Raw genomic sequence first — 113970 nt, forward strand, 5'->3', positions numbered from 1 at the left:
TTGGATGGCAGTATGGCGCGCATTGCCAGCAGGCCTGCTGATGCTATTGATTAGTCGTCGAGGCTTACCGTTGAGCGTGCCGCGCATGCTCGCGGTGAGCTTTTTTAATATCGCCGCGTTCTTTTTGTTGTTATTTGTGGCCGCCTATCGTTTACCGGGTGCAGTCGCTGGGACGTTAGGAGCGACCTTACCGCTCGTATTGATGTTGTTGCAGTGGTTAACGGAAGGGAAACGCCCTCAGTTAAAGATGTTGATGTTGGCACTGCTCGGTTTGGCTGGGGTGGGGCTGCTCCTTAACCCTTCTACCGACATTGATTGGGTTGGTGCAGGGGCGATGTTAGCCGCCACCGTTTTTGTCGCGCAGTCGACCTTGTGGATGAAGCGCTGGGAGGCCAAAGATATCTTTGGTTTAACCGCGTGGCAGTTAGTCATTGGTGGCGTGATGTTGATCCCGTTTGCGTGGTTACTGGCAGGACCGCCACAGGCAATCAGCCTCCATGCCGTTCCGGGTTTGATCTGGGTAATTGTGTTGAATACCGCGGTAGGTTACTGGGCTTATATACGCTCGATTACCGTGTTAGGCCCCAATCGCCAGTCGATCATTATGTTTTTGAACCCACTGACTGCTGTCACCCTTGGGGTCTTGTGGGTTAATGAGACACTTCAGCCCATGCAGTGGGTCGGTATTGGGTTGATCCTTGCCTCCTTGGTATGGATGAAATGGTCTGATCGAGGCGCACGACCTGTGGTGAAACAAGCCGTAGAGCCTCTGCCAGTTAACCGTTAATAACGATAGTGGACTGTCCATGACACATAGCTGTAGGTGTCGTCAGTGGCTTGTTGATAGTCTTTACTGTGCAGCGCAACGCTCACGTCAGTGCCCCAGCGCGGTTGGTAATAAGCGAAACCGGCCGCGGCACTGGCTTGCCAATGGGTCATATCAATATCTGCGTTTTCGGGGGGCTTATCGCCATTTATGGTGATGTCATTGGCGCGGTATCGACCTTGCACAGCGGTGTAAAAAAATGCGCCTTGGGTGCTGGCATCAAACATTCGGCTGTCAAGGTGGCGACCGGGCTCAAAACTGATCCCACCATAGGAATTCGCTAAGTCTAGTCCGATGCGATAGCTGAGCCCGGCGGATACCTCACTGCGAAAGTTACCAATATCTGCGCGACCAGATACGCCCCACTCTTGATATTCGCTCCGATGAAGAAGCTGGTGGCGTTCATAGGCAAACTGTGCCACCGGCGTATTTCGCACCTGATAGTCCCATCCTTTGGGATCCGGTGAGTCGATAAGCTTATGCACATAAGATTGCCCTTGTTCGGTCAAAGAGGCAGGCCCCACGATGCCAAACAATACTGACCATTTATCGACGCGTTCAGGCGTTTGCTGATACACACCTGGCTCGATGAAAATTAGCCCCGCGTAGGGACGCTCGTTAGGTTGCGGTGTGGTGAAGGTGATGTCATTCGGTGTCCACATCATCTGGCCGATGTCTAGACTCCAAGCTTGACGGGCCTCTGGGTTTAAAGGCAGTTGCTCTGCAAACCAACGTATCGGCGCCACCGATGTGGTGGTGACATCGTCAGACCAATCGCTGTGCCAATGGGCATATACGCCACTGGTATATTGATTATCTTCGCCGAGCGGGCTGTCATTTTCGATCGTCACGCCAAACCCTGCTGCATGGCCGAGTGTGGGAAGCACGAGCAGGGCTAAAGCGGTTCGACGAATTAGGGGCAGCGATGTCATTAACGTCCTCATTGGCTTGCATCTTGATGGCGACAGAATCAGTATGAAGAAAAACTGAGTGTTACTCTATGTCACGCTCGTCAGTATCGAGTGAAATATGAGTAAGGCCTCCATCAATAATGAAAAGGGATCGTCAAGATGTCAGTGTTTGTCAGTGCGCAGTGGTTAACGTCGCGATTAGAATCGGTTGTCCCCGTAGACGCCAGTTGGTTTATGCCCGACGTGGCGCGCGATAGCTATCAGGAGTGGCAGCAGCGCCGTTTACCCGGTGCCATATTCTTTGATTTTGATGGCGCTATTAAAGATACCCAATCGACGTTACCTCATATGTTACCCAGTGCTGAGGAATTTGCGAGACACATGGGCAAACTCGGCATCGCGCCACAAGATACTTTGGTGATCTACGATACCCAAGGCCTGTTTTCTGCCGCCCGTGTGTGGTGGATGTGTAAAGTCATGGGTCATGAAAATGTCTTTATTTTGGATGGTGGACTGCCGGCTTGGTTGGCACAAAATGGACCTTTGGAAGAGTCGGCCGCGAAACCCCGTGTCGAAGCAACATATGTGTCGAGCTTCAAACCTTATCGCTACATAGATGGAGAAACACTGGCGGCAAAACTGGCGGCTGTGAATGTGATTGATGTCCGTCCAGCGGCACGGTTTAACGGGACGGTGCCAGAGCCAAGAGACGGTGTGCGTGCAGGGCATATGCCGGGCGCAAAGAACTTGCCGTTTGCTAGCCTTACTGACCAACAAGGCTTTGTGATTGATCAAACAGAAGCCAGACGCGTCGTGCTTCCGTTACTCAGTGATACACGTCTTAATGTTGCAAGCTGTGGGTCTGGCGTGACGGCTTGCATTCTCGCCGCAGTGGCCGAGCATTACTTTGGCTACCCGATTGCTGTCTACGATGGGTCATGGACAGAGTGGGGTAGCCATAAAACATGGCCGGTGACTAAGGAAGCCAGTACGGCCTAATTGCCCGCTCAGGGCGTTGTCAGTGCCATGTGTGGCGACTGACTCGCGACGTAGCCGGCATTGGCAAACGCTTGCTGGCCTTGCTCAGACAGCAAGTAATCATAAAAGCCGTTAGCGGCGGATGACAGTGGCGCGGTTTTGCGCAATATCACAAAAGGGCGCGCCAACTTATAGCGCCCATCAGCGATGGCGGCCAAGGTTGGTGCTTGACCATCCACCGATAGCGGTTTGATGCCTGCATCGACCGAGCCCAGCGAGACATAGCCGATAGCGTGAGGGTTCTTGGCGACTAGGGTTTTCACCATGCTATTGCTATTCACCACCATTAAGCGTGGACTCACTCCCGATACTGTCTCACCTTTCACGACCTTGGTCAGGTCGAGTAAGGTTTCAAACGAAAAGCGCGATCCCGAGGCTGACTCACGGGACACCGCGGCGATTTCACGATCCGCTCCCCCGAGTGCTTGCCAGTTTTTAATCTCTCCCAAATAGATCTTCCGAATTTGCGCTTGGGTCAGGGCCGTGACGGGATTGCTGGGATGAACCACCAAGGCAATGCCATCATAGGCCAGAATATCGGTGGTGAGATCGGGAGCCATTTCTTCTTGTTTTAAATACCGCGAACTCATACCCATCGATGCAATCCCTTTTTTGACTGCAGCAATGCCCGCGGCCGAGCCCGTTCCTTGTACCTGAATGACCACATCATGGTCGCGCTGATAGCGCTCGGCAATCACTTCCATCACATGGCTCACAGACGTTGAACCCGTGATAGTGACTGGTGGCGCGGCGATCGCGAGTTGGCTGATGCAAAGGAAGAGGAAAGAAAAAAGTGTGTGTTTAAACATGGGTTAACGTCCTGTTGCGATAAAGAGGCAACGGATCCTATGACAATGATGTGTCATTCCAGTGACAACGTGAGCCAAAACCATGCTGAGTTAACAAGATCAATGCGTTCCTGATGCTTTAACCATCAGCTTCTTCGAGCGACTACACAATATTGACTTTAAGGTGATCTGTGTCACTATTTGATATCTGCATCAATGATATATCCATACATTACTTAAAATTTACTTACACATTAGTTTATTTATTGTGCGCTTGTTCAGCGTGTTGATGGCAGCCTTGGATGGGCTTGCCATGCTTTATGTAGAAGCAGGAAGCCGCCTTATCACCGCGAGAGGCCGCTCAGACTGAAACCGAATCAGAATGCGGGAGTGTCACTTGTCTCAAAACCTCGCCACCGTCAGCCGCCGTGCGCTATTGCCTGAGCGCATTTCTCAACTTATTGATGCCCTGTCCAGTGGCGTCTATGAACGTGAACATACGATCAAAATGTGTTTGCTCGCCGCGCTTGCTGGCGAAAGTGTGTTCTTGTTGGGGCCACCGGGCATCGCCAAGAGTTTTATTGCCAAACGTCTAATCGATGCGTTTGAAAACAGCCAGTTCTTTGAGTATCTAATGACTCGCTTCTCCACCCCTGAAGAAGTTTTTGGGCCGTTATCCATTCAAGCGCTAAAGGATGAAGGTAAATATGTTCGTCTCACCGAGGGCTATCTGCCCAACGCCGATGTGGTGTTCCTCGATGAAATTTGGAAAGCTGGTCCGGCGATCCTCAACACGCTATTAACTGTGGTGAATGAGCGTACGTTTCGTAATGGCGAGCATGTTTATCCGGTTCCCATGCGGCTTCTCGTCACGGCCTCGAACGAACTTCCTGAGCCTGATAGTGGGCTAGATGCTTTGTATGACCGAATGCTTCTGCGGGTATTTGTTAACCGTATTCAAGAGAAGAAGAATTTTAAACTGATGCTCACTGAGCCGAGCCAAGATGAAACCTCGGTGCCGGATAAAATAAAAATTGGTCATGAGGAGTATCAGCAATGGCAGAGCATTATTCCTAGCCTTTCTTTGCCCGATGCGATTTTTGACAAGCTCTATACCTTAAAGCAGCGGCTCGAGCAGGCGGGCGAAGACAGTCCAAACTTCAATCCAGCCGAATTATACGTGTCGGATCGCCGCTGGAAAAAAGCGGTGCGCCTCTTAAAGGCGGCGGCGTTCTTTAACGGACGTGATGAAGTCGGACCGCTCGACTTACTGCTACTCGAAGACTGTCTCTGGCACAGCCCTGAATCGCGCGACGTGGTACAGGATGTGATGCGTCAGTTTGCGGCTGAGATTTTGTTCGATCAGCAAGAAGCCTTAGCGTTAATGGATGATGTGAAAGTGGCCTTGCGTGACATAGAGCAAAGCACGGTAGAAGCGCTCGCTTACCAGCAAGACAGCGCAAGTTCGAGTTTGAGAAAACCCACCATTGATATCAGCAAAGCCCCACGTTTTAGCGTCAATCAAAGTCGCGACCTCGTCCGCTTTGTGCTGCTCACTGCCAACCCGTCGGTCTCGGAGCAAGAAAAGGGCGATAGTCGCTGGATATACCTCGATGCGGCTGATGTGGAGAAGAAGCTCAAGCCCGGCAGCACGGATCTTTATGGCTACGTCAACAAAAACACCCATTTGTGTCGCCTCACGTTAGAGTGGGACGCACAGGGCATGCTGGTGGTCAAAGACATTGCCAATCGTGCTGTGCCGGTTGCACTGGCGGGGGTGAATAACCCAGACGCCGAACAGCTTGACACCTGGCACGCGCAAACCGACCAAGCGCTTGAACAATTAAATCAGGCGCAGTTTCTTATTCGTCGCGCCCGTAGTCAGCTAAATGCAGGCCTACCGCATCTTTCTGCACAGCCAGAGTTACTGGAAGTCGCATCTGAGAGCTTGGTGGATGCCGAGCGGGATGTAAAAGCTCACATGGCCACGCTAGAACAGCAAGCGCGCCGTTTACGTCGTCTCGATACGTTTTTTACTGGAGCGGACGATGCTTAGCGCGGAAAGCTTAAACATGGGCTTAATGTTGGCGGAATCCGGCTTGCTTGATGCGGCAATGACCGAGTTGATGTCGCACCCCCAGTTACTGCTTCTCACTGAGCGCAGCCCGGCGATCAAACGTGCGGTACAAAAACAGCTCGATAAATGGCGAGGCCACACCAAGCGCAAACTCATGCAGCAAGGGTTGTCACCGGCCCTGAAGCAAGAAATTCAGTTGTATGAGCAAGCGACAGAGAAGTCGGCACGCGCCTTTGAGTCCGACATTCAAACACTCCTCGCTGACTTGGAGCCGGTCTCTTCGTTTCATGCGCAAGCGTCATCATTGGCGGCACAACAGGCTGAACATCCTGACCCAATGTTTCAATCGTATTTTTGCAATAAATGGCATGCGCATTTAAAGGCAGAAATCCACGCGTTACAGTCGGAAAATCTGGAAGCGCAAAAAGAGAAGCTTTTAGACGATCTTTACCGTCGTATTGCAACCTATCAAACGATGGATGGTGTCGATCAATCCGGTGATATCAGTAAAGTGGGGCGGTTGTGGGATATGGCCGCGAGCCATTTATCTCAACATGACGTGACCTTACTGAAACGTTTTGTCACTTTCCTAGAGAAAAATCCTGATCTTCAAGCGATTGCGGAGCAATTAGGACGGATGGCGAATCAAGTCAGTGCCAGTGGCCCCAGCCAGCAACAGACCGAAACCTTAAAAACAGTACCAGAGCGACAAGTTGACGTTCCTGATGATATTACGGGTATTTGTCAAAGCGACCGCGTTGATCGCTTACTTCCTAATGAAGCAGTGCTGCTCTCAGACCCCGCGCTCGAAGTGGTGTTTTACAAGCAATTGGTGGATAAACAGCTACTGAACTATCAATTGTCGGGGAAGGCGCATCGTCGCCAAAAAGTAGAAACCAATGCACCGAGTCAGTCTAAGCCTGAGCAGATAAAAGGCCCATTTATTATTGCGGTCGATGCCTCTGGCTCCATGAGTGGTTTTCCGGAACAATGTGCAAAAGCCTTGGCGTATGTATTAATGCGTATCGCCGCCACCGAGCATCGTGACTGCTACGTGATGCTGTTTTCCACTGACCATATTAGCTATGAGCTGACTGGCGAACAGGGGCTACAAGAAGCGATGAGCTTTCTTTCATACCGTTTTCATGGTGGTACCGATATGGCGCCAGTGATTGATAAAGCGCTCGACTTAATGGCAGGTGACCGTTACCAAAATGCTGATCTGGTGGTGGTGTCTGATTTTATCGCGCCCAAACAATCGGATGCGATGATCGAAAAAGTGAACGCACTGAAAGCGCAGCAAAATCGATTTCACGCCGTGAGCCTGTCTAAATACGGTAATCCAGAGCTGATGGCGATGTTTGATCACTGTTGGCGCTATCAGCCATCCTTAGCCGGGCGCTTAGTTAACCAATGGTGGCCGGGTAAACGCGATCACTGAGCGGACGCAGACGGTGCTTTTTTCGCCGATGTTTTTCTTGCCTGCTTAAGATAACGCCACAGTCTCGCGCCAAGTACGGAAATGGTTAGCCCAACCACGATCAATCCTGCCCCCACCCATTCGATGGGTGATAATCGCTCCCCCAGACCTATCGAGGCGGCACTCATTCCCACAATAGGGATTAACAACGCGAACGGTGTGACCGACGCTGAGGTATGTTGATTCAATAGCCAGCCCCACAAAGCAAAGGCCACCAAGGTAGAAATGTAGCCGACGTAAGCGATGGATAACCAGCCAGATAGCGGTGTAGCTTGCAGCAATTGGAGCGGATGTTGGCTCTCCAGTAAATAGGATAGGGCGAAGAGTGGTAGGGGAGGGATCAAGCTCACCCATACCATAAAATGCATTAGATTCACGCCCGGCATCTGTTTCATCACCAGATTGGCAATGGCCCAGAAAAATGCCGCGGCGACGATCATCGTCACACCTGTGAGGGTGGCGCTACCTGTGGTGGTAAGAAAGAAAAGTGCAAACCCAGACAGGGCAATGAACAGCCCCAGTCCTTGCGCGCGAGTGACGACTTCGCGCAGTAACACCGCACTCAGTAAGATGGTAAATATCACCTGCGCTTGCAACAGCAAAGACGCAATCCCTGCCGATGCGTCGGCGTCCATCGCCACAAAGAGCAGGCTGAATTTAATCACGCCAAGACTGAGCCCGACGGTCAATAACTGCCACAGTGGGACGCGAGGACGTGGGACAAACAATACCGCCGGGATAGCGACAATTAAAAACCGCAACCCAGAGAAAAGAATTGGCGGCAGTGTGTGTAAGCCTACCTTGATGACAGAGAAATTCACGCCCCAAATAACGACCACGGTAAGGGCGAGTGCGATACTTTTTGCGTTCATACCTAATTCCTTGGCAATACTGGCGTTAGGCTAGCATGGAAATGTCATAACCCCTAATTGTTAGACAGCCATGCCAATAAATTAGATCTGTTGATGGGGCCATCACGAAAAAAGGCGCCGATAGGGCGCCTTATGGTTTAGTAGGTGTGGGTTAGCTGAGGAGCAAACTGTCGTCTGCCAGTGTCTCGCCGCGCACTTTATTGAACATCTCAAGCAGATGTGGCACATCCATGTTTTTGCGCTCATCGCCATGCACATCAAGCACTATTTTACCTTGGTGTAGCATCACGGTACGGTCGCCGCAGGCAAGGGCGTCTTTCATGGAGTGGGTGACCATCATGGCAGTCAGATTAAATTCGTTGACGATTTTTTTCGTTAAATCAATCACGAATGCAGCCATGCGAGGGTCGAGCGCAGCGGTGTGCTCATCCAGTAATAAGAGTTTGCTTTCTGACAAGGTCGCCATGACCAAACTGACCGCTTGGCGTTGGCCACCGGAGAGCAAACCAATACTGTCGCTCAACCTGTCTTCAAGGCCTAAACCTAAAATCGCGATCCTTTCTTGAAAGAGCTTGCGGCGCTTGTCACCGAGCGCACGTGTCCAGCCACGTCCTTTACCGCGACGATAAGCCAGTGCAAGGTTTTCTTCAATGGTCAGCGAGGCACAGGTGCCTGCCAGCGGATCTTGAAACACACGGGCAGCAAGGGTGGCGCGTTCATGAACGGCTTTCTTAGTCACGTCGACGCCATCAATATTGACGCTTCCGCCGATCATTGGCGTCTCGCCGGTCACCGCTCCGAGCAGTGTTGATTTGCCTGCGCCATTAGAGCCGATAATGGTGACAAACTCTTTTTCTGGAATCGTCAGACTTACGCCACGTAAGGCGCGGTTTTCAAGCACAGTACCGGGGTTAAAGGTCACTTGAATATTGGTTAATGAAATCATTCCGACACCTCTGCCTGCTTGGCGCGTTTTGATTTTTGATATTGCTGACGCATTTTAGGCGCGATAAGCGCGACGGCGACCAGTACTGCAGTAACCAGATTGAGGTCMGAGGCTTGCAAGCCAAACATACCACTGGATAGTGCAAAGGCGACGGCGAGACGGTAGAGAATCGAACCAACAATAACAGCAACCACCGCCACCCACACTTTGCGGCCCGGTATCAGTGTTTGGCCTAGAATCACAGCCGCAAGGCCAACCACAATGGTGCCGACCCCCGAAGTAACATCGGCAAAACTATTGGTTTGTGCAAATAGCGCCCCAGCAAAGCCGACAAAGGCGTTGGATAGGGCTAAGCCAAAATACGTGTACATGGCGGTACTGCCGCCCTGCGCCTTAACCATACGAGGATTGACCCCAGTGGCGCGTAGGCCGAGACCAAAATCACTGGCGAGTAAGCGGATCACCAACAAACCGCTGATAATCACCAAAACACCGACCACGAGGGGACGCAGATAGACAGGTGCAATACCCAGCTTTTCGAATGGGGTAAGAATTGTTTCCTCACCCAACAAGGCGATATTCGGCCGGCCCATAATACGAATATTGATCGAAAAGGCGGCAATCATTGTCAAAATGCTCGAGAGCAGATTGAGGATGCCGCACTTCACCGTCAAAAACGCCGTCACCAAGCCGGTGATCCCACCGGCCAGAATAGCGACTGCGGTAGCAAACCAAGGGTTGTAGCCTGCGACGATAAGAGTGGCCGCCACTGCAGCGCCCATCGGGAAGCTGCCATCAACGGTAAGATCGGGAAAATCAAGCACCCGGAACGTCAGGTAAACCCCTAAGGCGACCAAGCCATAGATAAGGCCTACTTCCAAGGTGCCAAAAAAAGCAATGGCAGTCATTCACTACTCCTAAGACTGATACTGACTAGTCTTGAATACGCGCGGCACGATCCAAAATTGTGTCGGGAACCGTGATGCCAAGTCGATTGGCTGCTGCACGATTAACGGCTAAGTCAGAGCCAAGCGCGACTTTGGCCGGCAGTGAAGACACAGGTTTCCCTTCTAGTACCGCAGCAACATAATCGGACGTTTGCACACCAACGGAGTAGTAATCAAAGCCGAGCGCCACCACGGCGCCGTTAGGGATATACGATGTCGATCCGCCAATCACTGGGGTATCAGCAGAATTAGCCGCTGCGACAAGACCATCGATGGCGCTGGCAACGGTATTATCGGTTGGCGCATAAATCACATCCGCTTGGGTGGCTACAACTTGCGCAGCAGATTGAACATCGGCACTTTTTAGTGCTGTTCCTTCCACAACCTTAATGCCTTGAGCATTTGCTGCTTCACGGAGTAATTCTACTAAGGTGACGGCATTAGCTTCCCCTGGATTGTAAACCACCCCAATAGTGGTGAGTTCGGGGAGTAACTCTTTGGCCAATGCAACGTGTTGAGCGACAGGTGAGAGGTCAGACAGACCCGTTACGTTGCCACTGGGAGCGTCCATATTCTTAACCAGCTTCGCTCCCACAGGATCGGTAACGGCGGTAAAAATAACGGGGATATCTTTGGTAGCGGCAGCCAGTGCTTGTGCGGAAGGTGTCGCGATGCCAACCAGCACATCAGGTTGTTCCCCAACATATTGACGTGCGATTTGAACGGCAATAGCCGGGTTACCTTGCGCTGTTTGATATTTAAAATCTAGATTTTCACCCGGCGTATATCCTTTGGCTTTCAACCCATCGAGTAGACCGTTTCGCGCGGCATCAAGCGCAGGGTGCTCGACAATTTGGGAAACCGCAACCGTCGCGGTTTCGGCCAGTGTCGTCAAGGATACGCCAACAGACAGCGCGGCGGCGCAGGCCAGTGTGGCGATTTTAGGTGTTTTCATAGTGACTCCCATCTTCTCATCATGCATGCCATGGGTGGTGATCAAGCAAGGATGTTAGATTGCGATGTTGTGTGTTAGTTAAAATATGGGTTTTGTTTTTATAGCAATTGAATTTATTTGCTTTTTATTCAAACTTAGTCGTTTTTTGCTGACGATGACAGCGTATGTCGACTAGTAAGTTGATATTATTAAGCTTGACAATAAGTAATGTCATCTCTTTTTTGCCGATTCACCTCGCTTAAAGATAGACGTTCACGCCATATTTGTTAATATTATGTTTGCTTTTGTGCTGCTACGCGGCAAATGAGCAAAATAAACGATTATGAAAACCCGTTGAGTGCAAAAGCGTGCGCTGTTTGAGGTCTTTTTCGAGGCTGCGAATCGTGTCACGACAGGGCGCTGGCAGGTATTTATCCCCTATCGATATAGGGTTTTAGACGACACGGCCGACTAGGCCGGTTTTTTATGCAATGTAGAAAAGTTAGGTAATCAATACTTGGAGGCTCAAGGATGAAGCGTTTGGTTGCGGCACTGGCGGTAGTTTCGCCGAGTGCGTTTGCCGCTACGACAGGACAAGGACTGGATTTAACCCAGAACTGGGTAGGCTATGCCTCTTTAGCCATTTTTGCCGTGGCTTACAGCTTGGTGATGCTAGAAGAAAAGCTTCATCTGCGTAAGTCAAAGCCCGTGTTGCTGGCGGCGGGATTAATCTGGTTGCTAATCGGATATGCGTATTCTCAATGGGGAGACATGGCCCCCGCGCATGCGGCGCTTGAGCACAACCTTCTTGAGTATGCAGAGCTACTGCTATTTTTGCTGGTGGCGATGACCTATATCTCTGCGATGGAAGAAAGGCGCCTATTTGATGGCTTAAAGGCGTGGATTCTAAGCAAAGGTTATGACTTACGTACCTTGTTCTGGATCACTGGGGTACTTTCCTTCTTTATCTCTCCCATTGCGGATAACCTCACAACGGCGCTGTTGATGTGTACGATTGTGCTAAAAATCGGCGGTGACAATCCTCGCTTTGTGAACCTCGCGTGTATCAATATTGTGGTTGCCGCAAACGCAGGGGGCGCCTTCAGTCCCTTTGGTGATATCACCACATTGATGGTTTGGCAGGCGGGCAAAGTGACCTTTGCTGAGTTCGGAGCTTTGTTCATTCCATCTGTGGTCAACTATGTGATCCCCGCTTTTATTATGTCACTGTTTATCCCACGGACTCAGCCGGATGTAATGCAAGAGCACGTCGAGCTTAAGCGTGGCGCGCGTCGTATTATGGTGTTGTTTTTACTCACCATTGCCACCGCGGTTGCGTTCCATGGCTTTATTCACTTCCCACCGGTGATGGGGATGATGATGGGCCTCGCGTATCTACAGTTCTTTGGCTTTTATTTGCGTCGCACCCTACCGCGCTCATTGGCACGTAAACGTGCGATTGCGGAGGCGAAGAATGATGAAGCGGCGTTGCGTCGCTTGGGCTCCGTGGTGCCTTTTGATGTGTTTCGTCGCATCTCGCACGCGGAGTGGGATACCTTGCTTTTCTTCTATGGGGTCGTGATGTGTGTCGGGGGACTTAGCTTGATTGGTTACCTCACCATGGTCTCAAACGTTATGTATCTTCAGTGGGATCCTATCTGGGCGAATAGCTTAGTTGGGGTGCTATCCGCGGTGGTCGATAATATTCCTGTGATGTTCGCCGTATTAACGATGAGCCCAGAAATGTCGCACGGAAACTGGTTGCTGGTGACATTAACGGCCGGTGTTGGCGGCAGCTTGCTCTCTTTGGGGTCAGCCGCAGGGGTGGCATTGATGGGACAAGCGCACGGCAAATACACCTTCTTTGGTCATTTGAAGTGGGCACCTGTCATTATGCTGGGATATATCGCCTCTATCGCTGTGCATTTAGTGCTTAATAGCCACTACTTTCACATTCAATAGCTGATAAGTTGGCATCATAGAAAAACGCCGCTATCCAATAGCGGCGTTTTGCTGTTTAGCGTAAGGGATTGTATTGTGCAGTGAAGCAAAACCATCATGGCGTTAGACGACCATCGTGGGGCAGTGGGCGCGTCCAGCCACGCGATGAGACACACTGCCGAGGAACATACCGTCTTTATCTGAATGTGTTCCGTGTGCCCCCATCACAATCAAATCTACCTCTTTGCTTTTGGCAAACTTAATGATGGTTTTAGAGGGGCGACCGCCTTTTACAAAACCACGTACATTTTCGCCGCCATTTTCAAGCGCATGTTGTTTGGCTTGCTCGACGATGTTACGCGCGTATTCGCTTAAGGTTTGATCTGGGATTTGTAATCGATCAGGACGCACCATCGATAGCGATGCCTCAAACAAACTGTGATGCTTAAACACACACAAAAGATACAACTCTGCACCGGTAAGTTGTTGAATTTCTAGCGCTTTATCCAATGCGTTCAAGGCTGAAAAAGAGCCATCAACCGCAACGAGTATTCGTTTAAACATCCAGTTACTCCTGTTGTTAGGTTATCCAAACGCGATATCACGCAGGAATAACGCAATCTGAGGGAACATCACCAGCAGTGCGGCAGAGAGAAGCAGCATCGCAATAAAAGGGCCTGTCCCACGGATAACTTCCCAATAGGGTTTTTTGAAAATCGCAATCGCGGTAAAAATATCGCAGCCAAAGGGTGGTGTTGCTGAACCAATCGCGACTTGCAAGGTGATCACTATCCCCACATGTACAGGATCAAGACTAGTGGCTTCTATCGCAGGTGCAAATATAGGCGTTAACACCAAGATAACCACAATGGGGTCTACAAACATACAGGCGACGAAGAAGGCGATAGAAATTGAGGCAAGGACACCCATAGGGCCCATTTGACTAATCCCTACGGCTTCTAGAATGGTTTGTGGGATTTGTGCGAATGAGATAATCCAAGAGAACCCATTACCAACCCCAACCAAAATGAAAACCACCGCAGTGATAAGACCAGTTGAGCGCGCGATGGTAAAGACATCTCGACTGCTTAATGATCGGAATACCCCAAACTCCAAAATCATCGCATAAAGTACACACACGGCAGCCGCTTCGGTGGGACTGAACACACCGCCATAAATCCCTCCCACAATAATTAATGGGAACATCAGTGGCCAGAGCGCTTTCCGCGTGGCCTGCATACGCTCTTTCCATGTGGCCTTTGGCTCAGTCGGCACTTTATTGACCGTCGCGTAATAGAGGCAGTACAAAGAGAAAAAGCACAGAATCATCAAACCAGGGCCAATCCCCGCGATGAATAGCTCGGCAATCGAGGTTTCGGAGATCACCCCGTAAATGATCATCCCGATACTCGGTGGGATCAAAAAGGCAATATCACTCGAGTTGATAATCAGCGCGAGTGAGAACGAATCGCTGTATCCGGCGCGCAATAATTTAGGACGTAAAGCAGAACCCACTGCGACCACTGTCGCTTGGGTTGAACCCGAAACGGCGCCGAACAGCGTGCAAGACGTTGCCGTACTGATGGCTAAGCCGCCACGAATATGACCGATAAACGTCATGACCATATCTATCAAGCGTGAAGCCGATTGACCACGAGTCATAATGTCTGCAGCAAGGATAAACATGGGCACAGCAATCAAAGACGCTGGGCGGATGCCGCCTAACACTTGTTGGATAAAGGTATCCATTTGACCGACGCCACCAAACATCATGTAAAAACCAGTTAAGGCGGCAGCCGTAAGGGGAATCATCATCGGAAAGCCAAGCACGAGCAAGACAATCATGATGAACATTAAAGTCAGGGCCATAAGAGTGCCTATTTAAACTTCACTTTCAGTCTCAGCGTAACCGTCAAGCACGCCGGCGGAGAGATAAACATCGGGAGCGGTTAGGTTTTTATATACAGTTAGTCCGTATTGAATCCCTGTGATGACAAACCCAAGAGGAACCCAAATATAGATCCACCAGATTTCAAAGCCGAGGGCGGGCAAAATACGGCCTCGGTCGTATACCGAAACGATGTATTGATAAGAAAAATATGCGAGAACCAGCATAATCAAGCCAGTTACCAGCGCGATAGTGATCATTAGAATCTTACGTCCCTTAAACGGCAGGGTGTCGTAAAGGGCGGACATACGAATATGTCGGCCATGGCGAGCGGCATAGCCAATCCCCGCGAACGTGATCAGAATGATCAGAATGCGGTTTATCTCACCGGAAAAGAACAGCCCTTGACCAAAGCCAAAACGCGCCACGACGTTCACGCAGGTATTGAGCGCCATTAACAGCACGCCTGCGGCGAGCATAAACGACTCGATTTTGCAGATCAGGGTGTCCAATTTACCAAGAAGGCCGGGAAGCTCTGAGTGATAAGTGAGAGAGTCGGAATCGGTCATTACGTATTCCTCAAAATAAACAGGCACCGCAAGGCGCGGTGCCTGAACAACTGACAACTAGTTAGTAACGGCTTCGAGATCTTTCTTAAATTGATTAAGAAGGGCTTTGCCGCTTTCGCCGGTCATTTCATAGAAGGTTTCTTCAACCTGAGGTGCACGTGCTTTGAACTTAGCGATTTGCTCATCCGTCAGGCGTGTGACAGTCACGTCGTCGCTCGACGCCTGAATTTTCTCCAATGACTTCTCAGCAAGGCCACGGATATGTTTCACCGTTTCGTTGAAGGCATAATCAGCCGCGTCACGGATCATTGCTTGATCGTCTTTCGACAATCCGTCAAAGAAGTCTTTGTTTGCCATGGAGGCAGTGGTAAACCAACCGTGGTGCGTGAAGATCAGGTTCGGCGATACTTCGTACAAACCACCTGATTCAATCCAGAAAATCGGGTTTTCTTGGCCTTGGATCATATTGGTTTGGAGTGCGCCATATACTTCACCCCATGGTAATGGCGTTGGCGTTGCACCAAAGGCTTCATAGGTTGATGAAAGCAGTGGGTTAGTCATGACGCGGATCTTCTTGCCTTTCAGATCGGCCGGCTCAGTCACAGGCTCGTCGGCAGTCATGACCATTTCGCCCTCAGGATACATCTTGAGAAGCTCAAGGCCTTGCTCTTCATACAGTTTCGGGAAATCTTCATTCACTGCCTTGCTCTGACGGAAGAACTCGATCACGGTTTCCATGTTGGTTGGCATCAGATAAGGGATGAAGAAAATTTGTGCCTCTGGGATCAATGAGCCAGTAAAGCCTGGCGATTGGTTAACAAATTGAAGAATACCGGCTTGGGTTTGCTCCATGATGTCATCAGACTCACCCAGCTCGCCGAAGCGATAGATTTGCAAAGAGTGTTCAGAGTTATCTTCGATGTATTCCTTAAACTTGTGTGCATACACGTCTTGTACGTCACCTTCATACTCTTCGTGCGCATAGCGCCAAGTATCGGCGCTGGCTAGGGCTGAAAAGCCAAGCGCAGCAGCAACGCATGAAACCGCAGTCAATTGCTTAAGATGGCTATAAATGGACATCGTGTCCCTCCGATATGTGGTTTAGCTTTCACTCGTGGTTAACGAGAGTGTGATTAAGATCTTTTTCTCACTTGACGAGTTGGCACTTTGTGCCTGTCTCTCCTATACCCGTGGAAGCATCTGCCGATGTTTTTGGCCACCAGACAGACTATCCCAACAGCTTAAACATCAGAGCTGTAATTATTAAAGCCAGATGAATTTTGGCGTGTTTGCACTGTGACTGAGATCTTGTTTTTGCATCAAAAGAGAAAATCTCAGCGCAAAATTACAGCGATTCACTGAAGTAAACCAGGTTTATTCAGGGGGTTGCGGTCATGTAACAACACGGCAGATAATTGGATGGTGTTTTTTTAATAAAAGATATAGAGACAACAGTAAATAAAAATCTACACCAGTGGTCTTTAATTGAACAATTTTGATTATAGCACTAACTAATCTGTGATGGTTGCTTGGTATAGGCATCGGGCATTACTAAGTGCAGAGGTGAGAAAATTCATTCGGCCATGTAACTCCTTTCCTCAAAACGGTGAACGATACGTAAATTTCACGCTGTTTGAATGCCGTTTCTAGCTCAGTCAATGAGTATTCAATGGAAGGTTGGTATATCACAATGTTCTGAGCTTCCCACAACGCACTCCATCTAGTTACGTATCACTTCTAATCCTATGGACTTTGATTTCACTTATTAATGTTAACTTTATGTTATCAAAATGTTGCCTTGTGATGATTGTTGTGTTTAGTATGGCTAGGAATTAATGCTGTATTGGAAAGAAAGTTAGGCTTTTAATGAGCATCACACAATTCATTGATGGAACTGCATTGGCAGCTTTTTAAGGAAGAATTACTCATGACTGACTACCGCACCCCTTTGGACCAGTTGCAAATAAATGTCAGGCAACACCCTGATCGAGTCTGGCTACATCAACCTGTTGATAGGCGATGGTATACTTATACTTGGTCAGAAGCTGACGCGTCTGCTAGGAGGGTCGCTAAAGGTTTACTTGAAATCGGTCTAGTGGCGGGTGATAAAGTATCGATCATCGCTAAAAACTCAGCAGAGTGGTACATCTGCGATTTAGCAATCATGATGGCTGGACTTATCAGTGTACCTATCTATCCAACCGCCAGTGCGGACAATATCAAGTATGTGATTGAGCACAGTAGTGTTAAAGCTATATTCATCGGCAAACTCGATGATAGTGAAGATCTTTGTCAAGCCTTACCCGACTCTTTGATCACTATTGCTATGCCAAATTCCAAAGTCGATTGTCAGCTTGACTGGTACGCGTGGTTGTCAAAATTAGATCCGCTTGTAGAAGTCAATAAACCTGCGCTCAGCGATACCTTTTCTATCATCTATACCTCTGGCAGTACCGGACGGCCGAAAGGTGTTCTGCTCAGTTATTTGAATGTTGCATCTTCTGCCATTTCTGGTAGTGAAATTTTTTTTCAGCCAGATGACACACGTGTGATGTCCTACTTACCTTTAGCGCACATCACAGAGCGCTGCGTGGTTGAGCTACCTTCGATCTACAATCCTGCTGAAGTCTTTTTTACTGAATCTATCGAGACCTTCATTGACGACGTTAAGTACGCTCGTCCAACTGCTTTTCTTTCGGTACCTAGACTATGGACGAAATTTCAGTCGAAAATTTTGGCAAAAATGCCGAACAATCGTTTGCAATTTCTACTTAAAATTCCCTTTGTTGGTCAACTCGTGGCGAGAAAAATACGCGAGAATTTAGGTCTGCAAGAGTGCGTATTATTTGGATCCGGCAGTGCCCCCATCTCTCCTGAAGTCCTGCTTTGGTTCCACAAAATTGGTATCAGTATTGGTGAAGGGTGGGGGATGACCGAAAGCTCAGGCCTGTCGTGTAGCAACGTACCATTTGATCTTAATCACCTAGGTACCATTGGAACGCCGCAACCTTGTGTCGAAATGAAGTTATCGGACGAAGGAGAAGTATTGATTAAAGGCGATGCAGTATTTACCACTTACTACAATGACGAAGTAGCGACTCAAGCCGCCTTTGAAGATGGTTGGTTTAAAACCGGAGATAAAGGAGAGTTAAAAGCTGACGGTTCTTGGAAAATCATTGGCCGGGTTAAAGAGCAGTTTAAGACTGGCAAAGGCAAGTATGTATCACCGGTACCTATTGAAAGTAGCTTAGGACGAAATCCGGACATCGAACAGGTATGCGTGATTGGCGTTGGTCGAAAACAACCGATTGCACTTATTGTTTTAGGTGAAGGTACCCTCGGTCATACTTCTCATGTAAGAAAAGAGCTTAAGGAAACATTAATAAAGGTAAACCAAGAGCTTGAAGCTCATGAAAAGCTGGATCATTTAATCGTGGTGGAAGAGCCTTGGAGCATCGAAAACGGCCTGTTAACCCCGACGTTGAAACTGAAAAGGGATCAAATTGAGCAACGTTACCAGTACTTACTCAGTCTAAACCTGCCCTATAAAGTGATTTTAGAGAGCAAAGTTATTAATACAAACAATGACTCTAAACTTGTTCATGCCAAGCGAGTTTCCGCTAACGCTTAAATCAGCCGCGCAATCTACGGAAAAATCATGTCTCAGCTATTAATCAAAACAGACAACTTAGCTAAGTTGTCTGTGAACAAACACAACGATGCATTCCGCTTTTTCAACTGGCCCGACCAAATTGAGGATAACACATGGTGGCAATCGCCTGATGTGTTAAGCGTCAGCCTGAATGCAATGGAGCATTAAGTTTCTTAAGAGCGTACTTTGCAGCTGCCGATGAACAGCAGCGGAAAGTTAGATTGCTGTGCGATATCTGAACAGTTAAGAGCGATGGAGGAGTGCTGTGCCAAGCCAYGACGCATGTATTATTTGTGCGATTAATAGTGATAAGGTAGAACATTATCGGGTTGCTGAGAAAAATGGACTAAAAGCTGTACTAGACATTTTTCCCATCACCGAAGGTCATATCCTGATCCTGAGCCGCAGTCACGCCTCACACCTTGAGCAACTCTCTGCGCAAGAACATACCGAGTTATTTCAATTTGCACATCAAATCGGCAAGCGGATGTTTGACGTGATGGATGATGTGAGCGATTACACCTTAGTAGTGAATAATGGTCGCGATGCTGGGCAACATATCCCCCATGTTCATATTCACCTGATCCCGCGACGCAAAGGAGACAGATTACGTTTTTATTGGCGACTCATGACGCGATTTATCAACCCATTCGGTGGTAAGAAACGTGTCCAGCAGTTAGCGGAGTGGCAACGAAGGTGGCGAATGCACGGTAATTATACGGACGGCTCAGCGAGATAAAATTCAGTCCCCTTTAATGACTGGATTCGTTATAATCGCGGGCTTTTGTGGCAAGTAGGGTGGCATCATGTCCAAGAAAGCAGCGGCGTTGCACATACTGGTGAAAGATAAAACGCAAGCGACAACAATTCTCGCTCAGCTCAAACAAGGTGCGAATTTTCAGGCGTTGGCGAAAAAATACTCGCAATGCCCATCGGGAAAACGCGGTGGGGATCTGGGCGAATTTCGTCGCGGTGATATGGCTCCCTCTTTCGACAAAGCGGTATTCAATGGCGAATTATTGCGTCCTCTTGGACCAATAAAAACCAAATTCGGTTGGCATATTATTAAAGTGTTATATCGCAACTAATCGGTATGCGTTACGCCTTGCGATAAGCACTAGGTGACTGAAACTGTAATAAAAGTTAACGCATAGAAATTGATATTGCGCACATCGATTACCCCAAGATGCCACTGAGAAAGTGGTACAGTAAAATTATGCCTTGAATAATGTCCGCCTTATGTTTGAACTTGATGCGCCTACATTACTGATCACGCTTACGGCAACCCAATGGTTGCTTGCCGCATTTTTGTTGGTGCAAAACCGTAAAGAGCCCGGTATTAATGGATGGGCGTTGTCTCTGTTTATCCATGGGTTTAGCAATCTTTTCTTATTTGCCCGTCCGTACCTTCATCCTTATCTCGGGATCGTCTTTTACAATGCGTGTGTGATGGTAGCATTTTCTTTGAGCCATTGGGCACTGGGGCAAGTCTTTGCCCGCGATATACCGCGCTGGCAGTTGGCGCTGCCCGTCGTGCTCTCGGTAGTATTGATGGCATCACACCTCGATGATATCGGGAGCCGCGTAGTTTACGCCAGTTTGATTATCAGTATGCAGCTTGCGTTGATGACGCGAACCATTGTGAGGAGCACAAACACCGGCGGTCAGCGTTTAAAGCGTTGGCTAATGATGGTGATGGGTGGATTTAGTGTGGCTTACATAGGCAGGGCGACGTTCGCACATTTTTATCCTGATCTGTTTACGCAGCTGCTTGGCACGTCACTGTTGCAAGCGGGACTGATTTTATCGGGCATCGCTTACAGCGTGATCAATACCCTGATTATCTTCTTGTATAAATTAGAGCGCGTTCACGAGAAACTTCATCGTGAAGCGACCCGAGACAGTTTAACGGGGCTATTAAATCGTCGTGCCTTTTTGGCCAAAGCGAAACGGCGCGTTGAGACTGCCTCTTTCCCTCTCAGTGTACTGATGATCGACTTGGATGACTTTAAAACTATTAATGACTCATTTGGCCATTCTGTTGGTGATAAAGTATTGATCCATTGTGCTGACGTTTTCGAACAAGTGGTTGATGACGATGGCATTGTCGGACGCTTAGGAGGAGAAGAGTTTGCGGTCGTGCTCCCTTACTGCGACGGTGCTCGTGCACAGCAAATATCGGCTGGTTTGCTCCGCGCCGTTCAAAACAGTCGCGCTGAACTTGAAATAAGCTTGTCGGCCAGCATAGGAGTAACGACGACCTCCGAGGCGATGGATATCGACGGTTTGTTAGCCCAAGCCGATGATGCGCTTTATCAGGCGAAGCATGATGGAAAAAATACCTTTAAAGTGTACGTCTCGGCACTGGAAAGCGTCCCTCATGACGCAGAGCATATACCTAATATCGCTTGATGTGTGCATATCTAGACTTCATGCACAAAATTGACTTCACCGATGAGGTTCATTATTCTCCGACGATCATGTTGATATTTCGACTCTCTATTATGGCTTATATTTTATTTAAGAACTTCGTAAGAAGGCTGGGCTTCGCGCAAATACACGATGAAGTGTTGCTCGGAGCTTAACATCAAATCTTCATCAGATATTGTCATACGCCCTCTGCGTAGGGCTCTCAGTATCTGATGTAAAGACGCGATAGAGAGTGCGGCCGGTGATGCTCCATCACCGGCCTTTTTGCATTCTGATCACAGCAGAATGCATCCATTTTAATGATGACGAAAGGCCGGTACTTGTTACCGGCCTTTTTTTATGGATAAGAAACATGAGTTTATTAGTGATTGAAAACATCTGTTTTCAAATTGAGGAAAAAGTGTTGTACCAAGGTGCGAGCGTGGTGCTACATCATGGTGAACATGTTGGCGTGACGGGTGCGAACGGTGTGGGGAAAAGTACCTTGTTGAAAATACTGCAAGGGGAACTGCTGCCGGATAGTGGCGAGATTGTTTGGCAACCGAATATCCAAGTCGGTTATTTAGACCAGCATTTAACGATCGACCCAACACTGTCTATCTATGACTTTATGGCGTTGGCATATCGCGATCTTGTGGAGGTTGAGCGAGCGTTAAATGCTATCTACGCATCGATGTCGGCGGACACGTCAGACGCGGTGCTTGCCAAAGCGGCACGACTGCAAAGCCAATTAGAGGCACAAGATTTTTACCGTATCTCTCATCGTATTGAACAGGTCTCGGCTGGGCTGGGTATCGCGCCGTTGGGCATGCAAACCGCAATGGGCCAGTTAAGTGGCGGTCAACGGCATAAAGTGATGTTGGCAAAGTTACTGCTTGAACAAGCCGAAGTGATGTTACTCGACGAGCCGACGAACTTCCTCGATGCTGAGCACGTTGCTTGGTTGGCGGAGTTTCTTAATCACTATACGGGTACCTTTATGGTGGTGTCGCATGATGAGGCTTTCCTTGAGTCGATCACGACAGCGATTGTTGATATCGACCAGAGCAAGATACGCAAATACAAAGGATCGTATCAGCAAGCAATGGCACAAAAGGCGCAGCAGAGTGAAACACGGCACAAGCAATACCTCGCACAGCAGAAAAAAATGGATAAGTTGGCCACCTATATTCGCAAGAACGGCGCAGGTGTGAATGCGCGTATTGCCAAGGGGCGCAAGAAACAGCTTGCGAAAATGGTGCCGATTGAAAAAAAACAGACGCGTGAGACGGTAAGCTTTGCGTTCCAATACAAACCATTACGGTCGCAACATGTATTGGCCGCCAAGGGGTTGCAGATTGGCTATCGAACGCCGCTTTTGCCGCCGTTATCACTTCAGATTCAACGGGGCGAAAAAGTCGCGATTATTGGCTTCAATGGCTTGGGAAAATCGACATTGTTAAAAACCTTATTGGGAGAAATCCCTGCACTACGGGGCCAGATTGACACGGCAAACGGTATACAGTGGGGATATTTTGAGCAAGGCTTACATTGGCGATTTCCGGAAAGCTCTCCGGTTCAGGCCGTGTGTGGGGTAGGCCAGCTCACAGATAAAACCGCGCGCCAGAAGCTGGCTGAATGTGGTCTCAGTGGTAAAAAGGCGGTGCGGCCATTGCATACATTGAGCGGGGGTGAGCAAACCAAAGTAAAGCTTTGTTGTTTAGCCGTGATGGCAACCAATGTACTGGTGTTAGATGAGCCCACCACACATCTTGATGTCGATGCAAAAATGGCATTGCAGCACGCCCTTAAAGCGTATGCAGGCACCGTAATTGTGGTTTCTCACGAGCCACAATTTATTGAGCACTGGCCGGATAAGGTGATCGATATGACCCAGCTTTAGTAGCTAACGCGTTAGTAATAGTCACGTCAGTAACAGCGAGGTCGCATGATGCGGCCTCGCTTATTTTTTTGCCATTTATGGATAAATTTGTATTTTTTGCCAAAAAAGGCTAAATTTGGCGGGGTTGGTTAACAAGGATGAATAATGGCGACAGAAAGCAAGGCACCCATTGCGGTGATCAGTGGCGATCTGGTGGATTCAACCGCCTTAAATCGAGATGAGTATGAGCGAGTACTGGCGCAAATCAAAACCATACAAGCCCATATTTCACGAGCGCATTGCGCTAATCAGCACAGCATTATACGCGGTGATGAGTTTCAATCTGTGATCCATGATGTAGCGAACGCGCTTCACTATGTCGTGATGTATCGTGTCGCCATCAAAGCACTGGGAAAACCGTTTGATTGTCGCATCAGCTTTGCGATTGCCGAGCAAGCGGATTTGCGTGAGGCGGTGTCAGAGTCAATGGGACAAGCGTTTGTACTATCTGGCCGCGGCTTAAAAGCAATGAAAAACCAGCGGCTGGCCTTTTTTTGCGCCAATGCCGATCTTGAAGACAGATTTGCGTTGTTGATCCGTTATCTTGACCGGCAACTCAGCGATGCGACATCTCGTCAATGCGAAATGATGCTGCCTTTATTACAGCGCGATCAACCACTTGCGTACGGTGAGTTAGCGGCCGCACTTGGAGTCGCGAATGCAACCGTGAGTAAGTCCCTTAAAGCGGCGGGTTGGGGGCTTATCGAGGCATTGTTGGCCGAGTTTCAGCAAGCTGTGGAGGCGCAAGTATGATGGCCTTCCTTTCTTTGCTGGTTCCCTTGTTACTGACTCATCTTATTTATGATTTCTATCTACAGCCTACGAATTGGTGGACGAAATCGACATCACGCGCGCGAATAATGGATTGGGCGGTGGGACCGCTCCTCTACGGTTTATGTTTACTGGTACCTGCGGTGTTTTGGACTCAAAACGTCTCGCCGCTATTGGGCGTATTGGCGGTTGGCATAATCACCAAGCGCGTAGTGGCAGTGCTTGATGGCCAACTTGTCGCGCAGTCATCACTGGCCCGTTTTACGGTGAGCCAAGGCATACACCTTTTGGTACTAGGGCTAATTGCCCTGAGTTTTGTGGCACAGCCACCTTGGGTTGGACTGACCGAGATGCCTCTGTTTAGCGAGCTCGTCGTGATTGGCACAGGCTATTTATTGATCTTAAAGCCGACATCAGTATTGATTGGTCATGTGTTACAGCGCTTTACGGTCACGTTAGACTCACCCTCTGATCATCAACATGATTATCATGGCCTCGTAGCTGCGGGGGCGTTGATTGGCTATTTAGAGCGTATTCTGATCCTGACCTTTACCTTGCTTGGCAGCTATACCGCTGTCGGTTTTGTGCTGGCAGCCAAGTCGATTTTCCGCTTTGGTGAGCTAACGCGTTCTGCCGATCGCAGCCTAACCGAATACGTTTTAATTGGTTCGTTATTGTCGGTAGTGATCACGACATTAGTGGGCGTTGTGATCACACAAAGCCTCACTTTGCTATGATTAGCCTTTTATAGCTAAAAGATAAGAATTAGCTGTTTTAGGCTTATAATATGGACTGGTATTAAGAAACGATGCGTCAGTCAGTCGTTTGGCGAACGATAAAAAGAACATTGTTTATTGGAACTTGCTTGATGCCCTCAGGTCAGTAATAGGATGCTTGCTTGTTAAATTACTGTTATGGCTAAATAAACCTGAAGGAAAAGTATGTCCCGACACATTTTACTCACCGGAGCACTGGCGGTGTCTTTGCTCTCAGGGTGCAGTTTTCAAGGAGAGTCACACGTGAAAGCTTCCAGCCCAGGCGAACTGAGTGCGCCTGTCGCGAAAAAAATCCCTCATGAAATGACCATTCACGGCGACACGCGCGTGGATAACTACTATTGGATGCGTGACGATGCACGCCAAGATCCCGATGTGATCGCTCATCTTAATCAAGAAAACGCCTATGCCGATCAGGTGCTCGCGCACACTGAGCCAATGCAGGCCAAACTATTCGATGAAATCAAAGAGCGTATCGTCAAAGACGACGCCTCGGTTCCCGTCAAAAAAGGCAGTTATTTCTATTCCAGTGAGGTGGAAGGCGATAATGAATATCGCACTTACGTGCGTGCGAAAGATTTTGCCGGCACCGACAAAACGGTAATTTTGGATGTCAACGCGCTCGCGAAAGGGCATGAGTTTTACAGCATTGGCCAACTCAGTGTCAGCCCAAACGAAAACCTATTAGCCTATGGGGAAGATACCCTCAGCCGCCGCGTTTATACCATTCAAGTTAAAGACCTCACCACCGGTGAGTACCTCGATGATAAGATTGAAGGCGCCTCGAGCAGTATTGTGTGGCAGAACGATAACCAAGCCTTCTACTACATCAAAAAAGATCCGCAAACCTTGCTGGGATATCAGGTGTATCGCCACCGTTTGGGCACCCCACAATCCGCTGATACGTTAATATACGAAGAAACGGATACCAGCTACTACACCGGCTTGAGCAAAAGCAAAGACGGTGAGCAGATCTTTATTTGGCACTCTAGCACTGAAACCAGCGGCGTATCGCTCGTGGATGCCAATGATCCGAATGCCACCGCCCAAGTGTTTTATCCGCGAGAAACTGGCATCGAATATGAAGTAGCGAAGCGTGGCGAGTGGTATTACATCTATACTAACTATCAAGCAGTCAACTTCCGCTTGATGAAGGTACACCAAAGTGAGCGTGACGATCGCAGTCAATGGCAAGATGTGATCGCGCCAAACGATAAGGTGCAGTTGGTTGATTTTACGCTATTTGATAACCACTTGGTCTACGAGCAGCGCGAGAATGGCTTGCCGCGTACCACAGTGCGTAACCTCACCACTGGGGAGGAATATCAGCTCACGTTTAACGACTCGGCTTATGCGTCCTACCTGACCGGCAATGCAGAGATGGATAACACCGCGGTGCGCGTGTATTACAACAGCTTGACCACGCCGGGCACCTATTACGAGTTTGACTTGGCGTCGGGCGAGCGTGAAATGCTCAAACAAAACCAAGTGCTGGGTGATTTCAACCCGGACAACTACCAATCCGAGCGGGTGATGATCACCGCACGTGATGGCGCGCAAGTGCCTGTATCTTTAGTGTACCGTAAAGATCGCTTCAAAAAAGATGGTACCAACCCGCTCTATCAATACGGCTATGGCTCCTATGGCGCGACCATGGATCCCATGTTCTCTACCACGCGTTTAAGCCTGCTAGATCGCGGTTTTGTCTTTGCTATTGCCCATATTCGTGGCTCTGAAATGCTAGGGCGCCCTTGGTATGACGATGGCAAAAAACTCAACAAAAAGAATACCTTTAACGACTTTATTGATGTGACTAAAGCGCTGACCGCGCAGGGCTATGGTGATAAAGACAAGGTGTTTGCCGTTGGTGGTTCAGCCGGTGGCTTGTTAATGGGGGCGATCATCAACCAAGCGCCAGAGTTGTATTTAGGCGTGGCGGCGCATGTGCCATTTGTGGATATTGTCACTACCATGCTGGATGAGTCGATTCCACTGACCACCAACGAGTATGATGAGTGGGGCAACCCGAATGACAAAACCTACTATGAATATATGCTCAGCTATTCACCGTACGACAATGTCACCGCGCAAGATTACCCCAACTTGTTGGTCACCACAGGCTTACATGACTCACAAGTGCAGTACTTTGAGCCAATGAAATGGGTCGCGAAACTACGTGAGTTCAAAACTGACAACCATACGTTGGTGTTTAAAACCGACATGGAAGCCGGCCACGGCGGCGCATCGGGGCGCTTTAAGCGCATCAAAGAAGATGCATTGGAATATGCCTTCTTCTTAGACTTGCTCGACAAGCAGGGTAAGTAATCAAAGGGTAACCCTCTGAAACGAGACAAGCGCCGCTAGCGGCGCTTTTTTATGCGGGTAGAGACGCGATAAGCACGCTCAATGTCGATAAAAAACGAGGTGCTCAGGCTTACTGATTGYTCTCAGCATCTTCGCGCTTGATCACCTTGTGGCCTTCTTCGGTCACGCCATTTTTCCAATAGCTGCTGATGTAGATAAACTCGCGCTCAACATCACGATCGTTACGGAAGTATTGGCGCAGTGCGCGCATGCTTTCAAACTCACAGGCACACCACACGGACACTTGCCCGGCTAACCAAGGCTGAGCTTTTACCGTCTCGGCCAACGTCGGGGTGGTCAGCCAAATAATCTCCATCCCCGCGGGGGCGTCGAGTGGTTGGGCATCTTCCTCGGCATCGAGCTGAACCACCGCATAACCTTTGGCATTGTTAGGCAAGGTCTTGATCTTGGCCGATAGTGCCGGCAACGCGGTCATATCGGCCGCCATAAAGAACCAATCCGCATCGCGATTAATCGGCGCAATCGTCCCAGGGCCGGCAATATTAATGGTATCGCCCACTTGGGCATTCAGAGCCCAGCGCGCGGCAAAACCACAGTCGGCTTGCTCGATTTGATGACGAACCATATCCACTTCAATTTGTTGCTGGCTAGGCATAAAGCGGCGAATGGTGTAGGTACGCATTACGGGGCGCTCGCCTTCTGCTAATCCGCTCAGATCTGTGCTTCCCGCTTTATCAAACAGTAACTTGATATAGCCGCCTTCACACTCTGCAGGGAACGCCGCGAAAGCGTCGCTTTGTAAGGTCAAGCGTTGCATATTAGGTGTGACGGTTTGGGTATCAATAACGTGAGTGAGGTGATAGTTCGGCTGTTTCATGTTTTCTAACTTAAAATCATTATCATTTACAATTAATCATACCATTCGGATGCGGGATGTGTAAGTGCTTTACATTGTTTTACGCTTCTATACTAGGCAATACCCTGAGAAGTGAGTAAGATACAGACGCATTATTATTACTAAAAAACAATCACATGGAGCAAAAATGAAGAAAGTCATACTCACGGGCGCGATGGCGGTGCTGCTGTCGTTGAACGTCTCGGCCTCTGAGCTCAAGCCGATCATGAAAGAAATGAAAATGACCTTTAAAGAGGCGGCGAGCGCACAAAGTATCGAAGCCATGCAAGCCCCGGTCGCGAAACTAGAAACCCTGATCGCGCAAGCTAAAGCGGGTAGCTATCCACCGGAAAAAGCAGAGACCTTCATGGAAGGGTTCGATAAGCTGGCGGTGACGGTAGAGGAAATTGATGCCGCGTTGAGCGAAGGCGACCTTGATAAGGCGCAACAAGGTTTGCGCCAAATTGATGCCTTACGTGAAGAGTACCACGACAAACGCAACCCAAGCATTTGGCAGCGCTTATTCGGTTAATCGCGCAATCAGTGAACGTGACGATAGCGAGGGTATGATGGCGACTCAAAAAACGATTCTGCGTTATCCCTCGCTGTCGGTAGCATCTGCATTTGAGAAAGAACAGGCGCTGATCCGCCGGATAGAGCAGGGTGAACTCAACGAGGCATTACTGCTTTGGCAGCCAGATGCGCAAACCTTGGTGCTGCCAGCAGGCCAAAAATGGCCCCAAACGCCTGAATTGCGTCGCGCCCTATCAGCGTTAGGTTGGCAAATACAGAGCCGCCGAACAGGCGGGGCGCCGGTGCCGCAACTACCCGGCGTGATTAACGTGTCTTACCTGACGGTGTGGCCGAATAACACCCCTTATCATATCCAAATGGCGTACCAGTATTTTTGCACCATTTTGCAGTCTTTTTTCCATCAGTTAGGCATTGCGACCACGGTGGGTGACACGCCCGGATCGTATTGTGATGGTGACTACAACCTCAATATTGCCGGCAAAAAAGTGGTGGGAACCGCCCAGCGTATTCTGCATTTAGGTGCGGGTGCAGGCAAACAAACCGTAATGCTGGCACAAGCGTGTCTGCTGATTGATGCCGATTGCCAACATATTGTTGCCCCTGTATCGCTGTGTAATCAGCTTTGTGGTCACCCCGATCGCATTGAGGCCGAGGTGCATACCCCCTTGTCGGCGCACTTAGGTGAATTGCCGACAACCGAACAACTGTTTCAGTTGTTGACTCAAGCGTTTATAGCAAGGCCACCACTCGTGGTGGGCAAGGCTTGAGGCCGCGGCTCAATATAGTATGCTTTAGCACAATCGTGCCTAAAACAAATCCCAAGGAGAGAGGAATGCGCGTCCATCTTGTTATTCACGAGGCGTTTGAAGGCCCAGGAGCCATTTTAGATTGGTGTGACGAGCGTGCCTATCATGTGACCACCAGTCATTTGTATCGGGGCGAGCCGTTGCCAGAAAGCGGTGAAGGCATTGACCTGCTGGTGGTACTCGGCGGGCCGCAGAGTCCAGATACGCCACAGTCTGAGTGTCCGCATTTCGATAGCCAACGCGAGCAAGCGCTGATTAGGCAGTGTATCGAACAAGGCAGCGCGGTGTTAGGAATTTGCCTCGGGGCGCAATTGATTGGTGAAGCCTTGGGCGCGCCGTATCAGAAAAGTCCTGAGCCCGAGATTGGCTATTTCCCCATCCAATTAAGCGAAGATGGCCACATTGACGAGCACATCCCGCACTTTGCGCCGCAAGAAATTGTGGGCCATTGGCATAATGATATGCCGGGGCTAACACCCAATAGTCGTGTACTGGCTAGCAGCGAAGGCTGTCCGCGCCAGATCGTGAAGTACGGACCACGGGTGTATGGCTTTCAATGCCACCTTGAGTTGACGCCTCTGGCGGTTGAAGGTTTACTGCAAGCCGCCTATCCAGAGGGCGAGGCCGCCAACAAACGCTTTATTCAAGACCCTGACTCCATTCGCGCCTTTGATACGGCTCCGATGAATGCGCACTTGTTTGCCTTTCTCGATAGCGTGCTGACTGACAACGATCTCGTCACTGAGTGGCTGTTCTAAGCAATTAGGTTAGGAGCACGGTAACCGCCACAGTGCTCCGCCTACTAAGCGCTATTGTTTGAGCGTCATCGTCTGAGCGCCATCTACCGCGTCTTAGTGCAACATGCCTTCACACACGGCGGTGACATCATCATCCAATAAACTCAACTCGATGGCTATCTTCATCGCTGCCACCACATCACTTACCGGCATGCTCGGGGCGCGGTGTTTGCACGCTTGTGCTGGGCTGTAGGGAATATGAATAAAGCCGGCGCGTACCTCGGTGTGATGAGCCAGCGCATGCATCAAGCCATAAAACACGTGGTTACACACAAAGGTGCCCGCGGTGTAAGAAACACTGGCAGGATGATGCGCTTCGTTTAATGCGTTCACTAAACGATTGAGGGGCAAGGTAGAGAAATACGCAGTGGGTCCAGATGGCACCACCGGCGTACCATGCGGCTGCTTACCGGCGTTGTCGGGAATGGGCGCGTCCTGATAATTGATCGCGACCTTCTCTAAGCTTATCTCTGCGCGACCACCGGCTTGGCCAAGTGCGATCACCATCACCGGACTGAGCGATTCTAGCGCGCTGTGTAACGTCGGTAAGCTGTCTGCAAAGGTGCAGGGCAGGCGCACGGCTTTAACAATGCACTCCTCATTAGGCTGCCAGCCTTCTAATGCTTTTGCCACTTGCCAAGACGGGTTATCGCTCTCGCCGCCGAACGGTTCAAATCCAGTAATTAAGATGGTGTGCATGCCATGTCCCTATTGATGTGATATGCCTGAGATAAAAGGACTTTACCGCAAACACTGACAGGGGTCACCTTTGTGTTTGTTGTGAGTGCTGATTAAAAAGTAGGCGCATTTGCAAAGGTCTCGCTACGCTTAATGAGTATTGTTCACAGTGAGGGTAAACAATGAAACACTTACTTTTGGCACTGATACTTGTCGCGGTACCGGCGACTGCTGATACCTTTAGAGCCCATTGTCGTGATCGTGCGCCTGAGTTGATCCCTACCGAAGCGGGATGTGATGGGCCAGTGGCTGAAATCATTACTGTTGCGCTAGAGAAAATGGGCCATACCGTCGATTGGTCAACGGTACCTTGGGCAAGAACGATCAACGTGGCCGAAGTTGGGGAAGTTGATATTATTCCACGTCATTCGATGAACAATGAGCGTGAGGCCTTTTTGAATGCCGTTCCGTATGGTTACAGCGTCCGTGAAGTGTTTTACATCATCGGCCCAAACGTTAACCAGCAAATCAACAGTTTTGAAGAGCTAAAGCAGTATCGGATCGGCGCACTGCGTGATAGCTTCTACTCCGATTTATTTAACAATACTGACGATCTTAAGCGTCGCTATTACAACGACACGGAACAAATTATCAAGGTGCTGGAAAACGGGCGCATTGATGTGGCAGTGACATCTTCCAGTCATGATATTGATAAGTTCACTGCGGTGAGTGCGTTCACTCAAGCTAACTTTGTTGACCGTTTTTATAATGGACGGTATGTCAGCATCCCGAAAAAATCACCGGTGGCGAATTATTTCCCTGAGTTTGAGCGGACTATTCAGCAAATGGTTACCTCAGGCGAAGTCAGTGCCATTTTTGAAAAATACGGTCAAACGCCGCCTGAACAAAAACCGGTGAACTGATTGTTTAATCATTCACATATAAAAAACGCCCCAGTGAGAACTCGCTGGGGCGTTTTCGTGTCGGCGTTAACTTTATTGGCTCTCAAACAAATAGAGATAATCCTCATAACCGGCAWCGGCCATTTTATCGACGGGCACAAAGCGCATCGCGGCTGAGTTCATGCAATAGCGCAAGCCGGTGGGGGCGGGACCATCCTCAAACACATGACCAAGGTGCGAATCGGCGACCTTGCTGCGGACCTCGGTGCGCGTGTAAAAAAGCGAATTATCCGGCTTGGTAACCACATACTGCTCATTAATGGGCTGTGTGAAGCTCGGCCAGCCAGTACCGGATTTGTATTTATGAGTGGAGGAGAACAGCGGCTCGCCCGAAACGATATCCACATAAATCCCCGCTTGTTTGTTGTCCCAATATCGATTGCGGAATGCGGGTTCAGTGCCGTCTTCTTGAGTGACTTCGTATTCAATGTCTGACAACATCGCGCGAATTTTTTCATCCGAGGGGCGCGAGTAGCGGGTGTTCGTTGATGTCATCTCTTCCGCTTTTTGCGCATCAATCATCTCACGCAAGGTGACCGGGTTGTCTTTGCGATCGTCACCAAAAATCTCGTCCAGATACTGGTCACGCCCTGATGCATAGCGATAGTAGCTATAGCGAATGCTGTGGTTTTTGTAGTAATCCTGATGATAACTTTCTGCTGGCCAGAATGTCTCGAACGGAATCAATTCGGTTTTCAGCGGCTTTTTAAACACGCCTAACGCTTCAATTTCCGCCATAAAATCCGCGGCAATTTGCTTTTGTGTTTCAGAGCGATAAAAGATCGCGGGACGATATTGCGGGCCACGGTCAACGAACGAGCCTTGGTCATCGGTGGGGTCTATATGACGGAAAAACTGATCCAGCACCTGTTCATAATTCAGGACGTTAGGATCATAGGTGACATCAATCACCTCAATATGCCCACTGGTGCCGGACGAGACCTCTTTATAGGTGGGATTTTCAAGCTCACCGCCTGAGTAGCCAGWCACCACATCAATCACGCCGTTGAGCTTTTCAAGATCAGATTCTGTACACCAAAAGCAGCCGCCGGCGAGAGTGGCCTTTTGGTAGCCTTGTGACGTGGTGGCAGTGTCTTTCACCGCTGCATAACTTGCTATCGATAGCAAACTGAACGCTGTGAACGCGATAACTCGCCACATTGATTTGTGCTGTTTCATGATCGCCTCGTTATTAGGGTTGGTGAGGATCAAGACCTGCGCACCAAGCAGAAACTTTCATCCTCTCCCACTTTTCTGTTGTTACAGATAACGTAGCGCAGAAAAGCCCTTAGCGATCACCTACCAAAGCAGCTGACCTAACACAGGGGCAAGCAACACAGTGACCATGCCCGCAATCATCATTACCACACTCGACACCACCCCTTCGGCATGGCCTATCTGATAGGCTTTAGCGGTGCCGGCTCCGTGTGCTGATGCGCCCAAACTTGCGCCGCGTCCTAAGCGCGAGCGAATCGAAATCACGGTCAGAATACTTTCACCAATCGCCATCCCAATCACTCCAGTGAGAACCACAAACAGCGCAGTGAGATCGCTTTGCCCGCCAATCGCTTTAGTGGCTTCGACGGCAAAAGGGGTGGTGATTGAGCGCATCGCCAAACTGCGTTGCAGCAGTTCAGACAGCTCAAACACCCGCGCTAGCACCACAGTACTAGTAATTGCGACCAGCACAGACACTGTGACGCCAATCGATAGTGACAACCAATGGCGGCGGATGAGCGCGCGGTTATCATACACAGGGATCGCAAACGCCACAGTCGCCGGGCCCAGCAGCCACAGCAACCAGTACGATTGCGCCATGTAGTCTTGATACGGGATATTAAATCCAACCACTACCGCGACAATCAGCAAGGGCGCGAGCAACAATGGCATTACCAGAATCGAGGGATGACGGCGATACAGCCATTTGCTCATGTAATAAAAGCCAAGGGTCATTAAAAAGCAGGTAACGCTTAATAACGAGGCATGAAGCCAAGTAGGTAAAGCAGACATCATGGCTTAGCACTCCGGTTTTAAATCAGGATGATGCGTGTGGTGATGGTTACTGCGGCGGCGCGCCATTTTAACCTCAAAACGATACACTTTATCGACCACCCAAGCGGTTGACGCAATCACCATCGCGGTACTTAAAATCAGAACAACCATGATCTTACCGCCTTCTTGCAGCAATAAATCTTGGTAGTTGACCACCGCCACCACTGCCGGCACAAAAAACAGCAACATCTCGGCTAACAGCCACGCCGCCCCGCGACGTAACCAATCAGCCCGGACAATTTTCAACATCAATGCGCCTAACAACAGCAACATACCGGTGAGGTTGGCTGGTAGTGGAATAGCAAAGGTTGTGACCAACCAATCAGACAAAAACCAAATGCCCGCTAAGACAAAGACTTGCAGTAAGGTAAGTAAGGCGTTTTTAATCAATTGCATCGAAGGCGTGCCAAGAATCTGTGAGATGGCTCATAGTTTACGTCTTGGCAGAGAGTGAATAAAGTGACTTTTTTTTATTTAAACTATGCCAAAATGGCATGATTTGTTGAGCGATAAAGCTGCGTTAGCGACGACCTAGTCCCGTGAGGAATCAGTTTTTCGTCATACATGCCTGGTACTAAAAGTGAAACTATGTTTTCATATATCTCCTTAAAAATAATTTATAGTTTCATTTTTATGGGTAGTCCGTCATGTTGTCTTTGACAAATCGAGTCTTAGCAGATTGTCTTTGATTTCTTTTTAATGTGAAACTATATTTTTACATATTGAGTTTTTATCAAGTTTTAGTTTCATTATGATGAAGTATGATAAGGAAGCGCCGCCCAAGCGTGGTGCCACTGTGTTCCCGCGGCAGATGAAAATATTGCATCAATTGGGTGAAAACATCTTATTGGCGATGAAACGTCGAGGGATCAGTCAAGATAGAATGCATCAGCGCACAGGGATCTCGAAACCAACGCTACGAAAAATCACAAAAGGCGATCCGACAGTGTCGTTAGGCCATTATGTTAATGTGCTCGCCGTACTCGGTTTATTAGACGATCTAGGTAAAGTCGCGCTCGATGATGAACTTGGTAGGAAGCTGCAAGATATCGAGTTGTTGAAAACGAGACGATAGGGCATCAAACGAATGGAAATCTTTGTCTACGCCGATTGGATAGAAACTGAGCCGCCCTTGTTTATTGGGACACTGAGAGCATCGCGAATCCGTGGTAAAGAGCATTTCAGCTTTTGCTATGACAAGACCTGGCTTAAATCTAAGTATGCTTCTCAAATCGATCCTTGCCTTCATTTATATAGTGGCGAGCAGCACGCTGAAGATGACAAAAACTTCAAGATATTCTTGGATTCTTGCCCTGATCGATGGGGGCGCTTGCTGATGCAACGTCGAGAAGCTGTTATAGCCCGCATTGAGGGACGTAGAGCGAACACATTATACGAAACCGACTATCTCCTCGGTGTTCATGACTCGTTTAGAATGGGCGCTTTAAGGTTTTGTACCGAGCATGGTGGCAATTTTCTTGACGACAATGACGATCTGGCGGCTCCAGCTATGACTTCACTCGCGGAGCTAGAATGTGCAGCGCAAGGCATCGAGGACAAACCTGACTTTGATAATCCTGATTACCTTAAATGGTTGAATATGCTTATCTCGCCAGGGTCATCGTTGGGCGGAGCTAGGCCGAAAGCTTCTGTAAGAGGTGTCGATGGTACTTTATGGCTGGCAAAGTTTCCAAGTCGGTATGACGATTATGATATTGGCCTGTGGGAATACTTAGTGTACCAAATGGCCTTGGACTCTGGGATCAATATGGCTGAATGTAAGGTGCAGGCCATTGGCTCAGACCACCATATTTTCCTGACTAAACGATTTGATCGTACCGATGACGGTAGGAGACTGCACTTTACGTCAGCAATGACACAGCTTGAATATTTCGATGGCAATGATGATGGAGCGAGCTATTTAGAGTTAGCGGAATATCTTATCCAGAACGGCTCTAATACGCGGGCGGATTTGGCACAGCTTTGGAGACGTATGCTGTTTAATATCATGGTTGCCAATAGTGACGATCACCTACGTAATCATGGCTTTATTTTTGACACGACAGGTTGGCGACTGTCACCCGCTTACGACATCAATTCAACACAACATGCCCACGGTCTGCACTTAAATATTGACGACAAAGATAATGCTTTAGATATTGACCTAGCGTTTGAGGTGGCAGAGTACTTTCAACTCGATGTGAAAACAGCTGACAAGATTTATCGTCAAGTCGCCCAGGCCGTGTCGAAATGGGAGCGCTTGGCAAAAGAAGCAGGCATCAAACGCGGTGAGCGAGACTTGATGAGAGACTGCTTCATGTTACCGAAAGCGTAACCTAGTGACGCATGGTAAGAAGTGCCAGTTCCTCTGCTTTTTTCGCCATCAACTATGCCAAAATGGCATGGTTAACGATTAGGTTTTAAGGGCCGTTTATGGATATTCGTGCGTTGCGCTATTTTATTGCTCTGGTGGAAAAGCAGAGCTTTACTGCCGCCTCGGCGTCGTTGCATGTGACGCAACCGACAATCAGTAAAATGGTGCGTAACCTTGAGCAAGATGTGGGTCAGCCGTTGTTGCACCGAGAGGGAAGGCGGTTTTGGTTAACCGATGCTGGTGAGGTGGTGTATCAGCGCGCGCAGAGCATTATTGCTGAGTTCGAGCAGCTAAATTCCGAGCTGGACGATCTCAACCAATTGGCGCGCGGTCAGCTTAGATTGGGGATGCCACCGATGATAGGGCCGCTGTATGCCAATGTGCTGCGTGAATACCGCCAACGCTACCCAAATGTCGCGCTTAGTATTGTTGAATACGGGGGACGGCGCACCGAACAAGCATTGATCAATGACGAGATTGATGTGGCAATCACCATGCTCACCGACACCCAGCCCGAGTGCTTGCAAAGCTTACCCTTACAAACTCACCCCATTTATGCAGTGCTGCCCAACCAAGCCGTGTGGCGTGCGCAAAAAAGCCTGACATGGCAGGCTGTTAAAGACGAGCCGTTTTATCTATATAGCGCTGAATTCACTCTAAGCGATCGGATTATTGCCCGTTGTGAAGAGCACGGTTATCAGCCCACCATTGCCGCGCGTAGCAGTCAGTGGGATTTTTTAGCCGCCTTGGTGAAAAGTGGTGCAGGGGTAGCATTTTTACCTGCGCCCTTATGTCAGCGCCTCAGCGCCAGCTTGGAAGACAGTGAGTTATTGCTAGTGAAACCGATAAGCCCGGCGATTGAATGGCAACTGGGACTAGTCTGGCACGGCGAGCGCTATGTTTCACGCACCGCCGAGGCCTGGATGCAGTTGTGTCAGTCGACGGAGGTGATGGATACATAACAATTACTTTCCCAAAATTGTTCCACCGAAAGACAGAGCTGTCGCGTGGATAGAAAGCGACGTTAACGATTGAGTTGTGGCAAGGGTAGCAGTGCGAGATTGTACGATGGGACGCAAACCTAGGTGTTGGTAAGTTAAAGGTGTAAAACGGAAAAGCTCTAATTGCTAGGTATTATTCTTTAAGGAGGGTTACAAAACGTTTAGTCTTCTTTTTGAATAGCGTCTGCTTGGGTTAACCGAATAATGTCTAATGGCCCTGTCACATGATTGCAGGCAGCGGTGAGACCGCAGTAAGAGACCTTCTATATGTGTTTGCCGTAAGCAATGACTTAATGGCGGAAATGACAGAATGAAGTAGACGACTTTGCTGTTCGAGAGCATTGGCTGCTGCGCAGCCAAAAAAATGCTATTGCCTATTGACCGGAGAAGGGCTCATATGTGTTAGCAATATGACTCCACAGGCTTGGAAAAACTGTATGCGCCAGTCAAATGCAAAGATTTTGCTATCTTGATTGTACAATTACTTTCAAAATACTCCTCTTCTTCATCCCATACATCTTTCATATGGAAGTAGTCGTGAGATTGAAAGCCTTCGTTAAAATTGAAAAGGATTGCTTGAATGTAAACAGCACTTGCCCTCGAAGCGTGAAAAAGGAGATTTAACAAATTTCTCTTTTTATCTTCACCTCCCCAATATTCTGGATTGTCAATTATTGGGAAAACACCATGGGCAATATGATTTCGTAGGTTTCTGATTAAATGCAAACCAGCGCTATTATCAGTTTCCTTCACATCATCTATGCCATTGACCCTTAGAGAAAAGTGGTCAATGTACTTTCTAAAGGTTATCTCTAAGTTTTTCATTATATGAAAAAAATTGTCAGGCAAAGAATCTTTAGGAAGTAGATCGATCACTACTGTTGCTCTCATGCTTGGCTCTCGAAGCCGTTTATTTTGGGGCATGTTAACGACAACATCCAAAGAGTGATATTCTTTGTCAATAAACCGATAAGCCTCTTCCATTGCATTCGCAACGTACATAAAACGAGTCAATGCAGTAGAGTATTGTGTGAAATGTTCCTCATCTAACGCCTCATCGTCAATATCTGAAGGACAGTAGATTTCTGACATTTCATCTCTATATCGCCACCACTCCATATCAACTCTTTTTAAATGAGCAGCAAGTTTTAACCAGTCACCAATAACTGACGTTTTCACTATTCGAGTACTACCATGTTGAGTAAACTCAACTGAGTTACCCAAATATTTACAGAGTTCCGAAAGCTCAAAAAGATGTGACTCTAAGGGTCTATTTTTTGAGCAAGTTGGACACTTCGTCATTTACTACTTCCTTTTTATAATATCGCTAACGCCCAGCTCAGCGGGCAATTGGAGCGCAGCGTAAATTGATCCGCTGCAGCTGCTTGTTAGAAGGATTAGTGCTCATAGCTTTGCTTAACCTCTTCGTTCAATTCGATACAAGCTTTGATAATTTTTAGCGAAGACCGTACAAGAGCCTCATTTCTTCCTGATTCGGCTTCCCCTATAGGAAGAAACTTTCCGCCGTGGAATAGGTTGTTTCTCACCGTTCGGACAAACCTAATAATTTGCTGTGTGGTTCTCTGTTTTTGATCTAAGAGCTGTTCTTGGAAGATAACTTGTCCGTTTAGGAGCACTTGCTTTCTTGGCGGTGAATTTAATAGTAAATCCTTTGCTGCAATTAATTCTTCGGAAGCCAACTGATCAAATTGTTCGTGAATCTTATTGGCGAATCTATCCCAAGCAGGCTCAACCTTATCTTCATTACCTAATGCATATCCAGCTGACTTCAAAGCATGTTCCATCCGCGCAAATGTCGCCACGAATTCAATGGCTAAGTCTGCAGGCATGTGTAATTTTTGAAATAAGTGATTCACTTCAATTTCCTTCTAACGCTCCAATCACGCGCCTTTCGCGTGCATTGGCTTGTTAACTGATGACTTTAAGATAAAGTTTAAATGGCATGCACGATACAAGGAATCCAACAAGCCTCCATCTTTTCGTAATATAGACAATTCTTCTCCTTTTCTTAATTGCCTTGAATATTTGTCTTGCCGCTTTTTCAACTGGAGCCATCCAAAAAATACCTTCGCCTTTGGCCATAGCAGTGTCAACAAACCCTGGCCTGACATCTGTAACAACAATATTGTGACCTTCCATACGAGATCTACAAAGAACACCTTCCAAATAATTGGACATATAAGCTTTTGATGCATTATAAGATGGACACGGCCCACCTCTCAAAGCCATAATCGAAGATGTAGCCACAATATGCCCTTCTTTTTTGTTAGCGAAGTAGTGGTATGCTACATTCGCCAAGGCGGTAAAACCCGCCACATTTACCGCCACTGTTTCAAGCTCACCAGAAAGAGGAAATGTTGGATCGACATTTCCAGTCCCTGAGTTGATTACGACAACGCTGACATCATCCATCTCTCTAAGCAATTCTTTAAATGCTTTCACGGCTTCAGAAATTTCAGCTAGATCCATGGTAGTCTTGAAGCATTCTCCAGGTAACTCTTCCTCAAGCGAATCCAATAGTTCAGACCTCCGACCTGTTATTCCAACAACATAGCCATAAACTGACATTTGCTTAGCGAGCTCACGCCCAATTCCTGAAGTAGCTCCAATTATGATAGCCTTCATTGAGTCCTCACTAAAAAGTTAACATTGTATTAGTGCGCATGCACGATTTCCCAAAACCGTTATACGCACTTTTTTTCATCTAACCAACTGAAATAGATGGAGTCTATTGCCTCTCATACATATCTCTTTTCCGCGAAAGTGTGCATGCCGCCTATTTCTACTCAGGAATTCACACTATCCCCAAGCGTGAATCTGTAAACACATGACTAATAGGCTCTTTTTTTCATCCATTCTGGGATAGTGTGAATCTATCACGGATAAACGCGCATGCTTTGCGTTTATCTAGCCGGTAAACAGGTTGACCATCCTGTGTTTTGCCACGCTACCGCCAGTCAGTTGTCGGCACCTAACACGCCATTGAGTTGGTAGATTTGGGATTAGTCTATCAAGGGCTGTTTTGGTTTTCGTGCGTTATTGTCCAAAGTGTTAGGTAAGCCATGTTTTGTGAGGTGGGTACAAGAAGTTGGTTAGAACACAAGGAGCGAATTGGGTTGGTGGGGTGAAGTGCGCGATTAGAACGATTTTAGTATGTCCGTTTTGGCGGCGATAGTCAGCGTAAATGGCTTCATTGCGTGTCTTCGGCATCGATTTCTTGGATAAAGTTATCGATGTCGTACTCAGCATCGCCACTCTGTTCGCCCTCCACGAGAAGTTGACGCAGTGTATGCAGTTTTGTCTCTTGGTTTTCGAGTAAACGCAGTGCGGCGCGAACGACTTCACTTGTCGAGCTGTAACGCCCTGTTTCGATTTGGCTAGCGATAAAGCCATCGAAGTGTTCACCTAGGGTAATACTTGTATTCTTTGCCATGGTTAAAACTCGTTGATACCAATATATACCTAATTATGGTATTTGGCGTGCGTTAAGGCAAGATGACGGCCATGGGCGATAAAACCTATGCGACGAGCAATGTGCGCGAGCTCTTTCTCGCGCACTGCTGAGGATGGGGTGCCGCTGTGTTCGCCGATGCCGATTAGTGCGATTGCGCTGAATGCGTTGTCGCAGAGCGCGTTGCTTTTGTGGTTTGGCGCGTCGGCTGTGGGCGCTGTTGGTTGCGGTGGATTTGATATTGCTGCCATGCAAAGGTCACAACAAAACAGCCGGTGAGTAGCAATACAATGGTCGGACCGGGTGCGCTGTCGAGGTAAAATGACAGGGTCACGCCGCCCACGGCGGTGACTAAAGCAATTGCACAGGCAATCCATAGCATGCGGCTAAATTGTTTGCTGAGCATAAACGCGGTGACGCCCGGTGCAATCAACATCGCTACCACTAAGATAATCCCTACTGCATGTAACCCGGCAACAATGGTGGCAATCATTACCGAGAGTAAGAGCCAGTGAAGCTTTTGTACCGGGAGCCCGAGCACGCTGGCTTGCGCGGGGTCGAACGAGAGCAGCATTAAATCTCGCCCTTTAAGCAGTACAAGCGCAAGCACGACTAAGCCGGTGATGGCGGCGGTGAGTAGCTGTTGGTGGTTAATCCCCAACAGGTTGCCAAATAGAATATGGTCAAGATGCAAATCAGACGGGAACTGGCCTTGCAAAATCAGCCCCAGGGCGAAAAAGCCAGAAAACACAATTCCCAGCAAGGTGTCTTCTTTCACACGGCTATTTTGTTTGAGCCAATGCACACTGGTGGCGCATGCGGAGCCGGCGGCAAAGGCGCCGACAATCAGCGGCAGGCCAAACAAGTTTGCTAGCACCAATCCCGGCAGCACCGCGTGTGCCACGGCATCGCCAATTAACGACCAGCCTTTTAACACCAAATAGCATGAAAGCAGCGCACAAGGCAGCGCGACCAAGACGGCCATCAGCAAGGCATCTTGCATAAAAGTCAGTTGATACGGATTCATTGCAGTGCCTCCTGACGTTTGGCGCGCCGCGCGAGGATCCCGTGTTTGGGGCCGAACACAAAGGCGGTTAAGAAGAGTCCCACTTGGGCCAGCACAATCAGTGCGCCGGCGTTAAGGTTGGCGAAATAGCTGATATACACCCCAAACAGTGAGGTGAGTGTGCCGATGACGCCGCTCAGCACCAACACGGGCCCGAAGCGATCACTCAATAAATAGGCGGTGGCGCCGGGGGCGATCACCAAGCAAATCACCAAAAAGGCACCGACACTTTTAAGTGCCGCCATGGTGCAAGCGCTGAGCAGCGCAAAAAACAGCATCTTGAGCCCTACGACTGGCAAGCCAATGCAGCGGGCGTGGCTTTCATCAAAAAAGGTCAGCATAAAATCACGCCATTTCACCGCCAGTACGGTGAGGCTCACCAAGGCAATGATCAGCATTTGCACCGCATCGAGCGGGGCAATGGCGAGCAAGTTGCCCAGCATAATTTGTTGAATATCGACCGCGACGGGCGAAATCGAGACTAAAAACAGGCCGAAGGCGAAAAAGCTCGAAAAAATTAAACCGATGATCGCATCTTGTTTGATGTGGCTGCGTTGATGCAAAAACAGCATCACGCTCGCGGCCATGCCGCCGGCAACAAAGGCACCGAGCGAAAAGGGCAAGCCCAGCATATAAGCGCCGGCAACGCCCGGTACAATCGCATGAGAGAGGGCATCGCCCATCAGCGACCAGCCTTTGAGCATCAAAAAGGCAGAGAGCAAGCCGCACACGCCGCCAATCAAGGTGGTGACCAGCAATGCTTTTTGCATGTATTGATAGGCGAGGGGATCGAGTAAGCTCATTCGCGCCGCTCCTGCGCGCTTTGTTCGCGCTTGCCGTACACTACCAAGGGACGTTCATCGTCGGAAATCACCGACAGCTCGCGCGGATCGGCATCTTGGTGGAGTTGATCGCTAGGCATGACATACTGGCGCAGTTTGCCGCCAAAAATGGCACTCAGGTTCTCGGTGGTAAACACATGCTCAGTGCGTCCGCCTGCCACCACCGCGCGATTGACCAGCACGGTGCGATCGCAAAAGTCAGGCACGGTGCCAAGGTTATGGGTGGCGATTAAAATGGTTTTGCCCTCGTCTTTGAGTTCGAGCAACAAACGCATAATCGACTCTTCACTGGTGACATCTACGCCAGTAAAGGGCTCATCCAGTAAAATCAGCGGGCTGTGCTGAGCCAGCGCGCGGGCGAGGAAAACGCGCTTTTTCTGTCCGCCGGACAGTTCACCAATTTGGCGCTGGCGAAATGCACTCATATCTACCCGAGCCAAGGCCTCATCCACCGCTTGATGATCCGCCGCTTTGGGGCGACGCATAAATGACATCTTGCCGTAGCGGCCCATCATCACCACGTCTTCCACTAACACCGGGAACGACCAATCGATCTCTTCCGATTGAGGCACATAAGCGACCAAGCCTGCTTTTTGCGCTTGCTTAATGGGAGTACTGTTGACCGCAATGCTGCCACTGCCGGGATTCACAAACCCCATGATCGCTTTAAACAAGGTGGATTTGCCGCTGCCATTGGCACCGACTAGGGCAGTAATGGTTTGCGCTGGCAGCGAGAAGCTGGCGTGTTCAAGGGCACACAGGCCGTTTCGATACACGACACGCACCTCGTTGACATCTAACACACTGGGCGTGCCGTCGGTTAAATCATAGTGCGTCATGGCGTAACCCCGCTAACACGGTTTCTGTGGTAACTGTCAGTAAGGATAGATAGTCAGGCACGGGCCCGTCAGCTTGACTGAGCGAATCGACATATAAAATGCCGCCATAGTGTGCGTCGGTCTCCGCGGCGACTTGTTTGGCGGGCGCATCAGACACGGTGCTTTCGGAAAAGACAGCACGCACTTGGTGTTCTCGCACGGTATCAATCAGCGCGCGCACTTGTTGCGGTGTGCCCTGGCGCTCGGCGTTAATCGGCCATAAATAGGCTTCGTTGAGGTTTAAATCACGCGCGAGATAAGAAAACGCACCCTCACTGCTTACCAACCAACGCTGGGACTCGGGGACAGCGGATAAGGCATCTTGCGCACGCGCGAACACGGCTTGAATTTGCGCCTTGTAGGCTTTGGCATTGGCTTGGTAGTGCGTTTGGTTGGCAGGGTCGTACTTAATCAGGGCTTGCTCGATGTTATCAACGTATCGCATCGCATCAGAGGGCGACATCCACGCGTGTGGGTTGGGCTTCCCACGATACGGGCCCGAGGCAATCACAATCGGCTCCACCCCGTCAGATAAGATCACATTCGGCACCTTATCAATGTGCTGGAAAAAACGTTCGAACCAGCGCTCTAAGCCTAACCCGTTCCACATCACCACATCCGCACCTTGCGCACGCAGAATATCTCCCGGAGTGGGTTGGTAATTGTGGATCTCCGCGCCGGGTTTAGTGAGAGACACTACCTCGGCATGCTCGCCCGCTACGTTGGCGGCCATATCCGCGAGAATGGTAAAGCTGGTCACCACTTTTAGCTTGTCCGCGTGTTTTAATTGGTCGGCGTGCGCCATCGGAGAGAGCAAGAGCGCCGCAATAATTAGCAGGTGTTTTCTCATAAGCGTTAATCTCGTTCATTATGCGTGTGACTACGGCGTGAGGTCGCCAGCCGATCATACGTTAAAGATAACGGTTATGATAATCATTCTCAAGTGAGTGTTGTTAAAAAGGGCACACGAGGCGCCCTGTCGTCACGTTTCCTGTGATCTTTTACTAATCACGAATGGTGTCGTAGCGAGCCCATTCCATAATGGTCCAATCTTTTTCTTGGGCATGCAGGCTTAAGTGCGGGTCAGGGTTAACCGCAAAAGCGCTGTCAACTTGCTCAAGCAAGGGGACATCCCAGTGCGAATCACTGTAACCGTATGTGTGGCCGACCGTGTCATGACGGTCAGATAGCCATGCCTGCATGTAGTCATGCTTGCCACGAAAATCACGCACGCAATGGGATATGCTGCCTGTATACACACCATTTAATGTTTCAAGCTCAATCGCAATCACGGTATCGAGTTTGAGTAGTTCGCCAATCGGCCTTGCCAAGTGTGCGGCGGTATTCGATACCAGCACACAGTGATCGCCTCGTGTTCGGTGCCACTCGATGCGCTCTAACGCTTGTGGCACTACCACGGGAGCGACGCGCTGATCGATAAAGTCGGTCGCCCATGCAGCCACAGTTTGAGTGGATTTTCCTTTAATTGGGCTCAACTGCACTTGCATATACTGCTCAAGGTTGATGCGGCCTTTTTTAAAATCCAGATACGCCTGTTTTTCTTGGTCGACCACGTTTTGCGGGGCGAGATCGTACTGGCAAAGGTATTCCAGCCACGCTTGCTTGGTGTCGGTGGCAATCAGTGTTTCGTCTAAGTCGAAGAATGCAATGTTAATCGGAGAAGTCATAGCCAAACTGATGTAATGAGACATTGATAGGCATCCTAACCAGCAAGTATGACGATAGGGTTTCACTCTGCAGTCACATCGTCTGGTAAGAGCAGCCCGTATTTTTGCTTCAAATCGTCAAAGGTGCCATTCCGTTTGATTATTTCTAACCCGCGGTTAAAGGCTTGAATATATTCTTGCGCTTTAGGGTTGGCTTTGCCGGCGGTGACATGGATATGTTGTTTGATCATCGGAGTGGGGGAAAAGTGAAAATCATCAGTATTTAGGTTTAAGGGTTCGAGCTCGTGTTGCATCACAAAGCGATTGCCCACGGCCAGATCGACCCGTTTGGCAGCGAGCATTTGTAAGCTCGAACTTAGCGAGGTGGTTTCCACCCGTTGAAAATAGTCCGCGTCTAAAAACCAAGACTCATAGCCATATTCGAGTACACTGGCAACCCGTTTGCCGGTAAGGCTTTCTGGGCCAGTGAAGTCAAACGCTGTGTCTTTTCGCATCATGATATCGATATTGGTTGCGAAATAGGGGTCGCTGTAGAGCAGAAATTCACTACGTGCGTCTGTGTACCAAGTGGTGGTGATTAAGTCGATTCGCCCATTTCTGACTTCGTACAAGCCACGCGCCCAAGGGAAGAGTAAGAATTTGGTGTCATAGCCTTGGGTAGAAAGGGCTGCGGTCACCACTTCGACAGAGAAGCCCGGTTTAGCCGTATCTCGGGTGACGTAAGGAGGCCAAACATCGTTGACTGCGGTAACAATTTTCATCGCCCCTTGTGCCGGAAGTGTGGCGAGACAGAAAGCAAAAACGAAGAAAAGACGCTTAAAAGAGGTGAGTCTCATARACAGGCATCCTTATCGTTTAATGGATATCATCGCCAGACCAAGGCGTCGCTTTTCATGAGTATAGTGAATGTTTTAGGGATAGATAATAAACGCCCCAGCAGGTGCCGGGGCGTGTGGATTAGTAGGGAAGGAAAGGGTTATCCCTTATTGGCGGATGCCCTCTACGTGCAGCTCCATATCGACATACGTGGCTGGACCCATAGTGGCAATGCCGAAATCAGCAAGCTCGAGGCGAGTGTTGCCCATAAAGCCTGCGCGGTAGTTACCCCAAGGGTCATCGCCGTGGCCAACTAATTCAGCGTCAATCTCAATCGGCTTGGTTTGCCCATGCAAGGTGAGATCGCCTGCAATAGTCATTGAGCCATCGCCATTATCTGTGACCTTGGTGCTCTTGAAAGTGGCTTGGCCAAACTTGCTCGCGTTAAGAAAATCCGCACTACGAATATGCTTGTCACGCTCGGCTTGGTTGGAGTCCAAGCTGGTGGTATCAACGGTTACTGTCACGCTAGACGCGCCAATGTTGTTGGGATCAAATTCAAACTGACCATCAAATTTGTTAAAGCGACCCTTGATAAAGCTGTAGCCCAAGTGAGGCACTTTGAAGTTGACAGAGGCATGTGCGCCTTTGGTGTCAATCATATAAGTGTCTGCCAATGCAGGCCCAGATAAGAGTGTCGCGGCGCTAATTCCCATGGCTAACATGAGTTTTTTCATTTCGGGTTTCCTCCGATCATCTTCCGTAACGTATTGTCTTTGTCGATAAAATGGTGCTTTAACGCAGCCAGTGCATGAACAGCGGCTAAGGCAATCAGGGTAATGGCAACATAATAGTGTACGTCACCTGCGATATCCGACTGATTAGGGAAAAGTTCCCCAGCACTCGGCACGGTAAACCAAGTAAACACGTCGATACCTCGGCCATCTGAGGTGGAAATTAAATACCCAGACACAAACAGTACTGCGAGGAGCAAAWAAATCGTGTGATGTGCCGCGGTCGCTGCTTTGCGTTCCCACGCTTTGCCCTCAACCTTGGGCATTGTATGAGTGATTTTCCACCCTAAGCGCAGTACGGTGGCGCCAGCGAGCAAGATCCCAATAGATTTATGCCAATGTGGGGCGGTTTGATACCAGCTGCTGTAATAGCTAAGGTCGACCATCCACAGGCCCACGGCAAACAAGCCGATAATGACCAGAGTAGAAAGCCAGTGCAGCACCCGCATTACAGGATCGTAACTCGTTTTTGCTGTCATAGTCCCTGTCCTAATAACAATTCCAACACAGTATATAAGGTAAAATGAAATTCAGAACCAAGTTACCTTGAACAAGATGTTCGAATTATTCTAACGAACTCTTTACGCGGTTACGAATCGCGGTCTGTCCAACTGAGGCTCAGTGAGACGGAGTCGGCAAACCTTAACGCATGCGGCTTATCAATGGTTACTTGGGCGTAACGCACCCAGTGGTGATCGCGTGCAATGTCGAGCACGCCGGCGACCAGTTTTTCCAACAACAAAAAGCGGCCATTCTCAACATAGTCGATAATCGCTTTGGTGATCACTYTATAGTTCAGTGCGTCGTCAACATTATCCTCTTGGCTGGCTTTGTGGCCGGGATAGTGAATTTCTACGTTAATCACCACGTCTTGCTTCTTTTCCTGCTCTTCGGGGTTGAAGCCGATATAAGTACGCAAACGTAGATTGGTAATTTTGATCACAGCGTCATTCATCATTGTGCTTTCCAGTTAGGCAATTACGCTAAATGGCGTCCGCCATCGAGTTTAAGGGATTGGCCCGTCATATGCTGACTGGCAAGAATAAAGTCGCAGGCGTTGATCACTTCCTGCTCGCCGGGCACGGTGCCCAAAATCGATTTTTTGCGCGCTTTTTCACGGTAGGCATCGTCATCGCCGTCGTTGAACATGATAAGCGCGGGGGAAATACTGTTTACCTTGATGTCGGGGGCGAGTTGTTGGGCAAACGATAGCGTGAGGTTCTCAAGCGCGGCTTTACTCGCGGCATAGGCAAGGTGTTTTGCGCTGCCTTTATGGGCCACATAATCGGTCAGGTGAATAATGTCGCCGCTATTCATCCATCGGGTTGCCGCCATATTGATTAGATAAGGCGTTTTGGCGTGGATTTGCATCATGCTGTCAAACAAAGCCGCGAAATCTTGGCTTTGCTTTTCACTGTCCCACGATGAGGCATTATGGATTAAGCAATCAAACACCGGATTGTGCGCGTCAATGGCTTGGATAAATGCGTGAATGCCGGCATCGGTAGAAAAGTCCGCCTGAATACAATGAGCGCCTCGCTCGATAAGCTCACTCACTTGGGGACGCGGTGTCCGATATGACACAGTGACCTGATGCCCTTGTGCAAGAAAGTGACAAGCAAGCGCGTAGCCGATCCGTTGTCCTGCCCCTGTGATAAGAATATGCTTTTTTGTCACGTGTTTTCCTTTATGGTTACCACTGAGAGTGAATGCACTCTGACAACAACGAGTATGTTACGTTTCATAGACTTGTAGCGATCAAAGATAGCGACATGTTAACGAAATCGACAGATTTATACGGAGTTAACTCGCTGATTTCGTGGCATGAACAACAAAATCGCGGACAATCGGAACAAATGCATTACCATCATGCAACCAACTTTGAGGGAAATTGTCATGGAACCTTGCCAATGGGCACAGCAGAGTGAGTCGGAGCGGCATTATCACGATACCGAGTGGGGCGTGCCGACATTTGATGATCAAGCGATCTTTGAGTTCATTTGCTTAGAGGGCGCGCAAGCAGGATTAAGTTGGCGGCTGATTTTAGAAAAGCGTTCCGCGTATCGCGCCGCTTTTTCTGATTTCGATTTCTATCAACTGGCAAACGTGGCTGAGCCGAATATTGCTGAGATCATGGCCAACCACGAGATTGTCCGTAATCGCTTGAAAGTGGCGTCTGTGTTTACCAATGCGAAAGCGGCAGTGACGCTGGTGGAAGAGTATGGATCCTTGGCGAAAGCACTTTGGCAGTTTACTGACGGTGTACCGATTGTTAACCACCACCGATCGGATGCCGATGTCGCCACCGCGACCGACGAGTCCCGCGCCATGAGTCGCTTTTTGAAAAAGCGTGGCTTTAAGTTTGTGGGCGAGACCATTTGTTATTCGCTGATGCAAGCGCTTGGCATGGTCAATGATCATGTCGTCACGTGTCCGCGCTATCAACCCTGTTGCGAACTGGCTGACTCGGTAAAAGCCTCGCCTCAGAAATAACGACGGAATTGCCAGAAGCGCGCTTGCCAATTTGCGTGGAGAAAATACCAAGCTGAGATGCTCAAGTTAATTCAGCCATGCCTGAATGAACTGGCTGATAGCGCCGATCGCTGGCGCGAATAAACAGAGCACGGCCAAGACCACGAGAACAATAATTCGGCGGGGCGACTTGGCAATCTCCTGCGCGGCTCGGACAGTAAACCAATTATCCGAACCGACTAGGTATGCGCTCTCTTGGGAGCGATTGTCTTTTTTCTCATACTTAATCATGGGCTAATTTTTTTGGGACGTGGATACGATCAAATACTACTTTACTACCGCGACGGTTGGGCAGGGTGAGTGGGGTGATGTTGACTACCCGACCGCCGAGCAGGTAGGGAAAAAACGCGTCCGATTGCTCAGAAGTAAAGGCGAAATACAGTGTGACTGGGTGAGCGTAGATACGTTGAGTGGCGAGTAGCCCAAACAGTGCATGTTCGGTGTGATGATAGCCATTTAGCCAGTCGAACTGCTTATTAGTTTGTGGGTTTAGGCCTACGCCACCGTGGACCATATCCACCCACGCATCAAGAAACTGCCAAGTGGTACTGGCCAAGCTTGCCTGCAATGAATCTTCCCCGACTAATTTGGCGATGATGAGCCCCTGATCCAGCTCGACCCATTGCCAAGAGTTGATGTAGTTTTCATCGTGATAGCCTTTCCAAGTGATTTGGGTACCTGCGCTAGCCCATTTGTCGCGCTTGGTGTTGGGGAGGTATGACATCAGCTCGGTGACGGGCAGCTCACGAGTCGCTTGGTTAAGAGTTTTTGCTAGGCAGTTTTGTACCTTTTGTTGATGCTCGTGAGTCAGTAAGTCACGATTGAGGAGCAGGTTCCACCAAGTTTTGACAGCATGGCCAAAGTCACTATGCTCATGTTCGAATAACATCGTGCCATTGTCATGTAATGCGCCGAAGACGCGACATTGCTCGAGATCTACATACTGATCGATGAGCGCATCAACCACCCATTGGCGGTACTGGCTTAACTGGATGTTCTCTTGTGGCGTACTAACCGAGCTGACTAGGTTCAGATAGGCTGTGAGTTGATCGAGTTGTGCGACCAGCTCGCGTTGTGGAGTGCTAGACGTCGAGCGTGGCCACCAGTTCAAAGCTTTGTTCTCTGGATCATAGTAGCGCTTAAACAGGGTATCGATTTCTTGAAGTAGGATTTGGTGCACGGCCGCATCGCGAGTGAGGTAATCATACATGGCTAGGCCTAATAGAGCATAAGCCGCATCTTGCGCTGAGGCAGGTTCTTCGCTGACCTTATTATTAATGTCTAGGTAAAGCGCAAACCCTCCTTGTGGTAGTCTCATCTTTAACAGTTCTTGAACACCCGCCGAAGCGATAGAGAGGGCGTCGGGATCCCCTGTAATATGGAACAAAGCCAGATAGGTGTAGATCTGACGCGACTGCATTCGAGTGTAACGCCGGCCTAACTTGTCTTTAGCTTTCACATCCACCAACTCCTGACACAGAGCCTCTGGTGAGGGCAGGCGGCCGTTGTCACAGCGAAAGGTTGGGAATCGTCCTCGTGGTGTGCCATAGGCATCGGGCTGCATCCAATATTGACTAATCACTTGCGTGTGGTGCATCCAGTCATCTTGAGTCGGGTAAGAAAGTTGCGTTTTCGCGTCAGTGACTGTACTCACAAGAGTGAATAGCACGAGGATAACGTAGTACAAATAACGTAGGATCATAATGGATAAACCTTATCCGCAGAAGCAATGGTTTCTTGTCGATGGGCGATCATGACTTTTATGATGTTCAGCTCAGCGATATTGGCGTTGATCTTTTGTTCGCTAAGTGTGTCAAGATGGCTGGTCGCTTCATCTAACAGCAGAATTTTTGGCTGACGATACAGAGCACGCGCGAGCAGTAAGCGTTGCCTCTGCCCCCCACTGAATAAGGAACCCATATCGCCGATCAGAGTGTCATGTTCGAGTGGTAATTTGTTGACTTAATTTTCAATATCTGCTGGCTGAGCGCCTTTCCCCATCTGTTCGCGCGGTTTTATGATGGCTTTGTTCAATTAAGGCCAATTCTTGGTGAATATTGTGGTTAGACAGAGCGTATTTCTCTGTCAGCGCCACTTTACCCATTTGTATTTTTTCTTTTGTGTCATTGAGTAATGACAACAGCTTAGTGTATTTCGAGGTGCCATATTGGTCGTACTCATCATTGGTTATAAACAGTAACGACTGCCCTTTATTCACCAGATCACCATTGTCAAAATTAAAGCCACTAATACTGCCAGTCTCATTGCTGGTAATAGTGATAATGCCATTGCTATAGGTAAGTTCACCGTCAGCGTTGATTACTCTGGGTAATTCAATAATAAATAACGAGATCGCGAGAATAATAAAGATAACTAAGCTTATAAAAATACCGAATCTGATATTCTTATTGCCAACCGTTAATGGACTTCCATACAGAGCACTTAACTGGTTTCTTTTGTTTTCTAAGTACTCTTCTCTGAGCAAAATTATTATTTTTGGTGTTATTTGGTTTTCAAATATTAAACCATGATCAAAATAAATAGGAATGAGAAATAAGTCACGCTTTAGCCTGCACATTTCGTTAAATGGATCGCATGGATTGAGAAATTGAATAGCTTTCTACAGAAAAGATCGGTTTGTGAACATATATGTCGATTCAAAGCGAATTCGGGATATAAGAGCGGTTAAAAGGCCATCTTGCCACTTAGTCAAAAGCCTCGCCTCAGAAATAACGACGGAATTGCCAGAAGCGCCCTTGCCAATACGGGTTATCGAGGCGTGACACTGTCACTCCTTGTGATGTAGACGCATGCATAAATTGCTGGTTGCCGAGATAGATACCGACATGGCGCAAGCCGGGGCGAATGTGGAAGAAAACTAAATCGCCCAATTGGGCATCTTGATAATCAACCGGATAGCCGCCCTTTGCTTGGCCATGAGTTGTACGCGGTAAGGGCGTGGATAGCGCATCACGATAAACGCGCTGGGTATAAGCCGAGCAGTCGATGCCTTGGCGTGAGGTGCCTCCCCAACGATAAGGTGTGCCTTGCCATTGCTGGTAGTGCTGGGTCAGTGCGTAGTGCAATGCTTGGCTGCTTGCGGAATGTGAGTGAGCCGAGGAGACGGGCGTTGTGCTTGAGTCCGGATCGGATGGTGAGCTGCTACATGCGCTTAGCAACAGGATGAAGGTACACACTAACCCTAGCTTTATCATTCGCTTCCTCGAATACAGTTTCTTCCCGCCTGTTTAGCTTTATACAGCGCTTGATCGGCCAGTTGCAACACTTCATCCGGTTGGCTGGCTTGCGAGGCATCGGCGAAGCCGATACTGACAGTCACATGAACGGTTGCGCTATCTTTTTTCTGCCCTCGTTTTTGCTTGCCTTCATTAGGGTTGGTGGGACGGTTTTCTTCACGAAGTACCAACGGGTACTGGGCGATATCCTCTCGCAATGCGTCAAGAAAAGGCAGGCATTGATCGGTGGTTTTTCCTTTGAATAAAAGGGTAAATTCTTCCCCGCCGTAGCGGAAAGCGCTTGCGCCACCTTCGCATTGTGACAGCAAACTCGCTACCAGTTTTAACACATCGTCACCGGTTTCATGGCCATAGGTGTCATTAAAGCGCTTGAAGTGATCTACATCGAGCATGGCGATGGTGTAACGGCGACCGAGGTGCTTTAACTCATCTTGCAATGCCCGACGACTTGGAATGGCGGTTAAACCATCTAAAAAGGCCAATTGATGACTAAACGCGACTTGGTTGGCAATAAGGAGTAAGCCGGCAATGGCAAAACTAAATGATGACACATAGGCCATATCAAAAAAGATCACCGTGACCGATGTACAGGTGAGCGCGATAAAGGTGGCATGATCATCGACACTGTTTTTATGTAAAACACGTATCGCGGCCATACACAGCGTAATCAGTAGTATCACGATCAAAAGTAGGGGCAATGGGCTAAAGGCGGGGATGCGCACAAACACTGGATGCTGGTACAGCCAGGTCGCCAATTCACCATATTGCATCACTAACAGCGCGCCCCAGCCAATCTCGAGTGCCATAGCAGCAAAAAATAACAAGCCATACAGCGAGGTCAGCTTTCTATCGCGGGTGATGCGAATATAGAGCAAATTAATCGGCAATAATATGACCAGAAGGACATATTCCAAATAGGTTGTGCCGTCAGTCAGTGGTGATTGCAGCCGAGTTAAAATGACGGTGTAGCTAACAAGCAATATCACCACAGTCATGCCAACACGCGCACTCTTGAACAAGTGACTTAATAGCAGGGCAGTAAATAATAAATAGAAGGGCGCGGCATAGAGTAAGTTTAGGTATGGCGAAAGCGAGGCCAGCAACGGGTGATAACCGGCAGCAAAAACAAGGAAGATAAGTAGCGGCACGCCCAAACGTGCTAACGGTGAATGTAACAGCCCCATGACACCTTATATACTGCGTGGCAAGTGTGAAAAATCAATGCTCGTGTTTTAGCTATCATAGTTTGCGCATGGTGAAAGGGTGCCAAATTCAGGGCCTTAAACAAACAGACTGTGACCAGCCTTGTGCTTTTTCCTGCCGATGCGCCGTCAAGGCTTGTTATCGATGGGATTGTGGCTCGATGACCTTGGCGCCTTGCCGTTAGATAGCGCGAAACTAATGACTAACTTATCACTTTAGGCGCAAGAGGCCCAATAAAAAAGCCAAGCGGTAAGGCTTGGCTTTGAAGGGGAGTGGACCTGCCGTAGGGAGCCACAAGAAAGAGGGCGAGATTATTCGTCTTTCGCTTGCTCAGGCAGCGCAAACACTTGGGTTGGTTTTGCCACAATGGAGCGCGTGGACTCTTTGATATCCGCAATCACCACTTCCAGACTGTCGCCTAGCTTAAACTCAACATTGCCATCAATGGTCACTGTGCCTGTTTCTTTATCACAGGCAATGCGGGTTTTGTTATCGATGATCAGCGATGATGGAATAAACGCCGGTGCGCCATTTTCGAGTAGGCGAACACGCATACCCGCGCGGTTAATATCAAAGATTTCCGCTGTGTAGCGGGTTTGTGCTTCCACTTCTGGCTTCAACAAACGGACGTACAGCCAATCAGCGACATCGCGCTCGGCCATGCGGTGGTGTTTGCGATGACCAGCCAGTTCTTCACCGACCGTATCCGCAGGGGCATTGGCTTCGGTTTCGCCGCGAATGATCGCTTTGAGTAAGCGGTGGTTAATCATATCGCCGTACTTGCGGATAGGCGATGTCCATGTGGCGTAGACATCAAGGCCCATCGCGTAGTGAGGAGCAGGCTCGTGACCAATTTCGCTATACGCTTGGAAACGACGCAGGCGGTTGTCGAGATAGGTGCTGTCGAGGCTGTTTAACCAACGGCGCAATGCGCTAAAGCCTTCAACGGTTGCCAAGCTCTCGCTCTCGGCTTCTCCGTCATGGGCTTTGACCAACTCGACCACATCGTTCAGCTTGTCACCGTTAAAGCCTGCGTGAGTATTAAAAATACCGAAACCGAAGGATTCACGCAGTTTGCGACCTGCACAAATGTTAGCGCTGATCATCGCCTCTTCAACGATACGGTTAGCGATGCGGCGCGCGTCAGTATGAATCGCGATCACATCGTTATCTTCGCTGAGTTCAAAGCGATAGTCAGGACGATCGGGGAAGGTCACCGCATGCGTTTCACGCCATTCAATGCGGGCAAGTGCAAACTGGTGCAACTGATGGATTTGATCCGCGATGTCGCTGCTCTCTGGCTGCCATGCTGCTTGTTCGCCTTGCTCGATGTAGTCCGACACCTTGTCGTAGGCTAGCTGGCCGTGTGATTGGATCCATGCAGAGAAGAACTCGGCGTCATCGGCAATGGTGCCATCGGCAGCGATATTGAAGGTACAGCAAAGCGCCGGACGTTTTTCGTGGGCACGTAGTGAACACAAATCGTCACTCAGATCGCGAGGCAACATTGGGATGTTGCGACCAGGCAAGTAAATGGTGAAGCCGCGGCTGCGAGCCACTTGGTCAAGGTCGTCATCCGCGTCGATATACGCAGTCGGATCGGCAATCGCGACTGTCATGGTAAAGCCGCCTTGCTCGTTGGCTTTTACATATAACGCATCGTCCATATCTTTGGTCGATTCGCTATCAATGGTCACGAAGGGGAGCGCGGTCAGATCGCGGCGCTCTAAACCTTGCTCCAACATCGCCCATGCCTCTTTAGGCGCAGGCTCTTGGTTTGGTAAGTTATGTTTTGCTAGCGTGACCCACCAAGGTGCAATCTTGTCATTGGCATCGGTGATTTTTTCACTGACTTGGCAGAAGAAGTTGTCGTCGCCTTTGAGTGGGTGACGGATCAGGGATGCGACAACCCAGTCGCCATCTTTGAGTTCGTCTTGCGACAAGCCGCGCTGGGTTTTGGCACGGATAGCATCTTTGATTTGCGGATGATCCGGGACAATATTGAGACGGTTACGAATCCACTGGACACGACCAATAAAGCGGTCAATGCTTTGCTCAACCAAGGCATCCGGCTCTGCGACCTCACGCTCTTTTTCTGTGCGAACGAAGGCTTCAACACGATCACCGTGCATCACTTTCTTCATATACGGTGGTGGAATAAAGAGGCTGGTTTTATCGTCCACTTCTAAAAAGCCAAAGCCTTTTTCAGTGGCTTTCACCGTTCCCTCTTTCTTGGGCAGGGTTTCTTGGATCTGTTGCTTAAGTTGCGCTAGCAGGGGATTGTCTTGAAACATAACATCGGTCTCGGTTTTCGAATCGCCACACTATACGTATTCGGTCACGCAAAACCAACCCGTGACCGGAAATTGCTATCGATGGTGTGGTAAGGCGTGGATCCGAGTGAATCGCCAGTAATCGGTTGATGCGTAACCATACAGGGATTGTATGCGAGATAAACAATGTGCCACATGAGTGCGCGAAAGCGGCAAAATTTGTGAAGTTGTTCAACTTTTTCTGGCTTTTTTCGCCTGAATAGCGCAGAATGCACACCCTTAATTACCGAGGCCCGTGGCGCTGGTGACTTACACTGTGAAAGAGCAGTGTAGCTGGTTGAGCAGAACGCTGAAGGGGCCCCGTTTCGCTACACTCATAGATTGGGATCCCAATGCAAGAATCTGTAACCAAATTTCGCCAGTTAGATCTGGCCGACACCCTTTTATCTGCACTTGACGCCATGGGCTTTGAATCGCCAACACCGATTCAGGCTGCGTCTATTCCTGTGCTGCTAGAAGGCCGTGATGCGCTAGGTAAAGCGCAGACGGGGACGGGCAAAACCGCGGCGTTTTCTTTGCCGCTGTTGAACAAAGTTGATTTAAGCCAGCATAAACCTCAAGCCATCGTGATGGCGCCGACTCGCGAGTTGGCCATTCAGGTTGCTGCTGAGATGAAAACCTTGGCGCAAAACATAAAAGGCCTCAAAATTCTTGAGATCTACGGTGGTGCTTCGATCGTTGATCAAATGAAGGCGCTGAAAAGCGGCGCGCACATTATCGTGGGTACCCCAGGTCGTGTGAAAGATTTGATTAACCGCGATCGTTTGAAGCTGGATGAAGTACATACCTTTATTCTCGACGAAGCTGACGAAATGCTCAAAATGGGCTTCGTAGACGACGTCACTTGGATCATGGAGCAAGCACCTGAGTCGGCACAACGCGTGTTGTTCTCTGCCACCATGCCTCCAATCGTTAAACAAATCGTTGATCGTTTCTTGCGTAAGCCTGCTCGCATCGACGTTGCGGGAAGCAACCGTACGGTTGAGAAAGTTGAGCAACAATTCTGGGTCGTGAAAGGCGTAGAAAAAGACGAAGCGATGAGCCGTCTTTTGGAAACGCAAGACACAGACGCATCGATTGTGTTCGTTCGTACTCGTCAAGATACCGAGCGTCTTGCGGACTGGTTGTCTGCACGTGGCTTTAAAGCCGCTGCGCTGCACGGTGATATTCCGCAATCTCAACGTGAGCGTACGGTTGACCACATCAAACGTGGTGTGATTGATATTTTGGTAGCAACTGACGTTGTTGCGCGTGGTCTTGATGTGCCACGTATCACCCATGTCTTTAACTATGACATTCCGTTTGATGTTGAATCTTACATTCACCGAATTGGTCGTACCGGTCGTGCTGGACGTGCAGGTAAAGCGATCTTGTTGGTACGTACCAACCAGATGCGTATGCTGCGTACCATTGAGCGTGTCACTCAGACGCGCATGGACGAAATCCAGTTGCCGAACCGCGATAAAGTAGCGGAATCTCGTGTTGCCCGTTTGGCTAGCGAACTGGCTGAGAAAAAAGATGCTGACTCAATCGCTCCTTTCGTTAGCTTGATTGAACAGCTACAAAATGACATCGAAGTTGATGCGACTACCTTAGCGGCGATGTTACTTCAGCGTCAGCAAGGCAAGCGTCCATTGTTCTACAAAGGCCCTGATCCAATGATTGCGGCCATGGAACGTGAAAGCCAACGTCGTGAGCGTCGTCGTGATGATCGCCAAAATGGTCGTGACCGCCGTGATACTAACCCGGCAGACTGGGATACCTATCAGTTAAGCGTGGGTCGTGAGCAAGGCGTACAAGTTAAAGATATCGTGGGCGCGATTGCTAACGAGCTAGGTCTAGACAAAAACAACATTGGTGCGATCAAACTAGCACCGGGACACACTTACGTACAGTTGCCAAAGACCATGCCAAAAGAAGTCTTTGCGCAGCTTCAGAAGCTACGTATTCGCCAGAAAGAAACCAACGCACAACGCGTTGAAGGCAATGTGATCCGTGACCGTCGCCCAAGCGATCGCAATGGCGGTGGCCGTGGTCGTCAAGACCGTGATAACCGTGGTCGTGGTGAACGTCGCTTTAACCGTGACCGTGGCAATGATCGCGGCTCATTCCGCGGTGAGCGTCGCCAAGCGCAGTAAATAATAGAAAGCCGGGTAGCAATGCCCGGCTTTTTTGATCCATGTCTGCGACGTAATGCCTTGTTGGCAGGGTATTAACGACGCTGATATGCCTGTGGCATTGTGGGACATTCCCGATGTGCCAGCTATATACTTTTAACGGTGCGCAGTTTAATGTGCACTTTTACCGTTGTCGCCTTTAATGGCGTGATAACGCGAGTGGTTCGAAGGGCTTGCAGGCCACTGGCGCGTTAATGATGAGTTTCCCATGTCATGATTAACTTTCAAAACACACTGCGTCTATTGGGCATGCCTGTTTTATGGATGGGTATTGTTCAATTTGTGTTTGGACTTCTGTCGCTATTCCTATTTCGCGATCATGTGTCGACACAGTTTTTTTATCCCTCTTTACTGATGATGATGGCCTCTTTGGTTATCTCTTGGCTATTTCGTAAAAGTAAGTTAAGCCAAGTAACCTTCCGTGATGCCTTATTGTTTTCGACCTTTACGTGGATTTTGGTCGGTATATTGGGTGGGATCCCGATTAAACTGGTGACTGGGGTGAATTTTTCGGATGCCACCTTTGAGTCGATCAGTGCACTTAGCACCGCTGGTGCCACCATACTCAGTGGGCTGGATGACATGCCCGCCTCATTCTTATTGTATCGCCAGTTTTTACAATGGATGGGCGGACTTGGCGTCGTTATCTTTGTGGTCGCGGTGCTCCCCATGTTGAACGTGGGCGGGATGCGGCTGTTAAAAGCAGAAACCCCCGGCCCCATCAAAGACGAGAAATTGTCCCCGCGGATCTCCAAAACGGCCCACTATTTATGGGGCGTGTATGTGGTGATCACGCTTGCTTGTGCCCTTGCGTATTATTTGGCGGGGATGAGTGCTTACGATGCCATTGCCCATAGTTTCTCAACCGTTTCAACCGGTGGCTTCTCGACGCATGATGCCAGTATGTGGCACTTTCAAAGCCATTTGATGTTGATGATCTCCAATGTCTTTATGCTGCTTGGCGCGATTAACTTCGGTTTGCACTTTCGTATTTTTCGCATCGGTTGGCGGGGTGTGCGTTTGTATTTCGACGATGAAGAGTCACGGGTCTTCCTCATTGTCGTTGCCTGCTTATCCCTGATATTGGGATTATATTTATACGGTGAATCACGCTATGAATCGGTGTGGGTTTCTCTAAGCTTTGCTGCGTTTCATGTGGTGTCTTTTATTACCAGCACGGGGTTCGGAGCTGCTGATTTAAGCTCTTGGCCTGCGGCGACGGGATTGTTCTTGGTGTTCTGTGCCTATTTGGGCGGCTGCTCTGGTTCAACCGCTGGCGGGAATAAAATTATTCGCGATATCATCACGTTTAAAATTATTCGTCGCCAGCTGCACCAATTGATTCACCCCTCAGCGATGCTGCCTATTCGCTATCAGGACAAAGTTGTGTCCAACGACGTGACGCAAGCGGTCATGGCCTTTATGTCTCTGGCTGCGCTGACCACGGGTGTTTTCACCTTGTTGATGATGATGACAGGTCTCGACTTTTGGTCTGCATTTACCGCGGTCGTCGCGTGTATCAATGTATTGGGCCCAGGTTTTGGTGAGGTTGGCAGCAACTTCCAGCCGGTGAGTGACACCGGTATTTGGTTCCTGAATGCCGCAATGATTTTGGGCCGTTTGGAGTATTTCACCGTTTTGGCCCTGTTTATGCCGCACTTTTGGCGTTGGTAAGCCCGCGATCAGGCGGGCTGTTCAGTCTCCGTTGCCATTAAGGTGTCAACAAATTCACCGATATGGCGCTGCTCGGTATACGGATTAAGGAACACGGCCTTTTCGCCGGGAATAAACAAGCATTGGCCATCGGTGTCGAACTCCGTATGGGCAATGGATTCAACCCAATTAGTATGAAGCTTTCGACCTTGCCGAGCTAAAAAGTGCTCGCGGTGAAATAAACTGTGTTGGGTAATACTGTCGATACGCGCCCCCAATTGGTGGAGTTTTTGTTCACGCTCGAACAGGGTATCTACATCGAGGTCATCAGCGGGTTGATACAGGCGAAAGGCCACCGTGGGCCCCAAGTTATCTCTCGCGACCACCTTGCAATAAGGTAAATCGCTCAATCGTCCCTTCAGATACTCCGCGTTTTGTAAGCCATGCGCAATCATGGTCTGATAGCCTCGCTTGCCCAGCATATTAAGCGCACAGTAAGCACCATAAGCCCCCGCTGCACCGCGAGAACACTCAATGGTGGATTGCAGATGGGTATGGGTGGTTTTGCTCGCTTCAAAATAGGAGAAATAGTGAGGGTCTTGTTTGAGGCACTCCATATCGTCGCTATTTTTGAACATCACCAAACTGGAGGTATAAGGGACAAACCCCCATTTTTGGAAATCGATCGTGATGGAATCGGCATAGCGCAGACCGCGGATCCGCGGGAGCAAGGCGGCGAGTTTTTGCGTGGTCACGGTGTTAATGCCGAGCGGGTTGTCGTTAAAGTCGTAATCATTGAACATGATCAGTGGCCAGCCGACGGCCGCATCCACATGAATATGAGGCTTGCTGTTGACGTTATATTGCTGGCATGCACGCTCTCGGATCTGATACACGCGTTCAATGTCATCAATTGCAAAGGTGTCTGTGGTCCCAAAGGTGAGCAAGATGGTAGGAACCGCTAGCCCTTGCGCCAAACAGCCGTTTAAGGTGTAGGCAAAATCATCCAAATCCATGCGGTTACGCGCATCGACTTTGACGCGAAGCACTTGATTAGGAATATCTGTCCCTAACAGGCCGAGGTTCGTCATGTTGGAATAGTGACCGGCTAATGAGTTAATCATCCGAAAGTCTTGCCCTTGCAGACCTCGCTGACCGGATAGTGGAAACTGTTTTCTCAGCCCAAGCAAGTAACCGTAAAGGTTGCCAAAGGTGCCACCTTGGGTAAAAAGCCCCGTGGCGCGTTGGTCATCATAGCCAATCAAGTTGGCGACTTGGCGGACGATAGTTTGCTCAAGCTCTACAGACAATCCCGCGTATTCGCTATACACCAAGTTTGGATTGGCCAAAGTAGCCAGCAGTGCGCCATGAATGGCAGGGTCACAGGGCGCAGTAATCACATTTTCGACCGCTTGCGGTGTAGTCCAATCTTTGGAGTGTGTTGCTGCGTGTAAAGCAAGCGGCGGAAAAATATGATGGCTTAGGTCGCTGTGGCTTGGCACGTGTTGTTGCTCAAGCAAATGTATATCGGGTGACGTTGGTGCAGGGAGCATACCTTGCTCGAGCCACTGGGCTAAACCCGGGGTACGATAAATGGGCCAGCGGTTCGGGTCTCGGTTAAAAAAATGCGCCCGCATGGTTTGGTAATGTTTAGCGAACGTAGGGGTGACGGTATAGCCGTCGGGGTGGGCACTAGACATAACTACATCTCCAACTGCGAAGTCAGGCAGGGGGCCCTGCCTGACGATAACAACAACCGAATAAAGCGTAAGGGTGCTTGTGCCGCTTGAAACGGACTCCGTGCAAAACTACTGCAGTTTAAAATTCGACACTAAGCGATCAAGCTCTTGATTCGATTGTGATAATGAGTCGGTTGCGGAAACGGTTTGCTTGCCGCTCTCAACTAAGTTGCTCACCATGTCGCGAATCGAGAGCATGTTTTTACTCAACTCCTCCGCCACGGCACTTTGTTCTTCGGTCGCGGTCGCGATTTGTGTGCTGACATCATCAATCTCACGCACGGAGGCGCTCATGATGGTCAAGCTGTTTGAGACTTCCGACGTCTTATCCGCAGTGCTTTGACACTGCTCTTTGGTTTTTCCCATCGCCTCAACCACGCTCGATGTGCCATCAAGGAGGGCAGTAAGCATATCTGAGATTTCGGTTGTACTGCTTTGCGTGCGTGCGGCGAGGGCACGAACTTCATCGGCGACCACCGCGAACCCACGGCCTTGCTCACCGGCCCGCGCGGCTTCAATCGCGGCGTTGAGTGCAAGCAGGTTGGTTTGCTCGGAAATTTCCCCGATCACATTGAGCACGTCGCTGATTTTGTTTGCATCCTGATTCATGCTGGTGATTCGTGCTGACATATCTTCCACTTCATCTACCAGTGCACTGACGGTGACGACAGCATTGTCGACCACTCCAAGCGATTGGCTGGCCTCTTTACTGGCCGATTCTGTGATGTCATTCGACTGCGAGACGTTATGAGCAATACTGCGCGCACTTTCACTCATCTCAGTAATCGCGGTCACCACTTGTTCGGTTTCTGCCGAGTGCGCCTCTAGGATAGCCTCGTTTTCTTGCGTGTTTTGCGACAGCTGGGTGATGTTGCTCGAAATCATTTGACTGGCTTGGGAGACCTTCAACATCATATTTTGCAGGTTCTCAACAAAGGTATTAAAGCCGTGACTGATTTGGGCTAAATCATCGTTGCCATTGACCTCAAGTCGTGCGGTGAGATCGCCGCTCCCTTTGGAGAGATCTAACACCGCTTGTTTCAGTTTGATCAGTGGACGGTATGAGTAATTGATGATCAGATAGATTGCTGCCAAGCTCAGTGCTAGCAGGATGAGCCCCGTCACTAAAGATTCAATTTTAGCACTGCGAATGTCCGCCAACGCCGTTTGCTGATCCACAAACACCATCAGCGTCCAATAGCGATTTTCCGTGAGGTTAACGCGCTGGAAATAGCCATCAAAATTAATGCCCATATAGGGAAAGCTCAAGTGACCTTGCTCATCGGTGCGGAACATGTTTTCCATATCACTGAAGGTGGCACTGACCTGAGAGGGCGTTTTGCCGATATCATTCGGATCATCACTGGCAAAAAAGACTGCGTTTTGATCGGTCAGTGTCGCGGCACCACCGGCAAAGCGCATGTTGCTTACCTGAGTGATCACGCTTTCCAATGGAATGTCACCAAGCAACGCGCCGATGAAGCGGCCATTTTCAAACACGGGGGCGACCGCGCTGATCACCTTACCGCCGGTCACTTTGTCGGTATAAATGCCGGTTAAGTGAATGGCTTGATCGGCTTTGACTTGTCGATACCAGTCGCGATCGCGGAAGTTGTATTGGTTGGTGGTGACGCCATCCCCTGAATGATTCGACATAAACGAATCACCGGTTTCATACGTCATGATCACATTGGCGATACCGGCGGTGTCTGCCAGCATCCTCACTTGCGCCACGTTTTCTTGTGCGGTGAGGCCCGTTGTGAAGTGATTTGCACCTTTTTCAATAGCCGAGAGTTGCGAGGTAACCAACTGCTCTAACTCTGTAACATGGTGATCAAGCTTGTTTTGTGTTTGTGTGGTGAGAGACTCAATCATTTTCTCTCGTAGCGAGAGCGTATTGAGTGTTCCCAACACCACGAGAGAGACGGTCACCAACAGACCGACCCCCACCATAATGCGTGATTTAAACCCCAACGTCATAGTTTTTACCCCTTACTGAGCTAACGCTTGTCTGTCTAAAAAGTAAGGGTGCTTCCTACGGGCGGTAATCGTACACTGTCCGCTTTTCTATGCGGTTTTTATTATGGTTACCGCGGAGTCACCCAGCCAACACCGTTTTAAAGTTAGTTAAATGTTCGGCAACTCGCCAAATAATGAATGCTTTTTGATAAGAATAACAGTAGAGCGGGTTGGTGGATTTGGCTAGTCGAAATGACAAAAAAGTGTATGACAATTTGGCGTCACTCGTGCGCTGGAAGTGTCACAAAACACAGACACCTATGCCGTTTTAAACAGGTGATTTATTGGCAGGGAGAATAACTGGTTTAAAGTTGGTCACTTTTGTCCGTGCGGAGCGCTTTGTGTAAACGCGCCTTAATAGGCGCGAGAGGATCAGCTGACAGGGGGGTCTTGTTCGGGAATGATGAAGGCGTCAGGTTGGGCTCGATACTTTTCGACGCATTCGAGGTAGAAGTCCCGCTGCCATTCAGCCAGCGCATGCGCTTCTTGTTCGAATAGGCTCGATTCTGCTTTGTTGTTGACCACTTTCCAAACTGCGTAGGCGGCTTGTTTGTCGAGTTCTATTTTTTGTTTTTCATCGGCAGGCAGGTTCGCCAAATTAATGTCCATAGGGGGCTCTTGTGTTTGGGCGCGTAGCCGCGATCCTAGCGAAGTCGATGCCACACGGCAAGATTAACTCGCGCTTAACGGCAGGCTGACATTCGTCGGTCGTGGCTTGTTACCCTTGCAGCCAATGCTCTTTTTTTCGATTGGACACTAGGATGACGTTTAACCAAGAGGATCGACAAGCCCTCTACGACACGTGGATGTCGTACAAAGCCAAAGCACGGATCACGCAAATTGAAATGGCAAAACGCTTAGAAGTCAGCCATCTTACCTTTTCACGTTGTATTCATGGCAATGCCACACTCGACAGCCGTTTTGTGTTCGCATTTTGTCAAGCGATGGGCGTTGAGCCCAACAAAATCTTACCCAGCCTGCGTGAGCGCGAACAAGCGTACCAAGATGTGTTGGTAACCAGTAAAGTCATTGTCGACGGCGACATTGAAGCAGTGTACTACGAAGGTAACCAAGTGATTATTGAATACCGTAAACCACTGGTGGCATCAGCTGAATCGTCGTTTGAACGGGTTTCGTGAGGGGCGAATGGGCTCAGGCGGTTTTGGGTCAGGACGCTGTGGGAGCTCAGCCATAATCGCGGCGCGCTGATCGTCGGTCATTTTGCCCCACGCAATGATTTCATCGAGGGTACGCTTGCACCCTACACATTGTTTGGCACGCTCTTCATCTGTCGCGTCAGAGGGGGCGGGCGTGAGTAACGCCTTTTGGCAGGCAGGCCTTGCCGCTAGCGTATCTAGCCACGCTTTTAAAGCATCAAGGCCCGAAATATCAATGCCGCTCCATTCATGAATGCGCGCCCAAGGCCAGGTGGCCATATCGGCAATGGTGTATTCGTCGCCGGCAAGGAACGGATGTTTTTGCAACTGGCCATCAACCACTTCGAGTAAGCGTCGCCCCTCTTTTTGATAGCGTTCGATTGCCGCTGGGATTTTCTCTGGGAAATAGCGGTAAAAGACGTTCGCTTGGCCCATCATGGGCCCAACCCCACCCATTTGAAACATGAGCCACTGGATAGTTTGCGAGCGCGCTTTAGGGTCTGACGGGAGAAACTGCCCCGTCTTTTCCGCGAGATAGAGCAAAATGGCACCGGACTCAAACACGGCAAAATTGTCGTTGTCCTGATCGACAATGGCAGGAATACGACCGTTGGGGTTAATCGCCAGAAATTCCGGTTGTTTCTGTTCGTTCGCCATTAAATCGAGTGCATGCAATTGATACGGCAGCCCCATTTCTTCCAAGGCGATCGCGACTTTGTAGCCATTGGGTGTGGCGGCTGAATAAAAGTCAATCATGTTAGCTCTCCCTGTCAGTGAACCCTCAGTATCGACACGATAAAGCGGAAGATCAATCTTCGCCAAGCTGCAGTGTGCTGGGCCATATAAGTGACATTGTCACACCATCTTGGCTGGCGCGATTGCTGGCCACAAGTGTCGCTTGGTGAAAGTCTGCAATCAAACGTGCAATGTAAAGGCCTAACCCGAGATGCGGTTTATCCGATTTATGCGACTCTGACCGCACACTGACCATCGATTGGAATAGCTGATCACGCATGTATTCGGGCAGTAGCGGCCCGGCGTTACTTACTGTGATAGTAATATGCTCAGGGTCAAGGCTCAGCGCAAGATCAATCGGGGTGGCGCCATCATCAAACTCAACCGCGTTGGACACGAGCTTATCCAATAACTGCGCGAGGTAGTCGGGCACAGCGAATACTCGGACGGTCTGCGCCGGTAGCATGACGTTAAACCGATGATCCGGATACGCTAGTTGGTAGCCTTGCCCGCAGCCTTCTATCAGTGCATTGAGATTCACCGGCTCTTTATCGGCATTATCAAAGCTTTGTTCAAGGCGTGTGGCTTCGGTTAAGGTCGATAAGATCCCCGCAAGGCGTTGCACCCCGTCTTGGGCGCGGTTGATGTAGGTGAGCTGGTCAGGGTCCGCTTGCGTATACGCCATGTTTTCCAATGACGATCGCACTACTGCAATGGGCGTTCTCAGCTCATGGGACAAGCGAGATGACATTTTTTCAAGATACTGGTTATAGCCAGCAATGCGGCCAACCATGTCGGTGATGGTTTGAGTTAGTAAACCAATTTCATCGTGGCTGGTTGCCGGTGTGATTGTGCCCGTAACACGCCCTTGGCTATCGATAGCATGATTAGCTTCTTGTTGGAGGCGACGCAGACGTTTGGCGATATGCGAGCCGAATAACAGCAGCAAGAGCACGCCGGTACAAATCACCGCGAGCATCACGGAAAAGAGGGTTTCGAGGGCCTCATTACGCAGGCTACGGATCCCGTTGGTGGTCTCTTCAACAATCACGGCCCCCGCTACTTTACCGTCCAACCAAATCGGGTAGGCTGCGGTTAAGATCATCGCTTGGTTGTCATCTGAGCTGCGCCAACTGGCGTAAGGCCGCCCTTGTAAGGCTTGTTGCGCCTGTACGCCCTTATAAATTGAGGCTTGTTGCATCGCATCGACAAAATGCTCAGGCGGGGTCACAAGCAGTTTATCGTACCAAGGGCGTAGCAGCGTTTGTGTTATCCAGTCCATGACGCCTTGCTGCTCTGGGATCGCTTGGCGAGGTTGCCAGACACCGGTGGAAGTTTGGATGTCACCCGCTTTTGCTAGCACGCGACTGTGTTGATCAACCACCCATACACTGGAGGCGCCATTATTCATCCGCTCAATTAATGCTTGAATGGGGGCCGAGGGCATCATAAAGCTGCCCAGCGTTGCCGCTGAGCGTGTCGATGCGGTACCAATAATCGCGCGTAGGCCGCGGTTAAAACTATCGTCCACATCGTAGTAAGCGATGCCGAGCTGCTGGCCGACCCACGCCGCTGGAAGTTTGATCTCAACTTGATAGCCTTGCTCGCTGGCGCGCCACTTAGCAGCAATGGGAAGTGGTTGGGGCGGACCTTCGATATTTACGCCGGTGGCATTGTCGGCAAGACCGTTATCAAGATGGATGATTTTTGCATTGTCAGAATCACGCGCTTGTCCGATGGCGACGCGATAAAACGCCCCTTGCGGTGAGGTGAGTGCCAATATGAGGTGATCTTGACTGTCGATATCGCCTGTCGCTTGCGGCGTGGCAGGAGTGCTATCGATAATATCGAGCGCGAAATACAMCGCAGTGTCGGTGCTGCCACTCATGATCGCCAAAGAAAGCGTGTCACTGTTGTATGCACCTTGGCTAAAGATCAGTCCGTTGCGTTGATAAAGGCGCTGATGATGGCGATAGGGTTGCCAATCCTCTAAGTTGCCATCTAAGCGAATAGGCTGGGTTAAGCGAAATGCATGTAAATCTTTGCCCGGCTCTAAGGTAGAGGGTGGGGCATGCTGGGTAAACAAGCTGGGGCGATCGTTCATCCCCATCGCAAAGGCCCGAGCAGTGCCCATTAGCGTCTGCTCTTGGCCTTGGCGTAAAACACTTTCCATTTCCCACACGTACTGGTAGCCCAAATAGGGCAGCAGCAGTAGAAAACTCGAGAGAATTACAATCTTGGTGCGGATCCCGGCCAGCCCTTCTCGCACCCAGCGACGTCCTTTTAAGCCATAACGACGCAGTCGACTCAGGCTCATGGGTGTTCCTCATCCCAGCGATACCCCATGCCATAGACGGTGCTAATGCAATTAAATTGGCTATCGACGGCGAGAAACTTTTTACGGATCCGTTTCACGTGCGAGGTAATGGTGCTGTCGTCCACCACCGCGTGCGCTTCATCCATTAATGCTTGACGGCTTTTGACGTGGCCGGGACGTTTAACCAAGGCATGGACCATCCAAAACTCGGTCACAGTGAGATCGATCAAGGTGTCATGCCAGTATACGCGCATCCGATCCAAATCAAGATTCAGCGGGCCGCAATGCAGACTTTTTACTTGGCTAGCCGACGCTTGGGCCAAGAGATCACTGCGGCGAAACAAGGCGGCAATGCGTGCCATCAGGTGAGGCAGTGAGACGTCTTTGGTCAAGTAATCATCGGCGCCCATTCGCAGCCCCACCACTGTGTCAATGTCACTATCCCGAGCGGTTAAGAAGATAATCGGCACTGTTGCAGACATCGCGCGCAGGGCTTGGCATAGCGCAAAGCCGCCGTCAATTTCATTCCCCAGACCAATGTCGATAATGGCTAAATCGGGTAGACGTTGCTCAAAAGCGGTTTGGGCGGATGGACGATCGGCGTAGGTATTGACCTGATAGCCTTGGCGACGAATCACATCGGCATAGTTATCGCGAATGGCGGCTTCATCTTCAACAATTGCTATCTGCTTCATGGTACGGGATAGGTAACGAGTGTTGCAGTGACTATACCCAAACTCAGCGCAGAGAAAACCCCTTTTGCCGGATTCCGCGCAATTGCCATTTTTTTGCCACAATTGATCGCCACATTGCCATTTTTGCTCCCACAAAATGCCTGATCGGCTTGTTTTAATGTCCTCATCGCCAGCACGGCACAACAAACACACTTTCGAGGACATTATGGATATCAAAAAAGCACTCACACACTCTGTATTCGCGGTTTCTATGTTTGTCGTGGCAACCCCACAAGGGATGGCCGCCACACATGTTGAGCGAGACAAAAAACCAGAATTGATCGGTATGGGCAGCGGCGCGGTGGCTGGCGCGTTAGTGGCCGGACCGGTCGGCGCAGTCGCCGGAGCGATTATCGGCACCGTGATGGGGCAAAACGCGAGCTTCGAAACACTTGCGACGGAGCAGCAAGATACGATTGAAACCATGAATGCGAAAAATGAACAGTTGAGTCTTGTTACGCAAAAATACAACGAAGCTCAATTAGAACTTGCCCGCTTGCGCACCGAGCAACATTCTATCGAGGATATCGACTTAGCGATGAATATTCAGTTTCGAACCAGCTCGGCTGACATTGAACCCCACTTTATGATTCAGCTTGATGAGCTGGCAGGGTTTATCCAGCAAATGCCGGATGCGCAATGGCAATTGGCCGGGTATGCCGACCCACGGGGGCGCAAAGCCTATAACCAAGCGCTGTCAGAGCAACGTGTGCAAGCGGTTTATGACTACTTGGTATCAGTGGGAGTCGATCCTGCGCAGCTAGATACGGTTGCGTATGGAGACAGCCAGCCATTGGCCGACCAAGCCGACAATGAAGGCTTTTTCTTTGACCGTCGCGTCACCCTTTCACGCGTGAAAGGTGGGCAAATGGCACAGGCACAGTAATCGTCGCTTTATCGTTTTGGGGCTGGGCTACCATGCAACGGCCTAGCCCATCGCAAATGTTAGAGACTTATCTTCGGCAACCAAGGAAGACACCATGATTCGACAGGCAACCCTTCACGATATCGATGCGATTTGCGCCTTGTGTGAGCGCTGTCAGCCTGACCCACTTCCGTGGCGTCAAATGAAGAAAACGCTCACCGATTTGATTAATGCAGAGGATGCCAACGTATTAGTCGCTGAGCTTTGTGGGTTGGTCGCAGGCGTGGTGGCGTTCAATGTGATCTTACAACTGGAAAAATCCAACCATGTCGGGCGCATCAGCACCATTATGGTGGATGAACACTTTCGAGACATGACCCTCGGCCGCCAGTTACTCAGTGCCGCGGAGACCTGTTTGCAGGCAAGAGGGTGCGATCAGATTGAAGTGGTCCCGAGTTATCACAAAGCCGATGCGCAAAGCTTTTACCTGCACTGCGGTTTTAAACTTACCCCAGAGCGACTGATAAAAGCGTTAGCAGCGTAGCTAAGCGACAAAGGCTTTTTCTTTACCACTTTGCGGATTGGGGAGCGTGGTTGGCCATTTGCCGGTTGCTTCCCACATCAACAAGGCTTGTTTGGCCGCAAGACCGCCCCCGTAGCCAATCAGCTGCCCTTGGCGACCAATAATACGGTGGCAAGGAATGATGATAGAAATTGGATTCTTGCCATTCGCGCCGCCTACCGCTTGGTTGGCTTTTGGGTTACCAATAGCGGTGGAAATGGTCTGATAGCTGGCCGTTTGCCCATACGGAATTGCTTGTAGCGCTTGCCATACCCGTTGCTGAAAGGGTGTGCCTTGTGGGGCGAGGGGCAAAGAGAATTGTTGGCGCGTGCCATTGAAGTAACCATCCAGCTGACGACATGCTTCATCCAGTACCCGTTGGGCGGAGTGAGACGATGCATTAACGGGTTGCGGTGCGCGTTTAGGCAAATACAACCCGGTGAGTCCGTCGCGATTCGCGGTTAAGGTTAACTCACCGAGTGGTGATGCATAAGTGATTTGGCTCATAACACATCCTTGTGGTTGTCACTTAATCAGTTGGTGTGCTGATTACAATACGCGCAAGCGGTTAAAAACGCTTGTTCTTGGAACTGCTTAAGGCCGAGCTCTTTTAAGCTCACATCAACAGGATGACGTTTTAGGGTTTGCTTCATTACGCTGCTTGGCAGCACCTCAGCATCCGTTCCCTCAATTAGCTGCAACGCGGCTTCTAGCTTGAATCCAGCACTGCTACCGGCAAATTTGCCTTTGGTTGGGCGCTCGCGGATCACAATCTTTTCTACCTGATAGTCTTCGACCAGCTTGCTCATGGTGCGATGAAAGTGTTGGATGCTTTCTTGTGCTTCAGGCTTGGCAACGGTGATCTTTTTTGCGCGGCACTCAGGCACAGAAAACAAGCCGTTGTCGCTGTCTAGCAATACAATGTTCGCTTCATTGGCTTTTAAATCAACAGCACAAACTCTCATGATGATCTCTCTGTCTTAATCGGTAAGGGCGGGCAGTATACGCAAAAGGTCTCGCGTCGTCACAGGATTAACCTTACTTGCACGGGCGAGTCTGTCAATAATGTCGATAAATTCGTCCATACGGGTTTTTTAGCACCACGCTGGATAGCAAAGAGCAATGGGTTCGGGAAGAAGGCACCGCCTTGGCGTAACGGCGCTCGCGGTTTGCAACGCGCTGCGGCGAATCGTGCGAGTGTGTTATACTCGCGCGCTTTGCTTTCGTATTGCCTGAGTTCTTTATGCAGATTATCGCCCAACACACCGATGAGCGCGTGTTACCGCTCGACAACAAAACCATTATCACACGCCATGCGGCCCGCGCGATTGCGCTGCAAGGGGATGAGATCCTTTTGATGTACACCGCACGCTATGATGATTATTCGTTACCCGGTGGCGGTATTGACGAGGGTGAAACCGCAGAGCAGGGGATGATCCGCGAGCTACAAGAAGAAACGGGTGCACAACATATTCGTGATATTCGCCCGTTTGGCTGTTTTGAAGAATACCGCCCTTGGTATCGCGATGGCGCCGATGTGATGCACATGTTTTCTTACTGCTTCTACTGCCAAGTTGATCGAGAGCTTGGTACTCCCACGTTTGAGCACTACGAAATCCATAACGGCATGCGGCCTGTGTGGGTGAATTTGTCTCACGCGATCGCGCACAACAAAGCGGTGATGGCAAACAGTGACAAAGCCGGGCAATCGCTGGTACGTGAAACTATGTTGCTTGAAATGATTGCTCAGCAGCGTGAGAACCCCCAACAAGCCACAGCGTAATCGACAAGGAATGCTTCATGGACAAAGCGCAACTGATTAAATTGGCCAATATGCGTATGCCGTTTGGCAAATACGCAGGCCGTGTATTGATTGATCTGCCTGAAGAATACTTACTGTGGTTTCAAAACAAAGCAGAATTCCCCGACGGCGAGCTCGGGGAGCTGATGCAATTGTGCTTAGCATTAAAAATTGAAGGCTTAGAAAGCGTGGTTAAGCCTTTAAAAAACCAACCATAATTTTTGAATGCTTGCTTTCTCACCAATGGTCGTTGTGAATTCATGCGTCTGTGCCCCGCATCATCGTATCAAAATTATCTTTCTCTCGTGGCCTCATGCCGATCAGTCAGAGAAGGTACACTGAATCGAGCAAACAGTGCCTTAAATCATGTTGCTTTAAGGCACTGTTTTCGTGGTTATTTTTTTTATTAAGGCTACTTGGATAGATTTGTGGTCAATATTTGTTGACYAAATGATCATATCGCTATATCTTACTGCGCCTGGAGCGAGCCTGCGGCCACTTTTTGAACGATAACGGGTTACTTTTCGACCTCTTTCTGATTGAGACGTGAACGCATCAAACTTGTTGACTGAACCGTTGAGCAACATTGTTGCGGTTCAAACAAGGAGGGACTATTTGCACGCTCTTTTTTGGTAACGTTCCCACTTGTAAAGTGGTTATTTTGAGGTATCTATGAAGCACACCCTTTTATCGGCAGTATCAGGCGCAATACTGCTTGCATCTTCTCCTTTAATGGCTTCTGGAATGGACTCTGAGCTGACAGCTAAGATCATCGGTGGGAAGGAATCACACCCCGATGCTTGGCCCTATATGGCCGCTTTGACACGTGTGAATAAAAACTCACCTTTTTGTGGTGGTAGTTTGATTGCAGAGCGCTATGTATTAACGGCTGCCCATTGCCTAGTCAATGAAAAACCACAAAACTTCGACGTCATTCTTAACGCTTATGACATGAATGATTTGTCTGCGTCACCTCGCGCTCAGGTTCGTCATATTTATATGCATCCTGACTATCAGCCTGGCCATGTGAGTGCAGGTCATGATATCGCTATCTTAGAGTTAACGAAGGCGATGAATCAGCAATCGGCGATGCTGGGTAATGAAACTAATTTTAACGAGTTAGACAGTAATCAGTTTCTCACCGCTATTGGGTTTGGTTACCGTCAGTATAAGGAAGGCCGAGGTAGTGACCAACCGACCGTACTTCATGAAGTTCAATTGCCTTTCGTTCCAATGGCGCAATGTAAGTCAGCGCATGAAGGATTCAAAACACTGGGTGACGGTGTCTTCTGTGCGGGTGAGATGAATAAAGATACCTGTATGGGAGATAGTGGCGGACCACTATTTTATGACAGTAATGATGGGCTCCGACAAATGGGGATCGTGAGTTGGGGTTATAAATGTGGCATAAACCCAGGCGTGTATACCAAAATCAGTCACTATAAAGAATGGATAGAAGATAATACAAGAGGGCTTTCATACCGTCGGCGTAATGATCTTGGTATTGTACCTCCCGGCGACTATTCACACACATTTTCATTTACCAATATCTCTGGTGAATTCATTGAACTTAACAATCCCAAAGTGAAAGTAGATGGTAGAAATGGGCTTGGGTCTATAACAGAGAACACCTGTGGCGACAGTTTAGCTCCTGAACAACAATGTCAAATTACGACGAATTTTTCCTTATCAGCTTATCAGAAAGGCAGTGTGATGCTCGAGATCGAATCAGCTGACTTTCATTCAGGTAAGGTGTTCAGTCAGTTAGATTATCACACCTTACAAAGCGTCGACCTCAGTGTTAAAAATTACCTTAGCACATTGCCTGAGCATAAAGCACATACGAATGATCACCCTTGGCGAGTGGAAGGGCAGTATTTAAGAAGCGCCCTAAACCTAGAAAAAGGAAATGTGTCTGAGTTGGTCCTCGAAGATCTGCCACGAGGCGAGCTGAGTTTTATCTACGCGATTGATTCAAATACTATATTAGATAACTTGAAAATTTACGTTAATGATGAACAGACAGACACCTTGTATATTAAAGATCTATCGACAATAAAAGAGGCAGCGCTGGAACTCAAACTACTCGAAGCACGCAATATAGTTCGCATGGTATATACGCATTCGAAACACAGCGATAAAGCAGATAGTCACGTTAAGCTATCGAATTTTAAGCATCAAAAGTTAATTGATGATGAAATCGATGATTTGATTGAGCAAATCGATGCTGAGCATGCGAAACGTAGCAACGGTGGTGGTGGTAGCGTTGGCATTGAGCTAGGGCTATTTGCATTGCTTTTTATATGGCGACGTCGGTTTTTAAATGCCATGGCACCGTTCACAAAAGCGGGTAAATAGTATCAGTATTTGCCAATTAGATTGACGAATTTTCAGGCCACCATGATATCGATGATTGAACGATTCAGGTGGCCTGAGCACATTCCAATCGACCCTGATAGAATGAGCGACCTGTGCTGTGCTACGTTTTTTTCTTACGTGATGAGAATATCGCACACACAACCCCAACTAACGTCCCTGCCCAGTGCGCTTGATGTGCCACATTAGCCTCGATTAATGTCTCGGTAATGCCCATTCCGACGTTTGCACTATCAAATATCAGCTTAATCACCAGCCCAGCTAAAAGTAATTTCCCTGGTGGGAATTTGTTGGTGATGTCTTTAACACATCCCCAAGCAAACAGGCCATATAAAACGCCTGATAGCCCCGCATACCAGTCAAATGGCGTTAAAAACATCACTAACCCAATCATTAACATCATACCTGCGATCGGCATCATGAGCGGTTCATCGTAATGACGCCCATGCAGCGCGTACAACGCAGCGAGACCAGCCAGATTGATCACGAGGTGCTTAATGTTGGTATGTGTGAGGTTGCCAGTAATAATCCGCCACCACTGTCCGGCTTCAATTTCGGCTCGGTCCCACACCATGAATTGGTGTATATCTGGAATTTGGGCGATAACGATGATGATTGCCAGTGTGATAACCGGTTTGATCGGTGCCAACGTTGGGTCCTGCATTGTGATGGTTATTTCTTATCATACCAGAGCTGGCACGTGTGCATGTAGGTGTCTTTCTATCATTCTATTAGCCGTGCTTTCGACAAAGGAGAGGGAACCTTGACCCATTGTTTCAATTACCGCCGCGTAGCGCGTTCCAATCCATGCGCCTGCGGGAGGCGCGACGAAAGCGAGAGCTATAGTGATTTCTGGTGTATAAGCAAAAAAGAATGCGGTGTAACCTGTTGATTGATCTCGCCAGATCAACAACCAACAAGGAGTACACCGCATGGACAACAATCATAACGTTACTGAGCTTCATAAACCAGACAACCCGCTCAATGAACTGCTGAAACAAGGCGCGCAGCAGTTGTTGGCTCAAGCCATAGAAGCGGAAGTCCAAGCCTTGCTAGCGCAGTTTGCATCGCTTCAAGCTGACGGAAAGCAAGCCGTGGGGTTGTCAGCAAATAGTGTTTCTCGCCTCAAGCAACAATGGGAAGCGGAATACGACCAGTGGCGAAAAAGAGACCTGAGTAAACGGCGGTATGTCTATATCTGGGCTGATGGCGTTTACAGCAAAGTACGCATGGATGACAAGCTTTGCCTGCTGGTTATTATTGGTGTCGATGACACAGGCCGCAAGGAAGTGTTGGCGGTTGTTGACGGGTACCGAGAGTCAGAGGCCAGTTGGCTTGAAGCTTTGTCGCAACTGACTTCACAGGGCATGACCTGCGCGCCTGAACTCGCGATTGGTGACGGTGCGCTGGGCTTTTGGAATGCTGCCGCCAAACACTGGCCGACCACACGTCATCAGCGCTGTTGGGTACACAAGACCGCGAATGTGTTGAACAAAGTACCTAAGTCTGTTCAGCCAAGAATGAAAGAGTCGCTTCACGATATCTGGATGTCGGAAAACCGCAGAGCAGGGGATGATCCGCGAGCTACAAGAAGAAACGGGTGCACAACATATTCGTGATATTCGCCCGTTTGGCTGCTTTGAAGAATATCGCCCTTGGTATCGTGACGGCGCCGATGTGATGCACATGTTTTCTTACTGCTTCTACTGCCAAGTCGATCGAGAGCTTGGCACTCCCACGTTTGAGCACTACGAGATCCATAACGGCATGCGGCCTGTGTGGGTGAATTTGTCTCACGCGATCGCGCACAACAAAGCGGTGATGGCAAACAGCGACAAAGCCGGGCAATCGCTGGTCCGTGAAACCATGTTGCTTGAAATGATTGCTCAGCAGCGTGAGAACCCCCAACAAGCCACGGCGTAATCGATAAGGAATGCTTCATGGACAAAGCGCAACTGATTAAATTGGCCAATATGCGTATGCCGTTTGGCAAATACGCAGGCCGTGTATTGATTGATCTGCCTGAAGAATACTTACTGTGGTTTCAAAACAAAGCGGAATTCCCCGACGGCGAGCTCGGGGAGCTGATGCAATTGTGCTTAGCATTAAAAGTTGAAGGCTTAGAAAGCGTGGTTAAGCCTTTAAAGCGGATTTAACCTGCCTCAACCCAAACAGTCAGGCCACCAGCTTGGCTATTTTTCCCTCATCTCAAGCTGGTAACTAGGAGCAAGCTATAGGTTGCTTAAGTTGTTTTTGCCCCTTTATTCTTTAGTTAAGGTACTCATTAACTGAAAGCGATTACAGATTAGGCTTAGTTTTTCTTATTCCTGCCGAGCCGATAGTTGTCATCATGCTGCGTAGTATGGGAATTGAGTGACATTTGATGCACAATCAGCTCTGCCCACTTAATCAAAGCAAGACGATTTGCAAAGAAGAGATTGACTGGCACCTTTGGACAAAAGCATCTTGAAAAGCATCTGGATTTGGCTGGCAGTTTTGGACAAAACATGGCATATTTATAGTAGGCACGCTATTGCAAAAAGGTGATCGTATGACTTTTAGAACGGACACATCCACAGGAAAACGTCCCCAAAAGATATCGGAACTGGTGACTAATTATGTCAACCAGCGTCATTTTGGTAAGCCTTTCACACTGCATCAGGTAGCCTGCAAGTACAGCCTGTCCAACGAAGAGAGGCAAGCTGCCAGCAAGGCGCTTCAACGCTTGATAAGCAACAATAAGGTCGCTCGCCTAGCAAACGGTACCTATTATCGTCCAAAAGTCTCTCGATTTGGTCCATTACCATTGGAAACGTCTGAGATTGTGAAGCTCGTAACCAAGTCGAAAAATGCGACCGTCGTGCCTGCTGGCGCGGCTGCAGTTAACCAGTTGGGTTTGGATACCCAACTGCCTATGGTAACTAGTTACTATGTGTCAGTTCGAACCCGTGCTCAGTTGACACAAAAATCAGTCAAGTTTGAGTACAAGGAGTCGCTGCATTACTTTGCTGACCATTTCAAGGTTGCTGACAAAGACACAAAACGCACCGCGTTATTGATGTGGAGTGCCCTTTCCTACTTGGAAAAATCTGCTACCTCGCTATATGCCACAGAGCTAACGAAGAAATTCCAAGAAGCATTTGATCCGGCATCACAGGTAAAATTTATCTCTGCACTACCTCCCTCTATGGCATGGGCCAAAGAATTTTTCAAACCCGTAGCTTTGATTAGGACCCAATCGTGAACCCATTTTTCCAAGAAAACGACGCAAACCGCCAAGAAGCTCTCTTGGCGGCTTCCCAAGCCCACCCCCAGCAGCTACCAGCGTACATCATCGAGAAAGACTTCTATGTCACCAGTATCCTTAAGATTTTGTACGTCGATATTGCACCAAAGCTAGCTTCGCGATGCCCAGAACCTTTCATCTTTAAAGGCGGTACCTCACTATCGAAATGCCACGGCTTGATAAATAGGATGTCGGAAGATATCGATCTCTCGTTTTCGATGGACTTGTTCGGGGCGAAGGAAATCGACCGCCACCCAAAGCGTGGGCGAGGCAAGATGTACGATGAGGCACAGGCGATCGATGACCAAGCGCGGGAGTTTGTAAAGGAGGAGTTGATTGAACCTTTGACTAAGTCGCTGAAAAAACTAGATGGAAGAGTTGAGGTCGAAATTGAAAGTGATGAGCCGCTTCACCTCGCTATTCATTATCCTTCCGTAATGGAAGAGGGCGACGCAGTTCTTCGGCGCGTGCTGCTAGAAACAGGGAGCCTGTCACAGAACAATCCCGTAGAGCTGGTGAACATTTCCCATATGTTGGGTGACTATATTTCGGCATTCAAAGAACCCCAATTTCCAGTTGTAGCCCTTAAGCCAGAGCGAACGCTTCTAGAAAAAATGTTTGCTGTTCATTGCAATTTGATGTCCGAAAAACCACGCCCTAAATATGCAAGGCACCTTTATGACATTTTGCAATTGCACAACAAAAATAGTACCTGGTGCGAAGATAAAGCATTAATGGATGACCTTGTTGAATTTTGCGATATTCATTACAAAATCAATCAAGGTCAATGTAACGCTGCACGTAATGGACCGTTGCTTCTTGCCCCTAAATCTCAAGAGATGTTGGAACACTATGAACAGGATTGGGTGGCCATGTCTGACATGTTCCCTTTTGGCGACCTACCATCTCCATTCAAGGATCTGTTAAACGATATCCAAACGCTTGAAGCTCATGTGAATAAGGTTTACTACCCGTAGTATGCTTGGGGCCGTATATCTAAGGTGGCGGCCTCTTCGTTGTTGAACTACGTCGACTTAATAGGCTCTCTGAGTTCAATTCTAGGCTGACTTGACGAACTTCAGCTAATCCGAAGTTACTTATTTGAAGCTCGGGCTCTAAGTAACTTCTGTCCAGAACCTTCATAGAGAGCACTTCTTAACTTAGAAGTGCTCACAGAAGAAACCGCTTTTTGTTTCCAAACACAACACTCTCTTTCCCGTGAAGTGCTTGTTGAATGACGAGCGTCTTCAAGTCGCTTAAGCGTCAGATTTAACCGGCAATTACCCATTGGCGGTTGTCGTCAGTCGCCTCCATCATTGCGCGTAGAAGTTGTGCGCGTGCGTCGTCACTGGGTGCAATCAGATCATAAATGCCGCTGATTGGCTGGCCGTTTTCTTGGGTGTCTACCCGCATGGCGGCGGCGCAGGTTTCGCCGTGTTGGGTGCCAATGCACAAAGAGACCGTGGCTTCGGCAATTTCTACACCATCATGCAGAGCAAGCTGCGCGAAGTAAGCAAGCATGTCGGGGCGGGCATCGTCCGGCCACTGTGCCGCTTGTAGCTTGGCGTATTGCAGCATCAATGGATGGTTATCGACCCAATAAAGTGTCAAGGGTGCGTGGGCTGGGGCAGATGGCCGAGTCGCAGGAGTGGGTAACGTCTCTTCGGCATGGTAGCGCTCGAAACCGGCCAAGCTCTCAGCGGTTGGATATTGGGCTTGTTTAACATGGCAGGCCATCCAACGTTGCTTGACTTCAAAATGGGAAATAATTTCAGACGCGTCCATAAACACCACATGCGATAACAACAATCAACAGGCATCATAGCGGAGTGAGCAGAAATAACAATCGCTGCGCTACAGCACGCGAAAATAAAGCCTGCCAGAGATCACAGCCTCGATCTGATTGCGTTCAAACTGGGCAGACGGACTGTCCGTTGTCGCGTAAAATAGGAAGTATCAATAATGACTGATACTGCCTTTAGGTTCCCCTTTTATGTCTGGACAGCGGCTACGCGCACAATTTACCCGTCTTTATCATCACTTTAACGGGGAAGATTCGGATACCACGTTACAGGCGATTGCCGATATTTTGGTGTGTACACGGCGTAACGCGCGGATGGTCCTGAATAAGTTGGAGGAGCAGCATTGGCTGACGTGGGCGCCATCCGTTGGGCGAGGCAAATTGTCACGGCTGACGTTTTTGCGTACCGAGTCAGCCCTGCGTGACGAGCAAGCGGCCCATTGGTTAGCACAGGGCAAAATGGACCAAGCACTCGCCTGTTTGGATAACGATTCGACCAAGCTTGCGGCGTTGATCCAAAAGCAATTGGGGCCGAGCACCTTAAATGGTCGCCAGATTGTACGCTTGCCGTATTATCGTCAGCTTGAAAGCCTTGATCCGCGTACCCCCTTGCGCCGTTCTGAAGAGCACTTGGTGGGGCAAATCTTTAACGGGCTGGTGAAATACCAAGAGGGTAATAAGCAAGTCTGTGCGGATTTAGCTCACCATTGGGAGGCGCTTAGCCATACCCATTGGCGCTTTTATCTGCGCCCCGGCGTGCGATTTCATGATGGCCGTATGATGCGTGAAGACGATGTGGTGGCGAGTTTGTCTGCGCTATCGTCTCGGCGGTTTTTTGCCCACATCGCTAACGTGACATCACCTGCCGCGCGGATCATTGGTGTTTGATGAAGCGGCCATGTGTTATCTCACCCCGAGTACGGATCGTATGCCGGACTATGCGGTTAAGCCGCCAGCTGCGTTAAGCCAAAAGCTTGAAATGGACCAAGGGGCAGGGTATTTGATGCTCAATTGTCGTGATGGATTGGCGAAAAGTGCACGCTGGCGTGCTTACTTGCATGCCAAGTTGTCTTCCTTGCAATTGCTGCCGCGTTTAGCCGCGAACGGGATGGGTGAGTACCGCTTGTTTAATGCTTATGGTTTGATGCCCGGTTGGATCCATCACACCCAGCCGGTATCGATGCCAGAGCTACCGGGCCCGACGCGATTGAGTGTGGCTTATTTGGCGGACCATCCTCTTTATCCGCTGATCGCAACTGCCATTGAAGCGCATTTGGCCGAAGAAGGCATTCAAGTGGAAACCATGGCGCTGTCGCCAGATGCGTATTTTGGCGGGAAATACAGCCGAAAAATCGACATCTGGTTAGGGGCGATCAGTTTTGGGATCCGCGGGGAAGAAGGATTATTTAATTGGTTGGGTAATCACGATCTTTTCTTGCATGCGTTCACCGACGAGTTGCTAAATAAGGTTACCTATTACACTACCCGTTGGCGTGAGCAGGCTAAGCCAGATTGCGCTGAAGCCTTGGCGCGTGAGCTGGTTGCCCAGCAGGTGGTGCCGTTATTTCATATCTGGACGGGTGTGGTTGCCACGCCAGACTTGCAAGATGTGGCATCGAACGCAGTCGGTTGGTTCGATTTCCAATCGGTGTGGTACAAGCCAAGCGAGTAAGAGTTATTCTTCGACACCGAGCGGAAAGGTGGCAGTGAGTAGTAGGTACTTATGCAACGGCAGACCATCTTTTTTACGAAACAAAGGGTGGAAAATGCGATAGCGTCCGTCGGTCAGCCCCAATGGTTCGATGGTCTCGGCGAGGCTGGTGGTCGCACTGGTCAGTTTAATCCCTTGCGCGCGGTATGAGTCGGCATGAATCGGTTGATGGCCTAGCCACCAAGAAGGAATCGCTTTGCTGGCATTGGTTCTATCTATCCAGTGGTCGCTGACAATGATCACTCGCCCGGGCTCGGCCGGATTGGTAATACCGTGGTTGAGCAACCATGCGACATCGCGCACCAGTGCATCACGACAGGCCAAATTCCCACTGAGTAGACGGTGAGCAAGAATGTAAACCGCGGCGCCATCCAGTTGCAGTTGGTAAACGGTTTGGCTGTGGGGACGACTGTCATCAAGCAAGTGAAACTGAGCGGGGCGGTCGTGCGCTTCCAACACGCGCATTAAACGACGTGCCAGTGCTTTACCCATGTGTGGGTCACGCATCCCGCGGTTATGCACCGTGGGGTAATGATGTTCGCAAAGCTTGACGCAATCTTGTTGAAATTGTCGAAGCGCGAGCGAGACGAGATCATCTAACAAAAACGAGCCACTCCTACCAAAACACGACTGATTTATCGCACGTCATAAAGTATGCATTATATCACCCAAATCGCCCAATAAATCAGAGAGAAACGCCACTCTGTGCGCACTTTCTCATCACAAGTCGGTATGATTGGGCGAAGTATGTCTAGTTCTGCCACTAAAAGAGATATCGGCAATGCAGGCGTCGGCTTGATAGTGGCGGCAGAGATTTGCCTCTATGTTTACCCGATAAAAGGCAAAAGCCATGATGAGTACACCAATGTTGGTCGAAGTATGACCGGTTTCGGGCGCATTGAAGCTTATAAATTGGAACGGTAATTGCAGTGCTAGGTATCTCTGTGACATGAACTCGATGGATGATAATGAAAACAATAGCTTGGCTATGTGGTTCGGCATGTTTACTTGCCGCTTCGATTTCTTTTCCGGCTCGGGCAGCTGATGGCTTGGCGGCCGGCGTTTTTCTGGGGTCGCCGATGTCCGGTGTGACCATCAAGCAAGACCAATTTAAAATTCAAGCTGGGATCGATAAGTTTGGGATTGCGATCGACGGGACGTGGAATTTAGGGGAATGGCTAGGCCGGATGGAATATGCGCCCATGTATATCTATGCTGGTGGTCAGTGGGTGGACGATTCTACCCATCAGTGGGGACCGAGAGCTGGGCTAGGGGTGACACTTCCCGTAGGCACCGGTGATGTAGAGTTGTTTGCGGAAGCCGGTACCACATGGTACTGGGAGGAGAAAGGCGATATTGAATTTGAAGGCGCAGCCGGCGCAAGGATGTATTTTTAAGCGTTTTTATCATGCGCTTTGGTTGCTTGCCATCGGTTGGGGACTGAGCGTTTCCCCTGCATGGGCGGTGAGCTATCCGTTACCTTTGGATGGCAGTCGGCTTGTCGGCTATGCCTCCATGCACGAGGTGCAAGAAGGCGAGCATCTTGAAGCCATTGCAAAACAGTATGATATCGGCTTTTTAGCATTATTGACGCTAAACCCCGGCGTAGATCCGTACTTGCCAGAGCCCGGTACACTGATCAAGCTCCCCCAGCAGCATCTGTTGCCCGACACGCCCTACGAAGGGATTGTGATTAACTTGGCGGAGCTCAGGCTCTATTATTATCCGCCCAAGCCTCAAGGAGAGAATGACGCGACGGAGGAAGAGCCGCGGGTTCATATTTTTCCGATTGGCATCGGGCGAATTGGCCGTGAGACGCCCGTGATGCAAACTTACGTCAGCCAAAAGCGCCAAAACCCGACGTGGACGCCGCCGCAAAGTATTCGAGAGGAATATAAGCGGACACGCAATATTGTGTTACCAGACGTGGTCCCTGCTGGTCCCGATAACCCGTTAGGACGTCATGCACTGCGGCTTGGCTATGGGAATGGCGAGTATTTAATTCATGGTACGAATAAGTCATTTGGTATTGGTTTACGCGTCAGTGCCGGCTGTATCCGGTTGCGGCCTGATGATGTGGCTTGGCTTTTTGAGGCGGTGGATGTCAACACGCCCGTGCGGATCATTGATACGGCAACCAAGGTCAGCATTGAACCAGATGGACGAATTATGGTGGAAGCTCATCGTCCACTGTCGCGTACGGAGAAAGAAACCCAGCAACGTATTCTCCTGCCCCCCGATCCGGCGATTATTGCCAAACTTGAGCGAATGGATATTTCCACGCGACGTTATCGTGCCGCACTGGCGGTGCAACAAGGGGTGCCAATTGAAGTGGCGGAGCTGAGCCCGTTGCAGTTGAAGGTGTGGCATACGCTCAATGAGCAAGGCCTGACAAACGCGTCTGATCTGGTGAGAGCGGATACCCCTTAGTGACAGAATGAGGTAATCACGGATAAACAAAAAACGGCGCGAAGGCGCCGTTTTTATCTTTCAATCTTGCCTTATTTTGTATAAGACTGCGCCATGTTATCAATGCGTTCGTTGGCGCGTTTTGCTTCGTCATACGCCATTTGAGAGTCATTTTTCATCATGGAAACGTCGTTAGACAGCGCATCGACTTTCGCGGATAAATCATCAACACTTTGTTGTAGTGCAGTGTTGCTAGTACAGCCGACGAGCAACACGGTTGAAGCTATTGCTGCTAGCGCCATTGGACGGATTTTCATAGAGAACCTCGCTATTGTTGTTGGAGATAGCAATCACGTCAAAAGGGTCACGCGCAAGCGCGACTACCTTTTACCATAGACGGTGATAGGAGATTTTGCTGCTGAATCCTCAACTTGGCGGCCATACCTTGACACAGTTAACATTTAACGCGCTGTGTGACTCATCCATTAAGACGTGTTAAACGCTATTGGTGGTGATGATTTCCTTCATCGCTATGGTGCTGCATGCCTCCCATGACAGATTTCACTGGAATTTGCTTGGTCAGTGAATGGCCATCAGCAGTGCTCAGGGTGAGGGAAATCTGTTCGCCCACTTTCAGAGGCTTCACCAAGTCGAACAACATAACATGCAAGCCGCCCGGCTGAAGGACAACTTGTTCGCCGCTGGGCACCAGAATTTGTGGGATTTGACGCATTTTCATCATGCCACCTGCCATGGCGTGTTCGTGTAGCTCAACGCGTTTTGCCGCAGGAGTTTGGGCACTAACAACACGTTTGAGCACATCACTTTGATTGTCTAACACCATAAAGGCGGCACTGTTAGGGGCGCCCGGTGCACTGGCGCGCGCATAGGCGTCATGGATAAAAAATTCACCATGAGCATGGCTGAAAGATGCAGTGAAAAGTGCAATGGCTGAGATAAAAAGGCGAAAAAACGACATTATGGTTCCTTATTGGTGTCAGTCACTCGAGAAATAGCGGCGGTGATCATTTGAGGGTTCAAGGTGTGGGGCACCTTTTCTAAAAGCTCACCGTTCGGAGAAAGAAAATAAAAGTATGAGCTATGGTCAACGGCATAGTCCATGGCGGAGTCTTCCAGCTCGGTGATGCGATACAAAACGCCGTATCGCTTCGCCAGTTGATCAATTTGTTCGTTACTGCCACTCACACCTGTGATGGCCGGATGAAAGAAATGGGCATATTCGGCCGCCTTTTCACTGGTATCCCGCTTGGGATCCAGTGTAATAAAGACAGGTGACACCGCATCTTGTGTCGATTGCGGCAGTGACTTGAGCGCCGCCGATAATACCGCCAGCGAGGTGGGGCACACATCTGGGCAGTGTGTGTAACCAAAATAAACAATTCGGGGCCGAGGATCGGCTTCATTGAAAAGGTTGAAGGGTTGCCCATCTGATTGTAAGGCGCCAGCCTGTGCTTGCTGTTGCTTCACTTGATAACTGTCATAGTAAGCGCGAGCGCCTAACCCCAAACAAACCGCAAATAATGCCACTAGCCATGCTTTTTTGCTCATGGTCGCTCCATGGTCACTTTGATCGGAAATTGTGTTTGACCCTGATCTGGCACCGTAATGGTTCCTGCCCACGTCATGGTCTGCTCAGTGCAGACTGGAAGCATCAAATCGCCGCGATAGTGCGTTTCGTCTATTTGATTCAGCACTAGGCGATATTCTCCCATGTTCATCTCAACACCTTTTAGCTTAACTAATAGGGTTTCGCTATTAAGAGGTTGTGATGTTGTGAAGGTCAGCGTGTTAGCGTGCATGGGGTGGACGGTCGGGTCAGATAAACTGGCTTGATAGCCTTGATAATGGCAGGTTTGTTGGTTTAATGAGCAATGGTTAAGAGAGGCCGTTGAGCCTCCCTCTATCCAATCGGCAAGAGTGTTTAACCATGTCGGTGCGCTGAATGCGAGCGCAAATACTGCGACAATGCCTGCAATCGTCAGCAGGCGATGACCACTACGTGAGTCGGTGAGAGAAGAGTCCATGATTTAGTCCTGACTGGGGGCAAAGCGCTCCAACAGCAATACCAACACAAAGCCCGCTATCATGGCAATCACCGCAAGGCCAACTTGTGCCGGATGTCCCACCACGGCCTCATAAGCGCCGGGCAAGAGGTTATCTTGCACCAGAGGTACTTGTTCACCGGATGAGTTCGTGCGCCAAGTGAGGGTATGTTTCCAAGGCCAAATCTTACCCAAGGTGCCTAACATCAGGCCGGTCAGAAACGCGAGGGTCAGTGCGTAATAGCGGCGCAGCAGCCATGACAATAGATGCGAAAAGGTCAATAAGCCAGTCACCGCGCCAACAGCGAATAATCCCAATAAGCCAAATTGCGCTTGATGAACCGCACTCAAAATCGGGCTGTACATGCCAAGTAAAAGCAAAATAAAGCTGCCGGAGATACCGGGCAGGATCATAGCGCATATGGCAATCGCGCCGGAGAGAAACACTGTCGCCGGGCTTGCGGTCAAATGAAGTGGGCTGGCGACGGTAATCCAATAAGCAAATCCAACCCCTAGCGCACCGGCGATAAGGGTTTTAACGGTGAACTTAGGCGTTGGTAATTGCCTGGCTATGTGAAAGGCCGAGGCAATGATAAGGCCAAAGAAAAACGACCAAAGCGGAATGGGATGATGAGTGAGCATCCAACTGATCCCTTTTGCCAAACTGGCAATGCTGGTCAGAATGCCGGCTAAGAGTACACAAAGAAAGGTGCCGTTAACATGTTGCCAGACTGCTTTTAAACCTTCTTGGCGCCATAGTGTAAAAAGGCGCGGCGTGATACGCCGAATACTCTCAAGCAACTGCGTGTAGATACCGGTAATAAATGCGATCGTACCGCCAGAGACACCAGGAACCACATCCGCAGCGCCCATCGCCATGCCTTTAAGGTAAGTTGAGACCAGGTTCTTGATCATAATGCTATTCATCGATAAAAGCTGAGACGCGCATTATACCGACATTCATCCTGTGGGGTAGGGGGAATTATAAGAGGGGAGCTGCACTCCCCCCCCCAATACGATTAAGGTTGATGAGGTTTCTCGAATACGGCGACGGACCACGCGGGGATGGTGAGTGTGCCGTTGGTTACGTGAGCGGCCTGTTGGTTATACGCGATCGAGCTGTTGCCCGCATTGGTTTGCAAGCTGTGAAGCTGATAGCCGTTGGCGTCGATGTTGGCAAAGTCATTGACCGCCGTGCCTGAGGCATTGATCGCGACGATAATGCCGTCACGCGTTGCATCAATTGTGCTGTCGTGCAGACTGCCACTGTTATCAATCTGCATCACAATTAGCCCTGGCATTTGTGAGGCGCCGGTGTTGTGAAAGCTGACACGTTGGTTAATCACGCTGCCTTGGCCTAAGTGGAACAGCCCTGACGACGCACGCAGCGCCACCAGCTCATTAAAGTAGCTGTCCATGTTGCTGATTGCCTTTGGTGTTGGTTTGGCCTCGCTGTTGTGATTGGCAATCACGGTTTCAATCATCGGCCAGTTGTAGCCGTCTTTATCTTCACGTGGCAGCCCTTGATCCCACTGCGTGGTTTGTTGGGTAAAGTCGACGCGGTTATACCAATCGCCCGAGTCGTACGAGTCACGTTGCATGGATTTTGAACGAAGCAGTTCGCTGCCCATGTGAATAAAAGGCACCCCTTGTCCCAGCAGGGCAGTGGAGAGTGACACGGCTTGGGCGCGGACGCGTGTCGCAAGTGGCATGGCGTAAGGGAATTTGTATTGATTGTTATCCCACAAGGTTTGGTTGTCGTGCTTGGAGACATAGTTTTGAATCTCCCAAGCATCTTGCGCGTAGCCAGCCGGTTGACCGTTGTAATCGACTTCGTCCCCGCGCACGACGTCACCATTGGCAATCTGCAACTGAAAATCTTTTAAGTTACCCGCCATACCCAAACGAACTAGGTCGGCATTATGCAGGGCACTGGCTCTTTCCCCGCTGTTTTGCTGTTGCAAATCATTGGGGGCGACCCATTGACCATTACCAAAGCCTTGGTTTTTGCGCAGGTACTCGCCGCCATCGAACGGACCGCCGCCACGAACCGCWTCACGAAGTCGGTCAGAGAATGAGCCAATACCTGTGCCTGCAAGATTTGCTTGGGTGGCTTGGACAAACTGGCGATCGTTGGCGACTTCACCGAAGTTCCAACCTTCACCATAGAAATACACATCTGGATTGATGGCGCGGGCAACGGCAAGTGTGTGCTCGATCTGGGCCAGCGGATGGTGCCCCATCAAGTCCCAACGGAAGGCATCGATTTTGTAGTCTTTCACCCAAGTGGCAATCGAGTCATCGATCAGTTTGGCAAACATGCGATGCTCAGGCGCGGTATTGGAACAGCAAGTGGATTGCTCAACGTCCCCAGTGACGGGGTTAAGGCGCTGATAATACCAAGGCACGACTTTATCCAGCACAGAATAGGGCCCTAAGCCTGCTTGGTGGGTGTGGTTGTAGACCACGTCCATCACTACATTCATGCCGATATCTTGTTTGATGGCCATGATCATTTTACGAAACTCGAGGATTCGCGCGGTGCCTTCAGGGTCGGTCGCATAACTGCCTTCAGGCACAGTGTAATGGAAAGGATCGTAACCCCAGTTAAAGCTGTCGTATTGACGCATCGCCGCCATCACCGTTTGCACATAGGGGGTGTCAGCACTGTCTTGGGTGGCTAAATCCGTTAAAGCCGCTTGGATGGTTTGATTGTTGTCGCACTCACTGGCCAGCCTTGGGGTATCTTTCAGTGAGGGGACTTTGTCACATAGCGTGGAGAAGCGGTCGGTGACATCGATACGTTGCGCCGCGTCCTCGTTGATGGAGGCAATGTCAAACACGGGGAGCAGGTGTAAGTGAGTAACCCCAGATTGCGCGAGCGCGGTTAAGTGTTTGACCGGCTCAGTGGTGTTTTGGGTAAAAGCAAGGTACTTGCCGCGCAGATTTTGGGGAGTGGATTGATCGAGCGCGGAAAAATCACGCACGTGCGCCTCATAAATCACGCTGTTGGCGGGATTTTGCTGCGAGTGAGGCGCACTCAGCGTATCCCAACCACTGGGTTTAAGCGCGGGCGCATTCAGATCGACCACCTGTGAATAGCTGGAGTTGGTCGACAAGCTATGTGAGTAAGGATCCGTGACTTCGAGACGCTCGACACGGTGTGTGGCAGGGTGATAGACCGACAGTTGATAACGGTAATAGTCGCCATGATTCAGCGCCGTGGTGGCAACATGCCAGCTTCCTGACTCGGCGTCGAAGTCCATTTTAATGGGCGTTTGGCGCTGTTTGGGCGCGTTTTGTTCGCTCGCCGATTGATAGGGCACCAGCGAGACTTGCTGTGCGGTAGGGGCCCATAAACGAAATTCAGTGTGTCCAGCGTCAGGGATGGCACCAAAGTTAAGTTTTTCGGCGTGTTCGGCGTACAAGGCATCGAGCGCGCGGGCCGGTTGCACATCGGTTGCGGTTAATACGGTATCACCGTCTTTGGCGATAGCGAGAAGCTGCCCTTTAAGCCATTGCTTCAGCGCAATATCAGCGTCAACAAAGTCAAAATCGAACCCTTTGACGTTACCTTGCAAATGGGGAAACGATGTCTGCCAATGATCACGCGTGGCAAGGGTGGATTCGACACTCGCGGTGGCGTTTTCCACCTGTTGTGTGTCCGGGTTATAGCGCATCGTGCCATCAGCGGAGTAATACAAGGTGAGCGAGGTGGCGTTGGTTTGATGAGTGAGCAGGGTATCGGCGTCAGCAAATAGCACACTGGCATCGCTGGTGCCCGCATCACGAACACTGGCGGTTGGGTTGGTATCGACGTCAGGGTTATCGTCATTTAACGGACAGCCTGTTAATACAATCGCCGAGGCAATCGTAAAAGGCAGTGCAAGAGGATGTTTATTTAACAGATGATTCATTAGGTTGACCTTTATGTTTTGTAGGGAGGCCAAGCTTACTGAAAGGTGAAATGTACCAACTGTGATCGCGTTATAAATCAACTTATGAATAAGAAAATATTTCAATAATTCAATAACGTATCACGAAAGGTAGGCGGAGAATAATCAGCGTCTACGCCCTTAGCGAACAGCCAAAGGCGTAGGTTTCATCCGTTAACTTCCCATCAGTTGCAGTAAATTTTCTGCGGTGACTATCGCTTCTTTGCGGTTTGCAATATTCAGCTTTTGGTAAAGGTTACGGATATGCGTTTTGATGGTGGTACCGGCGACATCGAGCTCTTGAGCAATTTGTTCATTGCTCAAGCCCGAATAAATGAGCCCAAGGACTTGCCACTCGCGTTGCGTGAGCGAGCTGGTGCGCACCAACTCGGGGACGTTGGGGTGTTTCACCAATTTTTCGACGAAATCCTCATCAAAGTGAACGGCGCGGCTGCGCTGATGACTGGCAATTTCTTTCAGCAGTTGCTGAGCGCGATGACGCTCTAATGCTCCGAGTGCTTGCTGTTGAAGCAATTGGTGTAGTAAGGGCGCTATCGCCTCGCCTTCGATTAAGAAGTTACCCACCATGCTGGTCTGGTTGGTTAGCGTAAGCGCCTCTTGCAGTAAGGTTTTCGCATATTCTTCTTCCTGCTCTCGGCTGGCGAGTACGGCTTCCACAATCAGGTTGCGGTTTTTATCCGTGACTAGGCATGCGCGGTCGGCTTCTTTACGTAAGAAGGCCAACGCCTCGCGGGCTTTGTCATGATGTCCCAGTTGTAAGTACGCACGGGCAATATTTCGCCATTGCAGTTGGCAAAAATGGTTACAGGCAGTGTCGGGACGCACGGCTTGATGGAGCCATTCATCGATATTGGTGAGCTCATGTTTGGCTTGCCAGTATAAGAGTAGTGACAGCGAGGCATTGGCGGTCCAGTCTACGTGGTAAACCGATTCACGAAGAAGGTGTTCGATATGGTCGATATACTTTGAGGCTTTATCGAGCTCACCACGGCTAATCGCGACGCGAGCCAGCATGGAATAACTGTGCAAGTGTTTGCTCGGCGGCTGCGTTTCCAGCACGCGAAGTCCTTTATGCGCACAGACTTCGGCTTCATCCAATCGATGCCAGCACCATAGAATTTGTGCCCGCAAGCGCAGCGCAAATTCATGCAAAGGGACTTGGTGGAGCTGCTGATCTTCAATCAATTTATCGGCGCTATCCAACAATTCGAATGCAGCTTGCACGTAGCCTTGTGCGAGCAAAATTTCGCTTTGTTGTAAAATCGCCCATAACGCTTGGTGGTACACTTGATGCTGGCGCGCGAGCTTCTCGGTTTGCTGCATCATAGACAGGGCGCGATCAAGCTGCCCAACCACGTGATTTACTTCTCCCACCACGGATGTGGCGACAATGCGACCGCGATAGTTCGCGCTATCGAGTTGGCTAAGTGCCAGCTCGGCCAGCGTCATCGCTTGGTCAGGATCGTTGCGATTGATGGCAACTTGGGCCAGTAACGCGTTGGCATTTCCCTGATAATCAATATCAAGCGTGATATTCCGTTTTTGGTAGGCTTGCTCTGCTTCTGCGAGAAGTTCGCCGACTTCATGATATCTGTGTTGACTCTGCGCTAACCACGCGCGTAGCAGACCTAAGTTGGGGTAGGTGAATAGCAACTGATTACTGATTTGGCCGATAGCCGCCTCTAGGGTCGAGAGCTCTCCACGATTAAACATACGCCAACCGTGCTGATTGAGGATATCCGCCATCAAGGTATCGTCTTCGGCGTAGCGGGCGTGGCGCAATGCTTGATGGGGCGTATTCAGCTTTAGCCAAGCCAATGATGCCTGCCGGTTTAAGTGTTGTTGCTGTTGAGGGATCCGTGCTTGACGCTCATGGGCGAGAAACTCTGCGAATAAATGGTGGAAGCGGAACCAGTTATTGTCTCCTTCCAACGGATAGATGAATAAGCCGTAGCGATTTAGCGACTCGAGCATGCCGAGCGCGTCTTCGCGCTCGGTTAGCGCAAAGACCAGCTCGTCATTAAACATTTCCAGCACGGAAACTTGCATTAAAAACTGACGGGTTTCACTGTCCAGCAGATCGAACACTTCTTCGACCAAATAATCCCACAGGTGGGCATGGTTAAAACTCGCGCAGGAGGCGGCACTTTGCATCAGGGTCCGTTTTTGATGCTGAGCCTGAATCGCAATTAACTGTAGGGCAGATGGCCAGCCCTCGACGTAGGCACAGAGGGTGCTTGCGGTAGTTTCGTCGACACCATCGGCGACACGTTGATTAAAAAAGCGGGTGGTCTCTTCATTATCAAATGCAAGCAGTTCATTGCCGATCTCGATCATCAGATCGCGAACCCGCAAATTTGCTGTCCCTAGCGGCGGATTCGCGCGCGAGGTCACCACCAAAGTCAGGCTATCGGGCATGTGCTTAATAAAAAAGCGCATTGCTTCATGAATGTCTTCATTGTCGATCAATTGGTAGTCATCCAATACCAGATAACAGGTGGACTGTAACCCAGCCAGCTCAGCGAAAACATCGGAGAGCAGCGCACGCAGGGATGAGAACTGGCGTTTTTCTGCTAGCTTAACGGTATTGGGGCACCCATCGTGGGTCGCTTTATTTAATGCTTGCAACAGGTAGTTGATAAAGCGGAAGCTGTCGTTGTCGCTGTCATCAATGCTGAACCAGCCGACATGATTTTGATCGGCGAGCCATTGTGCGGCCATGGTGGTTTTGCCGTAACCTGCCGGCGAGCGGAACAACACCAATTTGTAATGTGGCGCTTGTTGGAGGATATCCAATACGCGCGGGCGCAAGATGGCATTGTAGAGACGGCCGGGACGGGTAAGTTTTGACGGGATCCACATAGCGAGAAGGTCCTTTACAGCGAGTGCGGCTTTGCCGCGTTTATCCTTGTACGCAAGTGTATGTAACTGGTCTGTCACAAACTATGATCCAGCGCTGATAATGGTACAATTGCTCTATTTTGGTGCAGCTACGCCTTTCAATTGTGATTAAAGTCACTAATTTTATTGGTTAGGATACGGAATATGGAAGGTGTTACACGCCAGAGACGATGAATGCCCCCACAATTTGCGTTAGCGCACAAAATTAACAAAAGGGATTGTTCTTTTTTCACAGCCGTATTTTGGTCAGTGTTCCCTCAAATTGTGATTTTAATCACCTCAATATCACGAAACTCCTCCATTGATGAGAGCAAGCTCACTCACAGCTTGTGATGTGGCTCTCTACGCCCTGACAACTCCTCCTTTCCTCCTCCTGTCTCGGGAGGATGTTTGCATCGACAGGCTTGGGCAGGATGACTGTCATCGAGATTTTCTTCCATTACGAGAGCGATGACATGACGCCTAAACAGCAACACGCATTTGATAAAAGCGCTTTTAAAGCCAGTATGACCCAGCATTTGACGCAGCTTGGTCGCACCCCTGAAACCGCAGAGATGCGCGATTGGTATCTCGCCTTAGGCCGTGCGCTGGCCGAACACACCACCAGTGATCTGGTTGCGACAGAAAACGATTTAGCCATCAAACAAGCGAAGAGTGTGAACTACTTATCCTTAGAGTTTTTGATTGGCCGTTTAACGGGCAACAACCTGATCAGCATGGGGCTTTACAATGAAATTGCGGCTGTGGTCAGCGAGTTTGGGTTTGGCCTGACCGATTTGCTTGAGCAAGAGCGTGATCCTTCGTTGGGGAATGGTGGTTTGGGCCGCTTGGCCGCGTGTTTTATGGACTCGCTCGCAGCCCAACAGTATCCAGCGGTCGGCTATGGCTTGCACTATGAATATGGTCTGTTCCGTCAATCCTTCAAAGATGGCGCCCAACAAGAAGCACCGGATGCGTGGCGTGAGCCAGAAGGCTATCCGTGGGAAGTGGTTCGTCCTGACCTTGCCCAAACGGTTGGCTTTTATGGCCATGTGGCGGTGATTGAAGAAAACGGCCACACGCGCCGCGAATGGGTTCCTAGCCTTCATATTCAGGCGATGCCTTGGGATCTGCCTATCGTGGGCTATCAAAGTAATACGGTTTATCCACTTCGCTTATGGGAAGGTCGAGCACTGACGCCATTTGCGCTCGATGCCTTCAATGATGGTGACTATACCCGTGCGCAACAAGCCGCAATTGATGCAGGCAACCTGACCAAAGTGCTTTACCCGAACGATAATCATGATGCGGGTAAAACGTTGCGTTTGATGCAGCAATACTTCCACAGTGCGGCCTCTGTTGGGGATATTCTTCGTCGCCATTTAGATGCCGGCCACCCACTGGCTGCTCTTCCAGATTATGAAACCATTCAGTTGAATGATACTCACCCGACTATCGCCATTCCTGAGCTGATGCGAGTGCTGTTGGATGAGCACCATTTGAGCTGGGATGACGCTTGGTCTATCTCCAGCCAGACGTTTGCTTACACCAACCATACCTTGCTTCCAGAAGCGCTGGAGACGTGGAGCGAGTCGTTAATGGCGAACTTGCTGCCGCGTCACATGGAAATCATTTTTGAAATCAACCACCGCTTCTTGCAAGACGTTGCTGCGAAATGGCCGGGCGATGTCCGCAAACAGCAAGTGCTGTCTGTGATTGACGATCAGGGTGAGCGCATGGTGCGCATGGCAAACCTGTGTGTGATTGGCTCGTACGCGGTCAATGGTGTGGCGGCGTTGCACTCTGAGTTGGTAAAACGCGATCTCTTCCCTGAATTTGATGCGCTTTATCCGGGCCGTATCCAAAACGTGACCAACGGGATCACGCCACGTCGTTGGTTGAAGTTCTGTAACCCGGCTCTCTCTGCCCTTATCAGTGAAAAAATTGGCGACCAATGGCCGGCTCATCTCGAGCAACTGGAGCAAATTGCCCAGTATGCTGATGACAAAGCGTTCCAAAAAGCCTTTATGGCAGTGAAAAAGCGCAACAAGCAGCGTCTTGCTGATTGGGTAAAAACCCATCTAGACATCACGCTAAACACTGACGCCATCTTTGATGTTCAAATCAAACGTCTTCATGAGTACAAGCGTCAACATCTGAACTTGTTACATGTGATTTCTCTGTATCACCGTCTGATCCATGAGCCGAATTTCGATATGACGCCTCGTGTGGTGTTCTTTGCTGCCAAAGCCGCGCCGGGCTATGCGCTCGCCAAATCGATCATTTTTGCGATTAATAAGGTGGCAGAGACGATCAATAACGATCCACGAGTCGGTGACAAGCTTAAAGTGGTCTTTATCCCTGACTACCGAGTCAGCATGGCTGAAATCATTATTCCTGCTGCCGATGTGTCTGAACAAATTTCGATGGCCGGCAAAGAAGCGTCGGGCACCGGCAATATGAAGATGGCGCTTAATGGTGCATTGACTATCGGGACCATGGATGGCGCGAACGTGGAAATTCGTGAGGAAGTGGGTGATGACAATATCTATATCTTCGGCCTCGACGTGGAAGGCGTGAATGCATTGCGTGAGAAAGGTTATCACCCTGATCACGAATACCATCAACAGCCGCTTTTAAAAGCGTCGCTTGATAGTCTGTTGGATGACACCTTCACGCCGGGACACCCAGGATTACTCCGTCCGGTATTCGATAGTGTGATGGCCAGTGGCGACCCGTATTTGTGCTTAGCGGATTTTGCCGATTATGTGCGTGCTCATAATCAAATTGATAGCGATTATCGTGACTCAACGCTGTGGGCACACAAAGCAATTTTGAACACCGCGCTGGTGGGCAAATTTAGCTCTGACCGCTCAATTCGAGACTATGTCGCTAACATTTGGCAACTGAAAGCGGTAAAACGCTAAGCCTTTGATACCAAGCTGACATGCTAAATGGGTGGCACGACATAGGGTGCCACCCACAATAACAATAACTGCAATGGCCGATAAAAGAAGGGGGCGGACCCCTCGGAGAATGCGATGAAACAACCTGCACTTAAAACAGTCGCACAAATGGCAAATTTAGCCGACCGCTACATCAGTGCATGGGGCACTGAAGCCTCTGTGCCTGACAGCACCTTATACGATTTGTTGACGTCACTTGGCTATGACACCCGTAACGATGAAACGCTACTGGCCTCAGCAGAGAAAAAACACAAAGAAGGCGTTTTGTCGCCAGTTCAAGTCACTCGCGACGATGAACCGCTCGAGGTCGCATTGCATTTAGGCACCAGTGCCAGAGAGAGTGACTTTAGCTGGCGCATCGATACCGAGCAAGGTGAGTGTTTTGAAGGCTATCTGCAATCCCAAATTGTGCGTGATGAACGTCGTCAAGGTGGGCCGTTGGTCTTCAATCTACCCTGCACCTTACCTTGGGGTTATCATCGTTTATCGGTAATGAGAAAACGCCGCAAAACCCCCTATGAAATGACGTTAATTGTGGCACCCGCGCGTTGCTACATGCAGCCTGAACTCGACCAACACAAAAAAATGTGGGGGCCGAGTATTCAACTTTATACGCTGCGTACCCCGCATAACTGGGGGATTGGTGATTTTGGCGATCTGAAGCAGTTGGTCAGTGATCTGGCGTCGCGTGGCGCAGATTTCGTGGGGCTTAACCCTATTCATGCGTTATTTCCTGCCAACCCAGAAGCAGCGAGCCCCTATAGCCCGTCGTCACGTCGTTGGTTGAACTTACTCTATATCGATGTCAGTGCCGTGTCGGAGTTTGCATTAAGTGCCAAGGCTCAGCAGTTGGTGGGCAGTGCCGACTTTCAGCGTCGTTTGCAGGCCGTGCGCGAAACGCATTGGGTCGATTACAGCGGAGTCGCGGCACTGAAGATGGCCGTTTTACCCTTGCTTTTCGAGGAGTTTAAACAGCGACACCTGACCCAAGACACAGCCCGCGGCCGTGCCTTTCTCGACTTTGTTGAGCAAGGAGGCGATAGCTTGAAGCAACAAGCGACCTTTGATGCATTGCATCAGCATTTGCGCGCGGATGATGACAGTATTTGGGGCTGGCCAGTCTTCCCCGAAAAGTATCGACGCTATGAAAGTGCGGCGACCCAGGCCTTTGTTGAGCAGCACCAAGACAGTGTCCACTTGTATATGTATTTACAATGGATTGCACAAGGACAGATTGAAGAAGCACAGCGTCTGGCTGAAGAAAAAGGCATGGCGATGGGCTTGTATCGCGATTTGGCGGTTGGGGTGTCTGATGCGGGCAGCGAAACGTGGTCCGATCATTCGCCATTGGTGCTGGATGCGAGTATCGGTGCGCCACCGGATGTGCTGGGGCCATTAGGTCAAAACTGGGGACTACCGCCGTTTGACCCGCATGCGTTGAAAGAAACCGGCTATGAAGCATTTATCGAGCTGCTACGCGCAAACATGCAACACTGCGGCGCACTGCGTATCGATCATGTGTTGGGTTTGCTCCGTTTGTGGTGGATCCCAAAAGGGAAAAATGCCACCGAAGGCGCGTACCTCTATTATCCCGTTAAAGACATGCTGGCGATTTTGGCACTCGAGTCGCACCGTCATCAGTGCAGTGTAATTGGTGAAGATCTTGGTACGGTTCCCGATGAAATTGTCGATTTACTGCGTGATGCGGGGGTGCATTCTTACAAGGTCTTCTTCTTTGAAACCTCGAAAGACGATGGTGGCTTTATCTCGCCTGCCCATTATGCGGAGCAAGCAATGGCTACCTTGTGTACCCATGATATGCCAACCATCCGAGGTTTTTGGCATTGCGACGATTTGAAAATGGGACAAGAGTTGGGGCTTTATCCGGACGAGTCACAGTTGCAAGCCTTGTTTGATGGCCGTTTAAAAGCTAAACAAGGCATTCTAGACAGTGTGCGTTGGCATGGCATGTTACCGGAAGGTGTCGGTGACGATGCGCGTTACGTGCCAATGGATGGCTACCTAAGCCGTGCGTTGCAGTTGCATGTAGCGGCAGGACAGTCTGCGTTGTTGAGTGTGCAGCTGGAAGATTGGTTAGAAATGGACAAGCCAGTCAATATTCCGGGGACGGTCGATGAATATCCTAACTGGCGTCGTAAGCTTTCGGTGAACCTCGATGCCTTATTTAGCAAAGAGGAAGTGAACCAACTGGCGCGTGATTTAACCCGCGTTCGACAGCACGCCAGCCGTCAGTCGGTCGCATGATTCACGATATATAACCACGATGCCACGTTTTAACGCTCTATCCTCGGTGACAGCCAACACCTCAGGGGTAGGGCGTTTTTTGATAAGGAGACAACCGTGCCTGACACCACTAATCCTAAGCCGCATGGCACCATCGCTGCGGACGACTATGCGCTTAATGCTGCGCATCTATCCGATCCTCATCAGGCCTATCATCAGATGGGGGCCAAGCTAATGACACTTCCGGTTAATGGAACGCCCATCAAAGGCGTCCGTTTTCTGGTTTATGCCCCAAACGCGCGTTCTGTCAGTGTCATTGGTGATTGGAACCATTGGCACTCAGAGGCTGATCCACTGACGCGACTCGATGACGGCTACTGGGTGGGCTTTGTGCCTAGCTTGGGCGCGGATTGTCGCTACAAGTACGCGCTTACTGGGCCCGATGGGCATTCACTGCCTCACAAGGCGGATCCGTTCGGTGCGTATGCGGAGCAATACCCTTCGTTTGCGTCGTTAACCTACGACCATCAGGCTTACCAATGGCAAGATGCGGCTTGGCAGGCACGGCCTGTTACCGCCAAGCACCAACAAGCCTTGTCTTTCTATGAGTTACATATCGGCTCTTGGCAGCATGACGAGACGGGAAATCCGCTGGGCTATCGTGAGTTGGCGGTGCGACTGGTGCCCTATTTAGTCGAAATGGGGTATACCCATGTCGAGTTGATGCCGGTCAGTGAGCATCCATTTTATGGCTCTTGGGGCTATCAACCGGTTGGTTTGTTTGCACCGACGAGTCGTTATGGCTCGCCGGATGACTTTAAGTATTTTGTTGATCAGTGTCACCAAGCAGGGATTGGCGTGATCTTGGACTGGGTGCCCGGGCATTTTCCGAGTGACGATCATGGCTTAGCCTATTTCGACGGCACGCCGCTTTATCATGACCCCGATCCGCGCCGCGGGTGGCATAATGATTGGCAATGCCATATCTACGACATGGGTAAAGAACATGTCCGTCGTTTTCTGGTCAGCAACGCGTTGTATTGGCTGGATTATTTCCATATTGATGGGTTACGCGTCGATGCGGTGGCGTCGATGCTTTACCTCGATTACTCGCGTTCGCACGATCAATGGCTACCGAACCCCGATGGGGGGCGCGAAAACTATGATGCGATTGCGACCTTGAAATGGGTGAATGAAGCCATTTACCAACGCTTCCCTAATGCGATGACGATTGCCGAAGAGTCTACCGCTTTTCCCGGCGTGTCTGCGCCTACCTACTTAGGCGGACTCGGGTTTGGCTTTAAGTGGAACATGGGCTGGATGCATGACAGCTTGAGCTATATTCGTGAAGCGCCCATCCATCGCCAATATCATCACGACACGTTGACCTTTCCGTTGGTATACGCCTTCAGTGAAAACTATGTACTCTCACTGTCGCATGACGAAGTGGTGTACGGCAAAGGCGCCCTACTTAACAAAATGCCGGGAGATGAGTGGCAGCAAACGGCAAATTTACGCGCATATTTGGGGTACATGTACGGTCAGCCTGGGAAAAAGCTGAACTTTATGGGTACGGAAATTGGCCAAACCGCCGAGTGGGATCATGATGGTCAACTGGAGTGGCATTGGTTGGAATATCGACGGCATCAGGGCGTGAAGTCGCTGGTGAAGGCCCTCAATCACTTGTATACCTCAACGCCTGCGCTTTATCGGCTCGATTGCGATCCCGCTGGATTTGAGTGGCGCTTACAAGATGCCCACGCGTTGAGCGTGATTGCCCATGAGCGGATCAGCGATGATGGGGAGCGTGTGCTGGTGGTCAGTAACTTTACACCGGTACCGCGTGACTCGTTTATCTTGGGGATGCCCCATGCCGGACATTATTCTCTGCTGCTGAATACCGACGATGCGGCATTCTGGGGGAGCAGCTATCCATTGCCCGCGGAGATCGATACGCAAAACACTGCGGCTCATGGACAAGCACAATCATTATCACTGACGTTACCGCCATTAGCGACCGTGTTCTATCGGTGGGAGGGGTGATACATCGTCTGTATCGGCAATGAATTGAGCTAAAGCGCCCGGAGAGGCGCTTTTTTTGAGCCTGTCAATCGCGATTGCTTGCTTGTTTCAAGGAGAGGGTCTTTGGCAGCCTGCGGGGTCAAAAAGGCCGCTAAGAAAGCGGCCTTGGTAAGGAGGATGTGATTAGGCGACTTGTTCCGCCTCTTCATCAAAAATTACCCCGTTTTCACGGTGCAGGCGTTTACAGGCACGGCCATCGCTGTGGAACAAATGGCAACGGTGTGCAGGAATACCAATCGCGTATTTGTCTCCGGCTTCGATTTCAACCGTATCCAATTGACGGTAAATGACATCCGCATCGGCACTGTCGAGGCTAATATAAATTTGTGTCTCGTTACCGAGCTTCTCGACGATAGTGGCTTCGCCTTCAATCACAGCATCACCCTCTTTCGCCGCTAGCAAATGCTCGGGACGAATGCCGAGTGACATGCGATCGCCTCGTGTCACTGTGGTGCCATCGACGGGGATCCAGAATGTGGTGCCATTGCTCATTTGCACTTTAACGCGTTCGGCTTCGACATCATCAATAAACACGCTCATAAAGTTCATTTTAGGTGAGCCGATAAAGCCAGCGACAAAGCGGTTTTTAGGATAATGGTAGAGCTCGAGTGGTCGGCCAACTTGTGCGACTCGTCCTTCATCCAAGACCACGATTTTATCGGCCATGGTCATGGCTTCGATTTGATCGTGGGTGACATAAATCATGGTACAGCCCAGCTGACGTTGGAGCTTGGTGATTTGCGCGCGCATTTGCACCCGCAACGCGGCATCAAGGTTAGAAAGCGGTTCATCCAGCAAGAACACTTTTGGCTGTGAAACCAGAGTACGGCCGATAGCCACACGTTGACGTTGTCCACCCGACAGTGATTTCGGTTGTCTATCCAACAAGTGACCAAGCTGCAGGATCTCTGCCGCGTGATGGACGCGTTGGTCTATTTCTGCTTTGCTAGCTTTGGCCAATTTCAGACCGAATGACATGTTGTCATACAGGTTAAGGTGGGGATATAGCGCGTAAGATTGGAAGACCATCCCCACGCCGCGCTTGGATGGCTCAACATCGTTAATCCGTTGGTCATCGATATATAAATCACCTGAGGTAATATCCTCTAAGCCTGCAACGCAGCGCAGTAATGTGGATTTACCGCAACCGGAAGGTCCGACAAAGACGACAAACTCACCGTCTTTAATCTCTAGGTCAACGTTCTTAGAAATCATTACATCGTCGTCATACGCTTTACAAACGTTTTTAAACGTGACACTTGCCATGTCGCTCGCCCTCAATCGCTTTTCATTAATTCGGCTTAATACGCATTATAGGTGTTTGCGTTATTTCATCGCACGTCACTTAAGACCTAAATAACCGTTAACCTATTTGTTGAATAGTTAACGGGTTAAAGCTTAAGCATATCGTGTGATTGCTCACCAATGCTTTTTTGATGGTATTCAGTTTGGGCGAATCACGGCAGTCATACATCCTCCTAAGCAGAATTATTACAGGGGGAGTAGACGGGGAGGAGGATGAACTCCTCCCCAAACTAATTTGAGGGCGTACGTCACAAAATTATCAGCCAATTAGTTGAACTTGATCACGTTAGGTTTATTTTTGTGAGCCGCATCATCTGCGGCGAGCGATATGGATCACGAATTCGCTCGCAGTGGCGTAGGGCGTAGAGGACGGGATGATGAGGAATTGCGGTGAATTAACCATGATAGACCGTGAAATACAGCTCATCCGCCAAGGAATCGTGCTACACCTCAGTAGAAGAAGGATAGAAAGATGAAGAAATCACTCAGTGCTGTTGCCCTCGGTACCCTTATTGCTCTCGGCTCATTTGGGGCACAGGCGAGTATCGAAGAAGGCCAGCTCACTATTTGGATTAACGGTGACAAAGGCTATAACGGACTTGCTGAAGTTGGAAAACGTTTTGAACAAGACACGGGTATTCCGGTAACTGTGGCTCACCCTGATGGCTTGCAAGATAAATTCCCACAAACAGCGTCAACCGGCGATGGTCCAGACATCGTGTTTTGGGCGCATGACCGTTTTGGTGGCTATGCCGAGTCGGGTCTATTGGCTGAAATTAAACCCTCTGCGCGTTTGAAAGACGGGATGGTTGATTTTGCATGGGACGCAGTGAAATACAAAGGCAAGTACGTGGGTTACCCCATTGCCGTGGAATCTCTATCACTGATTTACAACAAAGATTTGGTCCCTACACCACCTAAAACCTGGGAAGAAGTGGCGAAGCTGAACAGCAAGCTCAGTGAACAAGGTAAAACCGCTATTATGTGGAACCTTAAAGAACCTTACTTCACTTGGCCATTGATGGCGGCTGATGGTGGGTATGCCTTTAAACAAACTGCCACAGGTTATGATGTCAAAGATGTCGGCATCAACAAGCAAGGTGTTCACGACGCACTGGGCTTTATTAAGCACATGGTAAAAGATGGCGTGATTTCGTCTGATATGGATTATTCCGTTTCTGAATCGTCGTTCAACCAAGGCGATACGGCAATAACCATCAATGGTCCATGGTCGTGGGGTAATATCGAGAAATCCGGTATTAACTATGGCGTGACAACACTACCAACCTTCCAAGGCGAAGCGTCTAAGCCGTTCGTCGGTGTGCTCAGTGCTGGCATTAGCACCGCATCACCGAATAAAGATCTTGCGGTTGAGTTTCTCGAAAACTATGTGCTGACTGATGACGGCCTATCCACCATCAATGCCGATAAACCCTTAGGGGCGGTTGCGCTGAATTCTTATCAAGCTCAATTGGCGAAAGACAGCCGTATTGCAGCAACCATGGAGAATGCGAAGCATGGTGAGGTGATGCCGAACATTCCTCAAATGACAGCATTTTGGGGCGCTGCGAAAAACGCCGTTGTTAATGTGGTTGGCGACCGTCAATCCATCGACGATGCGCTTAACGATGCAGAAAAACAAATGCTGAAATAAGCTCTATCTGCGGGGAGGGCAGCCTCCCCGCACAGTTCCCGAACAATGTGAGTAGCGTTCCTTATGCAGTCAGTTCAAGGTTCTCCAGCTATGACAACGTCAGGCTCTTTCTTGCCAAGTAGCTCAAAAGCGTTCATTAAATGGGCGTTGTTGGCGACTGTGGCGATCATCAATGGTTACGCCACCATACTTATGTATTCGCGTGGTGAAACTGCGTTTGCAATGCTAACTGTGGTGCTAACCGCGCTAGCGTTATACATTTTTGGTAATAAGAAGATGTATGCTCAGCGATATATCTATCCGGGTATTGCTGGGATGATCCTCTTTATCATTTTTCCCTTGGTATATACCGTGGGCCTCTCTCTTACCAACTATAGTGCTAAAAACCAGCTGTCTTTCGAGCGCGCGCAATCGGTATTACTTGAGCGTACTTTTCAAAGTGGGCAGAGCTATCCGTTTGCTTTGTATCAAACTCCATCAGGTACCCGTTTAGTGATTGATAAAGCGGGTGAGCGCTTTGCGACCGCGCCGTTTGATATGGCGTCGATGTCGAACAAAACGTTAGCGCTTTCGCCGGTGGAAAGCCTGTCGGGTGAAAAAGCGACGCTACGCGATGTGATCAAAAACCGCGATACCTTAAGTCAGGTGGATGTTCAGTTCCCGAATGGCGATACCATCCGTATGAGCGGGCTGCGTAAGTTTGCCGCAGAACAACCGCTGTATACCTTACAAGATGATGGCCGTACACTGATTAATAATAAAACCGGCGATACGTTAAAGCCAAATGATGAAATTGGTTTTTATCAACCGATTGATGAGGCCGGTCAGTTTATCGGTGATACGGTGGCACCGGGTTATGTGGTGCAAATTGGTACGGACAACTTCGAGCGTGTTTGGACCGATGATGGGATAAAAGAACCGTTTATTGGTATCTTTATTTGGACGATTGTATTCTCGCTATTAACGGTAGTGTTCACGTTAATTATTGGGCTTATTCTTGCCAATGTCGTTCAATGGGAAGAATTAAAAGGCCGTGCAATTTATCGCGTGTTACTCATTCTACCTTATGCGGTACCTGCGTTTATTTCCATTCTTATTTTCCGAGGGTTATTCAACCAAAGTTTTGGTGAAATCAATATGGTACTTGAAGCCTTATTTGGTATCAGTCCTAATTGGTTTGATGATCCATTCCTGGCACGTGTCATGGTAGTGTTGGTGAATACCTGGCTAGGTTTCCCTTACATGATGATCTTGTGTATGGGTTTATTAAAAGCCATACCGGATGATCTTTATGAAGCCTCTGCTATCGATGGCGCTAACTTTATTCAAAACTTTACGCGGATTACGTTGCCGTTGATGATCAAGCCCCTAATGCCGTTGCTCATCGCCAGTTTTGCATTCAACTTCAATAACTTCGTAATGATTATGCTGTTGACAGAAGGTGGTCCGAACATGATTGGTACCACAGAGCCGGCGGGCTATACCGACTTGCTGGTCAGCTATACCTATCGGATTGCATTCGAAGGTGGTGGCGGCCAAGACTTCGGTCTCGCCAGTGCAGTCGCAACATTGATCTTCTTGCTGGTGGGTGCGCTCGCCTTGATTAACCTGCGTCTTACCAAAGTGACAGAAAGCTAAGGAGTCTCTCATGGCTATGGTTCAAGGAAAATCATTAAAATACCGAGTGTGGGCGACGCATATAGGTCTGTGCTGCTTTCTCTCGCTGATTATCTTCCCCTTGTTGATGATTATCGCAATCTCGTTCCGAGAAGGTAACTTTGCGACCGGGAGTTTGATTCCGGACAACCCGTCTCTTGAGCATTGGAAGCTGGCACTCGGCTTCCCTGTCACTAATCCTGATGGCTCGGTGACACCACCGCCATTTCCGGTTCTATTATGGCTGTGGAATTCAGTGAAAGTCGCTGGCGTAACGTCACTTTTGATTGTTGCGTTATCAACGACGTCAGCTTATGCCTTTGCCCGGATGCGTTTTAAAGGCAAGGAAACCATTTTGAAAGCGATGATGATTTTTCAAATGTTTCCTGCAGTACTGGCGCTGGTGGCGATTTACGCACTCTTCGACAAGTTGGGTAACTACATTCCGTTTTTAGGGCTCAATACCCACGGCGGTTTGATCTTTGCGTATCTCGGCGGTATTGCCCTGCATGTGTGGACCATCAAAGGGTATTTTGAAAGCATTGATGGTTCTTTGGAGGAAGCGGCTGCATTGGATGGTGCGACGCCATGGCAAGCATTCCGTATGGTATTGCTGCCATTGTCAGTGCCGATTCTTGCCGTAGTCTTCATCTTGTCGTTTATCTTCGCGGTAGGTGAAGTGCCAGTTGCTTCTTTGCTGTTGTCTGATGTGGATTCATATACTCTCGCCGTCGGCATGCAACAGTATTTGTATCCACAAAACTATTTATGGGGTGATTTCGCCGCGGCAGCTGTCTTATCGGCTTTCCCAATCACTGCGGTATTCTTACTTGCGCAACGTTGGTTAGTCGGTGGCTTGACCGCCGGTGGCGTGAAAGGCTAACGCGGCTAAGTCAGTCAATGACCTAGAAGAAAGGCAACCTTGATGAGGTTGCCTTTTTTATGTGAATACTGTTTGTGCGAATAGTTATTATGTGGATGACGCGGTTAAGCGTGATTGGTGAGTATGCTGAGGCTTTTGGCCGCCAGTGTGAATGATGATGTGACCGTTCGCGTGGCGGTATCGGCCTCTTCGGTGACACACACCGTCTGCCATGACTTGTCGTCGGGGAGAGAAAAAGATAACGGCTGATCGCTGACGTTGAAACAATAAAGTAACTGAGCGCCCGCATGGCGATGATGTTGACCGATTTCGATATGGCAAACAACAGCGTACAAGTTTGGCCAATCATTTGGTTGAATCGCGTTACCATCGGGATGTCGCCAACGAATGCGGTTTTGATGGCGCTTTCGGCCGCTAAATGCATCGATAAACGCGGGCATAACGGCTTGGCGACGCGTGATCATGGTGGACAGCCAATTTGCCCAAGGCATTGACGATTCGAGGTTATCCCAGTTCAACCAACTGATCGGATTGTCCTGGCAATACGCGTTGTTGTTACCCTGCTGGGAGTGAGCCAGTAAGTCCGCCGTCAGGAGGTGAGGAACGCCAAAGGCAAAGAGAACACTGGCGATAAGGTTGCGCTTTTGTCGCTCGCGCACCGCAACAATTGCCGGATCCTGCGTTGGGCCCTCGATACCATAGTTAGCCGAGCGATTGTCACCATGTCCGTCACGATTATTTTCACCGTTGGCGTGATTATGCCGCTGGGCGTAACTGACCACATCTTGTAGAGTGAACCCATCGTGATAGGTCAGGTAATTGACTGATAAGTGATCGGGCCAATGGGCGGCACTGAATCGATCGCGCGAGCCCATTAATCGCGTCGCAAAATCTTGCAGAATATGTTTTTCACCGCGCCATAGACTACGGGTAGTGTCCCGAATTTTGTCGTTACACTCCGACCAATTGGAAGGGAACTGTCCCAATTGATAGCCATTTGGACCGATATCCCAAGGCTCTGCGATAAGCTTAACTTGAGAGAGCACAGGGTCTTGTGCCAATGCGGTAAAAAACGCAGCGTGTGAGTTGAACTGCTCACCTTCTCGGCCCAGTGTCGCGGCCAGATCAAAGCGAAAGCCGTCAACTTGGTAGTGAGTGACCCACAGGCGCAAACTGTCTAATACCGCGGTAATCGCGGCAGGATGGCGCATGTCTAGGGTATTACCGCAGCCAGTGTAATTGACGAGTTGATGTTTATCATGCAAATACATGGCGTGATCTAACGCTTTGAAATGCAGGATAGGCCCGCCATCTCCCCCTTCTGCCGTATGATTGAATACCACATCTAAGATGACTTCAATATCGTGTCGGTGCAGCTCTCGAATCGCCGTTTTAAGTTCAGTCACTGCATCATGGTGCGCGTAACGAGGATCCGGTGCCATCCATAAGTAGGGGTTGTAGCCCCAATAATTGGTTTTTTGCTGGCTCAGTAAATGTGGTTCAGGTAAACAAGTAGCAATCGGCAAAAGTTGAATGCAATTAATCTGGTTGTCCTGATAAAAGCGCAGCATGTCGGGCGCGATTAAGCCGAGATAACGTCCACGCGCGCGCTCTTCCACGTTGGGATGCAGCTGTGTGAGCCCCTTAACGTGTGTTTCGAAAATGACGGTTTCGCTCATTGTATGTGCAGGGCGTGAAACCTCCTGCCAATCAAATTGATGATCGACGACTTGGCATCGCGCTAAACTGTAGCTTTGATTGGGCGTATACGGTGGTTGATATTGCACTGGGCCGACAACGGCTTGTGCATAGGGGTCGGCAATGCACCACGCTTGTCCGTTAATCAGAACTTCATAGCTATAAGTGTCGCCTGCTTTTACGTGCGGAACATACGCAGTCCAATAGCCCAGCTTGTATTCTTGCATATGAATACGGGTAGGTTGGTGACTACGTTGCCAAAGCAGTAGGGTGACAGCGTCACGATCAGGCGCATATAAGCTAAAGCGGCAGCCTTGATCGGATAATCGAGCGCCTAAGGTATAAGGCGCCGGATGGCAGAGAGACATAAACAACACCATCTAATTAAGAAGAAACGCTATTACACCTCCCCCACAAAATAAATTCAATCTAGGCTCACAGTTCTTAATATCGATTCTGCTGTAATTCACTTTCTTGTTAATAGGAATAAAACTGTTAATAGTGATCCATATAGCGTTTTGTAGGGGGTGATCAAGAAAGTAAATAACGCTTTACGCCGTGTTTTAGTGAGATAGATCGACTAAATTACATTCTTTCCTCTTACTCCTCCTTAAGGCTCCTCCCCCCATATTTTCCGTTACGGATGACGCGCAGAAAAAGTTGGAAGCATAGGATGTTTCTAACACAAAAAAGGGCAATGCCCATGCATGATGTGCTCACTTTCCTACTGCCGGTGATCTCATGATGCAGTTTAACAACAGTCCTAATGGAGTAAGGTATGAGAAAGGTAAGTTTACTCGCCGCCGCAGTGGCTACAGCTTTAGCTTCTGGTGTCGCATTGGCTGACAATGCGGACAAAAATGATGGCTGGGAAGTTCACGGCTATGGCTCAATGAATTTCCGTATGGTTGATGGTGAAACAGTCGACACGGAATTCGGTAGACCTGACTACAAAACTGCCGGTACTCATGGTCAGAGTACAAACCAAGTTGAGTTCACGGTTAAAAAACATTCCACTTACGACAACGGTGCATGGGCTGACTATGTTGTCCGCTCTGAATACGGTAACGGTAACTCTTACGCTTATACCTCATCAGGTAGCCAAAAGAAAAACGACGAAGCCCAATTTGAAGTCAAGGAAGCGTATGTCGAATTAGGTGGCCTGTCCTTTATGGGTAAGGATACCTCTATTTGGGGTGGTCAGCGTTATCTGAACCGTGCGGCTGGCTTACTGTCAGGTGAATATTGGAAGCAGTCATCTGGGGTAGGCGCAGGCTTACAAACCAAACTGAATGGTCATACCGCCGGTGCTGCAATCGTTGTCGCTGACCCAGATGCTGGCGCTGATCGCGAAAAAGTGGAGTTTGAAAATAAAACGCTAGACGTCATCGACAATAATGGCAACAAAATTGGAACTGTTGAGGCCAAGCAACCATCAACTAGTTCTGATGAACGCACCACACTCACTTCTTATGATCTTTATTACTATGGTGTGGATGTAGGGATCGGTAGCCTAGACTTTGATTTTAAATACATGGAGCAGGCGAACAAAGACAGTAACTCTGATGATGGCTTTGGTGCTGCGATCACCCTTAACTCTAGCTATTACGGCATGGACGGCTGGACTCAAACGGCCATTGCCTATGGTAAAGGTGTAGCGCAAAACCGTGGCGTCAACTTTGGCGGATGGTCTGGCGGCGATGAAAATCAAGAGTCGATCTTCTTAACCTCTTACGGGGTGATGAATATTTCCGACAATTGGCAAATGGGATCAGAGCTTACCTATTTTGCTGCACTCGATCAGTTGTTCGGCGCGGATGACCTAAAACGTTACATTGCGGCCGTGCGTCCTTCTTATAAAGTCAATGAGAACATGCGTCTCGAGACCACCTTGTCTTATGGCCATGAAGAAGGGGCTGATGGCTATTGGGGACGTTCAGGCGATGCCGTGGAAAGCGATATTTGGAACGTTGAAGTGGCTGTGCCTTTGACTGTGAATGCAGACTTCTTCGGCCGTCCTCAAATCAAGCCTTATATCAGCTATATCAAAGCTGATGATAAGGCCAGCGGTGGCCAAATCGGCATCGATAATAGTGATGATGAAACCGTGATTGGTGTGCATACCGAAATTTGGTTCTAACCGATGCGTTAGTACTATCAGTGTTATAACGAGGCGGCCGAGACGGCCGCCTTTTTAGGATAGAGTCAATGACAAATATAATGAGAAATTATCAGCGCTTTAAAATGGCGCTGGCAGTCAGTTCCGCGGTTTGGCTGGTAGGGTGTGCGTCTAACTTGCAGGAAGAGATGCCTGTCGCCCCCAATCGTGAAGCCTGTTGCGCGACATTCCAGCAATTACCTTACGTCCAGTTGAAAGAGCGTGAAACATTGACAGTATCGCTTGGCCCTCAATCGGAGGTATTTTCATTTTCAGAGGGTAAGAGTTACACCCAAGCATTTCGTTTTAACGATCGGACCGCGCGTGCTCAGATTCGCGTAAAGAGTGTCATGCAACATGGCCGTGTCTTCGTGCCGCGAGTCTTGCTATTGGATAAGCATTATCAGGTGATCAAAACACTGGGAGCGGATACGTTTACGCCGCAAACGGCTAACTTGCTTGATTCCTCTCAATTGTCAGGATCTTTCGATTCCGAGGGAGCGCGCTATATGGTCATGTACACCAATGCGACGACTCTCGGTCATAAGATTACTTTGCCACATCCGGCGAAGCTGCGTGCTCAGGAGTTAGGCGAGCCAATGCCGATGGTGACCGATCCGACCTACCGTTATGCGCCGACTGGTCAAGTATCCGTCACAGTGGTAACCAAGAAGTATGCGACCGTCCTATCCAGTGACAATACAAGCGTGAGTGACTCTGTAACACCACAAGGGGTCAAACAGCCCGAAGCTCAGAAGGAAACCGTGGACTTTTATAAACAAGCGATAGCCGCGGCCATCAGTGAAAAGGACATCAGCAAAGCAATGGCCTTACTCAACGAAGCCAAGGCATTGAAAATAGAAAGTGCCGATAAGATTTTTATTGAGCTAATAGAAAACCAGCTCAATGATGCACAATGAGTTCATCTAAAAGGCAGCGAATTGTTGCCTTTTAAAGATAAAATATGAACCAGAATCACAAAAAAGACACCTATTAGTTACATGGACTTTGTTTGGAATTTTTCGAGTGAAGTCCGAGTTAATGAAACACTATGAATATAAATAAAAATCTATTTGGAGCGTGATCGTTATTTAGCTGATAATTAAATAAAAAACATAATTAAATCATAGAGTAAAAACCACTCCTCCTGCCCAGTATTCCTGCCTTCGCGATGGAAATAACACTGGCAAATACCCACGAAAAGTGTCTGATTTTATACATTTGTCATTATTAACTAATGCTAAATTGTTGATTTTAATATAGAGTATTTACTCGCTAACTTATTTGAAACAATTTGGTAAGTCAGAGAAATGTCAATTTGTTATATCAATGTTCTTTTGCCTATAAAAAAATAAAACTTGAGGCATTGCTCCAAGCTTGATGATCTTTAATTAATGTCTAACTTTCTGTTCGGTATGCTGAGTCGCCGTTGATAGGTAGTAGATAACACCTTTCAGCAGTAACACAGTGTTAACATTGGCCGGTGCAGACTGAGAGGCACTGAGCCATGTTGTCTTTTTGGTGAAGGTATCGAGGGTTCAAAGTGTCCAAAGAAGGAAGTGTTGCGCCAAAAGAGCGTATAAATATCAAATACGTACCGGCGACAGGTGATCAGCAAGCTGAAGTCGAATTGCCTCTAAAAACATTAGTGGTTGGCGACTTTAAAGGTCAAACAGAAGATACACCCGTTGAAGATCGCTCGACTGTCTCGGTTGACAAAAACAATTTTGAAGACGTGATGCGCGAAAGCGACTTGCGTATTTCCACCACTGTTAAAAACAAGTTAACTGATGACGAAGATGCGGAGTTACCTGTTGAACTCGCGTTTAAGTCTTTGTCGGATTTCTCTCCCGATGCAGTTGCTGCACAAGTCCCAGAGCTAAAGAAACTGATCGAGCTTCGTGAAGCATTGGTTGCTCTTAAAGGCCCTCTCGGCAATATCCCAGCGTTTAGAGAGCGACTACAAGATCTCCTTAATTCAGAAGACTCTCGAGAGAAGCTTCTCGCTGAATTGAATATTGTCAGCGGCGATGAAGATACTTCTAAAGAGTAATTGGATAAGTTTCAACTAACTAAGCGCTAGGAAAATAAAACATGTTAACAAATGAATCGGTGTTAGAGTCGCCAGAAGTCAAAGAAGGCGGCTTACTTGACGAGATCATGGCTCAAACCCGCATCGCACCAAGCGAAGAAGGTTATGATGTTGCAAAAAAAGGTGTTGCGGCATTTATTGAAAATCTGATTGGCAACGATCAAACCAAAGAGCCTGTTAATAAGTCGCTGGTCGACCAAATGCTCGTCGAGCTCGACAAGAAAATCAGTGCGCAAATGGATGAAATTCTTCACGAAGACTCATTTCAACAAATGGAGTCGGCGTGGCGCGGTTTGAAGCTTTTTGTCGACCGCACTGACTTTCGTGAGAACAATAAAGTCGACATTCTTCATGTGACCAAAGAAGAACTGTTAGACGACTTTGAGTTTGCGCCGGAAACGACACAGTCAGGCCTTTATAAACACGTCTATTCATCTGGTTATGGACAATTCGGTGGTGAACCGACTGGTGCCATTATTGGTAACTATGCCTTTACACCGTCGACGCCAGATATGAAGCTGCTTCAATACATGGGCGCGTTGGGCGCTATGGCCCATGCACCATTTATCTCGAGTGTAGGTCCTGAGTTTTTTGGTATTGAGTCTTTTGAAGAGCTACCTAACATCAAAGATGTGAAGTCTATCTTTGAAAGTCCGAAGTATACTAAATGGCGTGCGCTCCGTGAGTCTGAAGACGCGCGTTACCTGGGTTTAACCGCGCCTCGCTTCTTATTGCGTGTTCCTTATGACCCGACTGAAAACCCCATTAAATCATTTGTCTATCATGAAAATGTGAGTCAGTCTCATGAGCACTACCTTTGGGGTAACACTGCGTTCGCCTTTGCAACTCGTCTGACTGATAGCTTTGCAAAATACCGTTGGTGTCCAAACATCATCGGTCCTCAAAGTGGCGGTGCGGTTGAAGACCTACCGGTTCACGTTTATGAGTCAATGGGCGCGCTACAGAGCAAGATCCCAACCGAAGTTCTGATCACCGATCGTAAAGAGTTTGAACTGGCAGAAGAAGGCTTTATCGCCCTAACCATGCGTAAGGGTAGCGACAATGCTGCATTTTTCTCTGCAAACTCGATTCAAAAGCCGAAGGTGTTCCCAAATACCAAAGAAGGCAAGGAAGCAGAGACGAACTATAAACTGGGTACTCAGCTGCCATACATGATGATTATCAACCGTTTAGCGCACTATATTAAAGTGCTACAGCGCGAGCAGATCGGTTCTTGGAAAGAGCGTCAAGATTTGGAGCGTGAGCTGAATACTTGGTTGAAGCAATATGTCGCCGATCAAGAGAACCCGCCTGCAGATGTACGTAGCCGTCGTCCTCTTCGTGCCGCAAAAATTGAAGTGGCTGATGTCGAGGGGAATCCAGGTTGGTATCAGGTTTCTCTTGCGGTCCGTCCTCACTTCAAATATATGGGCGCGAACTTTGAACTGTCTCTTGTTGGTAGGCTTGATCAGTAATCATGTCATACATTGCACTAGAAGACAGTGTATTTGGTGTCGGCTTCCTTGAGCGCTTGGAAGCCGGCGCTAAGCCTGTGTCGATTACTCAGGGCCCAGAGTCACGGGATGTCGTTAATTCGATCAAAAAGAACATTGCTAATGTGTTGAATACGCGTATTGGTGGGGCACAGAGTTCTCCAGAACTTGGGCTGATAGATTTCAACGATGCGACGCTTGAAAGCTTAGACTTATCTCTGCGTGTGAAACTAGCGATTAAGCAGTGCCTAGAAACCTACGAGCCGCGGTTAACTAACATATTAGTGAGTTCTGCTTACGACGAACATTCACCATTGACGCTACGATTCAATATCGTCGCAACGGTTAACAGTGAAGCACTTCATGAAAAAGTGCAGTTGAGTTTACTGTTGGATCAAAATCGCCAGTATCGGGTGTTGTAATTGCTATGACGCAAGACAAGTATTTTCGTGAAGAGCTCGCGTTTCTTAAAGAGCAAGGTAAAGCCTTTACTGAGCTCCATCCTCAGTTATCTCGATTTTTACATGGGAGACATACGGATCCTGATGTAGAGCGGTTATTAGAAGGCTTTGCTTTTCTCACCGGCAAATTGCGTGAAAAAGTTGAAGATGATTTTCCTGAACTGACTCATAGCATTATCAATATGCTATGGCCTAACTACTTGCGCCCTGTTCCTAGCATGTGCATCACCCAATTTTCGCCCGATCGAAGCGTGAGTGAAAAGCAGGTGATTGGCCAAGGGACAGAGCTAGACAGTATTGCTGTGATGGGGACGCAGTGTCGTTTTCAGACTTGCCGCGACGTTGAGCTTTATCCATTGAAATGCAAAAAAGTACAGGCAGAACATACACGTGAAGCAACGACCGTTCAGCTCCATATGATGCTAGATGGCGATATGTCTGCCAGTGATGCTGGGATTGATTCGCTACGTTTTTATGTCGGTGGTGACAATTATAGTGCCCAGATGATTTATCTGTGGCTCAATCACTACCTAGAGAAAGTGACCGTTAGCGTGGATGGTACTCGGTTTTCTTTACCACGAGATACGTTTCAGACGGTGGGGTTTAATCCTGGAGACAGCCTGCTTCCGTATCCGCAAAATGTCTATGATGGTTATCGGATCCTGCAGGAATATTTGTCTTTTCCTGAAGCGTTTCACTTTTTTGATATAAGTGGGTTAGATAAAGCATTACCCCAAAATGTCTATGGGCGGTTCTCTATTCAGTTGCACTTGTCGAAAACGTTACCCGCCGATGTTCGTGTTAGACAGGACAGTTTTCAGCTGTTCTGCACGCCTGTTATCAATTTGTTTAGCCATGATGCCGACCCGATAGATTTGAGCGGTAGAAATACCGAGTACAAAGTGATTCCGTCGAGTCGTAAGCCCTCACATTATGAAGTATTTAGCATTGATAGTGTGACTGGG

Annotated in this window: 103 protein-coding genes and 6 pseudogenes; 52 read left to right on the top strand and 57 right to left on the bottom strand. The window is 49.3% G+C overall.

Annotation, left to right across the window (positions count from 1 at the left end):
• Window positions 1–787: EamA family transporter (locus tag BZJ17_RS04860; protein WP_108743778.1), on the top strand; the 787-nt coding region annotated here is incomplete at its 5' end.
• Here the strand turns inward: BZJ17_RS04860 and BZJ17_RS04865 are convergent.
• Window positions 784–1758 carry a lipid A deacylase LpxR family protein gene (locus tag BZJ17_RS04865; protein ID WP_157893158.1) on the bottom strand — a complete coding sequence of 325 codons (975 nt, stop codon included), beginning with the start codon at window positions 1756–1758 and terminating at the stop codon, window positions 784–786. The genes BZJ17_RS04860 and BZJ17_RS04865 overlap by 4 nt on opposite strands.
• A 138-nt stretch (window positions 1759–1896) precedes the next feature.
• On the opposite strand from BZJ17_RS04865, the gene BZJ17_RS04870 reads away from it, so the two are divergent.
• The gene (locus tag BZJ17_RS04870; RefSeq protein ID WP_077639968.1) at window positions 1897–2736 is read left to right on the top strand and encodes a rhodanese-like domain-containing protein; all 840 of its coding nucleotides are present in this window, start codon (window positions 1897–1899) and stop codon (window positions 2734–2736) included.
• Between the two features lie 8 nt (window positions 2737–2744).
• Here the strand turns inward: BZJ17_RS04870 and BZJ17_RS04875 are convergent, their stop codons facing one another.
• Window positions 2745–3584 (bottom strand): phosphate ABC transporter substrate-binding protein, encoded by an 840-nt coding sequence (locus BZJ17_RS04875; protein ID WP_077639969.1) that lies wholly within the window; start codon window positions 3582–3584, stop codon window positions 2745–2747.
• 376 nt (window positions 3585–3960) lie between these two features.
• Between BZJ17_RS04875 and BZJ17_RS04880 the strand changes: the two genes are divergently transcribed.
• The gene (locus tag BZJ17_RS04880) at window positions 3961–5619 is read left to right on the top strand and encodes an AAA family ATPase (protein WP_077639970.1); all 1659 of its coding nucleotides are present in this window, start codon (window positions 3961–3963) and stop codon (window positions 5617–5619) included.
• Window positions 5612–7081: an ATPase RavA stimulator ViaA gene (gene viaA, locus BZJ17_RS04885; protein ID WP_077639971.1), complete on the top strand. Its 1470-nt coding sequence runs from the start codon at window positions 5612–5614 to the stop codon at window positions 7079–7081. Before BZJ17_RS04880 ends, viaA begins: the two co-directional genes overlap by 8 nt.
• Here the strand turns inward: viaA and BZJ17_RS04890 are convergent.
• The 4 genes from BZJ17_RS04890 to BZJ17_RS04905 all read right to left on the bottom strand — a co-directional run bounded on the left by BZJ17_RS04890 (window position 7075) and on the right by BZJ17_RS04905 (window position 10840).
• Window positions 7075–7992: an EamA family transporter gene (locus BZJ17_RS04890; protein WP_069589839.1), complete on the bottom strand. Its 918-nt coding sequence runs from the start codon at window positions 7990–7992 to the stop codon at window positions 7075–7077. The genes viaA and BZJ17_RS04890 overlap by 7 nt on opposite strands.
• A 151-nt stretch (window positions 7993–8143) precedes the next feature.
• A complete protein-coding gene (locus BZJ17_RS04895) occupies window positions 8144–8938 on the bottom strand; it encodes an ABC transporter ATP-binding protein (RefSeq protein WP_077639972.1) in 795 nt (264 codons plus the stop codon).
• Window positions 8935–9846 carry an ABC transporter permease gene (locus BZJ17_RS04900; RefSeq protein ID WP_077639973.1) on the bottom strand — a complete coding sequence of 304 codons (912 nt, stop codon included), beginning with the start codon at window positions 9844–9846 and terminating at the stop codon, window positions 8935–8937. The genes BZJ17_RS04895 and BZJ17_RS04900 overlap by 4 nt, the downstream gene beginning before the upstream one ends.
• A 25-nt stretch (window positions 9847–9871) precedes the next feature.
• Window positions 9872–10840 carry an ABC transporter substrate-binding protein gene (locus tag BZJ17_RS04905; protein ID WP_077639974.1) on the bottom strand — a complete coding sequence of 323 codons (969 nt, stop codon included), beginning with the start codon at window positions 10838–10840 and terminating at the stop codon, window positions 9872–9874.
• A gap of 510 nt (window positions 10841–11350) precedes the next feature.
• On the opposite strand from BZJ17_RS04905, the gene nhaD reads away from it, so the two are divergent.
• Window positions 11351–12781, top strand: a complete 1431-nt coding sequence (gene nhaD / locus BZJ17_RS04910; RefSeq protein WP_069588405.1) for a sodium:proton antiporter NhaD — start codon at window positions 11351–11353, stop codon at window positions 12779–12781.
• A 102-nt stretch (window positions 12782–12883) separates the two neighbouring features.
• Here nhaD and BZJ17_RS04915 read toward each other — a convergent pair whose 3' ends face one another.
• From BZJ17_RS04915 to dctP, 4 genes are read right to left on the bottom strand one after another with little or no spacing between them, the layout of a single operon-like run.
• Complete coding sequence (locus tag BZJ17_RS04915) at window positions 12884–13324, bottom strand: universal stress protein (protein WP_077457664.1); 441 nt, start codon at window positions 13322–13324, stop codon at window positions 12884–12886.
• 21 nt (window positions 13325–13345) lie between these two features.
• Window positions 13346–14629, bottom strand: a complete 1284-nt coding sequence (locus BZJ17_RS04920; RefSeq protein ID WP_069588401.1) for a TRAP transporter large permease — start codon at window positions 14627–14629, stop codon at window positions 13346–13348.
• A gap of 12 nt (window positions 14630–14641) precedes the next feature.
• Window positions 14642–15217 carry a TRAP transporter small permease gene (locus tag BZJ17_RS04925; protein WP_069588399.1) on the bottom strand — a complete coding sequence of 192 codons (576 nt, stop codon included), beginning with the start codon at window positions 15215–15217 and terminating at the stop codon, window positions 14642–14644.
• Between the two features lie 57 nt (window positions 15218–15274).
• A complete protein-coding gene (dctP, locus tag BZJ17_RS04930) occupies window positions 15275–16297 on the bottom strand; it encodes a TRAP transporter substrate-binding protein DctP (RefSeq protein ID WP_069588397.1) in 1023 nt (340 codons plus the stop codon).
• 847 nt (window positions 16298–17144) lie between these two features.
• Between dctP and BZJ17_RS04935 the strand changes: the two genes are divergently transcribed.
• The 9 genes from BZJ17_RS04935 to BZJ17_RS04970 all read left to right on the top strand — a co-directional run bounded on the left by BZJ17_RS04935 (window position 17145) and on the right by BZJ17_RS04970 (window position 27092).
• The gene (locus BZJ17_RS04935) at window positions 17145–18848 is read left to right on the top strand and encodes an AMP-binding protein (protein WP_077640034.1); all 1704 of its coding nucleotides are present in this window, start codon (window positions 17145–17147) and stop codon (window positions 18846–18848) included.
• Window positions 18849–18875: 27 nt separating this feature from the next.
• Complete coding sequence (locus BZJ17_RS17175) at window positions 18876–19037, top strand: hypothetical protein (RefSeq protein ID WP_157893159.1); 162 nt, start codon at window positions 18876–18878, stop codon at window positions 19035–19037.
• 97 nt (window positions 19038–19134) lie between these two features.
• Window positions 19135–19608, top strand: coding sequence for an HIT family protein (locus BZJ17_RS04940; protein WP_077639975.1), 474 nt, complete (start codon window positions 19135–19137; stop codon window positions 19606–19608).
• 67 nt (window positions 19609–19675) lie between these two features.
• Complete coding sequence (ppiC, locus tag BZJ17_RS04945) at window positions 19676–19957, top strand: peptidylprolyl isomerase PpiC (RefSeq protein ID WP_077639976.1); 282 nt, start codon at window positions 19676–19678, stop codon at window positions 19955–19957.
• A 151-nt stretch (window positions 19958–20108) separates the two neighbouring features.
• Window positions 20109–21281, top strand: coding sequence for a GGDEF domain-containing protein (locus tag BZJ17_RS04950; protein ID WP_077639977.1), 1173 nt, complete (start codon window positions 20109–20111; stop codon window positions 21279–21281).
• Between the two features lie 370 nt (window positions 21282–21651).
• Window positions 21652–23181: an ABC-F family ATP-binding cassette domain-containing protein gene (locus BZJ17_RS04955; RefSeq protein WP_077639978.1), complete on the top strand. Its 1530-nt coding sequence runs from the start codon at window positions 21652–21654 to the stop codon at window positions 23179–23181.
• 144 nt (window positions 23182–23325) lie between these two features.
• Window positions 23326–23973, top strand: coding sequence for a hypothetical protein (locus BZJ17_RS04960; protein ID WP_077639979.1), 648 nt, complete (start codon window positions 23326–23328; stop codon window positions 23971–23973).
• Complete coding sequence (locus tag BZJ17_RS04965; protein ID WP_077639980.1) at window positions 23970–24728, top strand: DUF3307 domain-containing protein; 759 nt, start codon at window positions 23970–23972, stop codon at window positions 24726–24728. The genes BZJ17_RS04960 and BZJ17_RS04965 overlap by 4 nt, the downstream gene beginning before the upstream one ends.
• A gap of 204 nt (window positions 24729–24932) precedes the next feature.
• The gene (locus BZJ17_RS04970; RefSeq protein WP_077639981.1) at window positions 24933–27092 is read left to right on the top strand and encodes a S9 family peptidase; all 2160 of its coding nucleotides are present in this window, start codon (window positions 24933–24935) and stop codon (window positions 27090–27092) included.
• Window positions 27093–27201: 109 nt separating this feature from the next.
• On the opposite strand, the gene BZJ17_RS04975 is transcribed toward BZJ17_RS04970, so the two are convergent.
• On the bottom strand, window positions 27202–27969 hold the full coding sequence (locus BZJ17_RS04975; protein WP_077639982.1) for a siderophore-interacting protein: 768 nt from the start codon (window positions 27967–27969) through the stop codon (window positions 27202–27204).
• Between the two features lie 166 nt (window positions 27970–28135).
• On the opposite strand from BZJ17_RS04975, the gene BZJ17_RS04980 reads away from it, so the two are divergent.
• The 3 genes from BZJ17_RS04980 (at window position 28136) to BZJ17_RS04990 (ending at window position 30085) form a co-directional block, all read left to right on the top strand.
• Entirely contained in the window at window positions 28136–28519 is a 384-nt protein-coding gene (locus BZJ17_RS04980) for a cytochrome b562 (protein WP_069589925.1), read from the top strand.
• A gap of 34 nt (window positions 28520–28553) precedes the next feature.
• Window positions 28554–29288 (top strand): lipoate--protein ligase, encoded by a 735-nt coding sequence (locus tag BZJ17_RS04985; protein WP_077639983.1) that lies wholly within the window; start codon window positions 28554–28556, stop codon window positions 29286–29288.
• Window positions 29289–29353: 65 nt separating this feature from the next.
• The gene (locus BZJ17_RS04990; RefSeq protein ID WP_077639984.1) at window positions 29354–30085 is read left to right on the top strand and encodes a gamma-glutamyl-gamma-aminobutyrate hydrolase family protein; all 732 of its coding nucleotides are present in this window, start codon (window positions 29354–29356) and stop codon (window positions 30083–30085) included.
• Between the two features lie 93 nt (window positions 30086–30178).
• Here BZJ17_RS04990 and pcp read toward each other — a convergent pair whose 3' ends face one another.
• Window positions 30179–30823 carry a pyroglutamyl-peptidase I gene (pcp, locus tag BZJ17_RS04995; protein WP_077639985.1) on the bottom strand — a complete coding sequence of 215 codons (645 nt, stop codon included), beginning with the start codon at window positions 30821–30823 and terminating at the stop codon, window positions 30179–30181.
• A gap of 161 nt (window positions 30824–30984) precedes the next feature.
• Between pcp and BZJ17_RS05000 the strand changes: the two genes are divergently transcribed.
• Entirely contained in the window at window positions 30985–31725 is a 741-nt protein-coding gene (locus BZJ17_RS05000) for an ABC transporter substrate-binding protein (protein ID WP_077639986.1), read from the top strand.
• 72 nt (window positions 31726–31797) lie between these two features.
• On the opposite strand, the gene msrB is transcribed toward BZJ17_RS05000, so the two are convergent.
• The 3 genes from msrB to BZJ17_RS05015 all read right to left on the bottom strand — a co-directional run bounded on the left by msrB (window position 31798) and on the right by BZJ17_RS05015 (window position 34212).
• Window positions 31798–32943, bottom strand: a complete 1146-nt coding sequence (gene msrB / locus BZJ17_RS05005) for a peptide-methionine (R)-S-oxide reductase MsrB (protein ID WP_077639987.1) — start codon at window positions 32941–32943, stop codon at window positions 31798–31800.
• A 120-nt stretch (window positions 32944–33063) separates the two neighbouring features.
• On the bottom strand, window positions 33064–33774 hold the full coding sequence (locus BZJ17_RS05010; protein WP_077640035.1) for an LrgB family protein: 711 nt from the start codon (window positions 33772–33774) through the stop codon (window positions 33064–33066).
• Window positions 33775–33780: 6 nt separating this feature from the next.
• Entirely contained in the window at window positions 33781–34212 is a 432-nt protein-coding gene (locus BZJ17_RS05015) for a CidA/LrgA family protein (protein ID WP_046075946.1), read from the bottom strand.
• Between the two features lie 415 nt (window positions 34213–34627).
• Here BZJ17_RS05015 and BZJ17_RS05020 point away from each other — a divergent pair, with 415 nt between their 5' ends.
• The 3 genes from BZJ17_RS05020 (at window position 34628) to BZJ17_RS05030 (ending at window position 37152) form a co-directional block, all read left to right on the top strand.
• Window positions 34628–34891, top strand: a complete 264-nt coding sequence (locus BZJ17_RS05020) for a helix-turn-helix transcriptional regulator (protein WP_051503382.1) — start codon at window positions 34628–34630, stop codon at window positions 34889–34891.
• A gap of 12 nt (window positions 34892–34903) precedes the next feature.
• Window positions 34904–36151, top strand: a complete 1248-nt coding sequence (locus tag BZJ17_RS05025) for a HipA domain-containing protein (RefSeq protein WP_077639988.1) — start codon at window positions 34904–34906, stop codon at window positions 36149–36151.
• A gap of 98 nt (window positions 36152–36249) precedes the next feature.
• On the top strand, window positions 36250–37152 hold the full coding sequence (locus tag BZJ17_RS05030; protein WP_077639989.1) for a LysR family transcriptional regulator: 903 nt from the start codon (window positions 36250–36252) through the stop codon (window positions 37150–37152).
• 441 nt (window positions 37153–37593) lie between these two features.
• Here the strand turns inward: BZJ17_RS05030 and BZJ17_RS05035 are convergent, their stop codons facing one another.
• The 14 genes from BZJ17_RS05035 to folM all read right to left on the bottom strand — a co-directional run bounded on the left by BZJ17_RS05035 (window position 37594) and on the right by folM (window position 48424).
• Window positions 37594–38493 (bottom strand): hypothetical protein, encoded by a 900-nt coding sequence (locus BZJ17_RS05035; protein WP_077639990.1) that lies wholly within the window; start codon window positions 38491–38493, stop codon window positions 37594–37596.
• Between the two features lie 95 nt (window positions 38494–38588).
• A complete protein-coding gene (locus BZJ17_RS05040; protein ID WP_077639991.1) occupies window positions 38589–39068 on the bottom strand; it encodes a hypothetical protein in 480 nt (159 codons plus the stop codon).
• A 52-nt stretch (window positions 39069–39120) separates the two neighbouring features.
• Window positions 39121–39837, bottom strand: coding sequence for an SDR family NAD(P)-dependent oxidoreductase (locus BZJ17_RS05045; protein ID WP_077639992.1), 717 nt, complete (start codon window positions 39835–39837; stop codon window positions 39121–39123).
• A gap of 565 nt (window positions 39838–40402) precedes the next feature.
• The gene (locus BZJ17_RS05050; RefSeq protein WP_069588744.1) at window positions 40403–40645 is read right to left on the bottom strand and encodes a type II toxin-antitoxin system ParD family antitoxin; all 243 of its coding nucleotides are present in this window, start codon (window positions 40643–40645) and stop codon (window positions 40403–40405) included.
• A gap of 163 nt (window positions 40646–40808) precedes the next feature.
• Window positions 40809–41690, bottom strand: coding sequence for a metal ABC transporter permease (locus tag BZJ17_RS05055; RefSeq protein WP_077639993.1), 882 nt, complete (start codon window positions 41688–41690; stop codon window positions 40809–40811).
• Window positions 41687–42532: a metal ABC transporter permease gene (locus tag BZJ17_RS05060; RefSeq protein WP_077639994.1), complete on the bottom strand. Its 846-nt coding sequence runs from the start codon at window positions 42530–42532 to the stop codon at window positions 41687–41689. Before BZJ17_RS05060 ends, BZJ17_RS05055 begins: the two co-directional genes overlap by 4 nt.
• Window positions 42529–43410, bottom strand: coding sequence for an ATP-binding cassette domain-containing protein (locus BZJ17_RS05065; protein WP_077639995.1), 882 nt, complete (start codon window positions 43408–43410; stop codon window positions 42529–42531). The genes BZJ17_RS05060 and BZJ17_RS05065 overlap by 4 nt, the downstream gene beginning before the upstream one ends.
• Window positions 43397–44254: a metal ABC transporter substrate-binding protein gene (locus BZJ17_RS05070; RefSeq protein WP_277868791.1), complete on the bottom strand. Its 858-nt coding sequence runs from the start codon at window positions 44252–44254 to the stop codon at window positions 43397–43399. The genes BZJ17_RS05065 and BZJ17_RS05070 overlap by 14 nt, the downstream gene beginning before the upstream one ends.
• 199 nt (window positions 44255–44453) lie before the next feature.
• Complete coding sequence (locus BZJ17_RS05075) at window positions 44454–45161, bottom strand: HAD family hydrolase (RefSeq protein ID WP_077639997.1); 708 nt, start codon at window positions 45159–45161, stop codon at window positions 44454–44456.
• Window positions 45162–45199: 38 nt separating this feature from the next.
• Window positions 45200–45973, bottom strand: coding sequence for a transporter substrate-binding domain-containing protein (locus BZJ17_RS05080; protein ID WP_077639998.1), 774 nt, complete (start codon window positions 45971–45973; stop codon window positions 45200–45202).
• A 147-nt stretch (window positions 45974–46120) separates the two neighbouring features.
• Window positions 46121–46690 carry a YceI family protein gene (locus BZJ17_RS05085; RefSeq protein WP_069588734.1) on the bottom strand — a complete coding sequence of 190 codons (570 nt, stop codon included), beginning with the start codon at window positions 46688–46690 and terminating at the stop codon, window positions 46121–46123.
• Entirely contained in the window at window positions 46687–47226 is a 540-nt protein-coding gene (locus BZJ17_RS05090) for a cytochrome b (protein WP_077639999.1), read from the bottom strand. The genes BZJ17_RS05085 and BZJ17_RS05090 overlap by 4 nt, the downstream gene beginning before the upstream one ends.
• Window positions 47227–47336: 110 nt before the next feature.
• Window positions 47337–47705 (bottom strand): dihydroneopterin triphosphate 2'-epimerase, encoded by a 369-nt coding sequence (folX, locus tag BZJ17_RS05095; protein WP_198534097.1) that lies wholly within the window; start codon window positions 47703–47705, stop codon window positions 47337–47339.
• 20 nt (window positions 47706–47725) lie between these two features.
• A complete protein-coding gene (folM, locus tag BZJ17_RS05100) occupies window positions 47726–48424 on the bottom strand; it encodes a dihydromonapterin reductase (RefSeq protein WP_077457176.1) in 699 nt (232 codons plus the stop codon).
• Between the two features lie 219 nt (window positions 48425–48643).
• On the opposite strand from folM, the gene BZJ17_RS05105 reads away from it, so the two are divergent.
• The gene (locus BZJ17_RS05105; RefSeq protein WP_077640000.1) at window positions 48644–49240 is read left to right on the top strand and encodes a DNA-3-methyladenine glycosylase I; all 597 of its coding nucleotides are present in this window, start codon (window positions 48644–48646) and stop codon (window positions 49238–49240) included.
• A 66-nt stretch (window positions 49241–49306) separates the two neighbouring features.
• Here BZJ17_RS05105 and BZJ17_RS05110 read toward each other — a convergent pair whose 3' ends face one another.
• The 7 genes and pseudogenes from BZJ17_RS05110 to BZJ17_RS05140 all read right to left on the bottom strand — a co-directional run bounded on the left by BZJ17_RS05110 (window position 49307) and on the right by BZJ17_RS05140 (window position 56033).
• Entirely contained in the window at window positions 49307–49510 is a 204-nt protein-coding gene (locus BZJ17_RS05110) for a hypothetical protein (protein ID WP_077640001.1), read from the bottom strand.
• A complete protein-coding gene (locus BZJ17_RS05115) occupies window positions 49503–50981 on the bottom strand; it encodes a hypothetical protein (RefSeq protein ID WP_077640002.1) in 1479 nt (492 codons plus the stop codon). The genes BZJ17_RS05110 and BZJ17_RS05115 overlap by 8 nt, the downstream gene beginning before the upstream one ends.
• Window positions 50978–51223 (bottom strand): annotated as a pseudogene (locus BZJ17_RS05120) (ATP-binding cassette domain-containing protein); the annotation flags it as partial. The pseudogene BZJ17_RS05120 and the gene BZJ17_RS05115, both read right to left, overlap by 4 nt.
• A 25-nt stretch (window positions 51224–51248) precedes the next feature.
• Complete coding sequence (locus tag BZJ17_RS05125; RefSeq protein WP_077640003.1) at window positions 51249–51857, bottom strand: hypothetical protein; 609 nt, start codon at window positions 51855–51857, stop codon at window positions 51249–51251.
• 145 nt (window positions 51858–52002) lie between these two features.
• On the bottom strand, window positions 52003–52494 hold the full coding sequence (locus BZJ17_RS05130) for an NlpC/P60 family protein (RefSeq protein ID WP_077640004.1): 492 nt from the start codon (window positions 52492–52494) through the stop codon (window positions 52003–52005).
• Window positions 52491–53720 carry a GGDEF domain-containing protein gene (locus BZJ17_RS05135; protein WP_077640005.1) on the bottom strand — a complete coding sequence of 410 codons (1230 nt, stop codon included), beginning with the start codon at window positions 53718–53720 and terminating at the stop codon, window positions 52491–52493. The genes BZJ17_RS05130 and BZJ17_RS05135 overlap by 4 nt, the downstream gene beginning before the upstream one ends.
• A gap of 330 nt (window positions 53721–54050) precedes the next feature.
• The gene (locus tag BZJ17_RS05140; RefSeq protein ID WP_077640006.1) at window positions 54051–56033 is read right to left on the bottom strand and encodes an exoribonuclease II; all 1983 of its coding nucleotides are present in this window, start codon (window positions 56031–56033) and stop codon (window positions 54051–54053) included.
• Window positions 56034–56404: 371 nt separating this feature from the next.
• Here BZJ17_RS05140 and BZJ17_RS05145 point away from each other — a divergent pair, with 371 nt between their 5' ends.
• Both BZJ17_RS05145 and BZJ17_RS05150 read left to right on the top strand, forming a co-directional pair.
• Window positions 56405–58210 carry a DEAD/DEAH box helicase gene (locus BZJ17_RS05145; protein WP_077640007.1) on the top strand — a complete coding sequence of 602 codons (1806 nt, stop codon included), beginning with the start codon at window positions 56405–56407 and terminating at the stop codon, window positions 58208–58210.
• 252 nt (window positions 58211–58462) lie between these two features.
• Window positions 58463–59923, top strand: coding sequence for a potassium transporter TrkG (locus tag BZJ17_RS05150; RefSeq protein WP_069588722.1), 1461 nt, complete (start codon window positions 58463–58465; stop codon window positions 59921–59923).
• An 8-nt stretch (window positions 59924–59931) separates the two neighbouring features.
• Here BZJ17_RS05150 and BZJ17_RS05155 read toward each other — a convergent pair whose 3' ends face one another.
• The 3 genes from BZJ17_RS05155 to BZJ17_RS05165 form a co-directional block, all read right to left on the bottom strand.
• Window positions 59932–61602 carry a pyridoxal-dependent decarboxylase gene (locus BZJ17_RS05155; RefSeq protein ID WP_077640008.1) on the bottom strand — a complete coding sequence of 557 codons (1671 nt, stop codon included), beginning with the start codon at window positions 61600–61602 and terminating at the stop codon, window positions 59932–59934.
• A gap of 108 nt (window positions 61603–61710) precedes the next feature.
• Window positions 61711–63621 carry a methyl-accepting chemotaxis protein gene (locus BZJ17_RS05160; RefSeq protein ID WP_077640009.1) on the bottom strand — a complete coding sequence of 637 codons (1911 nt, stop codon included), beginning with the start codon at window positions 63619–63621 and terminating at the stop codon, window positions 61711–61713.
• A 411-nt stretch (window positions 63622–64032) separates the two neighbouring features.
• On the bottom strand, window positions 64033–64269 hold the full coding sequence (locus BZJ17_RS05165; RefSeq protein ID WP_077457192.1) for a DUF3283 family protein: 237 nt from the start codon (window positions 64267–64269) through the stop codon (window positions 64033–64035).
• 152 nt (window positions 64270–64421) lie between these two features.
• Here BZJ17_RS05165 and BZJ17_RS05170 point away from each other — a divergent pair, with 152 nt between their 5' ends.
• Window positions 64422–64799, top strand: coding sequence for a helix-turn-helix transcriptional regulator (locus tag BZJ17_RS05170; protein WP_077457194.1), 378 nt, complete (start codon window positions 64422–64424; stop codon window positions 64797–64799).
• Here the strand turns inward: BZJ17_RS05170 and BZJ17_RS17580 are convergent.
• From BZJ17_RS17580 to pdsR, 4 genes and pseudogenes are all read right to left on the bottom strand, one after another.
• A pseudogene (locus BZJ17_RS17580) lies at window positions 64767–64925 on the bottom strand (DUF1289 domain-containing protein); the annotation flags it as partial. The gene BZJ17_RS05170 and the pseudogene BZJ17_RS17580 overlap by 33 nt on opposite strands.
• A gap of 3 nt (window positions 64926–64928) precedes the next feature.
• Window positions 64929–65573, bottom strand: a pseudogene (locus BZJ17_RS05175) (glutathione S-transferase N-terminal domain-containing protein); the annotation flags it as partial.
• Window positions 65574–65625: 52 nt separating this feature from the next.
• Complete coding sequence (gene pdsS, locus BZJ17_RS05180; RefSeq protein WP_108743781.1) at window positions 65626–67869, bottom strand: proteobacterial dedicated sortase system histidine kinase; 2244 nt, start codon at window positions 67867–67869, stop codon at window positions 65626–65628.
• Window positions 67866–68564 carry a proteobacterial dedicated sortase system response regulator gene (gene pdsR / locus BZJ17_RS05185; protein ID WP_077640011.1) on the bottom strand — a complete coding sequence of 233 codons (699 nt, stop codon included), beginning with the start codon at window positions 68562–68564 and terminating at the stop codon, window positions 67866–67868. Before pdsR ends, pdsS begins: the two co-directional genes overlap by 4 nt.
• A gap of 205 nt (window positions 68565–68769) precedes the next feature.
• Here pdsR and pdsO point away from each other — a divergent pair, with 205 nt between their 5' ends.
• A complete protein-coding gene (gene pdsO / locus BZJ17_RS05190) occupies window positions 68770–69489 on the top strand; it encodes a sortase-associated OmpA-like protein PdsO (protein ID WP_069588711.1) in 720 nt (239 codons plus the stop codon).
• A gap of 94 nt (window positions 69490–69583) precedes the next feature.
• Complete coding sequence (locus tag BZJ17_RS05195) at window positions 69584–70012, top strand: GNAT family N-acetyltransferase (RefSeq protein ID WP_077640012.1); 429 nt, start codon at window positions 69584–69586, stop codon at window positions 70010–70012.
• Here the strand turns inward: BZJ17_RS05195 and BZJ17_RS05200 are convergent, their stop codons facing one another.
• Window positions 70013–70537 (bottom strand): methylated-DNA--[protein]-cysteine S-methyltransferase, encoded by a 525-nt coding sequence (locus tag BZJ17_RS05200; RefSeq protein WP_077640013.1) that lies wholly within the window; start codon window positions 70535–70537, stop codon window positions 70013–70015.
• 26 nt (window positions 70538–70563) lie between these two features.
• Window positions 70564–70995 carry a DUF3010 family protein gene (locus BZJ17_RS05205; RefSeq protein WP_077480849.1) on the bottom strand — a complete coding sequence of 144 codons (432 nt, stop codon included), beginning with the start codon at window positions 70993–70995 and terminating at the stop codon, window positions 70564–70566.
• A gap of 278 nt (window positions 70996–71273) precedes the next feature.
• On the opposite strand from BZJ17_RS05205, the gene BZJ17_RS05210 reads away from it, so the two are divergent.
• From BZJ17_RS05210 to BZJ17_RS05220, 3 genes are all read left to right on the top strand, one after another.
• On the top strand, window positions 71274–71813 hold the full coding sequence (locus BZJ17_RS05210) for an NUDIX hydrolase (RefSeq protein ID WP_077457206.1): 540 nt from the start codon (window positions 71274–71276) through the stop codon (window positions 71811–71813).
• Window positions 71814–71830: 17 nt separating this feature from the next.
• Window positions 71831–72049, top strand: a complete 219-nt coding sequence (locus BZJ17_RS05215) for a DUF3820 family protein (protein ID WP_077640014.1) — start codon at window positions 71831–71833, stop codon at window positions 72047–72049.
• A 454-nt stretch (window positions 72050–72503) separates the two neighbouring features.
• A complete protein-coding gene (locus tag BZJ17_RS05220) occupies window positions 72504–74189 on the top strand; it encodes a serine protease (protein WP_077640015.1) in 1686 nt (561 codons plus the stop codon).
• Window positions 74190–74310: 121 nt separating this feature from the next.
• Here BZJ17_RS05220 and rrtA read toward each other — a convergent pair whose 3' ends face one another.
• A complete protein-coding gene (gene rrtA, locus BZJ17_RS05225; RefSeq protein ID WP_077640016.1) occupies window positions 74311–74871 on the bottom strand; it encodes a rhombosortase in 561 nt (186 codons plus the stop codon).
• A gap of 268 nt (window positions 74872–75139) precedes the next feature.
• Here rrtA and BZJ17_RS05230 point away from each other — a divergent pair.
• From BZJ17_RS05230 to BZJ17_RS05250, 5 genes and pseudogenes are all read left to right on the top strand, one after another.
• A pseudogene (locus tag BZJ17_RS05230) lies at window positions 75140–75769 on the top strand (transposase); the annotation flags it as partial.
• 7 nt (window positions 75770–75776) lie between these two features.
• Window positions 75777–76130: pseudogene (locus BZJ17_RS05235) on the top strand (NUDIX domain-containing protein); the annotation flags it as partial.
• A 17-nt stretch (window positions 76131–76147) separates the two neighbouring features.
• A complete protein-coding gene (locus BZJ17_RS05240) occupies window positions 76148–76363 on the top strand; it encodes a DUF3820 family protein (RefSeq protein ID WP_077640018.1) in 216 nt (71 codons plus the stop codon).
• A 395-nt stretch (window positions 76364–76758) separates the two neighbouring features.
• Window positions 76759–77451, top strand: a complete 693-nt coding sequence (locus tag BZJ17_RS05245; RefSeq protein WP_077640019.1) for a DUF6088 family protein — start codon at window positions 76759–76761, stop codon at window positions 77449–77451.
• Window positions 77448–78470, top strand: coding sequence for a nucleotidyl transferase AbiEii/AbiGii toxin family protein (locus tag BZJ17_RS05250; protein ID WP_077640020.1), 1023 nt, complete (start codon window positions 77448–77450; stop codon window positions 78468–78470). The genes BZJ17_RS05245 and BZJ17_RS05250 overlap by 4 nt, the downstream gene beginning before the upstream one ends.
• A 292-nt stretch (window positions 78471–78762) precedes the next feature.
• Here the strand turns inward: BZJ17_RS05250 and BZJ17_RS05255 are convergent, their stop codons facing one another.
• Window positions 78763–79278 (bottom strand): hypothetical protein, encoded by a 516-nt coding sequence (locus BZJ17_RS05255; protein ID WP_077640021.1) that lies wholly within the window; start codon window positions 79276–79278, stop codon window positions 78763–78765.
• A gap of 208 nt (window positions 79279–79486) precedes the next feature.
• Here BZJ17_RS05255 and BZJ17_RS17385 point away from each other — a divergent pair, with 208 nt between their 5' ends.
• Both BZJ17_RS17385 and BZJ17_RS17390 read left to right on the top strand, forming a co-directional pair.
• Entirely contained in the window at window positions 79487–80182 is a 696-nt protein-coding gene (locus BZJ17_RS17385) for an SgrR family transcriptional regulator (protein ID WP_241836762.1), read from the top strand.
• Window positions 80175–80966, top strand: coding sequence for a hypothetical protein (locus BZJ17_RS17390; protein ID WP_241836763.1), 792 nt, complete (start codon window positions 80175–80177; stop codon window positions 80964–80966). The genes BZJ17_RS17385 and BZJ17_RS17390 overlap by 8 nt, the downstream gene beginning before the upstream one ends.
• Before the next feature lie 3 nt (window positions 80967–80969).
• Here BZJ17_RS17390 and BZJ17_RS05265 read toward each other — a convergent pair whose 3' ends face one another.
• A complete protein-coding gene (locus BZJ17_RS05265) occupies window positions 80970–81608 on the bottom strand; it encodes a hypothetical protein (RefSeq protein ID WP_077457360.1) in 639 nt (212 codons plus the stop codon).
• A 144-nt stretch (window positions 81609–81752) separates the two neighbouring features.
• On the opposite strand from BZJ17_RS05265, the gene BZJ17_RS17180 reads away from it, so the two are divergent.
• The 3 genes from BZJ17_RS17180 to BZJ17_RS05275 are packed head-to-tail and all read left to right on the top strand — an operon-like array spanning window position 81753 to window position 83435.
• Window positions 81753–81929, top strand: a complete 177-nt coding sequence (locus tag BZJ17_RS17180) for a hypothetical protein (RefSeq protein WP_157893160.1) — start codon at window positions 81753–81755, stop codon at window positions 81927–81929.
• 44 nt (window positions 81930–81973) lie between these two features.
• Entirely contained in the window at window positions 81974–82402 is a 429-nt protein-coding gene (locus tag BZJ17_RS05270; protein WP_069591194.1) for a hypothetical protein, read from the top strand.
• 43 nt (window positions 82403–82445) lie between these two features.
• The gene (locus tag BZJ17_RS05275) at window positions 82446–83435 is read left to right on the top strand and encodes a L,D-transpeptidase family protein (protein ID WP_241836764.1); all 990 of its coding nucleotides are present in this window, start codon (window positions 82446–82448) and stop codon (window positions 83433–83435) included.
• A gap of 71 nt (window positions 83436–83506) precedes the next feature.
• Here BZJ17_RS05275 and BZJ17_RS05280 read toward each other — a convergent pair whose 3' ends face one another.
• The 7 genes from BZJ17_RS05280 to malT all read right to left on the bottom strand — a co-directional run bounded on the left by BZJ17_RS05280 (window position 83507) and on the right by malT (window position 92295).
• Window positions 83507–83731, bottom strand: a complete 225-nt coding sequence (locus BZJ17_RS05280) for an LPP leucine zipper domain-containing protein (RefSeq protein WP_069590383.1) — start codon at window positions 83729–83731, stop codon at window positions 83507–83509.
• 185 nt (window positions 83732–83916) lie between these two features.
• A complete protein-coding gene (locus BZJ17_RS05285; RefSeq protein WP_077640022.1) occupies window positions 83917–84393 on the bottom strand; it encodes a copper chaperone PCu(A)C in 477 nt (158 codons plus the stop codon).
• The gene (locus BZJ17_RS05290) at window positions 84393–84983 is read right to left on the bottom strand and encodes an SCO family protein (protein WP_077640023.1); all 591 of its coding nucleotides are present in this window, start codon (window positions 84981–84983) and stop codon (window positions 84393–84395) included. The genes BZJ17_RS05285 and BZJ17_RS05290 overlap by 1 nt, the downstream gene beginning before the upstream one ends.
• Window positions 84980–85459: a hypothetical protein gene (locus BZJ17_RS05295; RefSeq protein ID WP_077640024.1), complete on the bottom strand. Its 480-nt coding sequence runs from the start codon at window positions 85457–85459 to the stop codon at window positions 84980–84982. The genes BZJ17_RS05290 and BZJ17_RS05295 overlap by 4 nt, the downstream gene beginning before the upstream one ends.
• A gap of 3 nt (window positions 85460–85462) precedes the next feature.
• A complete protein-coding gene (locus tag BZJ17_RS05300) occupies window positions 85463–86392 on the bottom strand; it encodes a DUF368 domain-containing protein (RefSeq protein WP_108743782.1) in 930 nt (309 codons plus the stop codon).
• Window positions 86393–86496: 104 nt separating this feature from the next.
• Window positions 86497–89394, bottom strand: a complete 2898-nt coding sequence (gene pulA, locus BZJ17_RS05305) for a pullulanase-type alpha-1,6-glucosidase (protein ID WP_077640025.1) — start codon at window positions 89392–89394, stop codon at window positions 86497–86499.
• Window positions 89395–89586: 192 nt separating this feature from the next.
• A complete protein-coding gene (gene malT, locus BZJ17_RS05310; protein ID WP_077640026.1) occupies window positions 89587–92295 on the bottom strand; it encodes an HTH-type transcriptional regulator MalT in 2709 nt (902 codons plus the stop codon).
• A gap of 494 nt (window positions 92296–92789) precedes the next feature.
• On the opposite strand from malT, the gene BZJ17_RS05315 reads away from it, so the two are divergent.
• From BZJ17_RS05315 to glgB, 3 genes and pseudogenes are all read left to right on the top strand, one after another.
• The gene (locus tag BZJ17_RS05315; protein ID WP_077640040.1) at window positions 92790–95240 is read left to right on the top strand and encodes a glycogen/starch/alpha-glucan phosphorylase; all 2451 of its coding nucleotides are present in this window, start codon (window positions 92790–92792) and stop codon (window positions 95238–95240) included.
• Window positions 95241–95354: 114 nt separating this feature from the next.
• Window positions 95355–97544: a 4-alpha-glucanotransferase gene (malQ, locus tag BZJ17_RS05320; protein ID WP_077457370.1), complete on the top strand. Its 2190-nt coding sequence runs from the start codon at window positions 95355–95357 to the stop codon at window positions 97542–97544.
• A 177-nt stretch (window positions 97545–97721) separates the two neighbouring features.
• A pseudogene (gene glgB, locus BZJ17_RS05325) lies at window positions 97722–99566 on the top strand (1,4-alpha-glucan branching protein GlgB); the annotation flags it as partial.
• A gap of 162 nt (window positions 99567–99728) precedes the next feature.
• Here glgB and malK read toward each other — a convergent pair.
• The gene (gene malK / locus BZJ17_RS05330; protein WP_077457372.1) at window positions 99729–100871 is read right to left on the bottom strand and encodes a maltose/maltodextrin ABC transporter ATP-binding protein MalK; all 1143 of its coding nucleotides are present in this window, start codon (window positions 100869–100871) and stop codon (window positions 99729–99731) included.
• Window positions 100872–101382: 511 nt separating this feature from the next.
• Here malK and malE point away from each other — a divergent pair.
• From malE to malG, 3 genes are all read left to right on the top strand, one after another.
• Window positions 101383–102564, top strand: a complete 1182-nt coding sequence (gene malE / locus BZJ17_RS05335) for a maltose/maltodextrin ABC transporter substrate-binding protein MalE (RefSeq protein ID WP_077457374.1) — start codon at window positions 101383–101385, stop codon at window positions 102562–102564.
• A 63-nt stretch (window positions 102565–102627) separates the two neighbouring features.
• The gene (gene malF / locus BZJ17_RS05340; RefSeq protein WP_077640027.1) at window positions 102628–104202 is read left to right on the top strand and encodes a maltose ABC transporter permease MalF; all 1575 of its coding nucleotides are present in this window, start codon (window positions 102628–102630) and stop codon (window positions 104200–104202) included.
• A gap of 10 nt (window positions 104203–104212) precedes the next feature.
• Window positions 104213–105103, top strand: a complete 891-nt coding sequence (gene malG / locus BZJ17_RS05345) for a maltose ABC transporter permease MalG (protein ID WP_077457378.1) — start codon at window positions 104213–104215, stop codon at window positions 105101–105103.
• A gap of 104 nt (window positions 105104–105207) precedes the next feature.
• Here malG and glgX read toward each other — a convergent pair whose 3' ends face one another.
• Window positions 105208–107169, bottom strand: a complete 1962-nt coding sequence (gene glgX, locus BZJ17_RS05350) for a glycogen debranching protein GlgX (RefSeq protein WP_157893161.1) — start codon at window positions 107167–107169, stop codon at window positions 105208–105210.
• 410 nt (window positions 107170–107579) lie between these two features.
• Between glgX and BZJ17_RS05355 the strand changes: the two genes are divergently transcribed.
• From BZJ17_RS05355 to tssF, 6 genes are all read left to right on the top strand, one after another.
• Window positions 107580–108941: a carbohydrate porin gene (locus BZJ17_RS05355; protein WP_077640029.1), complete on the top strand. Its 1362-nt coding sequence runs from the start codon at window positions 107580–107582 to the stop codon at window positions 108939–108941.
• Window positions 108942–109009: 68 nt separating this feature from the next.
• Window positions 109010–109879: a MalM family protein gene (locus BZJ17_RS05360; RefSeq protein WP_077640030.1), complete on the top strand. Its 870-nt coding sequence runs from the start codon at window positions 109010–109012 to the stop codon at window positions 109877–109879.
• A 623-nt stretch (window positions 109880–110502) separates the two neighbouring features.
• On the top strand, window positions 110503–111012 hold the full coding sequence (tssB, locus tag BZJ17_RS05365; RefSeq protein ID WP_077640031.1) for a type VI secretion system contractile sheath small subunit: 510 nt from the start codon (window positions 110503–110505) through the stop codon (window positions 111010–111012).
• Between the two features lie 41 nt (window positions 111013–111053).
• The gene (gene tssC / locus BZJ17_RS05370; RefSeq protein WP_077640032.1) at window positions 111054–112526 is read left to right on the top strand and encodes a type VI secretion system contractile sheath large subunit; all 1473 of its coding nucleotides are present in this window, start codon (window positions 111054–111056) and stop codon (window positions 112524–112526) included.
• Window positions 112527–112528: 2 nt separating this feature from the next.
• Window positions 112529–112966, top strand: coding sequence for a type VI secretion system baseplate subunit TssE (tssE, locus tag BZJ17_RS05375; protein WP_069589225.1), 438 nt, complete (start codon window positions 112529–112531; stop codon window positions 112964–112966).
• Between the two features lie 5 nt (window positions 112967–112971).
• On the top strand, window positions 112972–113970 hold a 999-nt coding region (gene tssF / locus BZJ17_RS05380; protein WP_108743783.1), incomplete at its 3' end, for a type VI secretion system baseplate subunit TssF.

Source organism: Salinivibrio sp. IB574 (assembly GCF_001996205.1).
Taxonomy (GTDB): Bacteria; Pseudomonadota; Gammaproteobacteria; order Enterobacterales; family Vibrionaceae; genus Salinivibrio; species Salinivibrio proteolyticus.

Coding starts and splice junctions, on each gene's coding strand:
- BZJ17_RS04865 (WP_157893158.1), bottom strand. CDS start 1,758: ATGACATCGCTGCCCCTAATTCGTCGAACCGCTTTAGCCCTGCTCGTG.
- BZJ17_RS04870 (WP_077639968.1), top strand. CDS start 1,897: ATGTCAGTGTTTGTCAGTGCGCAGTGGTTAACGTCGCGATTAGAATCG.
- BZJ17_RS04875 (WP_077639969.1), bottom strand. CDS start 3,584: ATGTTTAAACACACACTTTTTTCTTTCCTCTTCCTTTGCATCAGCCAA.
- viaA (WP_077639971.1), top strand. CDS start 5,612: ATGCTTAGCGCGGAAAGCTTAAACATGGGCTTAATGTTGGCGGAATCC.
- BZJ17_RS04890 (WP_069589839.1), bottom strand. CDS start 7,992: ATGAACGCAAAAAGTATCGCACTCGCCCTTACCGTGGTCGTTATTTGG.
- BZJ17_RS04895 (WP_077639972.1), bottom strand. CDS start 8,938: ATGATTTCATTAACCAATATTCAAGTGACCTTTAACCCCGGTACTGTG.
- BZJ17_RS04905 (WP_077639974.1), bottom strand. CDS start 10,840: ATGAAAACACCTAAAATCGCCACACTGGCCTGCGCCGCCGCGCTGTCT.
- nhaD (WP_069588405.1), top strand. CDS start 11,351: ATGAAGCGTTTGGTTGCGGCACTGGCGGTAGTTTCGCCGAGTGCGTTT.
- BZJ17_RS04915 (WP_077457664.1), bottom strand. CDS start 13,324: ATGTTTAAACGAATACTCGTTGCGGTTGATGGCTCTTTTTCAGCCTTG.
- BZJ17_RS04920 (WP_069588401.1), bottom strand. CDS start 14,629: ATGGCCCTGACTTTAATGTTCATCATGATTGTCTTGCTCGTGCTTGGC.
- BZJ17_RS04925 (WP_069588399.1), bottom strand. CDS start 15,217: ATGACCGATTCCGACTCTCTCACTTATCACTCAGAGCTTCCCGGCCTT.
- dctP (WP_069588397.1), bottom strand. CDS start 16,297: ATGTCCATTTATAGCCATCTTAAGCAATTGACTGCGGTTTCATGCGTT.
- BZJ17_RS04935 (WP_077640034.1), top strand. CDS start 17,145: ATGACTGACTACCGCACCCCTTTGGACCAGTTGCAAATAAATGTCAGG.
- BZJ17_RS17175 (WP_157893159.1), top strand. CDS start 18,876: ATGTCTCAGCTATTAATCAAAACAGACAACTTAGCTAAGTTGTCTGTG.
- ppiC (WP_077639976.1), top strand. CDS start 19,676: ATGTCCAAGAAAGCAGCGGCGTTGCACATACTGGTGAAAGATAAAACG.
- BZJ17_RS04950 (WP_077639977.1), top strand. CDS start 20,109: ATGTTTGAACTTGATGCGCCTACATTACTGATCACGCTTACGGCAACC.
- BZJ17_RS04955 (WP_077639978.1), top strand. CDS start 21,652: ATGAGTTTATTAGTGATTGAAAACATCTGTTTTCAAATTGAGGAAAAA.
- BZJ17_RS04960 (WP_077639979.1), top strand. CDS start 23,326: ATGGCGACAGAAAGCAAGGCACCCATTGCGGTGATCAGTGGCGATCTG.
- BZJ17_RS04965 (WP_077639980.1), top strand. CDS start 23,970: ATGATGGCCTTCCTTTCTTTGCTGGTTCCCTTGTTACTGACTCATCTT.
- BZJ17_RS04970 (WP_077639981.1), top strand. CDS start 24,933: ATGTCCCGACACATTTTACTCACCGGAGCACTGGCGGTGTCTTTGCTC.
- BZJ17_RS04980 (WP_069589925.1), top strand. CDS start 28,136: ATGAAGAAAGTCATACTCACGGGCGCGATGGCGGTGCTGCTGTCGTTG.
- BZJ17_RS04985 (WP_077639983.1), top strand. CDS start 28,554: ATGATGGCGACTCAAAAAACGATTCTGCGTTATCCCTCGCTGTCGGTA.
- BZJ17_RS04990 (WP_077639984.1), top strand. CDS start 29,354: ATGCGCGTCCATCTTGTTATTCACGAGGCGTTTGAAGGCCCAGGAGCC.
- pcp (WP_077639985.1), bottom strand. CDS start 30,823: ATGCACACCATCTTAATTACTGGATTTGAACCGTTCGGCGGCGAGAGC.
- BZJ17_RS05000 (WP_077639986.1), top strand. CDS start 30,985: ATGAAACACTTACTTTTGGCACTGATACTTGTCGCGGTACCGGCGACT.
- BZJ17_RS05010 (WP_077640035.1), bottom strand. CDS start 33,774: ATGTCTGCTTTACCTACTTGGCTTCATGCCTCGTTATTAAGCGTTACC.
- BZJ17_RS05015 (WP_046075946.1), bottom strand. CDS start 34,212: ATGCAATTGATTAAAAACGCCTTACTTACCTTACTGCAAGTCTTTGTC.
- BZJ17_RS05020 (WP_051503382.1), top strand. CDS start 34,628: ATGAAAATATTGCATCAATTGGGTGAAAACATCTTATTGGCGATGAAA.
- BZJ17_RS05025 (WP_077639988.1), top strand. CDS start 34,904: ATGGAAATCTTTGTCTACGCCGATTGGATAGAAACTGAGCCGCCCTTG.
- BZJ17_RS05030 (WP_077639989.1), top strand. CDS start 36,250: ATGGATATTCGTGCGTTGCGCTATTTTATTGCTCTGGTGGAAAAGCAG.
- BZJ17_RS05035 (WP_077639990.1), bottom strand. CDS start 38,493: ATGACGAAGTGTCCAACTTGCTCAAAAAATAGACCCTTAGAGTCACAT.
- BZJ17_RS05045 (WP_077639992.1), bottom strand. CDS start 39,837: ATGAAGGCTATCATAATTGGAGCTACTTCAGGAATTGGGCGTGAGCTC.
- BZJ17_RS05050 (WP_069588744.1), bottom strand. CDS start 40,645: ATGGCAAAGAATACAAGTATTACCCTAGGTGAACACTTCGATGGCTTT.
- BZJ17_RS05055 (WP_077639993.1), bottom strand. CDS start 41,690: ATGAATCCGTATCAACTGACTTTTATGCAAGATGCCTTGCTGATGGCC.
- BZJ17_RS05060 (WP_077639994.1), bottom strand. CDS start 42,532: ATGAGCTTACTCGATCCCCTCGCCTATCAATACATGCAAAAAGCATTG.
- BZJ17_RS05065 (WP_077639995.1), bottom strand. CDS start 43,410: ATGACGCACTATGATTTAACCGACGGCACGCCCAGTGTGTTAGATGTC.
- BZJ17_RS05070 (WP_277868791.1), bottom strand. CDS start 44,254: ATGGCGCACGCCGACCAATTAAAACACGCGGACAAGCTAAAAGTGGTG.
- BZJ17_RS05075 (WP_077639997.1), bottom strand. CDS start 45,161: ATGTCTCATTACATCAGTTTGGCTATGACTTCTCCGATTAACATTGCA.
- BZJ17_RS05080 (WP_077639998.1), bottom strand. CDS start 45,973: ATGAGACTCACCTCTTTTAAGCGTCTTTTCTTCGTTTTTGCTTTCTGT.
- BZJ17_RS05085 (WP_069588734.1), bottom strand. CDS start 46,690: ATGAAAAAACTCATGTTAGCCATGGGAATTAGCGCCGCGACACTCTTA.
- BZJ17_RS05105 (WP_077640000.1), top strand. CDS start 48,644: ATGGAACCTTGCCAATGGGCACAGCAGAGTGAGTCGGAGCGGCATTAT.
- BZJ17_RS05110 (WP_077640001.1), bottom strand. CDS start 49,510: ATGATTAAGTATGAGAAAAAAGACAATCGCTCCCAAGAGAGCGCATAC.
- BZJ17_RS05115 (WP_077640002.1), bottom strand. CDS start 50,981: ATGATCCTACGTTATTTGTACTACGTTATCCTCGTGCTATTCACTCTT.
- BZJ17_RS05125 (WP_077640003.1), bottom strand. CDS start 51,857: ATGTGCAGGCTAAAGCGTGACTTATTTCTCATTCCTATTTATTTTGAT.
- BZJ17_RS05130 (WP_077640004.1), bottom strand. CDS start 52,494: ATGATAAAGCTAGGGTTAGTGTGTACCTTCATCCTGTTGCTAAGCGCA.
- BZJ17_RS05135 (WP_077640005.1), bottom strand. CDS start 53,720: ATGGGGCTGTTACATTCACCGTTAGCACGTTTGGGCGTGCCGCTACTT.
- BZJ17_RS05140 (WP_077640006.1), bottom strand. CDS start 56,033: ATGTTTCAAGACAATCCCCTGCTAGCGCAACTTAAGCAACAGATCCAA.
- BZJ17_RS05145 (WP_077640007.1), top strand. CDS start 56,405: ATGCAAGAATCTGTAACCAAATTTCGCCAGTTAGATCTGGCCGACACC.
- BZJ17_RS05150 (WP_069588722.1), top strand. CDS start 58,463: ATGATTAACTTTCAAAACACACTGCGTCTATTGGGCATGCCTGTTTTA.
- BZJ17_RS05155 (WP_077640008.1), bottom strand. CDS start 61,602: ATGTCTAGTGCCCACCCCGACGGCTATACCGTCACCCCTACGTTCGCT.
- BZJ17_RS05160 (WP_077640009.1), bottom strand. CDS start 63,621: ATGACGTTGGGGTTTAAATCACGCATTATGGTGGGGGTCGGTCTGTTG.
- BZJ17_RS05165 (WP_077457192.1), bottom strand. CDS start 64,269: ATGGACATTAATTTGGCGAACCTGCCTGCCGATGAAAAACAAAAAATA.
- BZJ17_RS05170 (WP_077457194.1), top strand. CDS start 64,422: ATGACGTTTAACCAAGAGGATCGACAAGCCCTCTACGACACGTGGATG.
- pdsR (WP_077640011.1), bottom strand. CDS start 68,564: ATGAAGCAGATAGCAATTGTTGAAGATGAAGCCGCCATTCGCGATAAC.
- pdsO (WP_069588711.1), top strand. CDS start 68,770: ATGGATATCAAAAAAGCACTCACACACTCTGTATTCGCGGTTTCTATG.
- BZJ17_RS05195 (WP_077640012.1), top strand. CDS start 69,584: ATGATTCGACAGGCAACCCTTCACGATATCGATGCGATTTGCGCCTTG.
- BZJ17_RS05200 (WP_077640013.1), bottom strand. CDS start 70,537: ATGAGCCAAATCACTTATGCATCACCACTCGGTGAGTTAACCTTAACC.
- BZJ17_RS05205 (WP_077480849.1), bottom strand. CDS start 70,995: ATGAGAGTTTGTGCTGTTGATTTAAAAGCCAATGAAGCGAACATTGTA.
- BZJ17_RS05210 (WP_077457206.1), top strand. CDS start 71,274: ATGCAGATTATCGCCCAACACACCGATGAGCGCGTGTTACCGCTCGAC.
- BZJ17_RS05215 (WP_077640014.1), top strand. CDS start 71,831: ATGGACAAAGCGCAACTGATTAAATTGGCCAATATGCGTATGCCGTTT.
- BZJ17_RS05220 (WP_077640015.1), top strand. CDS start 72,504: ATGAAGCACACCCTTTTATCGGCAGTATCAGGCGCAATACTGCTTGCA.
- rrtA (WP_077640016.1), bottom strand. CDS start 74,871: ATGCAGGACCCAACGTTGGCACCGATCAAACCGGTTATCACACTGGCA.
- BZJ17_RS05240 (WP_077640018.1), top strand. CDS start 76,148: ATGGACAAAGCGCAACTGATTAAATTGGCCAATATGCGTATGCCGTTT.
- BZJ17_RS05245 (WP_077640019.1), top strand. CDS start 76,759: ATGACTTTTAGAACGGACACATCCACAGGAAAACGTCCCCAAAAGATA.
- BZJ17_RS05255 (WP_077640021.1), bottom strand. CDS start 79,278: ATGGACGCGTCTGAAATTATTTCCCATTTTGAAGTCAAGCAACGTTGG.
- BZJ17_RS17385 (WP_241836762.1), top strand. CDS start 79,487: ATGTCTGGACAGCGGCTACGCGCACAATTTACCCGTCTTTATCATCAC.
- BZJ17_RS17180 (WP_157893160.1), top strand. CDS start 81,753: ATGTCTAGTTCTGCCACTAAAAGAGATATCGGCAATGCAGGCGTCGGC.
- BZJ17_RS05270 (WP_069591194.1), top strand. CDS start 81,974: ATGAAAACAATAGCTTGGCTATGTGGTTCGGCATGTTTACTTGCCGCT.
- BZJ17_RS05280 (WP_069590383.1), bottom strand. CDS start 83,731: ATGAAAATCCGTCCAATGGCGCTAGCAGCAATAGCTTCAACCGTGTTG.
- BZJ17_RS05285 (WP_077640022.1), bottom strand. CDS start 84,393: ATGTCGTTTTTTCGCCTTTTTATCTCAGCCATTGCACTTTTCACTGCA.
- BZJ17_RS05290 (WP_077640023.1), bottom strand. CDS start 84,983: ATGAGCAAAAAAGCATGGCTAGTGGCATTATTTGCGGTTTGTTTGGGG.
- BZJ17_RS05295 (WP_077640024.1), bottom strand. CDS start 85,459: ATGGACTCTTCTCTCACCGACTCACGTAGTGGTCATCGCCTGCTGACG.
- BZJ17_RS05300 (WP_108743782.1), bottom strand. CDS start 86,392: ATGATCAAGAACCTGGTCTCAACTTACCTTAAAGGCATGGCGATGGGC.
- malT (WP_077640026.1), bottom strand. CDS start 92,295: ATGTGGATCCCGTCAAAACTTACCCGTCCCGGCCGTCTCTACAATGCC.
- BZJ17_RS05315 (WP_077640040.1), top strand. CDS start 92,790: ATGACGCCTAAACAGCAACACGCATTTGATAAAAGCGCTTTTAAAGCC.
- malQ (WP_077457370.1), top strand. CDS start 95,355: ATGAAACAACCTGCACTTAAAACAGTCGCACAAATGGCAAATTTAGCC.
- malK (WP_077457372.1), bottom strand. CDS start 100,871: ATGGCAAGTGTCACGTTTAAAAACGTTTGTAAAGCGTATGACGACGAT.
- malE (WP_077457374.1), top strand. CDS start 101,383: ATGAAGAAATCACTCAGTGCTGTTGCCCTCGGTACCCTTATTGCTCTC.
- malF (WP_077640027.1), top strand. CDS start 102,628: ATGCAGTCAGTTCAAGGTTCTCCAGCTATGACAACGTCAGGCTCTTTC.
- malG (WP_077457378.1), top strand. CDS start 104,213: ATGGCTATGGTTCAAGGAAAATCATTAAAATACCGAGTGTGGGCGACG.
- glgX (WP_157893161.1), bottom strand. CDS start 107,169: ATGTCTCTCTGCCATCCGGCGCCTTATACCTTAGGCGCTCGATTATCC.
- BZJ17_RS05355 (WP_077640029.1), top strand. CDS start 107,580: ATGAGAAAGGTAAGTTTACTCGCCGCCGCAGTGGCTACAGCTTTAGCT.
- BZJ17_RS05360 (WP_077640030.1), top strand. CDS start 109,010: ATGACAAATATAATGAGAAATTATCAGCGCTTTAAAATGGCGCTGGCA.
- tssC (WP_077640032.1), top strand. CDS start 111,054: ATGTTAACAAATGAATCGGTGTTAGAGTCGCCAGAAGTCAAAGAAGGC.
- tssE (WP_069589225.1), top strand. CDS start 112,529: ATGTCATACATTGCACTAGAAGACAGTGTATTTGGTGTCGGCTTCCTT.